This is a genomic window from Embleya australiensis, from assembly GCF_051903075.1.
GTDB lineage: Bacteria > Actinomycetota > Actinomycetes > Streptomycetales > Streptomycetaceae > Embleya.
This window is the reverse complement of the sequence record NZ_CP182422.1, coordinates 2,810,435-2,925,777: the sequence shown is the minus strand read 5'-3', so window position 1 is coordinate 2,925,777 and position 115,343 is coordinate 2,810,435. Positions and strand designations below refer to the sequence as shown.

The following is a 115,343-nucleotide window of genomic DNA, read 5'->3' as shown; positions in this document are numbered from 1 at the left end:
GCCTTCCTGCCCGCTGCTGCCTGCCGGTTTTCCGCCGAGCAAGCGCGCGTCTCGTCGGGAGCCCCGGGCCTCGTAGCCCCGCACGCCGGCAGCGGCCCACCCCGGCGACTCTGGTCCGCCCCGCACCGGGACGTCGCAACCAAAGTGCAACGTCCGGCGGTGCTCTCGGCTTTGCTTCGGTTGATGGAATGACGTTGTTGTTCGGCCTCGTGTGGCTTGAGGGTCGGATGCACGGTGATCCCTGGTTGGAACCCGCCCGCCCCGTTCTGAAGGGGTAAAGGTGTGGTCAGTCGTGGGCGAGGCCGGATTCGATGCGGTCGGCCGGGTTGGGGAGGTGGGCTCGCCAGTCGGTGGGGAGGGGGTGGGGTGGTGCGGCGCCGGTTAGGAAGCGGATCGCGCTTGTGATGCCGGGTCTGCGCTTGATCGCGGTTCGCAACCATCCCGCGAGCGAGTGGAGTTGGCGGTTGGGACTCCGGTTGGGTGGTTGTGGTCGGTATTGTGCGTTTGCCATCGCTGCCCTTCGGGGTCGCGGGTGTCGCAGGTGGGCGGGCGCTGCTTGGAATCGGTCACCCGCCCACCTGCGGGTCAGTCGGATCGGCGGGCCGCCTCGGCGATGTGCCGTACCTCGTAGCGGTCGACGGTCCACTTCGGGGTGCCGTCGAGGGGTTCGACGGTGACCATGCCGACTCCGGTGAGGGTGACGCGGCCGGTCCGGAACTCGTTGCGCTGGTCCTCGTGTGCGTGCTCGACGATGTCGCCTTCGCGCACCAGTGGCAGGCTGCTCATGCGAACTCCTTCTGTGGGGATGGGTGTTGGCTTGACGGGCGGGGTGTAGACCGCGTCCGTCGCCGCGTCGGGTGAGAGGACGCGGACGTCGTCGGCGCGGGCCGTGAACGATGTGCCGGCGAGCGTGCGGGCGAACACGGTTTGGCTGGTTGACGATTCGCAGACCCCGCACAGGCCGCTGAGACCATCGCGGATCCATGCGCCTTTGGCTGGACGAACGGGCCTTTGGGATGGGCGGTTTGACCGATTCGGTGTCATGGGACCCTTGCCTGCCGCCGAGCATGCTCCGATGACTGTTACGGAGGGGAGTCGTTCCGTTACTCTCAATACGCTGACATGCAAATTCGCTTGCAGCAAGTTTGTGTCGAGTTTTCGGTGCGTGTGAGTCACGGCGCGTATCGCGGAGGACATTGATGGTGCGTGATCCAGCCCGAGTGGGTGCCGAGTTGCGACGACTACGCAAGGAAGCCGGGTTGTTGATGAGGCACGTTGCACAGCGCGCCGGTTGGCACGAAAGCACGCTGTCGCGACTGGAGACCGGGCTCACGCCCATCAAGCCGGATCAGGTCGCGGTGCTGGCCGACATCTTGGAGTTGACTCCGGTGGCCCGGATGCGTCTCGACCAAGCGCTCGGAGTGGAGCGTGAACCGGAGCAATGGTGGGTGAGGTATGCCGAGGTGCTGAACAAGGAATACGAGGAGTTGATCCTGCTCGAATCCCGTGCGTGTGCCATGGGCATCGCCTCAACGCTCGTGCCGGGACAAATGCAGGCCGAGGGCTACGCTCGGGCAACCATCATGCGATCGTCGTTCGTTCCCGATCCGGATGACGTCGAGATGCTCCTCGCCTTGCGAATGGAGCGGCAACGGGTTCTGACCGATGGGGAGATGGCGGTCTCGGTTACGTTGTCGGCCGTCGCACTGTGGCAGTCGTTCTGCGGTCGGCTAGCCTTGCAAGAGCAGTTGCATTACCTGTTGGAACTGACCCGGCTCGAAAACGTCAGTTTGCGAATCGTTCCGTTCGACGCGGTGGTTGTGCCCTTCCTGGGAGCCGTCACCTTGTTGGATCTACCGGCACCCGCACCGCCGGTAGTTCAAGCCGAGTGGGACAGTGGTGCGCAGATCATCAGGGATGACCGAAGCGTCAAGCGCTACAGGCGAAACCTGGAACATCAGCGCGCTGCTGCCTTGAGCGAAGACGAGTCACGGCAGGCGATAGTGACGAGATTGGAAGCCCTTTGAAGAACATCGACGGCTACGCCTGGCGGAAGGCGCTTGGTTCGACCGGGAACCAGTCGTGTGTCGAGGTAGCTCCGCTTCCGGCGTCCACAGGTGTTCGTGACACCAAGGATCGCGGGCGTGGTTACTTGGAGATCAGCCCTGCTGCGTGGGGTGAGTTGCTTCGGGGGCTTCGGGGCTAGGTGTGGTTGATGGAACTCGCGCTGGATCGCCGGGGCTTGGGGGTGGTGGCTTCGAACCGGCCCGCCGGGTCGGGGTGTTCCTCGTCCACTCGCCCATGAACGCCGATCGGGCCGTCGGCCTGGATGCCCTGTTGCGCGACGCGGGTGTGCGGACTGCCGTGGATGAGATCCGGGATCTCTCCGACGGCTTGCCCGCCGATCCGGTGCTTCAGGAGTTGGGGGCCTGCGACCTCGTGCTGCTGGTCTGGTCTCGGGGCGCGGCCCAGGATCGGCACGCGCGAGTGCAGTGCGAATACGCGGCATCGTTCGGCAAGTCGTGTCTGGTCTGGCCGCTCGATGCGACGGCCCCGCCGGAAGGCGGCCGCGTGGAGCGATTGCCGCTCGGTTGTGACGTCCGGGAAGTGGCTGCCGAGGTCGTACGGCGGTTGGGCGCGGCTCGATCCCGGGGCCGTTCCGGATCCGGCGGGGTGGTCGAGCCCGGACCCTGGACGATCGAGAGTGATCCCCGCCTCGGGGAGGTCCTGGCCCTGGAACTCGGCCCCATGGGAATCGGCTCCCCTGACCGCGCTGCGCTGACCGGCACGCACCGTCGGGCGGGCCTGGTGGGCCGGGTCGTCGGGTCTTGGTGGTTCGACGATGCGGCGGGCCGGCTCGACCTGGAGCTGGAGTCGGCCTTCGGACTGCGGCCGGTGCGCGAGGTGCGGCGGCTGCAACTCCTCGGTGGCGACGGACCGTTCCTGCTCGCCGAGGATCTGCACGGCATCGCGGACCCGCGGCGCTACCGGCTCATCCGGAAGTGGCGCGGCTGACACCGTTCGGGTGGGCGCGGCCCACCTGCCGGGCCCAGCGGTGGACTATGGCCACGACCCCTGTGCGGCAGATTGGGTCCACTACATTGTCCGGGGCCCGGGGACCCGGAAGCCGGAAGCCGCGTCGTCATTCGGAGCGTCGATCCCACCGACGCGCAGAGCCGGCTCCCGACTCCGGGCGAGGAACCGGCCCGGCGGCTCGGGACGGGGTCGGAAGTCGAGGGGAAATGTGGTCCGTTCGGAGTCGTTGCGTGCGTGGGGCCTGAGGTATCTGTGTGTCTGGCTCGGGGCGTTGTTGGTTCTCGAAGTTCCCGTGTGGCTTTGGTACGCCATCGCCGTCGGTGTCGACCATGTCGGCCTCGACTCCAACGCGATGCCGTCGTTGACCGGGCCGTTCATGGGGCCGTCCACGGTCGACGGCTACGGTGTCGAGTCCGAGGGCCGTGGCGTCTCCACGCTGGTCGCCCTGGTCATGGCCGGGATCGACTTCTACGCCGTGTTCGGCCTCATCGTCCGGTCGGCCGCGCTGCGATCGCGCGCGTTCACGGCAACGGCGGTGGGGCACACGTTGCTTCTGCTCTGGGCGGCCTTCCTCGTCGCCATCGGCGCCTGGCACTGGGGCGCGACTCTTTGGTACGTGCTCATCGTCGCCTTCTGCTTCGGGATTCGACGCGTTGGGCCGGTGACGAGTCGGAGGCGGGTCAGGTTTCTCCGAGGGTCAGGTCGGCGGCGGTTCGGGTGAGGTGGGTGGTCAGGATCGCGGCTGCGGCCTCCGGGTCACGGGCCAGGGCCGCCTCCTCCAGGCGGCGGTGTTCGTCGATCCCGTCGCGGTCGGGGTTGCGGTGGGCCGACCAGCGGCGGGCCAACTCGCTTGCGGTCCACATACGGTCGAACGTCTCCAGCAGGACCGGATTGCCGCAACCCTCCAGCAGCGTGCGGTGGAAGACTCGGTGCGCCTCGGCCCAGGCGCTGCTGTAGTACTCGCCCTCCTCGGTGTCGTACGGCACCGTCCGGGCCAGCCGGTGGTGCGCCGCGCGTACGCGTGCCTCCCAGTCGACGTCGCCGCGCTCGACGGACATGCGCAGCACGACCGGCTCCACGACCCGGCGCGCCTCGGCGATCTCCTGCCAGCGCCGATCCGAGAAGGCCGGTACGGCGAATCCTCGATTGGGCAGCCGGTCCGCCAGCCCCTCGCCGACCAGCCGCACCAGCGCCTCGCGGACGACGGCCAGACTCACGCCCTGCGCCCGCGCGAGGTCCTGCGGCTTGAGCGCGTCGCCGGGGGCATGTACGCCGCGCATGATCGCGTCCCGCAGGTGGGCATGCACCTGCTCGGAAAGCATCTGTTTCGCCGGTGCGGGCGAGGCGGGGGACGGCGTCTGGGTCACGTCGCTCACTATAGACGATCCCGCAGATAATCGATTATCCGTGTTATCGTCGATCCATGAGCATCGACCAACCCGGCAACCCCCGCAATCACTTCACCCGCCTCCCCGAGGCCGCCCCGTTCACCGTGACCAGCGCCTCCGTCGCCGACGGCGCTCCCTGGGCGCCCGCGCAGCTGTCCGGCATGTTTGGCATGCCGGGCGGCAAGGACCTCTCCCCGCACCTCTCCTGGAGCGGAGCGCCGGAAGGCACCAAGAGCTTCGCCGTCACGATCCACGACCCCGATGCCCCCACCGGATCCGGTTTCTGGCACTGGGCGGTCGCCGACATCCCCGCCCACGTCGCCGAACTCCCCGAAGGCGCGGGCGACGACACCGGCTCGGGCCTGCCCGAAGGCGCCTTCCAACTGCCCAACGACGCCCGCGCGGCCCGCTTCGTCGGCGCCGCTCCGCCGGCCGGGCACGGGCGGCACCGCTACCTCGTGGTCGTACACGCCCTCGATGTCGAGTCCATCGACGTCCCCACCGACGGCACCCCCGCCCTGCTCGGCTTCACCATGTCCACCCACACCCTCGGCCGGGCGACGCTGACCGCCACGGCGCAAACTCTCGGCGAGGGCGAGGAGTTCGACCCGGACGAGGCCGTCGAACGCGTCGAGGTCTCCCGCCTCGTCCCCGCCTCCGCCGAAGCCGTCTTCGCGGTCCTGACCGACCCGCGGGGCCACGTGGACATCGACGCGTCGGGCATGCTCCTCGACGCCGAGGGCGCACGAGTGGAACGCCCCGGCGACCGCTTCGTGGTCCACATGGACCGGGAAGCCCTTGGGGACTTCCCCCTGGGCAAGTACGACGTCGAGGTCGTGATCACCAAGCTCGTCCCGAACGAGGAGATCGCCTGGACCGTCGAGGGCCGCATCCGACCGCACGTCCGCCACGTCTACGGCTACCGGTTGGCGCCGGTCGAGGGCGGCACCCTCGTGACGTCCTACTACGACTGGTCGGAACTCGCCGAGGAGTGGAAGCGGCGCCTCACCTTCCCGGTGGTCCCCGAATCGGCGCTCAAGGCCACCCTCGGAATCCTCGAACGCACCGTCCGCCGCCGGGCCGCGGCCTGATCGCTCCGGCGCCCCCGGGGCGTCCGACGAGTCGTATGCCCACCGCCGACCCGACTCGTCGGACGCACCCGGGAGGCCCGGCTCAGGAACGGCAGAGGGCGGTGGTGACGATGTCGTCGACCCGCTGCCTGGCGGCCTCGTCGCCGAGTTGCACGGTCACCGCCACGTTGGCCGCGCGGCCCGTGTCGGTGGCGCCGCCTCGGGTTTCGTAGCCCGGGAAGCTGCCGCCGTGTCCCCAGTACAGCTCGCTGCCACCGCCGGCACAGGACAGCGGCTTGCTGACCAGGCCCAGGCCGTAGCGGGCGCCGGGGCCGAAGGTCTTCTCGGCCGGGCGGGTGTCGCCGCGCATCTCGGCGAGTTGGGCCGGCTTGAGGAGGTCGCCCTTCAGGAGCCTGCCGTAGAAGCGGTTCAGGTCGGAGTCGGTGGAGACCATCTGGCCCGCCGACCACGCCCACGACGGGTCCATCTCGGTGATGTCGGTCAGCGGCGCGCCCGGCGACTCCCGGTCGTAGCCCCTGGGGTGCGGGCCCCGGATGCTGCTGTCGTGCGGGGCGGGGAAGTAGGTGTCGTGCAGGCCGAGGCGCTTGATGATGCGTTGGTCGAGTTCTCGGGCGATGGGGTGCTTGGTCACCTTCTCGACGAGCATGCCCGCGAGTACGTAGTTCGTGTTGCTGTACTTCCAGCTCTCGCCGGGCGCGAAGTCGGCCGGGTGCTGCAGTGCGATGTCCACCAGCTCGCGCGGCTCGTAGTAGCGCAGTTGCAGGTTGTACTCGGTGTAGTTGGGCAGCCCGCTGGTCTGCTGGAGCAGGTGTCGGACGGTGATGACGTTCCCGTCGATCCCGTCCCCGTGGACCACGCCCGGCAGGTAGGTCTCGATCGGCTCGTCGAGTCGGATTTTGCCCTCGCCGACCAGTTGCAGCACCACCACCGCGGTGAACGCCTTGGTGTTGCTGCCGACCCGGACCCGGCCGTCCCGGGGCACCTTCGCGCCGGTGGCGATGTCGCCCACGCCCGCGGTGTACGTACGGGTGTGCCCGTGCCGGTCCTCGACGCTCGCGAGCGCGCCCGGCGCGCCCACTGGGCCGGTGGGCCCGACCAGCGCGTCCAGGCCCCGCTGTACGCCGTCCGGCCGGCCGCCGGCCGACGCCGCGGGCGGCGCCATCACCCCCGCCACGATCAGGCCGGCGGCCAGCGCCGCCACGGCCGAGACCGTGCCGCGCCGGCCGAGCCGGGGTCGTCGGGAAGGGTGGCGGGTGTGCCGTGCCGATGAACGCACGAGTCAACTCCTGTGGGGATGCCGGTCGGTTGCCTGATCCAGGATCCGCGCCCACACCCACCCGGCACGATCCGGCCAACCTCCCGACTCGGGGTAGTGCCACCACCCCGACTGCCTCTTGCCGTTATATATCGCCGCGCGATATATAACGGTCATGAAGCCACTGAGAGAGCAGAGCTACCTCATCCTGCTCGCACTGGCCCCCGAGCCGCTGTACGGCTACGGGATCATCACCGCGGTCCGCGAACTCTCCGACGAGAGAGTCAAGTTGGGCGCGGGGACCCTGTACGGCGCGCTGGACCGGCTCGCCGGCGAAGGCCTGGTCGCACTCGACCGCGAAGAGGTCGTCGGCGGCCGGTTCCGCCGCTACTACACGTTGACCGGCGAGGGCCGCCAGGCCCTCACCGCCGAAACCGCACGACTTGCGGAACTCGCCCACCGAGCCGCGCGCCGGCTCGGTACCCCACCCTTTGTCCTCAACCCGGCGGGATGATGAACGACACGTACGAGAGACACTGTCGCCTGCTGCTGCGCGCCTACCCACCCCGCTACCGGCTCGCCCGGGAGGCCGAACTCCTCGGCACCCTGCTCGACGCCGCCCCGCCCGGCGCGACCCGGCCGTCGGCGGGCGAGGCATGGGACATCGTGCGCGGCGGGCTGCTGACCCGGCTGCGGGACCGTCCTCCGCTGCACCACTGGCTCGCCTACCGCCTGTTCGCCACGCGGATGCCGGACCGCTACCGCATGTGGGTTCGGGACGACGCCCTCGGCCGTTTCCACTACCTCCGCAGAAACTTCTGCGGCCAGCTGGAGGGCATCGTCCTGTTTGTGCTCATGATGGCCGTGAGCGGTCTCGGCTCGACCGTTCTCACGGATCCCGAACTCCTGCTTCCACCCCGAACCGGGCAGTGGGTCCTGCTCGCCGTACTCGTACTGGGGACCCTCAACCCCATGTATTCCAGGCGTTATCGCACCCGCACGCTGCACAAGCACCGGTTCGCCGCAGACGGAACCGACCTGCTGCCGCCACCGCCCCTGCCGGGTGTCCCGAGCGGGTCCTGACTCCCCAGGGCGCACCGTAGGGCTCAGCCGAGAGCATCGGCCAGGTCACGGAGGTGACCCGCCACGGGGCCGGCGGTCAGCAGGCCGCTCGTGGCGCCGGCCTCCTCGGCCGCCGCCGGCGTGAGGGCGGTGACGGCGCGCGCCATCACCGCCCGATCGCCCACCCCGATCGCCGCCCGCGCGGCCAGGCACCACAGCGCCTCGAACAGCAGCCCCGGCGGCGGATCCAGTACGTCCCGCAGGCGCGCCGCGGCCTCGTCCCGGGCGCCTCGGGCCAGCAGCACCAGCGGCCCGGCCCACGGCTCGTGGGGACCCCAATCGGTGTCGTCGTCGCAGTGCGCGGGCCAGCCGTGCCGCAGCCGCAGGCACAACAACGCCAGGGGCAGCAGCCCGTGTTCGAGGCCCGGCATGCCGACCCCGGCCAGCCGGCCGGCCGCGTCGCGGTAGGCGGCGTCGGCCTCGCCCGTCCGCTCCGCCGAGGCGGTCGCGGCCAGGCGCAGCGCGCGAAACCATTGCGTGAAGACCTTGGCCAGGGGCAGTTCGTGGCGGTCGGCCAACCGGTCCACCACCAGCGCGTGTTCCTCGGCCGCGGCGAAGTCCGCGAGCGCGGCGCGGCCCTGCATCCGGATCAGCCGGCCGAGGACCGCATAGGTGATCAGGCCGTGCCGCTCGGCGAGTTCGGTCAGTTCCGCGCCGATCCGCTCGCGGCGTGGGGACAGGCCCGCCCGCTCGAACGACTGCATGTATACGCCGTTCAGGGCGAACGCCGACAGCGCCGGGTCGTCCAGTCGCCGGGCGAGCTCCGCCGCCTCGCGGGCGGCCCGTGCGGCGCGTGGCGAGCGGGTACCCCGGGACTCCACCGCGATGGTGGCCGACAACCGCGCCCGCGCGGCCTCGTGCTCGCCCGCCGGCAGCGCCCGCAGGGTACGCTCCGCCGCCGCGACCACGTGCGCCGCGTGCTCCGGGTCGTCGACGCGGGTCCAGATCGCCGGGACGTCGTACGCCCCGATCACCCGGGCGGTCAGCTCCGGATCGCCCAGTGCCTCGGCCGCCTCGATGGTCGCCGAGCGGTGCCGGCGGGCCGCCGCCAGGCCGCCTCCGCCGCCCACGGCGAGGTCGCGCGTCAGGCCCACCGACGACGCCAACCGGGCCCGGGAGCCCGGGGCGAGCGTACGGTCGTACTCGGCCGCGACCTCCGCCCACACCCGCCCGGCCGGATCGATCGCGCCGAGCCGGTCGTCCTGGGCGAGGATGTCCGCCTCCAGCCGCCGCAACGCCGGCCCGGGGTCCACCCCGAGCCGCTCGACCAACAACCGTCGGGCCCGGCGCAACACCGCGAGCGCGTCGCCCTGGCGCCCGTCCCGATAGAGCCCGAGCGCCAGCAGCCGCCGGCCCTCCTCGCGCCACGGATGCTCGGCCACGTGCCCGTCCAGCTCCGCCACCGCCTGTGCGGCCTGCCCCACGGCCAGCCGGGCCGCGCCCCGGCGCTCCACGGCGTGCAGCCGCAGCTCACCGAGCCGGGCCCGCTCGGCCCGGGCCCACCGCTCGCCGGCGAAATCGGCGTACGCGGGGCCGCGCCAGTACTCCAGCGCCGCCGTCAACCGAGGCAGCGCCTCACCCGGGGGCAGCGCGTCGGCGGCGCCCAGCATGTGTTCGAAACGCCCGCTGTCGACCGCGTCCCGATCCGCGCGCAACACATAGCCCGGCCCTGCCGTGACCAGCAGCCGGCCCGGCGCACGCGGCGGCCGGTCCGGTTCGACGGCCCGCCGCAGCGCGGATACGAACGTGCGCACCGCACCGACCGCGTCCTCGGGCGGATCCGCCCACAGATCCTCGACCAGCCGGGCGACCGGCACCACGCGGCCCCGGTCGACGAGCAGCCGCGCCAGCACCGCGCGATGCCGGGGTCCCTTCAGGGCGACGAGGTCACCGGCGGCGTCCCAGGCGACCACGGGACCGAGCACCCCGAACGTGACGCCCGCCGCCATGACCAGCCCTTTCGTACCTGCCGGAGTTCCGCTCCGGGCCCCGCTCCGGGCCCGCTCCGGGCCACGCTAGCGCGCGCTCATCCGATGCTCATCCGCTGCCGCGAGGGTGGGAGGCACCCCTTCGACAAGGACTCGACGAAGAAAACACGAGGAAAAGAGGCCACCCATGGCACCCGACACCACCGCCGACCGCCACCACCGGATCACCGTCGCGGACGGGGTCGACCTGCACGCCGCCGTCTCCGGCTCGGGCCCCGCGATCGTGCTCCTGCACGGCTTCCCGCAGACCCACCTGATGTGGCGGCACGTCGCCGCGGACCTGGCCGCCGACCACACCGTGATCCGCCCCGACCTGCGCGGCTACGGCGCGAGCGACAAGCCCGTCGACCCCGACGGTACGGCCTACGCCAAACGCACGATGGCCGCCGACGTGGTCGCGCTCGCCGCGGCCCTGGGGCACGAGCGGTTCGCGCTGGCCGGGCACGATCGCGGTGCGCTGGTGGCGTTCCGCGCCGGCCTGGACCACCCGGACCGGATCACCCACCTCGCCGCCCTCGACGTACTGCCCACCCTCGACATGTGGGACGTCATGCGCGGGGTGACCGCGGCCGTGGGCTTCCACCTGTACCTGATGGCCCAGCCGCCGGGTCTGCCGGAGCGGATGATCGCTGCCGACCCGGACGCCTTCTTCGGCCACTTCCTGGACACCTGGACCATCGACCAGGGGGCGATCCCCGCCGACGTCCGCGCCGCGTACCTGAAGGCCTGCCGCGAGGCGGTGCCGTCCATCGTCGCCGACTACCGGGCCTCGGCCGGGATCGACGTCGAGCACGACCGGGCCGACCTGGCGGCCGGCAACCGGCTGACGATGCCGGTCACGGTGCTCCAGCAGGACTGGGGCGCGGCCCTCGGCTTCGACGCCGCCGCGCTGTGGTCGGCCTGGGCGCCCGACCTGGCCCACACCACGGTCTCCACCGGCCACTTCATGGCGGAGGAGGCCCCCACCGAGGTCGCCGCCGCGCTGCGGGCGCTCCTGCGGCGCTGACGGCGGGCGGGGCGCTCGGCGGGGCCGTCGGGGCGGCCCCGCCCGCACGAGAGCCCGCACGAGAGCCCGCACGAAGCCCGCGAAGGATCACCCCCGCGCCCTCACGGCTCCAGCAACGTCACCTCCTCCGCGTGCCGGCGCTGTTGCGCCTCGTCCCAGTCGCCGGTGCAGTAGGCCGAAAGCCGGGCGATCGTGTCGCCCTCGACGTCGGCGCGGATCAACTCCCGGCAGTACCAGTGCTGTTCGTCCTGCTCCCAGCACTCCTCGACCTCGATCACGAACCCCGTCGGGGTCGGGTCGACCCGGTGGCGCGCGACGGTGCCCGGGGCCGGGTGTCCGCCCTTGCGCAGCGCGACCAGGTCCTCGATGCCTCGGGCCTGGAGCCGCCACTGCGGCAGGGTCAGGTCGCAGAAGGCGTCCGGGCCGAACAGGCCCTCCGGCGGGGTGCCGGTTTCCAGGAAGGTGATCAGGTTGGCCACGAGTACGTCGTTCATGACCGCGCCTCCGACTTTTCGGCCTGCGCCGTCTTCGTCGCGGCCAGGTTGCGGCCGACGACCGCCATGGTCCGGGCCAGTGCCTCGGTGGGGCTGAACTCCACCAGTTCGGTGCCGGCGAAGATCAGCGGCAGGTGGCCGGGAGCGCCGTAGTAGGCGTCGCCGGCCCGGTAGACCTCGTCGTGGTCCGGGTAGCGGAAGACCACCTTTCCGGTGAGCACCACACCCCAGTGCGGGCTCTGGCAGCGGTCGTCGGGCAGTCCGGCGAACAACGCCGCCGGGTCGACGTCGGCCTTGTGGGTCTCGAACCCGACGGTGTAGCCGTCCAGTTCGGCATAGCGGCCTTCGATCACCGGCTCGTCCAGGGTGAACGCGGCCTGTGCTTTCGAGATGCCGGGCATGATGTCCTCCTCGATCGGGTCCGATCCCCTCGTCCGGGGACCCCCGCACGGAGAAGGCGTGCGATCGGGCGGCACGATGTGCGATCGCACCTCACGACGATTGTTCCGCCGCTCTTTTGCCGAGGGCTCACAGCCGCCATGTGACAGGTTGTTCCGGGTTGTACACGCACAGCGTGCCGGTGTGGATCGTGTTGGCCAGGTGTCGGCCGAGGGGTGGGTGGGCACGGGTGATGCGGTCGATGGCGGCACGGATGCGGGCGGTGACCGCGGTTCGGGCCCGTTCGGCGGGTGAGCCGGAGCGGCGGACGCGGCCGCCGAGGCCGTAGGCGGCGGACAACTGCCCCACCAGCGCGTCGTGTTCGACGGCGATACGGGCCGAACGCTCCGCGTCGCCGGCCGCGTCCGCCTCGGCGGCCTCGCCCTCCAGCTCCCGGAGCCGCCGTCGATACGCGGAGCGCGCGGCGGCGTCGATCACCTCGCCGGTGTCGCCCGGGCGGTGCAGCGCGTCGTCGGCCCGCGTGGCGGCCTCGGCGCCGGGGCCGGTGGGGGTGGCCAGGTCGAGTGCGGGCACCGGCGTGCCCGGACGGGCCAGCAGTACGGCGAGGTCGTGCATGCCCTTGCTGTCGGGCAGCATCACCTCACGATCGGCGTAGCCCAGCCGCCACAGGCGGTCCGAGCGGCGGAACACGTTCGGCCGGTCCGTCGCGGCCGGCGCGGTACCGGCCTCGCGGGCGATCCGGGCGACCAGTGGGGCCGCGCCGATGCCCCGGGCGGCGGCGAGGGCGGCGGCGAAGTGGCGTTCGGCCGCCGCGTGGTCGCCGAGCGTGGTCGCCAACAGGCCGAGATGTCGGTGTACCGGCCCGCGCACGGCGGCGCCGATGCCCTCGACCACGAACAGGTCCCGGTACGGCGACAGCCACTCGTACAACCGCCGGGCCAACGGGGTCGGGCCGACGAGCGCGATCGTCTCGGCGGCCTGGGCGAGCATCGGCAGCCATTCGCTGTCCCGGGGCGCGTCCGCGAGGAGCGGGCCGGCCGCCGCCAGTCGGCGTTCGGCCTGTTCGGTGTCGCCCAGCTGCGCGGCGACCAGCGCGAGGGACACCTTGGCCCACGCGTCCGGGATCTCGTCGAGGCGTGGTTGCCCGGCGATCAGCTCCGCGATGGCCGTCCGGTCCGCCGACTCGGCCAGCAGACACCAGCGTTGGGTGGCCGCGAGCAGCGCGGCGTTGCCGCTGCCGGCCCGGCGGCCCAGTTCCTCCACCCGATCGACGCAGCGCGCGCAGTCGGCGAACCGGCCCTCCAGGAGCGCCCGCATGCCGCGCCACAGCGGGATGTACCAGGCGTAGAGCGGATGTCGCAGCGCACGTTCGGCGGCGCCGAAGGCCGGCATCTCGGCATCCGCCTCGGCGACCCTGCCGAGTTCGAGCAGGGCCACCATCCGCAGCCGGCGGCCCAGGAGTTCGAGCGCCGGATCGGGCAACCGGCGGGCCGTGTCGATGATTTCGGCGGTCCGGGCCAGCCGCTCGGCGCAGTACGCCGGGCCGGCGAGCGCGTCGCACTCGGCGGCGAGCGCGTAACCCAGGCCGGCCGCGTCACCGCAGGCCCGCGCGAGGCGCACGGCCTCCTCGGCGAGGGCCAGGCGGACGGGCTCGGGCTCGATCAGGGTGACCGCCACGGACAGGCGGGCGGTGACGGCGGCGAGCAGCTCGGGGTGCGCGACGAACGCCCCGGCACCGGCCGCCGGTTCGGCTCGTCGGTCCGACAGCTGCGTTCTCGCCTCGGTGAGCAGGTCGATCTGTGGGCGGTCGAGCAGGTCGACCTCGATACCGGCCGGGCCGTTGCCGAGGCCGAGGGCGGCGTGCGCGAGCAGGTCGGCGCGCCCGTGCCGGCGGGCCAGGTCGGCGGCGCGCAGGAAGTCGCCTCGTGCCGCCGCGCGTTCGCCCATTCCCAGGTGGGCCGCGCCCAGTTCGATCAGCACCTCGGCGAGTGGGGCGTCCGCCGCGCCGACCGTGCCCAGGGCCGCGACGCATCGTTCGTACCACTGGGCGGCGTCCTCGTACGCGAAGACGCCCGCCGCCTCGTCCCCGGCCCGACGGGCGTACCCGGCCGCCGCCTCGACGTGTTCCGGGCCGGCGCGCAGCAGGTGGTGGGCGACCTGGGCGGGTCCGACGTCCCGCCTCCGGGCGGCGAATTCGGCCAGGACGTCCCCCGCCCGCTCGTGCCACGCGACCCGCTCCGCCGGGGACAACGCCTCGTAGGTCGCCTCCCGCATCAGCTCGTGCCGGAACGCGCCGGACCCGGCCTCGACCAGGGCGAGCAGCCCGGCCGCCGTCGCCTCGGCGAGGACCGTACGCACCTCGCCCAACGGCACCCGCGCGACGTCGGCGAGCGCGTCGAGCCGGAAGTCCGCGCCGAGTGCCGCCGCCGCGCCCAGTACGCGTGCGCACTCCGGCGGCAGCTCGGCCAACCGGACACCGACCGCGTCCCGGACCGAGGCGGGTACCGGTCCGGGGGCGCGGTGGCGCAGCAGCTCGGTGACGAAGAAGGCGTCCCCGCCGGAGCGAGTGTGCAGCGTCCGGACCGCGGCCGGGTCGGGCCGTCCGCCGCCGGCGGCCTCGACCAGCGCGCGCACGTCCGGCTCGGCGAGCGGACCCAGCGGCAGGCAGCGTGCGGTGCGCAGGAGCGCCGAGCGGGGCGCCGACCGTCCGCGCCAGGATGCCTCGTCCTCCCGGAGGGTCACCAGCAGGAGCGCCGCCGTCGTGCGCAGGCTCGGCGCGAGATCCGGGAGCAGGCGGACCGAGGAGGCGTCGGCCTCGTGGACGTCGTCGACGATCAGGAGGAGCGGGGTGCCTGCGGCGCCGGTTCGGATCAGCCGGGCGAGGTCCCCGGCCAGCCGGAACCGGGCCGCCTCGGGTGCGCTTTCGTGGGCGCCGGGGGTATCGCTTCCCCCGCGGCCGGACATCAGTGCGCGCAGCGCCGGCAGTGTCTCGGCCAGGCGGGCACTCGCCGCGTCGCCCGTGACCAGCTCCCGAGCCACCGCCGACCACGGGCGCAGCGGGGCGGAGGCCGTCCCGGGCGGGCAGCTCACCCACAGGACGCGGAATCCCCGGGCCCGCCGCGCGACCTCCTCGGCGGTCCTGGTCTTGCCCGCCCCCGCCGCCCCGGTCAGCGCGACCACACCACCGCGCCCCGCGCGGGCATCGGCCAGCGCCGCGTCCACCTCGGCCAACACCTCGGTGCGTCCGACGAAGGGAAAGCCGGCCATGCTCAGTCCTCCCACCCCTCACCGGGGCCGGGTCCCGGAAGACCGAGGCCGCGCGTGCTGGTCTCACCACCCCAGCGTGGGATACCCACCCGAACCGGACAACCACCCTGCTCCGGTCGCAGCGTGTCGCCCGCTTCGACTCAGGTCTGCGCGGGCTCCGTCGGAATCACCGCCGTGGTCGCTGCCGGCGTCAGCTCGCCGTCCCGCTCCGTGAACAGGTCGCCCGTCTCCGGGCAGCGCCACGAACCGTCGCCGGTCGGGGTCAGCGGCACGCCCGCGCGGCCCACCCACTTGATGCGGCGGGCCGGTACGCCGGCCATCAGGGCGTAGTCCGGGACGTCGCGGTGGACCACGGCGCCCGCCGCGATCAGGGCCCAGCGGCCGATCGTGACGCCCGCGACGACCACACTCCTGGCACCCACGGCGGCGCCCTGACGGACCGTCACCCCCTGTGCGTGCCAGTCCTGTTCGCCCTTGATCCGGCCGTCGGGGGTGACCGCGCGCGGATAGAGGTCGTTGGTCAGCACCACCGCCGGGCCGATGAAGACGCCGTCCTCCAGGACGGCCGGCTCGTAGACGAGCGCGTGGTTCTGCACCTTGACGTTGGCCCCGACGCGCACCGCGGGGCCGATGTACGCGCCGCGCCCGATCACGCAGTTCGGGCCCAGGACCGCGTCCTCCCGGATCTGGGCGAGGTGCCACACACGGGTGCCCTCACCGATGCTCGCCGAATCGTCCACGTCCGCGCTCGGGTCGATTGCCATTCCCGAACGCTAGTACCCGCCCGCTCGCCACGCCCGGGAAAGGGCTTACTCGGCCGCGACGCCCAGGAAGTCGGCGAGGATGCGGGCCGAACGCCGGCCGTCGTGGTGTTCGGCCACGTAGGCCGGTCCCCGCGCGGCCATCTCGCGCGCCGCGTCGGGCTCGGCGGCGATCTCCTCCAGGACCTCTGCGAGCGAATCCGGGTCGGCGGCGCGGATCGGCAGGTCGGCCGGCAGGTGCTCGGTCGCCGACTCGTGGAGGTAGCAGATCGTCAGTCGGCCGGCGGCCATGCCCTGACACGACGTCATCCCGTAGGAGCCGCAGGCGAATTGGTCGAGCACGATGTCCGCGTCGGCGAACAGTGCCGGGAGTTCGGCGGCGGGTCGGTTCAGGATGCGGCGGTATTCGATCAGGCCGATGTCGTGCAGTCGGTGCAGCGTCGGCTCGATCCGCGCGGTGCCGCGCAGGAAGGGGCCGGCCATCACGTGCACCACGACCGGCCGTTCGCGGGTGAGCACCGGGGTCTCCGTGCGCCAGTCCGCCGGGTCGAGCGCGGCGGGCAGCCACACCGCGTCCGGCACGTCGGCGATCAGGTCGGGCGTGGCCACGAACGTCGGCACCTCCAGGCCGCGCAGGATCGGCAACAGCCGGTCCACCTTGGCCTGGAGCGCGTGGGTCAGCTCGTAGCGCGGGTCGAACGGGGAGAACTCGACGCGGGCCCGATGCGCCGCCGGATCGCGCACCTCCGAGCCGTACAGGATCAGCCCGAGCGCGATCCCGGCCGCGCGCAGCTCGGCCAGGTCGGTGTCCACCCAGGAGCCGCCGAGTCGGCCGAACGCGGGCATCCCGCACTCGGCGAGCACGTGCGTATAGCGGTCCAGGACCTCGGCGAGCCGGCCCAGCTGCCAGCGGGTGGACAACCAGTCGTCGGTGCCGATCGCCCGATCGGTGGGGTGACCGAGGGTGTTTGCCGAGGCGAGCGCGGCCGACTCGGCACGTACCCCGGGCAGGTGCCGCTCCACCGCGCGGGCCCACGCGTGGCCCTGCCCGGCGGTGTTGGTCGGCCCGATCCCGAGCACGGGGGAGGGCGTCGGGGCCGGCACCGCGTCGGCCGCGAACGCGCGCACGTACGGCTCGTACGCTCGGGCGCAGCGCGCCGCCCACGCCGTCGCGTCGCGCTCGACCTCGGCGCGGTGCCGGTTGCGGATCGCGTCCAGGTCGCGCTGGGCCATCATCCGGCGCAGGCCGCGGATCACCCCGCCGCCGTCCAGCGCCTCGACCGCGGCCCGTGCCGCGGCCAGTTCGGCGGTCCGGGCCGGGTCGACCGGCACCCGCAGCGACCGCACCACGCCGGTCTCGGAGACCTCGACGGAGGTGGTCACCGCGACCGTCTCGGCCGGCGCCACGTGCAGCGTGTACAGGCCCTCGACCGGATCGTGCGGCATCTGCTCGCCCACGTCGGTGTGGGTGACGACGACCCGTCGCAGCCGCTCGGGCGGGGTGAATCCACGGTCCTCCGCGGCCTGCCGGGCGTCCGGAATCGCCACACCCGCGGCCACAGCCGAGTCCCTGTCGCTCATCGCCGTCGTCTCCCAAGGCCGTGCCGACTGTTCACAGACTGTCACCGGGGACGAGCGGTGACCAGCGCCGCCACGTTACTTGGCTTTACCGAAAGGACCCGGTTTCCGCTCGGGGACACGGCGCGTCGCCGGCCGGGAGCGGCGCGAACGCCATCGGGCGTGAACGTCGAAGGGCCGCGTCGAGCCCTGTCCGCCGGCCCCGAACGTCGTCGGGCGTGGACCGCGGGTGCGGTCCACGCCCGACGACGGCGGTGGGAGAACTCAGTGGAATTCCTCCTCCGGATGTTCGGTGCCCGCCGAGACCCGCGCGGCGAGGCTCTTGGGGCTGCTCAGGAAACCCGCGCCCCACGACCCGTGCATCGTCGCCAGCACGATCGGCAGCCGGACGAACGCGGCCGGTCGCAGACCTCGGCCCTCCCACGCGACGCCGGCGAGAATGCCGATCACGTAGCCGGCCGGCAGCAGCCACCCGGGCCAGAATCCGAGCACACCCGCGACCGTGCCCGCGGCGACCGCGAGCAGCGCGGCCGGCGGTGCCAGGTAGCGGAGATTGACCGAGCCCTTGTGATGCCGGGCGACGACGCGCCGCCAGCGGCCGTAGTTGAAGTACTGCTTGGCCAGCGCCCGGGGCGTCTGCCGCGGCCGGTAGGAGACCTTGAGCTGGGGCGAGAACCAGATCAGGTAGCCCGCCTGCCGGATCCGATAGTTCAGCTCCCAGTCCTGGGCGCGCTCGAACTCCTCGTTGTATCCGCCCAATTCGTCGAGCACCTCGCGCCGGAAGACACCGAGGTACACGGTGTCCGCGGGGCCGGCCTCGCCGCCGGTGTGGAAGCGGGCGTTGCCGACGCCGAGCTTGGAGGTCATCGCCCGCGCGACGGCGTCCTCGTACGGGGTCGTGCCCTCGGCGTGCATCAGGCCGCCGACGTTGGCCGCCCCGGTGTCGGCGAGCAGCCGCACCGCGGTGGAGATGTAACCGGCCGGCAGGATCCCGTGCCCGTCCACCCGCACGATCACGGGGTGGTTCGACGCCCGGATCGCCGCGTTGAGCGCGCTGGGGGTACGACCGCTCGGATTGGCGACGGTATGTACCCGAATGTCTTCGGCGACCAGTTTCGCGGCGATCGCGTCGGTGTTGTCGGTCGACGGGCCGAGCGCGATCACGACTTCGATCTCGCCCGGATAGTCCTGAGCGAGCACACGACCGACGGCCTCCGCGAGATGTCGGGACTCGTTGAGCACCGGCATGATCACGGAGACGGGCGGTTTTTCGGGTAGCGGCTCCACCCTGCGAGCTGAGGGCTCGGGCTTGGCGGGCTCGTCGGTGGTGTGATTCATCGCCTCGGAGCGTACTGCGAACGGCCGGGTCGGCGGGCATCGACCGGGTGGGCGAGCGCGGGCCGACCGTCGGCGTGCCGCTGCGGTTCGCCCCCCGTCCCGCTTTACGGTGGTTCGACGCCCGCCGCAACCGTGGCCGGACGACGAGGCGTCCTTCGGGTGTAAGCGGGTACGGATGCACATCCGCACGGCGCGCGCGACGGTGCGCAACGGAACGGCGGGACGAGATCGGTCCGCGAGGAGGGACACCGCACCCCATGGCGACAACCGGCGGCCGATCCTCGGCGAGAAGCCCCCAGGGCGATCGGAACGGGCAGCGCGTCGGCCGCAACTGGCTGGTGCTGCTCACCGGCGCGCTGGCCGCGGCGATCCTGGCCACCAGCGGCATCGGCTGGGCCTGGGTGAAGCACTTCGACGGGAAGATCCAGCGGATAGACCCGTTCAAGGGTCTGACGGACCGTCCGGACACCGGATCCGGCAAGGACCTGAACTTCCTGATCGTCGGCTCGGACAACCGCGAGGGCATCCCCAGGGAGACGCTGAACAAGCTGCACGCGGGCGGCGAGTCCTGCGACTGCACCGACACGATCATGATCGTGCACCTCAACGGCAAGCGGGACCGGGCCACCATCACCAGCCTGCCACGCGACAGCTACGTGGACTTCCCCGCGCACAAGGACAAGACCACCGGACAGCAGCGGGGCCCGTCCAAGGGCAAGATCAACGCCGCGTACACGCTCGGCGGCCCGACGCTGACCGTGGCCACGGTGGAGAAGGCCACCGGGATCCGGATCGACCACTACATCGAGGTCAACTTCGTCTCCTTCGTCAGCGTCGTGGACACCCTCGGCGGCATCGAGATGTGTACGCCCAAGGCGCTGCGCGACCCCAAGTCGGGCCTGGACCTGCCCGCCGGCACCAGCAAGCTGGACGGCGTCAAGGCGCTGCAGTTCGTCCGCGCCCGCTACATCGCCAGCGACCCGACCGGCGACATCGGCCGCACCCAGCGCCAGCAGAAGTTCATCACCCAGGTGCTCGCGAAGGCGACCTCCTCCGGCACGCTGACCGACCCGCTCAAGCTCAAGAACGTGCTGGACGCGGTGCTCGGGTCGATCAAGGTGGACGAGGGGATGAGCTCGCAGTCCTTCCTGGAGCTGGGCACCAAGATGCGCAACCTGTCCAACTCGGGCGTGACCTACGCCCAGGTGCCGCTCAAGAGCATCGACCACCAGGTCCCGGAGTGGGGCTCGACGGTGTTGTGGGACGACGCCAAGGCCCCCGGCCTGTTCCGGGCGATCCGCGAGGACAAGGACCTGATCGCGCCGCCGGAGAAGAAGGCCGACGGGCCGAGCCCGAGCACCGCCGCCGCGCCCTCGCCGGTGTCGGTTGAGGTGGCGCCGGGCGACATCTCGGTGCAGGTGTACAACGGCACGCCGACCACGGGCCTGGGCACGCGCGCGTACGACGACCTCAAGGGCGCGGGCTTCGTCATGGCCGGTCTGCCGCGCAGCTCCAACGCCTCGGACGGGGCGCGCACGATCATCCGCTACGACCCCAAGTGGAACCGGTCGGTCAAGACGGTGCAGGCCGCGCTGCCGGGCGCGACCTCGGAGCAGGTCACCGGCCTGGGCCGGACGATCGAGGTGATCGTGGGCTCGTCGTATCCGGGCCTGACCCCGGTTCGGGTCGGCGGCGCGAACACCGAGGCGCCCTCGACCGATCCGGCCACGCCGGGTCCGGCATACTCCGCCAAATCCGGCGATGAGGTCTCATGTAAGAAGTGAGCATCAAGTGTGGAACAGATGGTCGCCGAGTCCGGCATTCGGTTGCCTCGGGGCTGATCGAGTGACAACTTCGGGGGCATGAACACGTGGCCGCCGGGGTGGGCGGATGGCGACCAGCAGCCGCAGCAGCCTCCCCCGGGAACGATTCCGAGCCGCCCCGGCGGGAACGCCGCGGGCGGCTATCCACCGCCGCCGGCGCAGAGCCCGAGCGGATACCCGCCGCCGCCCCGGACTCCCGACGGCTACCCGCGCCCGCAATCCGGTGCGGCCGGGCCGGGCGGCGTGCCGCCGGTACAGGGGCCGCCCGGTGCGGACGGCTACCCGCCCCAGCCGTCGTACGCCGACGCGAATGCCGCACCGTCCGGGCCGCCGCCGCAGCGCGCTCCGGGCGAGCCGGGCGGACCGGGCGGACCGGAGGGCCCCGACGGCCCCGGTGGCCCGGGCGGCCCGCCCGCGCGTCCCCGGCGTCCGGTCAACATCAAGAAGCGCATCCTCATCGGGATCGGCGTCTTCGTCGCGCTCGTGCTCACGTTCGGCGTGGTGACCTACTTCTGGGCCGACTCGAAGATCCGGCACGAGGACGTGCTGGACAACTACGCGGGCCGGCCCAAGGGCATCGAGGGCACCACGTGGCTGATCGTCGGCTCGGACAGCCGCGAGGGCCTCGACGCGACCGACCGCAAGAAGCTGCACACCGGCAAGGCCCCGGGCAAGCGCACCGACTCGATGATGCTGCTGCACAAGGGCAAGGGCGGCACCGCGCTGATCAGCCTGCCGCGCGACTCGTACGTGGACATCCCCGCGTTCAGCAAGAACGGCAAGACGGTCAAGGCGCAGAAGAACAAGCTGAACGCGGCCTTCGAGAAGGGCGGCGCGCCGCTGCTCGCCCGCACCGTGGAGATGGCCACCGGCATTCGGCTCGACCACTACGCGGAGATCGGGTTCGGCGGGTTCAACAACATCGTCAACGCGATGGACGGTGTGGACATCTGCCTCAAGGGGCCGATCAAGGACCCGAAGTCCGGGGCGAACCTGGAGGCCGGCTGCCAGACGCTGAACGGCGAGCAGTCGCTGGCCTTCGTACGCTCGCGCTACTACGACCCGGCGCGCTCGGACCTGGCCCGGATGGAGAACCAGCAGATGTTCCTCAGCGCGCTGGCCAAGAAGGCCAAGTCGGCGGGGATCCTGCTCAACCCGTTCAGCGCCTTCCCGGTCGCCGACGCCTCGCTGAGCGCGGTGACGGTGGACGACGACGCGGGCCTGTTCGACCTGTACGACCTGTTCAAGGACATGGGCAGCCTGTCCGGCGGCAAGGGCGTCACCACCACGGTGCCGATCGCCAACCCCGGCCACATGGTCAAGGACATCGGCTCGACCGTGTTGTGGGACGACAAGGGCGCCAAGGCGCTGTTCCAGGCGCTGCGCGACGGACGCACGGTGGACGCGGCCAAGAACTGAGCCGGGGGACGGGGCGCCGGATCGTGGTGCCCCGTCCCGCCCGTGGTGACTGATGGTCGACAAGTGACTCGCCGCCTGTCCCCGTCGTTTCGTACCATCGGCACTCGGCCGGGATGTCGGCCGGCGACCCTGCCCCGAGGTGACTGACTCCGCATGAACGACGCCGCGATATCCGACGCAGACCACACCTTCCAGGTCGATCTGCGGGGTCTGGTCGACCTGTTGTCGCACCACCTCTACTCCAGCCCTCGGGTATACCTGCGCGAGCTGCTGCAGAACGGCGTCGACGCGGTCACCGCGCGGCGGGCCGTCGATCCGCAGGCCGAGGCGGCGATCACCATCACGGTCGCCGACGGCGGGCTGCGCGTCGCCGACACCGGGGTGGGGCTGACCGAGGCCGACGTGCACCGCTTCCTGGCCACCATCGGCCGCAGTTCCAAGCGCGACGCGTTGGAGAGCGCGCGGCGCGACTACATCGGCCAGTTCGGCATCGGCCTGCTCGCCTGCTTCGTGGTCGCCGACGAGATCACCGTGGTGACCCGCTCGGCGCTGACCGACGCGCCGCCGGTGGAGTGGAAGGCGGGCGCCGACGGCCGCTACACGGTGCGCACCCTGGACCCGAGCGCACACGAAGTGCCGGGCACCACCGTGTTCCTGACCCCGCGTCGGGGCAGCGAGGCGTGGTTCGCCCCCGAGCGGGTGATCGAACTGGCCCGCGACTTCGGCGCGTTGCTGCCGTATCGGGTCACCGTGATGGCCGGCGGCGAGCACACCCCGATCACCGACACCCCCGCGGTGTGGGACCGGCCGTACCCGACGGTGGGTCTGCGGCGGGCCGCGCTGACCGCCTACTGCGAGAGCCGGCTCGGCTTCACGCCGCTGGACGTGATCGACCTCGACGTACCGCTCGCGGGCGTGCGCGGCGCGGCGTTCGTCCTGCCGGAGGCGGTCAGTCCGGCGATGCGCGGCAAGCACCGGGTGCACCTCAAGGGCATGCTGCTCACCGAGAACGCCGACGGGCTGCTGCCCGACTGGGCGTTCTTCGTGCGCTGCGTGGTGGACACCGACACGCTGCGGCCCACCGCCTCGCGGGAGAGCCTGTACGACGACGAGTCGCTGGCCGGGGTGCGCGACGCGCTCGGCGGGCACATCCGGGACTGGCTCGCGGACCTGGCCGCGCACGACCAGCCGCGCCTGGCCCGGTTTTTGAGTGTGCATCACCTCGGCGTCAAGGCGCTGGCCCGGCACGACGACGAACTGCTGCGCCTGGTACTGCCGTGGTTGCCGTTCGAGACCACCGACGGGCGGATCGCGCTGGACGAGTTCGCCCGCCGGCACCCGGTCGTGCACGTGACGTCGACGGTCGAGGAGTATCGGCAGGTCGCGCCGATCGCGGCGGCGGCCGGCCTCGGCGTGGTCAACGGCGGCTACACGTACGACCTGGACCTGGTGTACCGGCTCGCGGAGATCCGGCCGGGCACCACCGTCGCCGAACTCGACCCGGACACGGTCACCGCGCACCTGGACGCGGTCGACCCGGCCGTGGAACTGGGCGCGGCAAGCTTCCTCGCGCACGCGCGGGCCGCGCTGGACCCGCTCGCGTGCGATCTGTCGCTGCGCACGTTCCAGCCGGTGACCGTGCCCGCGCTGCTGCTGGACGGGCGCGACGCGCGCGGGGAGCGGGGGCGGGCCGAGGCCGAGCAGGACGCGGCCGGGCGCGGCGACGACCTGTGGTCGGGGATCCTCGGCTCGCTGCGCGACCAGGGTCCGCGCGCGCAGCTCGTGCTCAACCACCTCAACCCGCTGGTCCGCCGGATCGCCGGCCTGGCGGATCCGGAACTGGCCCGGGCCGCGGTCGAAGGGCTCTACGGCCAGGCCCTGTTGCTCAGCCACCGTCCGCTCACCTCGGCCGAGACCGGCCTGCTCGGCCGATCCTTCCTCGGCCTGCTCGAGCGTGCCGTCCACCAGCCGAACCCCGCCGAATAGGAACCCTGTGATGGAAATCCGTGACGACGCCGGGTTCTTCGCTGCCCTGGACGCGAACGAGGAACAGCCCTACGGCAAGGCCCGCACCGCCCGCGCCGAGGAACTGGTCACCGTCGCCGAGCGCATGGGCAACGACGAGAACCTCGCCTGGGCGCTGCTGCGGCTGATCACCGCGTACAACTACGGCGGCGAGTCGCCGCGCACCCCGGTGCCGCTGTCCCGGCTGCTCAAGCTGTGGGACGAGCACCCGGAGGGCTTCGACGAGCAGTTGACGCACCACCTGTTCTGGGATCTGAAGTGGATCACCAGTTCGCTGCTCTCGGTGCCCGAGGTGCCGCTGACCGCGATCCGCGGCTATCTCGCCGACATGGAACGGCGCTACCGCACGGCCGGACACAGCCTGCGGCCGGTGCACCAGAGCCGGTTCTACCTGGCCCGGCACATCGGCGCCGACGCGGAGACCACCGAGGCGTTCGAGGCGTGGCTGGCGGCGGACCGGGACCGGCTGGCCGACTGTGACGCGTGCGAACGGCGCGAGCAGGCCCGCTGGTTGATCGCGCAGGGCCGGGACGCGGACGCGCTGGAACTGCTCGCGCCGACTCTGGACGGCGCGCTCACCTGCGCGGAGGAGCCGCAGGTCTCGTTGGCCACGTCGATGCTGCCGCTGGTGCGCGAGGGCAGCCCGGACCGGGCCCGGGCGCACCACCTGCGCGGCTACCGGTCGGTGCGGGGCAAGGTGAGCACGTACGCGGCGGTCGCCGAGCACATCGAGTTCTGCGCGCTGACCGGCAACGAGGGGCGCGGGATCGAGATCCTGGCCGAGCACCGGGCGTGGCTGGCGCGTCCCCAGAGCGATCCTTCGGACCACTCCGACTTCCTGGCCGGGGTTGCCGTGCTGCTGCGGCGTCTGGTCGCGGTGGGCGGGCCGGAGTTGGTGGTGTTCGAGGACACCACCGCCGGTGGGCTGGGGGAGAGGGTCGAGCGGGAGCTGTTCGAGATCGCCGCGCGCTTCGACGCGCGCAACGGGAACGACGCGGTGAGTTCGCGGGTGCGGCGTCGGCTGGCGGCGGCTCCGGTGGCGGATTCGCTGCCGCTGGGCCTGCGTTCGGTCCGGGTGGCGACGCTGACTGTCGTCGATCCGGCGGCAACTGCGGTGTCCGGTAGGAGCGTTGCGGAACTGCTTGCCTATGCACGCGAGTTGGATGAGCAGGGGCATCCCCGGGCGGAGGCCGCCTGGCGGGACTACGCGGCGGCGGCGCGGGCGCAGGGGCAGGACGTGGATGGGTTCGCGCTCGCCGCGATCACCGAGGCGGACGGCATCGAGCTGGTCGAGGAGGGCGAGTTCGCGGCCGGCGCCGCGGCGCTCGACCGGGCCGCGGCCGGCTATCGGGCGGCGGACGCGGCGGGGCGGGCGGTGGGCGCCGAGGTGCGGCTCGCGATGGCCCGGTTCCGCGCCGACGAGCCGGACGCGCTCGCGTTGTTCGAGGCGGCGCAGGTCAAGGCCGCCGCATTCCTGCCGGACGACGCGGCGCCGCTCGCGCTGGTCCTGCACCACCGTGCGATCGTGGCGCTCGCGAGCGAGGCCGAGGACGCGGACGCGATCCTGACCGAGCTGCACGACCTGGGCCGCGACCACGGGCTGCGGCACCGCCAGTCGGCGGCGCTGCACATCCGGGCCGAGCGGGCGCTCCAGGACGACCGGACGGCGGACGCCGAGGCCGACCTGAGCGCGGCCATCACACTGTGCCGGGAGGCCGAGCGGCCGTGGCTGGCCTGCCGGCCGCTGTTCCTGCGCAGCCAGGTGCGGATGCGCCTCGCCGACCCGGCGGCGGCCGAGGCGGACATGCGGGCCGCACTGGAGACGGCCGCGTTCTACACCGAGCCGCAGTTCCCGGTGGGACACGCGCTGACCATGCTGGCCAACGCGATCGGGGCGCAGAACCGGCCCGAGGACGCACTGCCGTTCGCGCTGGAGGCCGCGCACGTCTTCGACGACGAGGGCGACCCGGAGATGGCCGCGGCCTGCCGGCGGGGCGCGGTGGGCATGCTGTTCGGCCTGGGGCGGGACGCGGAGGCCGCGGCGATCCTGGAGGAGCTGCTCCCGGAGGTCGAGGAGCACCACGGCCCCGAACACGCGATGCAGGAACGCTGGGCGCTCGGGTTGTGCCTGCGCCGACTCGGCGACACCCGGGAGGCGGCCCGGCACCTGGCGATGGCGGCGGAGACCGCGGTGAAGGTGGCCGACCGGGCGACCCAGGCGGAGCTGGCGGTGGCCGCGGCGCACGCGCTCGACGACGCGGGGATGGCGCCGCAGGCCCAGGCGGCGTTCGGGCGGGCGATCGAACTGCTGCGCGCCGAGGGGGATGTGCGCGAGACGGTCCGGGCGCTGCGGGCGAAGGCGTGGAACATCGCGAGCAGCACCGACCGGGAGGACCCGTCGGGGGTGGACCGGGCGGTGGCGCTGTTCGCCGAGGCGCTGCGGGAGCTGGCGGACGCCGAGACCGGTGCGCGGGCGGCGGACGACGAGGCGACGATGGTCGCGGTCGAGCGGGCGGGTACGCACCACCAACTCGCCCACCTGCTGGCCCGCGCCGACCGCCTGCACCCCGCGCGGGCGGCGGCGGACAAGGCGGCGACGGCGTATGTGGCCGTGCTTCCGGAGGAGGCCGACGGCTACCTGGACGCGGTGCAACTGGCCGCGCGCATCGAGGCGTTCGGCCTGGACGAGCGGCCGGCGGCGATGACCCGGTTGGACGTGGCGTTGAAGGTGTGCACGACGAGCGGGATCACGGCGGTGGAGGAACTGACGGAGCTGCGTGAGGAGTTGGATCGGACCTGAGCCCGGAGGAGCCCGGCCGGGCGGGGCGTCCGGCCGGGCGTGGGGTCAGGCGCGGGTGATCGTCACGTCGCGCGTGTTCCGCGCGAGGATGTTCGGCACCACCGGGACCACACCTTCGCCGGGCAGGAGTTCGAGCAGCGTCGCGTCGCCGCGCGCGGGGCCGGGTACGAAGTCGAGCGGGGACCGCGCGGAGCTGCGCCAGTCGTGCGTCAGGCCGTCGCACGTGGCGGCGCTGCCACCGACCGAGAAGTGCAGGCCGGCCTGGCTGACGTTGCCGCCGACCAACACGGTCCCGGTGTGGTCGGCCGAGCAGCTGTAGGTGCCGGAGATCGTGACGGTCCCGTCGGCCGTCACCCACACGGTGGGGTCGAGCGAAACCTGGTCGCCCGCGACCGGGAGCCGGCGGGCCTGGGGCTGCGCCGGTGCGTGTGCCTGTGCGGCGACGGGGACGAACGCGAGTGCGAGCCCGGCGAATCCGACGGACAGGGCCATGGCCGTACGGCCGGAACTGATCATCATGCCGACGCCAACGATCCGCACCCCCGAAGGTTCCGTTCACGCGTACGAACGGGGGAATTGGGCCGCGTGTGGCCGTCGAGCGTGCGGCTCTCGATCAGGTCGAGGTCGAAGTCGGCCGCGTCCCGGAGGATCCGGTCCACTCCGCTGCGACCGGTGATCACGGGAAAGACCGTCACCTGTACGAAGTCGACGAACGAACACCGACCCAACTCATCGCCGGCGGTCGCCGGCCGCCGAAGCGCGGGGAGGGGGCGGGTCAGTCGATGTCGAGGGTGGCTTCGATGGTGTCGCCGTCGGGGGTGGGGGTGGCGCGGGTGTGCAGGTGGGCGCCGGCGCCGGTGAGGAGGCGTCGGGCAGCGGTGTTGGCGTCGGTCGTGGTGGCGACGACGCGGGGCGCGCCCTGGGCTCGGGCCTCGGCGCGCAGGAGGGCGACGACGGCGCGGCCCACGCCTCGGCCCCGGTGTTCGCGGCCGATCCACAGGCCCGTCTCCAGGTCCCCGTCCGGGGTCGGCTGGAGGCGGGCGGCGCCGACCACCACGTCGTCGACCAGGATCGCGTAGGTGGTGGGCGTGGCGGCCCACTCGTGATGAAAGGCCAAAAACGCGGCCCGCCGATCGGCGGTCCACCCGGCCGCTCCGGCCTCGACCGGCATGACCTCCCCCGGCTCGGCCCCGCGCACGGCCGCATCCAACAGGGAGGCCAACAACGCCTCATCCAACCGCCGAAGCACCACCCGAAACCCATCCACCCCCAAACCCTCCCCACCCCCAGTCCCCCCGTCAAACCCATTCCTGGCCGCCCGCCGCCCGCCCGGCCGATCGGCGCCCACCCAGCCCGCCGCCCGTCCGGCTGTTCGGCGCCCGGCCGCACGCTTCGCCGTCCGGCGGCCGGTCGGTGGGGGATCCGGCGTGCGACGGCCGCGCCTCTTCCCTCTTTTCGAGGGCGAGGCGCGGCCGTTGGCGGGTGGTGCGTCAGCGGTTTTTCTTGGGCGCGCAGATGTTTTTGTCGGCTGTTTCCATGTCGATGTTCTTGGGGGGCTCCGTGGGTGGGGCCGCGTTGTTGGGCGGGGCGGTGCCCGGGTAGTCCTTGCCGATCAGGAGTTCGAAGCGGGTTACCGCGGCGGACGTGCTCTCGGTCAGCGCGCTGTCGGGCAGGCCCGTCGCGGCGGCCAGGGCCTTGGCGGCGTCCAGGCGGCCCTTGGGGTAGGTGATCGAGCTGGTCGCGTGGGTCTTGCCGTCCTTCGCGTTGCCCGCGCTGACCGCGACGAACTTGCGGCCGACCAGGTCCGCCGCCACCTCGTTGGCCCGCTTGCTGACCCCGCTGCCGTTGCGGACGTCGACCTTGAGCGTGGCCGGGTCCACCTTCGGCGCCTCCGGTGTCGGCGGGGCCGCCGGCTGCTGCTCCGCGGGCTTGTCGTCCTTGGTGACCGCGGTGTCCGTACGCAGCATCGCCATCAGGTTGTTGGCCTCGGGCTGCTTCGGCTGCACCTTGACCTTGGGCAGCGGCGGGTATTCCTCGACCGGCAGCGTGGTGAACGCCATCCGCTTCTCGGGGACCTTCTTCAACTGGTTGCCCAGCGAGATCAGCTTGTCCACGCCGCCGAGGCCGTTGTCCACGGTCAGCGACTCCACCGCGATGTTGGCGATCTTGAACATGCCCTGGACGTTGGTCAACGACGCGCTGTTCTTGAGCTTGCGGGTGAGCGCCATCAGGAACGCCTTCTGCGCCTTGATCCGGGCCAGGTCGCTGCCGTCGCCGAAGGCGTGCCGCGCGCGCAGGAACTTCAGCGCGGTTTCGCCGCTGAGGTTCTGGTTGCCGGCGTCGAGCTTGAGGTCGGTGCCGCCCTGCTGGTTCGGCAGTACCGGGTCGTTGATCGGCTCCGAGATGCACATGTCCACGCCGTCGACGGCGTCGGTCATCTTCTTCACGCCGGTGAAGTCGATCATGATGTAGTGGTCCACCTGGACCCCGAGCATCTTGTCGACCGTGGACACCGTGCACGGCGGACCGCCGTTGGCCAGGCTCTCGTTGAACGACTGCGGCCCGTTGGACGCGGGATACGTCTTGCCGTCCACGACACACTTGGGTATCTGCACCATGGTGTCGCGGGGGATGCTGACCAGCGTCGCGTTGCTGCGGTCGGCCGATACGTGCATCAGGATCGTGACGTCGGCCAGGCCCTCGGTGTGCTCGGACGCGCCGTACTTCTTGCCGAGACCCTTACGGCTGTCGTTGCCGATCAGCACGATGTTCAGCGGCCTGCGTCCGAACGCGTCCTCCTCCGCCTTGGGGACGCCTTCGCTGCCCGCGTTCTTCGCGGTGGTGGATATCTTGCTGTCCAGATACTTGATATAGCCGTACGCCGTGCCGGCCAGCACCACGATCAGCCCCACCACGGTGAGCGCGATCCACTTGAGCCGCTTCTTCACCTTGCTCTTGGGCGCGGACTTGTCCCTGCCCGCGGCGGCGTTGCGGGCGCCCGCGCGCCCGGCGGGGGCCGTTCCCGCGCCCCGCCGACGCGCCGACGACGGCGGCGCGTCGGCGGCGGCGCCCTGATCCGAGCCGGTGCCCCGGCCCGAGGCGGCCTCCACCGCCGACGGCCGGCGCCGGCCCTCGGACGTACCCGCCGCCCCGGGGGTGCGCGGCCGGGTCGTGCCGGGGGCATCGACCACACCGCCGCCCGGCGCCCGCAGCTCGAAGCTGCCGGTGTCCGGGTTCATCACCCACATGTCCGCGACGTCCGCGTCGTCCATGCCGCCCAGGGGATCGTTGTCCCCGGGCGCGCCACGATGCGGCCCGTTCCCTCTGTTCACGCCGAGATCCCCTCCGGCTGTACCCGCCGCCGCACGATCCCCCCGGCTGTGCACGGTCCTCTTGGCGACACCGGGGTTCCGGAGCCACCCACGGAACCCGACGGTGATAAGTGATGGTCGGTATGAAGCAGCCACCATAACCGGCGAGATCTCGCCATGGTCACCGAGACTGCGAAGTCCTGACACTCGGATCATCGGAAAAGGCACAAAAACCTGATCCGACCGTTCCCGATCCGTCGTCAGTCGGTCGACAGCCGGTCATGGACCGGTCGTCGACCGGTCGAGGAGGAGCACGCACGAGCGTCCTGATCCGCACGTCGCGCGTGCCCCCCTCGACCGCCCGCCGGTCATTTCCGGCGCGGTGAGGCGCACTTCGTGTTGTCGGCCGTCTCCAGGTTCAGGTCGGCCGCCTTGGGCGGCTCCGGCACCCGCTCGGGCCCGGCGCTCGCCGGACCCGTCGGCGCGCCGCTGCCGCCGGCGTCCGCGTCGGGCAGATCCGCGCCGATCAGCAGCTTGATCGTGCTCTCCCCCGCACGGGCCGCCTCCAGCGCGGTCTCCGGCAGGTTCAGCGCCACGGCGATCGCCCTGGCCTGTTCCTGCCTGCCGTCGGGGTAGGTGATCCGACTGTTGGCGTGTTCCCGCCCGTCCGGCATGGACGTACCCGAAGTCGCCTTGAAACCCAGCCGCTTGAGCGCGTCGACCACCGGGGTGATTCGTTTCCGCGCGCTCCCGCTGTCCACCGTCACCCGGATCTGCGCCGCGTCGGACGGCGCGATCGTCTGCGGCGGTGCCGGCGCCTCGGTCACCGGCGCGGGCGGCGGATCCGTGGCCGGATCGCCCGCGGTCAACGGCCGATCGGCGCGGATCGCGGCCCACAGGTTGTCGGCGGCGGGCCGTCTGGGCTGGACCTGATCCGGCGCGGGCCGGTAGGTCTCGGTCGGCAGCGTGGTGAACGCCATGCGCTTTTCCGGCACCTTCTTGATCTCGTCGGCGAGGTCGATCAGCTTGTCCACGCCCGCCAGGTCGTTGTCGACGGTCAACGCGCCGACCGCGCTGTTGGCGATCCGGAACATGCCGTCCACGTTGGTCAGTTTCGCGTTGCTCTTCAACTCGCGCGCCAGCGACGCCAGGAACACCTTCTGCGCCTCGATCCGCGCCAGGTCGCTGCCGTCGCCGAACGCGTGGCGCGCGCGCAGGAATTGCAGCGCGTCGTTGCCGCTCAGCGTGTTCGGGCCGGCCGGCAGGTCCAGTCCGGTGCCGCCGCGCTGTCCGGACAGGACCGGGTCGTGGATCGGCGCGTCCAGGCAGATCGGCACGCCGCCGACCGCGTCGGTCAGGTCGCGGACGCCCTTGAAGTTCACCTCGACGTAGTGGTCGATGCGTACCTGGAGCATCCGGTCCACGGTCGCCACCGTGCACGGCGCGCCGACGCTGCGGAAGCTGTCGTTGAACTGGCCGAACCGGGCCTCGGTGACCTTCTTGTCCTTGCCCTTGCCGATCTCACATCGCGGGATGTCCACCATCGTGTCCCGGGGGATGTTCACCAGCGTGGCGTTGGAACGGTCGGCGGACAGGTGCATCAGGATCGCCACGTCGGCGAGCCCTTCGTGCCCCTCCGCGCCGTAGCGCCGGCCCTCACCGATCCGGCTGTCGTTGCCGATCAGCAGGATGTTCATCGGACTTCGGCCCTGGGCGTCCTTCGGGGACGCCGGTGGTCGGTTGTTCTTGTCGGCGGTGATCTGGGTGTGGTGCAGCTTCCCGTTCAGGTACCGGATGTACCCGTATGCGCTGCCGGCCAGGATCAGCAGGACACCGACCACGGAGATCGCGATCCATTTGAGGCGCTTCTTCACTGTGCTCTTTCTGCGTCCGTCCCGTCCACCGGGTGCCGTGGGTCCCCCGGTTCCGGTCTCCGCGTCCGTGCCCATGCGTGGCGTCCCCTCCGGCGACCTGCCGGGGGCGTCGCGGTCGGCGACGTCCCCGGCTCTCCCTGATGCGGTGTCGATGAATCAGCCCGCGCACACGTCCTGTTCCGCCGTCCGCCCCGAGACGGTGACGATCGGGCTCGTGTCTGCGGGCGTGGTCGGCGTGGCCGACGGGATGCCGCTGCTCGAAGTGGGGTCTGCCGTGGACGTCGACGAGGGCGCCCCCGTACTCGGCGGGGTGGATCCGGCCGGGGACCGCGTGGCGCCCTTGCCGGTCGCGCCCGTGCCCGGGGCGGTCGGGGTGACGGTCACCCGTTCGCCGTTCTCGTCGATCGTGGTGCGGGTGGACGGCAGCGGGGTCGCCGGCTGCTCGATCCGCACCTCGCCGTTGTTCTCGAAGCCGTTCTCGTCCTTGCCGCTGACGCCCGCGCCGACCGCGACCCGGTCGAAGCGGATCGCCTCGAACAGCCGGTCCGCCTTGGGCTGGACCAGTTCGTCCCGGTCGGTGTCGAACCGGTACGGCTGACGGGGCACGGTCAGGAACGCGACCTTGTCGTTCGGGATGCCCTTGATGCTGTCGGACAGGTCCATCAGCTCCTTGAGCGAGCTCAGTCCCGGGTCGGCGGTGATCGACCGGGTTCCGGCGTCGAGGAGGTTGTACAACTTCCACGGCTGGGTCAGCATGTCGCCGACCTTGACCTTCTTAACGAGCGCGGCCAGAAAACGCTGCTGTCGGGTCATCCGCTGGGTGTCGCTGCCGTCGTCGACGTTCTTGCGGGCGCGTACGTAGCCGAGCGCCTGCTCGCCGTCGAGCTTGTGCTTGCCGGCCGGCAGGTCGAGCTTGGCGGCGGTGTCGCGCATCGGGCGGCTCAGGCACACCTCGACGCCGTTGACCGCGTCGACCATCTCCTTGAAGCCGGAGAAGTCGATCACGATGTGGTGGTCGACCCGGACCTTGGTCATCTGTTCGATGGTCTTGATCGTGCAGGCGGCGCCGCCGATCTCGAACGCGTGGTTGAACTGGTCCCGGTACGCCCGCGACTTGCTGCCGTCCGGCCGGACGCAGGAGGGGATGTCCACCATCAGGTCGCGCGGAATGCTGACCGCGACCGAGCTCTTCCGGTCGGCGGCGAGGTGCAGCAGGATCGTGGTGTCGGAGCGCTTGGTGCCCTCGCCGACGTCGCCGTACTGCTTGTTGTCGCCGCTGCGGTCGTCCGAGCCCATCAGCAGGATGTTGGCCGCGTCGTGTGCGCCGGCCGCCACCTGCGGGCGTTCGGTCTCCGGGCCGAGCTTCGCGCTCAGGTCCTCGGAGGTGATGTTGCCGTCCAGCTTGCGGTACAGGGTGTAGACCACGACGCTGCCGGCGACCAGGCTCAGCGCCACGGTGACGGTGACGCCGATCAGGATGCGCTTGTACACCCGGCGGCGGCGGTCGCGCCGGGCCCGCCGGTCGGCCGCCTTGCCGCCGTCGGCGGCCATCGCGGCCACGGCGGCGGTGAGCGGGTCGCTGCCGGCCGGGGGAGGGGTGGTGGTGGGGGCGGTGGAGGGTCCCGCCGCACGGGTCCCGGCCGGGGTCGCACCGTCGCCGCCCTCGGCCGTGGTGGCGTCGCCCGGAGCGCCTGCGGCGCCCGCCGTGTCGGCCGTCGCGCCGTCGGTGGTCGCGCCATCTGCCGCCGTGCCCGCTGCGTCGGGGGCCACCTCGGCCACCGCGCCCTCGGTGGTCGCGCCATCGGCCGTCGTGCCGTCGCCCGGTTCGGCCGCCGAACCTCCGCCTGATTCGCCCGAGTTGCCCGTCGTGCCGTCGCCCGGTTCGGCCGCTGCGCGTTCGCCGACCTTGGCCGACGCGCCCGCCTCTGCGGCAGGGGCGGCCACGGCGGCGTCCTCGGCACCCGGTGTGGGTACAGGGCCGGCCGCCGCCGATTCGCCTACCGGTTCGGCCGTGTCGGGCCCGGTCGCCGTACCCGAAGTCGGCGTCGCGGGCCCCGCGTCCGCGCCCGACGCGGCTGCGCCCGAGGCGTCCGGGTCCACCGCGTCCGCGCCCGACGCGGCCGCGTCCGTGCCCGGCTCCTCCGCGCCCGCCGCCTCCGCGTCCCGCGCGTTGCCGGCGTCCGCGTCCCCCACCGGCCCGTTCGGGGGCGGAGTCGTGGATATGTCCGGTTCGGTCGGGGACTCGGGCGCCGTTTCCGGGCTCGCGTCCCGACCGGATCCGGCCTGCTTGCCGGCCCGTTCGCTGTCACTCACGTCGTGTCTGCTTCTTTCCCCAAGGCGCCCAACGCTCATCAAGCGACGAACCGCGCGTGGGGCGGCCGTTGCACTGATAGACGTGGCGCCGGTTCTTCGAGTTGCGTGCACCCTTGTGCGTGTGACACAGGTCACGCGAACCGTCACAACACCACGTGTCGACCCGGCCCGCACGGCTGCCGGCACGTTATCGTGCGCGACTCCCGGGGTCGGCCGCCAGGTGGGCTGCCGGCCTCCGGCCGCGATGACGCGCGATCAGTTCGCCTTGCAGATGTCCTGGTCCCCGTCGCGGATCTCGGCCTTCACCGGCGGCTTCACCGGCTCGACCGGAACCGCGCCGCCCCCGGGCGCGGCGGATGCCGGCATCGCGCCCGGACCGCCGAGTGCTCGCGCCGGCACACCGGCCGGGACCGCCCCACCCGCCGGCGCGACCGGGGCCGGCGCCGGTTCCGCGCCCGGTTTGCGCCGACCGTCCAGCGGCTCGTCGTGGTTGACCGCGTCGAACAACCGCCGCGCGTCGGGCTGGATCAGCGCGACCCGGTTGTTGTCGTCCGGCGGGTTGTACACCGGGATGTGCGCGAAGGTGATGTTCTTCGTCTCCAGGTCGCGCATCCCGCGCGCGAGATCGACCAGCGCGGAGACCGAGTCCAGACCCTCGTCCGCCCGGATCGACTTCGTCAGCGCGTCGGCGAGGGCGAACAGCCGGGTCGGACTGGTCAGCGTGTCGCCGCTGCGGATCTGCTTGGCGAGCGAGGCCACGAACGCCTGCTGCCGCTTGATCCGGCCCAGGTCGCTGCCGTCGCCGCCGAGCCCGATGTCGTGGCGCAGCCGTACGTAGTCCAGCGCCTCCCGGCCGTGCACCTTGCGCCGGCCGGCCGACAACGAGATGTTGCCCTCGCGGTCCTGCACGGTCCTGGGCAGGCAGATCTCCACCCCGCCGACCGCGTCGACCATGCCCTTGAAGCCGGCGAAGTCCACGATGATGTGGTGGTCCACCCGCATCGCGGTGACCTTCTCGACGGTGTTGCGCGTACAGGCCGCGCCGCCGAGTTCGAACGCCGAATTGAACATCACCCCGCGCTGCTCGGCCGAGCGCGCCCCGTCCCTGGTCACACACGAGGGCACGGTCACCAGCAGGTCGCGCGGGATGCTCATGACCACCGCGTGTTCGCGGTCGGACGTCAGGTGCACGAGGAGTGTGGTGTCCGAACGCTCGCCGAGGTCGCCCCCGCCGCCGAGCGCGCGGTTCTCGCCGGCCCGCGAGTCCGAGCCGATGATCAGCAGGTTCATCGGCTTGCCCTTGCCGTTGCCGCCCACGTCGGGACGGTCGGCGTTGAGCTTGCCGTTGACCGGGTCGGTCTTGATGTTGCCGTCGAGCCGCCGGTACGCGACGTAGGCGGCCGAGACGCTGGTCAGCAGGATCAGCGTGATGCCCACCCCGATCGGCAGGAACACCCGGCGCCGCCGGTCGCGCCTGCGGCGCGCGCGCCGGGTGGCGGCCCGACCGGCGGCGGCGTCGACCGGGGTGGACTCGTACGCCGGGCACGCCGCCGGTTCGGGCACGTCGGGTTCGGGCGCACGTTCGGACCGGTACAGGTGATCCCACACGTCCATGAACCCCACGCCTCCCCGCCTGCTGAGGGACCGCCGGGCACGGCACTACGGGCGGTCGGGGCCACGAAAGCGCAGCCCGACCCGTCTTGTCATGGACTAGTCGGCGGAACGGGTGACGGCGCGCGTGACGCGCTCCGCCTCGATGCGCCGCTCCAGCAGGGATTCGTCCAGGTGACGGCATACGACGACGGGTACGGACGCGGCAAGGGGCGCGAGCAGGCCCGCCCGCAATCCACCCGTTCGGGCGAAGCTCGAAGAGGTGAGCAAGCGATCACCTGGGCCGAGGTTCCACTCCCGCGCGGCGGCCTCGCCCGCCGCGGCCAGGTCGCCGGCGGTGTACTCGCGGCCGGCCTCGATCAGCGCCGGCGCATCGGCGCGCGCCGAGCCGTCGGGCACGAACCGGTCGCCGTGTCCGGCCACTTCCGCCGCGTAGTCCAGGAAGCCGGCCGGCGGCTCGGGGAAGCGCCCACCCATCGGCCGCAGCGCCAAGGCGACCCGCTCGCCGGGGCAACTCGCCGCCCGATCGAGCGTCTCGGGGCCGGACACCACCACGTCGGCGTCGGCGGGATCGCCGTCGAAGGTCACCGCCAGGCCGAGCGACCACGCGGCGAGCAACCACACCTGGGTCTGCCAGTGCGCCGGCAGCAGCAGCGACACCCGGGCGCCGGGCTCGACCGCGAGGTCGTCGCGCAGCAGATTCGCGGTCTTGGCGACCCAGTTGTCGAACGTCGCCACGGAGAGCTCGACCCGCTCGCCGGTGGCGTCGTCGTAGAAGGTGGTGAAGGGCCGCGCGGAGTCGGCGGCGAGCGCGGAGCGCAACTGATCGACCGGAGTGCTGGGCATGCGCCCAGCCTATCGAGCGGATGAATTCGTACGACAAATGGGTGTAATTGCTGCATTTGGTACAAGCGTTGTGGCGGGACCGGGCACCCGAACGACTCCACCGCCCACGATGGAGGGCCCGCCCGTGTTCACCAGAATCGTGCTGTCGATCGTCGCCCTCGCCGTGCCGACCGTGCTAGCCGGACCTCCCGCGCAGGCCGACGCGGGACCGAGCACCCCCGGTACCACGATCACCCTCCCGCTGACCGGGATCGAACAGGAGTCCGACGTCGCCGCGCCCCGCGAGGGCCGGACCGGGGTACTGACCGCCGAACGCGACACCGCGGCCTTCTCGTTGCTCGGCGTCACCTGGGCCGACCCCGACCCGGCCGCGGGCGCGCGGGTGGTCGTCCACGTACGCACCCGCACCGGCGGGGTATGGAGCCCCTGGCGCGCGCTGCACGCGAGCGGCGACGGGATCGGGCCGGCCGAGGGCCGCGTCCGCGGCGGCACCGAGCCGTTCTGGGCCGGTCGTTCCGATGGTGTCCAGATCCGCGTGGGCGTGCTCGCCGGAGCGCTGCCGACGGACCTGCGAGCCGAACTCGTCGACCCCGGCGAGTCGATCGTCGACCGCATGCCGCCGCGTCCGACCCGGCCGAACAGGGTCGACGGCCGGGACAAGGGCCGCGCCGAGCAGCCCGCGATCGTGGCCCGCCGAGACTGGGGCGCGGACGAGTCGCTGCGGGACGCGAAGTTCAAGTACACCGGCACCGTGCGCGCCGCTTTCGTGCACCACACCGCCGACGGCAACGACTTCCCGTGCAGCGACTCGCCCAAGGTGCTCCGTTCCATCTACCGCTACCACGTGCTGACCAACGGCTGGGCCGACGTGGGCTACAACTTCCTGGTCGACCAGTGCGGCACGGTCTTCGAGGGCCGCGCAGGCGGGGTGGACAAGCCGGTGCTCGGCGCGCATACGCTCGGCTTCAACACGGACAGCATGGGCGTGGCCGCGATGGGCACCTACACCAGCGCCGAGCCGCCCGGGCAGATGCTGATCGCGCTGTCCGCCCTGATCGCCTGGAAGCTCGGCCTGGACGACCGCGACCCGACCGGCCGGGTCACGCTGACCTCCTCCGACAGCGGCAGTCGCTACCCGAAGGGCTCGACCCACTCCTTCGACGTGATCTCCGGCCACCGGGACGCGTTCAACACCGAGTGCCCCGGCCAGGCGCTCTACGAGCAACTGCCCGCGATCCGCAAGGACGTGGCCGTGCGGCTGGGCTAGGTCCTGTCCCGGCGCGCGCGGGGGACGGCGCGGCGGGCGGGCTACCCCCGCTTGTCCACGATCTCCCGCAGGCGCTCCACCAGCGGCTCGACCACCGCCTCGGGGACGAACCGCTCCCGCGCCAACGCGACCGCAGCCGCGCGCAGTCGGGCCACCTCCGGCGGATGCTGGGCCAGCCGGCGCAGCGCGTCGGCCAGCGCGTCGGAGTCGCCCGCCGGGACGAACAACCCGGCCGCGCCCAGCAGTCGGCGCTGCGGCGCGGTGTCCGAGGTGAGCACCGCGCACCCCGCCGCAGCGCCCTGGAAAACCTTGTTCGGCACCAGCCGCAACGCCTTGGCGCCGGTGCCGAACACCCCCAGGCACACATCGTGCGCGGCGACCAGGCGCGGCAGTTCGGCCTCGGGTACCCAGGTCCGCCAGGTCACCCGGGGCGCGTTCGGCCCGACCAGGTCCTTCGTACGCTGGGCCTGGAGGCCGCGGCCGATCATGGTCACGGTGATCGGATAGCCGTCCAGCCGACTGAGCGCGGCGCCGATCACCGGTGCGCCCTGCACCGGCGAGTACAGCCCGACCGAGATCACCCGCAGGTCCTCGCCCGGCCGAAAGCCCGGCTCGAAGTCGGCCGCGGGCTCCGGTAGCGGGTCGGGTCGCGGCTCGGCCGACGGGTCGCCGAGCGGGTCCGGGGACGCCTTCGGGCCCGCCCGCCCCGCGTCGAACCACACCGGCGCCGCCCCGATCGGCACCACCACGGCCCGATCCCGCTGCGCCGGCGCGAGCACCCGGCGGTGCTCCTCGGTGTCCACCAGGACCAGTCGCGCCGCGGCGATCGCCGCCTGCTCGATCCGGTCCACCTTGCGCAGTTCGGCCTGGGCGGCGTGGCCCAGCCGATCGGCCACGTCGTCCACGCTCTCCAGGTGGTCCAGCACCAGCGGCACCCCGGGGAACAACCGCCGCGCGATCTGGATGTCGAGCCGGCCCTGATAGCCGACGATCACCACGTCGGGGCGCGGCGCGCGCCGAGCCTTGGCCACCAGCTCCGCGATGCACCGCGCGTGCCGTATTCGCTGGCGGGGGATCCCGGGGTGTGCCGACGGCGGCGGGACCATCGGGCCCGCGTCCATGTGGCCGAGCGGAACGTTGCAGGTCACCACCTCGATGCCGTGCCGCCGCAAGCCCTCGATGAGGATTCCCACCCGGGGGTGGACGGTCGTGTCATAGGTGCCGAACGCCATCACCCGCATAGCTGAAGTCTGCTCTGCGCACATCGGCACAAAACCGGGAAGGTACCGTGGCGGTCCGAACCCGGACCCCGAGGAGAGCCCGTTGCACCCCAGTGCCCACCGGCGCGTGTGGCGTCCCGGGTTCGCCCTCGATCTTCGGCTCACCCTCGGCCAACTGCGCCGGGGACACAGCGATCCGACGTACCACGCGGGCGCCGACGGCTCGGTGTGGCGCACCTCGCGCACCCCCGAAGGGCCGTGCACGCTGCGGGTGATCGACCGACCCGCGACCGGCGAGATCGAGGCGAGCGCGTGGGGGCCGGGCGCCGAGTGGCAATTGCACGCGCTGCCGGCGCTGCTCGGCGCCGACGACGACCCGGCCGCGCTCGTCGCCCGACACCCGATCGTGCGCGACGCGCAACGCCGGTACACCGGCCTGCGGATGCCGCGCAGCGCGCTGGTCCTGGCCGCCCTGGTGCCCTCGATCCTGGAGCAGAAGGTCACCACGATCGAGGCGCGCCGGGCCTTTCGGCTGCTGCTCGGCAAGTACGGCGAGGCCCCGCCCGGCCCGGCGCCGGCGGGCCTGCGGGTGATCCCCGACGCGCGTACCTGGGCGCTGATCCCGTCCTGGGACTGGGCCCGCGCCGGAGTGGACGGGCGCCGCTCGCGCACCGTGATCGAGGCGACCCGGGTGGCGGGCCGCCTGGAGGCGACCACCGAGGTGTCGCACCCCGAGGCGGCCCGGCTGATGCGCCTGGTGCCCGGGATCGGGGTGTGGACCGCAGCCGAGACCATGCAGCGCTCGCACGGCGACCCCGACGCGCTGTCCGTGGGCGACCTGCACCTGCCCAAGACCATCGGCTTCGCGCTCGCCGGGCACGCCGTGGACGACGCCGGAATGCTCGAACTCCTCGCCTGCTACGGGGGAAACCGGCACCGGGCCGCGCTGCTGATCCGCATGTCGGGGGTCAAGGTCCCGCGCCGCGCGCCCCGCTACGCCCCGCGCCCGCACTTCACCGGCAGGACCCTGTGAACGGGCGTCCCTCGGCGGGCGGCACGTTTGTCTCCCGGGGCCTCGGGCAGCCGTTCGGGTGAAGGACCCGGCTGCGCAGCACGGCAGCTCGGAACCGACACCGAGAACGAGGAGGAAGTGCTCGTGACGACCGTCCAGCACTCGATCGACGTGGACGTGCCGGTCCGCACCGCCTACAACCAGTGGACCCAGTTCCGGGAGTTCCCGCGGTTCATGAGCGGGGTCGAACGGATCGACCAGATCAACGCGACACACACCCACTGGGTGACCAAAATCGCCGGAGTGACCCGGGAGTTCGACGCCGAGATCACCGAGCAGCGGCCCGACGAACGGGTCGCGTGGAAGACCGTGGACGGCCCGCATCAGGCGGGTGTGGTCACCTTCCATCGGCTCGACGACGTACACACCCGCGTGATGTTCCAGATGGAGTTCGACCCCGATGGCCTGGTGGAGACGGTCGGCGACAAGCTCGGCTTCGTCCGCGGCCGGACCAAGGGCGACCTGGAACATTTCAAGTCGTTCGTGGAGGAGCGGGGCCAGGAGACCGGCGGCTGGCGCGGTGAGGTCGAGCCGCCCGGCAGCCACGGGTCGGCCGATCTGCCGCAGACGCCGCCTCCGCCGTACCCCGGCCCCGGCATGCCGCCCACTCCCGGGCGGACCGGAGCCCCGGGCGGCGGGCACATCCCGCCGCCGCGCCCGCAGGCTCCGCCGACCGTCGGCGGCGGGACGCAGGGCTACTGATCAGGCGTGAAGCCCCCGGACATCGGCCGGACACCGCCCCCGACCCCACGTCGGCGGCGGTGTGGGCCCGCCGATTCCGGGCCGGCAGCGCCGAGCGGTGACGCACCGCGGTGAACCATGACGAAAGGGTGGGCCCGTCGCGGGCCCACCCCTTCGCCTGTCCGGGTTCCGCCGCCCGGTGCCGCGCTCAGCGCACCACGATCACGTCGTCCACCGTGCGGGCCGGACGCTCCCGGGGCGGCTCGGCCGGCCGGCCCACCGCGACGGCGCCCATCGGGTCCCAGTCGGCGGGCAGCGCGAGCGTGGCGCGCACCACGTCCGGACAGAACATCGTCGACGACACCCATGCGGAGCCCAGGCCCTCGGCGGTCAGCGCGATCAGCAGATTCTGTACGGCGGCGCCCGCCGCGACGGTGAACATCTCCCGCTCGGCCCGCGAGCGCACCGGGTCGGGGTAGGCGTGCGCGCCGTCGGTGACCAGGCACGGCACCACCAGGTACGGCGCGTTGCGCAACACGTCGCCGCGCCCGACGCGCCGGGCGATCCGGTCCTCGTCCAGGCCGTCCGCGCGCAGATCCGCCACCCAGCGGGAGCGCATCGCGTCGAGCAGGGCGATCCGGGCCGGCGCGCTCTCCAGGAGCACGAAGCGCCACGGCACGGTGTGATGCGGCGCGGGCGCGGTGATCGCGGCGGCCACCGCGCGGCGTACCGCCTCCGGATCCACCGGCTCGTCGGTGAACGCGCGCACCGTACGTCGGGCGGTGATCGCGGTGCGGGCCCCCTCGGCGACCGCCTCGGCGGTACCGAGTCGGAACATGTCGTCCGCGGCGCCGCGCACCAGCGGGCGCACTCCGGCCCCGTCGGCCTCGGTGACCAGGTGCGCGAGGCCGCGCACCACCGCCACCGGGACGGCGCCGGCCTTGCCCTTGACCAGTTCGGCGGCGCTCGCGAGTTCGTCGACCACGGCGGTGATCGTCACCGCCAACTCGTTGCCGTGCGTGTCGATCCGGCCCCGGTGGTCGTCGACCGCGTCCAGCCCGGCGACGCCGATCGCGACGTCGGTGACCCCGTTGCGCCACGGCCGGCCGAAGGTGTCCGACACCACGACGCCCACCCGCACGCCGGCCCGCTCGGCCAGCGCGGCGCGCAACCGCCGGGCGGAGGCGTCCGCATCCTCGGGCAGCAACAACAGCGTGCCCGGCTCGGTGTTGGAGGCGTCCACACCGGCCGCCGCCATCACGAAGCCGTGCCGGGTCTGCACGATCCGGGTCGGCCCCTTGCGGGCGATCAGACGGACCGCCTCGGCGTCGATCACCTTCTCCCGATCGACCCCGCGCAGCAGCCGCCCCTCGGCCTTGCTGAAGATCTTCGAGGTGACCACGAGCACGTCGCCGTCGCGCAGTCCGGGACCGTCGGGACCGGCCGCCGCGTCCGCGATCAGCGCGGCCAGGTCGGCGCCTTCGCCGATCTCCGGCAGCCCGGACACGCCCAGGATCGAGTAGCCGCTCGGCGGGGCGACCATCACCGCACCTCGTCCGCGAGCGCGAGCGCGGCCCGGGCCATCTCGGCGGTGGCCTCGACATCGCTCATCAACAGCGGGATCGCCCGACACGGGATGCCGGCGGCCTCCACGCTCAGCACGGCCGCCGCGTCGGCGGTGTCCACGAGCCAGCCGTCGAGCAGACCGGGGCCGTAGTGCTGCGCGACCGCCGCCGCGCTCGTCTCCACACCGACGGCCTCCAGGACCCGGTCGGCCATCCCGCGCACCGGGGCGCCCCCGATGATCGGCGACAGGCCGATCACCGGCGCCTCGGCGGCCACCAGCGCCTCCCGGATGCCGGGCACGCCCAGGATGGTGCCGATGCTGACCACCGGATTCGACGGCGGGAACAGGATCAGGTCGGCCTCGGCGATCGCCTCCAACACGCCGGGCGCGGGCTTGGCGGTCTCGATCCCGACCGGCACGATCGCGTGCGCCGTCGGCGCGGCCCGCAGCCGCACCCAATACTCCTGGAAATGCACCGCCTTGCGGGTGCCGGGCTTGTCCGGATCATCGATCACCACGTGCGTCTCGACGCGGTCGTCGCTCATCGGGATCAGCCGCACCCCCGGCTGCCACCGCGCGCACAGCGCCTCGGTGACGGCCGACAGCGGATACCCGGCGCCGAGCATCTGGGTCCGCACGATGTGGGTCGCGTAGTCCCGGTCGCCGAGCCCGAACCAGGTCGGCTCGACCCCGTAGGCGGCCATCTCCTCGCGAATGCTCCACGACTCGTCCCGACGCCCCCAGCCCTGCTCCTCGTTGATGCCGTCGCCGAGCGTGTACATGACGGTGTCGAGGTCCGGACACACCTTCAGCCCGAACAGGTGGATGTCGTCCCCGGTATTGCCGACGACGGTGATCTCCGCTTCCGGAACGGCCGCCTTGAGCCCCCGAAGAAACCGAGCCCCGCCGATACCTCCGGCCAGTACAACGATGCGCATGAAACCAGTCTCGCAGCACCCGACACCGAAGCGCCGGGGTGGGCGAACCCGACGCGCCACGACGGCAGGTCTTACGAACGGGTGACATCGGGGCGTGTGGGGGGATGAGGCGGCGCGGAGCGACTTAGTTTGGGCGGTATGAGGATCCTTGTCACCGGCGGAGCCGGGTTCATCGGGTCGCATGTCGTGGAGTGCCTGGTCGAGGCCGGGCACGAGGTGCGGGTCTTCGATCTGGTGTCCGTCGAGGGTGTGGACTCCGTGGTCGGGGACGTGCGCGACGCGGATGCGGTGGCGCGGGCGCTGGTCGGTGTGGACGCGGTGTGTCATCAGGCGGCCAAGGTCGGGCTCGGGCTGGATCTGGGGGACGCACCCGACTACGTGGGCTGCAACGACCTCGGCACCGCGGTGTTGTTGGCCGCCATGGGGCGCGCCGGTATCGGGCGGCTGGTGCTGGCCAGTTCGATGGTGGTCTACGGGGAGGGACTGGGGCGGTGCGCCGAGCACGGTGACGTGGTGCCCGGTGCGCGGCCGATCGAGGCGTTGGAGGCGGGGCGCTTCGAGCCGCCGTGTCCGGTGTGCGGGATGGAGGTGACGCCGGGACGGATCTCCGAGGAGGCGGCGCCCGACCCGCGCAACGTCTACGCCGCGACCAAGCTGGCCCAGGAGCACCTGGCCGGCGCGTGGGCCCGGAGCACCGGCGGCGTGGCCACCGCCCTGCGCTACCACAACGTCTACGGCCCGAGAATGCCGCTGGACACCCCGTACGCGGGCGTGGCCGCGATCTTCCGCTCGATGCTGCGCGCCGGGTTGCCGCCTCGGGTGTACGAAGACGGCGGCCAGCGGCGCGACTTCGTGCACGTACGGGACGTGGCCACGGCCAACCTGGCCGCCTTCGAGCGCTCGACGCCCGGTCTGCGGGCGTACAACGTGGCCACCGGCGTGCCGCGCACGGTGGGCGAGATGGCCCTCGCCCTGGCGGCCGCGCACGCGGGCCCGACGCCGATCACCACCGCGGAGTATCGACTGGGCGACGTGCGCCACATCACCGCCTCCGCGGCCCGGCTGGAGGCCGAACTCGGCTGGCGCGCCCAGATCGAATTCGCGGACGGCATGGCCCAGTTCGCCCACGTGTGAGCGACCCGCCGGCCGGCGGGCCCGGAGCACCCCCGCCCTCACCCCGTCGGCAGGCGCACCTCGAAGCGGCAGCCCGTGCCCGTGTTGGCGACCGCGACCCGGCCCGCGTGGGCTTCGACGATGCCGCGGACGATGGCCAGGCCCAGACCCGCGCCGCCGGCCGGGGACGGGGTGCGGGCGTGGGTGCCCCGCCAGCCTGTGTCGAACACACGCGGCAGGTCCTCCTCCGGGATGCCGCCGCACGCGTCGGTGACCGAGACCACCACCTCGCCGGCGGCCGTGCGCACGCCGACCGCCACCGTGCCGTCCGACGGCGTGTGCCGGATCGCGTTGACCAGCAGGTTCGTCAAAGCCCTGGACATCTCCCGGCCGTCCACCCGCACCGGCACCGCGACCATGTCCTCGCCCGCCACCCGGACCGCGCGGGACCGGGCCAACTCCTCGGTGCCCGCCATCGCGTCCGCCACCAGGTCGTAGAGCGAGACCCGGGCCGGGGACAACTTCAACGCGCCCGCCTGGATCCGGGACAGCTCGAACAGGTCGTCCACCATGCCGCTGAGCCGATCCACCTCGGTGCGGATCCGCCGGTGATAGCGCGCCGGGTCCTCGGGCAGGCCGTCCTCCAACGCCTCCGCCATCGCTCGCAGACCCGCCAGCGGAGTGCGCAGATCGTGCGAGATCCACGCGATCAACTCGCGGCGCGCGTGCTCGACCGCGCGCTCGCGGGCGCGCGACTCGGCCAGCTGTACCCCGGCGCGCTCCAACTCGCGGCCCAGCTCGGCCAGTTCGGCCACGGCCGAGACCTGCCGCGGCGGCGCGGGCGGGGGCGGCCCGCCGCCGAGCGCCCGAGCGGTACCGCGCAGCGCCCGTACGTCGGCCACCACCGGGCGGCCCAGCACCATCGCCACGGCGATCGCCAGCACCGCCGACACGGCGCAGACCACCATCACCACGGTCAGGTCGTGCGAGGACAACAACATCGCCTGGGAGACGCCGACGGTGCCCGCGGCCATGCCGGCTATCGTCACCACCGACATCGCGGCCAGCGCGACCGACAACGAGCGGTTGCGCAACCCCCGCAGGCCGAGCAGCCCGAGCAGCGTGACCCCCAGGCCGCTGCCCGCAGCGATCAGGCAGATCAGCGCGAAATCCTTCACCGGCACCCGGGTTCGACCTCCAAGCGGTATCCCACGCCCCACACGGTCACCAGGAGCCGGGGCGCGGCCGGGTCGTCCTCGATCTTCTCCCGCAGGCGCCGTACGTGCACGGTCACCGTGGACTGGTCGCCGAACTCCCACCCCCACACCCGGCGCATCAACTCCTCCCGGGTGAAGGCCCGGCCCGGCGCCCCCAGGAAGAAGCAGAGCAGGTCGAACTCACGCGCGGTGAGCGAGAGTTCGCGGCCGGCGCGGAGCACCCGGTGGGCGCGCACGTCCACCTCGACGTCGGCGTGCCGAAGCACCGACGGCACCGCCGCCGCGACGGGCCCCGCGACGCGGCGCAGCACCGACTGCACCCGCAGGACCAACTCGCGCGGGCTGAACGGCTTGGTGACGTAGTCGTCCGCGCCGACCTCCAGACCGAGCACCCGATCGCCCTCGTCGCCCAGCGCGGTCAGCATCACCACCGGGATCGGGCCGCGCTCGCGCAGCCGCCGGCATACGTCGAGGCCGTCCATGCCCGGCAACATCAGGTCGAGCACCACGAGGTCCGGCGGGTCGGCGGCGGCCAGGTCCAGGGCGGACGGTCCATCGGCGGCGTGCGCGGTGTGGAACCCCGCGCGTTCGAGATAGCCGACGACGACCTCGGCCACGGTCGGGTCGTCGTCGACGACGAGCACCTTCATGCCGGCGAGTGTAGGTGCGCGAAGGTGGACGATTCCGGCGCGGGTCGGATCCGTAAGCGGCCCGTAACCCACACGGCCGTATCGACGCGACGTCAGTACTTCGTAAGCACGTCATGCCTGGGTACACGCCGCACGCTTACCTAGCGTGAGCCGCATGGACGCCTCTTCAGCACATGCCGTGGAGCAATCCGCGGCCCATTTCGCGGCGCGGTCCGCCGAGCCGGCCGCACCACACTCCGCGGCCCGTTCCACAGCTCACTCCACAGAGCCATCTGCGATGCACTCGGCGGCGCCCTCCGCCGCCCACACCGTGGACGTGGTGCTGCCCTGTCTCGACGAGGCCCGCGCGCTGCCCTGGGTGCTCGCGCGGATGCCGGCCGGATATCGCCCCCTCGTGGTGGACAACGGCTCGCGCGACGGCTCGGCCGACCTGGCCCGCTCGCTGGGCGCCGAGGTGGTGGTCGAGCGGCGGCGCGGATTCGGCGCCGCCTGCCACGCCGGGCTGCTCGCCGCGACCGCGCCGATCGTCTGCTTCTGCGACTGCGACGCGTCCCTCGACCCCGCCCAACTGCCCGAGGTGGTGGACCCGGTACGCGCCGGCGACGCGGACCTGATGCTCGGCCGCCGCCGCCCGCAGAGCCTCGGCGCCTGGCCGCTCCACGCCCGCCTCGCCAACGCCGTACTCGCCCGCCGACTGCGCGGGCGCACCGGCGCCCGCCTGCACGACCTGGGACCGATGCGCGCCGCCCGGCGCGCCGACCTGCTCGCCCTCGACGTCCGCGACCGGCGCTCCGGCTACCCGCTGGAGACGGTGGTCCGCGCCGCCGACGCCCGCTGGCGGATCGCCGAGGTCGACGTGCTCTACCACCCGCGCGCGGGCCGCTCCAAGGTCACCGGCACGGTACGCGGCACCGTCACGGCCGTGCGCGACATGAGCGCGGTACTGGTCCGCCCCGGGCGGCCCGCATGACCACGCTGCTCGTGATCGCCAAGGCTCCCGTCCCGGGCCGGGTCAAGACCCGGCTGACCCCGCCGCTGACCCCCGACCAGGCCGCCGCGGTGGCCGAGGCCGCGCTCGCCGACACGCTCGCGGCGGTGCTGGCCACACCCGCCCGCCGCCGCGTCCTGGTGCTCGCGGGCGCGCCGGGGCCGTGGTTGCCGCCCGGCTTCGAGGTGTGCCCGCAGCACGGCGGCGGCCTCGACCTGCGCCTCGCCGCCGCGTTCGCCGGCTGTACCGGGCCGACCCTGCTGGTCGGCATGGACACCCCGCAGATCACCCCCGACCTGCTGAGCGTGGACTGGTCGGCCGCCGACGCGTGGTTCGGCCCGGCAACCGATGGCGGGTTCTGGGCGATCGGCATGCGCCGACCGGATCCCTCGGTCTTCCCCGGCGTGCCGATGTCGGTGCCCGAGACCGGCGCGGTACAGCGCGCCCGGCTGCTCGCCGCCGGCCTGACCGTGCGCGACCTGCCCACCCTGACCGACATCGACACGGCCGACGACCTGGCCGCCGTCACCCGCGACATCCCCGGCACACACTGCGCCGGCGTGGCCCGCGCGCTGCTCGGCGACGGGGTGTACGCATGACCCTGGTCCACGAGCCGACGCCCGGGACGAACGCCGCGAGCGATCCGTACGCGGACGCCGCCGATCCCTACGCGGTCGCGCTGCGCGAGGGCGGCGCGCTCTACCTGCGCCGGCACGGCGGTCGGCGGCAGCGCCTCGAACTGGCCCGCTGGTGCGCCGAGCCGGACGCCGCCGACGACACCCTGCTGGCCCGCTGTACCGGCCCCACCCTCGACGTCGGCTGCGGCCCGGGCCGGCTGGCCGCCGCGCTGACCCGGCGCGGGGTGGCCGCGCTCGGCGTGGACCCGGTACCGGCCGCGGTGGCCCGCAGCCGAGCCGCCGGCGCGAGTGCGCTGTGCCGCTCGGTGTTCGAGCCGCTGCCGGGGGAGGGCCGCTGGGCGGTCGCGCTGCTCGCCGACGGCAACATCGGCATCGGCGGCGACCCGGCCCGGCTGCTCGACCGTATGCACACCCTGCTCGCCCCGGGCGGCCTGCTCCTGGTCGAGACCGACCCCCAGGACGTCCACGAACGTTTCGCGGCCCGGGTCGAGAACGCGGGCGGCGGCCACGGCGGCGCCTTCCGCTGGGCCAGGATCGGCACCCCGTCCCTCCGCCGCCTCGCCCCCGCCCACGCGTTCACCCCGACCGAGAGCTGGACCCACACGAACCGCACGTTCGCCGCCCTGCGCCAGCACTGACCCGGGGCCGATCCCGCCCGCGCGCGCCCGTGCCCCACCCGCCCCCGCTCAGTCGTGCCCCCGCCCCCGCGCGTACCGCCACCCCACCACCAGCGCCGTCCCCGCCACCACCACGCCCCACACGATCGCCAGCCCGTCCGCGTAGTCCAGCGGCAACACCGACGGATTCTGCGTGGGCAGCGGCCGCAACAGCGCCGGCAGCGCGATCAGCGTGCCCACCACCCCCACCGCGAGCCCGCCGAGCACCGTCCGGCGCACCCACGCGGGCGGCCCCGGCCGCACCCGCATCACCAGCGCGCCGACCACGAAGACCACCACGGCGAATACCGCGTCGTGCAGCAGCAACCCACCGACCAGCCACTTCGCCAGACCCAGCCGATCGCGCAGGAACGGGTCGTCGCGGACCCCGACCACACCCCACCCGATCCCGGCCAGGCCCACCGCCCCGAGCACGAGGCGAACGACCGTGACCACCCGCCCCGTACGCGGCGCGACCGGCGGCGGCTCGAACGCCGTACTCATCGCACTACCTCCATCCTGGCGACCCACTTCGTCTGCAACACGCCCGGCCGGTTCGGCGCGATGATCCGCGCGGGATAGCCGTGATCCTCGGCCAGCGGGGCACCGTTGAGCATCAGCGCCAGCAGGGTCAGCGGATCGTCGGTCCACTCGCCCGGCATGTCCATCACCGAGTACGGACTGAACCGCTCGTGCGAGAACACCCGCAGCCGATCCCCCGGCGCAGCCCCCGCCCGCTCCAGCAGATCCCGGATCCGCACCCCCGACCAGTGCGCCGACGCGCTCCAGCCCTCGACACACGTGATCGGCAACACCGACCGACTCTGCGGCATCGCCAACAACTCCGCCCGGGACAGCGCGAACGGCCGCGGCCCGGCCACCTCCAGCCGCCACCCGGGATCACGCACCGCCGCGAACACGCCCGCCGCGGCCGCCGTCCGGTTCACCGGCAGCCCCTGCGGCCCCAGATCCGCCCGCCGCGGCGCCAGTACCGACACCCGCCCCAGCGGCGTCACCGTCTGCCCCACCGTGGCCAGCGTGACCACACCCACCCCCGCGCCGAGCCCGGTCAACAACCCGCGTCGCGACGGCCCGTGCGGATCCGCCGGCGCCCCGCGCGGCCGGCGCCAATGCGCCACGATCAGCGGCAACTTCACCGCCACGTGCAGCGTGATGGCCCCCGCCGCCACCCACGCGATCCAGTAGTGCGCCGGCACGAACGGGAACGGCCACGGATACCACTGGACGACGTTCAACAAACCGGTGCCCAGCTCGAAGATCGCCGCCATCATCAACACCGCGACGGACAACCGCTCCAAGGCGTGCACCACCGACTTCGCCGGCGGCCAGGCGAACAGATGCGGATACACCACCCACAACTTCACCAGGAGCAACGGCACCGCGGCGATCCCGGTCGCCACGTGCAGCCCCTGGGTGACCCGATACCCCCACACCGGCCGCGCGGGCAACGCGAGCCAGTGCGGCTGATGTTGCAGCACATGGCTGTACACCCCGGTCAGGAAGCAGACCAGGAAGGCCGGACCGAGCAACCGGCCCACCACCACGGCCGTGCGCGGATCGTGCAGCGTGTCACGGAAGGCCCCGGCCCGGAACGGACCCCGCCGCAACACGGCGGGCGGCTCCGGCAGGCGGATGTCGAGCTTCATGGGTCCAGCCAACGCGCAAAACCCGCCGCCGGCCCCCATTGACCGCCTTACGGAGTGCTGACGGTCGGCCCGGGATGCCCCGAAAACGGCCCGGCCGCCGACAGACTCGCCGCATGCCACCGAGCCCGCCGCCCACGCCCACGAGCGCGACCACGCCCACGCGCACGCGCACACCCGCGACTCCCGGCCCCGCGACCACGATCCTCGCCGCCGGCACCGGGCTCGCCCTCGCGGCGGCCGTGGGCTGCGCGGTGTACGGGCCGTGGACGCACCCCGGCAGCGTCGGCGTATTCGTGGTCTACGGCGTCGCCTGGGCGCTGTTCGCCCTCGGCGCCCACCTCGTGCGCCGACTTCCCGTGCGCCGCGCGGTGCCGCTGATCCTGCTCGGCGCGGTGGCCCTGCCCTTCCTCGCGACCGGCGCCGAACCGCGCACCAGCGACGACGCCTACCGCTACGCCTTCGACGGCCGGGTCCAGGCGGCGGGCCACTCGCCTTACACGCGCACCCCCGCCGACCCGGAGGTGGCCCGCTACCGCGACGACTGGCTCTTCCCGAAGGGCGGGTGCGCCGGGTGGTTCCGGCACCCGCTGCCGGACGGCGGCTGCACCCGGATCAACCGACCCGAGGTGCACACCATCTACCCACCCGTGGCCGAGGCCTACTACCTGCTCGTGCACCTGGCCACCCCGCCCGGCGGACACGAACCGGTCCAGGCCGCCGCCGCGTTGCTCGCCGTCGCGGTCACGGTGACCCTGCTCCTGGTGCTGCGCCGCTTCGGGCGCGACCCCCGGAACGCCGTGTGGTGGGCGTGGTGTCCGATGGTCGCGCTCGAAGCGGGCAACAACGCGCACGTGGACGTGCTCGGCGTACTGCTCATGGTGCTCGGCCTGGCTGCGGTCGCCGCCCGCCGGCCGATCCTGGGCGGCGTACTGCTCGGCGGCGCGGTCGCGACCAAGATGTTCCCCGCCGCGGCCCTGCCCGCCGGACTGCGCCGCGCACCGGTGCGGCTGCTCGGCGCGGCCGGGCTCACCGTCGTGCTGGTCTACCTGCCGCACGTGCTCGCCGCCGGGCACGCGGTGCTCGGCTACCTCCCCGGCTACCTGGCCGAGGAACGCTACGACGACGGCGCCCGGTTCGGCCTGCTCGGCCTGGTGCTGCCGGTGGAGGCCGCCCCGTACGCCGCCGTCGTCGTACTGCTCGCCCTCACCGCCGCGGCGATCGCCCGCGCCGACCCCGACCGGCCCTGGCACGGCGCGCTCACCCTCACCGGCGGCATGTTGTTCGTACTCACCCCGGCCTACCCCTGGTACGCGCTGCTCGTGGTCGCGCTCGTGGCCCTGGACGGCCGGCGGTGGGAGTGGCTGGCGCTCGGCCCGGCCGGTTACGCGCTCTACCTCACCTGGGGCCTGGACCTGTCCCCGGACCAGGTCCGCGCCACCCACCAGATCGGCTACGGCGTGGCGTTGCTCGTCGTACTCGCCGCCGCGCTCGTGCGCCGGCTGCGTCCGGCGGACGGCACCACGGGCAGCCCCGCCGCCTTCCACGCCTGGAAGCCGCCGATCAGGTCGGTCGCCCCGGACAGCCCCAGATCCACCAGGGAGGCCGCGGCGAGGCTCGATGCGTAGCCCTCGTCGCAGAACACCACCACGCGCACGTCCCAGCCGGTCGCCTCGGGCACCCGGGCCGTGCCCTCGGGATCGAGCCGCCACTCCAGATGGTTGCGCTCGATCACCAACGCGCCGGGGATCGCGCCGTCGGCGTCGCGCTGGAAGTCGGGGCGGGTGTCCACCAGGATCGCCCCGTCGTGGAACGCGGCGTGCGCCTGCTCGGGGCTCACCCGCACGAGTCGGGCCCGGGCCAGGTCCAGGAGTCGGTCGACGGCGCTCACCACTGCTCTCCCGAACGCTCGACGCCGACCCGACGCAGCGGTGCGAAGCTCGGCCGGGCGATGTCCTCGGCCGCGTCGTAGAGGTTCATCGACGCCAGGCGCGGGCTGTACACGTGCACGCTGACCGCGGGCTCCGTGCCCATGTTGGTCACCTCGTGCACGTAGGTAGGCCCGAATACGCGGGTCGCGCCCGGGGCGAGCACCCGCTCGCGGGCGCCGGCCCGACGCAGCGGGGTGACCACGAGCGAGCGCTCGTGCAACTCGCCGGAGACCACGGTGAACACGCCGGACGAGCCGCCGTGGTCGTGCAGGCCGGTGCCCTGGCCGGGCAGCCAGCTGAGCAGCCACACCTCCAGGTCCTCGGTCGCGGCGAGCCGCTTGTACCAGCGGGTGATCGGGTCGTAGCGGACCTGGTCGAGGTCGGCGGCGACGAGGCCGGCATGCTGCCGGGCGAGCGCGGCGAGCCGGGCGACGGCGGGGCGCACCGGGGGAGCGACGGGGAGGGCGAGTACGGCGGGGGCGGCGAGCGGGTCGCCGGCGACGGTGATGTCGCTGGACATAAGGGGGAGTCCTTCGGGATGTCTGCGCGAAATCTCACGCGCGGCGGATCTGGCGAACGCGGCGGATCGAAAACGAACACGCGAGCGGCAGACGGCGACCCGAACAATCGACCGAATCGAACGGTCGTGTCGATAAAGGGGGAAAGGGGAGAGAAGCCCCTTCAATGAGTGCCGCCGCTGCGCGGAGGACTGCCGAAATGGCGTCCTCAGGCGTTACAGCCGGTACAACAGCTGTACACGTGGTCACACGGCGGACACAGCGCACAGAAGACCCGACGGGCGTCGACAGGACGACTCCGGAACAGGCTGCAGCGTGCGGACATGGGAAAAGGACACCGTCTGGGGGGTGGCCCTGTCAACTCGCCGCGGTCCGCCGCGCCCCGTCGGTCCCCGATTCGGGTGACCGGGGTCGCGGGCACGGGTGAACCGGGGCCGTGGACAAGACTGGGCACGGGCCGCCGGCGCGGGCGGACCCGAGGCCGCGAACTCGGCCGACCGCTGGCCGATTCGGGTGAGGAATCCGGGGAAGGGATTGAAGCTCGCGGGGCACGGGGAGGCCCATTTCCGTGTGACGTCGGTCATCATCGCGGTTTTCCGGTCCCGCCCGGGAACTGCGTGGATGGTGCGAGGCGTAGTCCCTTGTAGAGGTCATCACGGGTTGGCATCGAATGGCGTCGCGCCTCCCGCCGGTACGCTCCCCGCCCGGAACGTCGAGGCGATTGCGCGGCACAACAGGTTGTCCGGATGTGTCCATTTATGTGGTCAATCCGGATTGTTGTGGTCCCGGGGAGTGAATCCCCGCCCTAATAGCAGAGCCCGGCTTGACGTCGCAGCAACGACGCGCTTGTAATTTCACACACGTCGTGAACCGTTACCGGTAACGGCTTAATCACGGGGACGCAAAAACGGGTCGAGGAGGCACGCGATGGGCGAGCTGTTCCAGCTACTGGTCGCCGACGGCGAGAGTGAGGAGGAGGAGTTCGGTTGGCAGGAGCGCGCCCTGTGCGCCCAGACCGACCCCGAGTCCTTCTTTCCCGAGAAGGGCGGCTCGACGCGGGAGGCCAAGAAGGTCTGCCTGGCGTGCGAGGTGCGCGACGAGTGCCTGGAATACGCGCTGGCCAACGACGAGCGCTTCGGGATCTGGGGCGGACTGTCCGAGCGCGAGCGGCGCCGGCTCAAGAAGGCGGCCGTCTGACGCTCGCCGGTTCGGGCCCGCGCCCGATCCGGGCGGGGCCGAGGTGCCCGTCGCGTAGTGTGTGGGCCGTTCGGCCGGATGCCGGACCGCTGGTACCACGCCGCTACGAGCCCCCCGGGGTCCCCGCACTCGATGTCACTTTTCAGCCATCAGTCGGCATACGCGCAAGCTCCGGCTTTCCCACGGCACATCGTCACCGCGATCCTCGTCGCCCATGACGGGGCCCGCTGGCTGCCCCGCACACTGACCGGCCTGCTCGGTCAGGAGCGTCCGGTCCAGCGCGTCGTCGCGGTCGACACCGGCAGCACCGACGCCTCGGCGGGTCTGCTGGAGGACGCCCTCGGCCGGGACTCGGTGCTGCACACCGAGCGACGGACCGCGTTCGGTGCCGCCGTGAGCGAGGCCCTGCGCGCCGCGCCGCACCTCGACCCCGCGTCCCTGCCGTACCGCACCGACACGTACGACGTGTCGGATCCGTACGGCGACACCGACGAGGACCGCCCGCCGAGGTCGACCGAACCGGTCGAGTGGCTGTGGCTCCTCCACGACGACAGCGAACCCGCCCCCGACGCCCTGCACCTGCTGCTGCGCGCCGCCGACGAACTGCCCTCGGTGGCCGTGCTCGGCCCCAAGGTGCGCAGCTGGTACGACCGCAGGCAACTGCTCGAGGTCGGCACCACGCTCACCGGCAGCGGCCGACGCTGGACCGGCCTGGAGCGCCGCGAGCAGGACCAGGGCCAACACGACGCGATCCGCGGCGTGCTCTCCGTCTCCAGCGCCGGCCTGCTGGTGCGCCGCGACGTGTGGGAGAGCCTGGGCGGTTTCGACCCGCGTCTGCCGCTCTCGCGCGACGACACCGATTTCGGCTGGCGCGTCAACGCCGCCGGGCACCGCGTGGTCGTGGTCCCGGACGCGGTGATCCAGCACGCCGAGGCGGCCACGCGCGAGCGCCGGCCGATCGACGTCGCCGCCGACCGGCCGCACCGCGTGGACCGCGCGGGCGCCGCCTTCACGCTGCTCGCGAACAGCACCGGCGCCGGCTGGCCGCTGCTGTGGTTCCGCCTGCTGTTCGGCGGCCTGTTCCGCAGCCTGGGCTACCTGCTCGGCAAGCTGCCCGGCATGGCGCTGGACGAACTGCTCGGCACCGTCTCGGTGTTGCTGCGCCCCGCCGGCTTCCTGTCCGCGCGGCGGGCCCGGGCCCGCACTCGCACCATGTCCGACAAGGACCTGGGCGACCTGTTCCCCAGCCGCGCGGCCACCGTGCGGCACGCCGCCGAGGGCCTGATCGGCAACCTGCGGCGCAGCGAGGAACCGGAGAACCGGTCCGGCCGGCACAGCAGCGCCGAATCGGGCCCGGTCGACGAGGACGCCGAGTCGCTCGACACGGAGAACTTCGTCAAGCTGCGCATGCTGATGCGCCGCCCCGGCCTCTCGCTCGCCGTCGCGCTCACCCTGATCACCCTGTTCGCCGCCCGCGATCTGCTCTCCGGCGGCAGCCTGTTCGGCGGCGCCCTGCTGCCCGCGCCCGAGGGCGCGTCGGACCTGTGGGACCGCTACGCCGACACCTGGCACGGCGTCGGCTTCGGCGAGGCGGCGAGCGCGCCGCCCTACGTCGGCGCGCTGGCCGCGTTCGCCACGCTGCTGTTCGGCAAGGCCGGCACGGCGGTGGCGGTATTGCTGATCGGCAGCGTCCCGCTGGCCGGGATGAGCGCCTACCTGTGCTCGCGCCGCCTGGTCTCCGCGCCGGGCGTGCGGGTGTGGGGGGCGTCCGCGTACGCACTGACCCCCGTCGCCACCGGCGCGATCGCCGGCGGCCGGATCGGCACCGCCGTCGCCCTCGTCCTGGCCCCCGTGGTCGCACGCGGCGCGGCCCAGGTGCTCGGCGCGGGCGACCTCAAGGCGTCCATGCGCGCGGCCTGGGCCACCGGCCTGGTCCTCGCCGTCGTCGCCGCGTTCACCCCGCTGCTCTGGCTCGCCACCGCGCTGCTCGCGCTGATCGCCGTCGGGGTCTGCTTCGCCGGGCTGCTCGGCCCGCGTCCGGGCATCGGCCTGCTGCTGCGGGTCGGCGTGGTGCTGGGCACCCCGCTCGTGCTGCTCGGCCCGTGGACCCTGGCCCTCGCGGGCAAGCCGGCGCTGTTCCTGAGCGAGCCCGGCCTGGCCGGCGACGCGCTGGCCGAGAAGGGCACCAGCCCGGTCGGCCTGCTGCTGCTCGACCCGGGCGGCCCCGGCACACTGCCGATCTGGCTCACCGGCGCGCTGCTGGTCGCCGCGCTGGCCGCGCTGTTGCGCGACTCGCGTCGGGCCGCGGTGCTCGGCGCGTGGGCGGTGGCCCTGGTCGGGCTGCTGCTCGCGGTCGTGGTCAGCCACGCCGAGATCACCGTCGAGGCGACCGGCGCCAAGGTGCCCGCATGGCCCGGCGCGGCCGTCGTGGTGATCGCGCTCGGCTACGTGACCGCGGCGATGGTCGGCGCCGAGGACGCCCGCACCCGGGTCGCGGCCGGCAGCTTCGGCTGGCGCCAGCCCACCGCGGTGGTGCTGGCCGTGGTCGCCGGCGCCGCCCCGCTCCTGGCCGCCGGGACCTGGCTGTGGAAGGGCGCCGACGGCCCGCTGGAGCGGCGCGACCCGGTCGTGGTGCCCGCGTTCGTGGCCGAGGAGGCCACCGGCGCGCGCCACCCGCGCACCCTCGTGCTCACCTCGCCCGAACCGGGCAACGTCAGCTACACGATCGTGCGCGGCGCGGGTCCGGCGCTCGGCGACGCCGAGACGGCGCCCAAGGCGTCCACGTACCGGCAATTCAACACCTTCCTGGGCAAGTTGATTGCCGGCGGCGGTGGCGCGGACGCGAGCATGCTGGCCCCGTACGGCATCGAGTTCATTCAGCTCAAGCCGCCGGTGGGCAGCGAGTTGACCGCCCGGCTCGACGGCACCCCCGGCCTGGCCCGGGTCGGCGCCACCCAGGGCGCCACGCTCTGGCGGCTGCAATACCCGGTCGGCCGAGCTCTGATCGTCGACCCCGACGGCAAGGCCAAGGCCCTGCCGACCACCCGCGAGGGCGTGTCCACCCGGATCGAGGCGGGCCCCCAGGGCCGGATCCTGCGGCTCGCCGAACGCGCCGACTCCGGCTGGCAGGCCACCCAGGGCGGGAAGAAGCTCACCGCCCGCACGCTGGACGGCTGGGCCCAGGGCTTCGAACTGCGCCCCGAGGCCGGCCGGCTCGAACTCACCCACTCCTCGGGCGGACACGGCGTCTGGCTGCTCGTGCAGGGCGTGCTCGTGTTCGTCGTGTTCGTCATGGCGCTGCCCGCCCGCCGGCGCGGCACTGACGACGACCTGCCCGAGGCCGCCGCGGCGCCGGTCGCGGCAGGTGCCGCGGCCGGCGAGGGCGGCGGGCGGCGCGGCCGACGCAAGGCCGAGCCGGCCGAGCCGGTCGACGTGCCGGAGGCGGTGCCGGTCGCGGTGGGGGCCGACGGGCTCGACGCCTACGGTTTCCCCGAGTTCCCCGAACAGCGCACCGACCCGGCCGAGGCGCCGGTGCCGGTCGAGGTCTGGCAGGGCACGCCCTACGACGGCACCACGACGCCGGCGTACGAGCAGTACCCGCAGCAGGACTACGGGCAGCAGTACCAGGGCTATCCGGACTACCAGGGGTACCAGTACGACCAGTCGGCCCAGGGACTGCCGGCCCAGGGCGCGCCCGACGGCTCGGACGCGGCGGGTTCCTTCGGCTGGAACGGGCAGCCGCAGCAACAGCCGCACCAGCAGCCCGCCTACGACGAGTACGGCAACCCGCTGCCCCCGCAGCAGTACGACCCGACCGCCTACCAGGACCCCGCCGCCGGCCGCCCGCCCGAGCCGCGCTCGGGTGACGATCCGTGGCCGCCGTCCCCGCAGGGAGACCGCCCGTGAAGCGCACCACCCTCTCCCTGGCCGCCGTCGTCGCGCTGCTGGCCGTCGTCGTCGGCCTGGCGGTCGTGACCCGCCCGACCGAGAGCAAGGCGGCGCCGCCGCCCGCGGCGCCGCGGGTGCCGGTGCAACAGGCCGAGGTGTCCTGCCCGTTCGTGCGCCAGCTGCCCGGCAGCTCGACCGCGGTCTCCGCGCTCGCCCCGCCCGCCCAGGCCGGGGCGAGCGGCGGCGAGGCGAACGTCGTCGAACTCGGCGACCGGACCAAGGCGCGCACCAAGGTCGAGGCCCCGGGCAAGCTCGCGAGCATCGGCGTGGACAACACCGACGTGCCGCCGCTCCTGGGCACCGCCTCGGGCGCGTTCGCCCCGGGCTTCGGCGCGGGCGCGGTCACCCGGGTGCCCAGCAACGCCGGCCGCGGGCTGGCCGGGGTCACCTGCGAGGCGTCCACCACCGACCGCTGGTTCGTCGGCGCCGCCACGACGGAGAACCGGGAGGCGTACCTGTACCTGTCCAACAGTCGGGACACCCCCGCCGTCGTCGACGTGGAACTGTTCGGGCGCAACGGCCCGATCGAGTCCGAGGCGGGCCGCGGCATGTCGCTGGCCCCCGGCGCCTCGACGGCGATCCTGCTGCGCACGCTCAACCCGAGCGCGATCGAGCCCGGCCTGGCGGTGCACGTGATCGCGCGGTCCGGGCGGGTCGGCGCGGCGATCCGGGACCAGGAGGGGGCGGTCGGCACCGACTGGCTGCCCTCGTCCGGCGCCCCGGGCCGCAACCTGGTGATCACCGGTCTGCCCGCGATCACCGGCGACGCCGGCAATGTGCAGCTGATGCTGTTCTCGCCGAGCGGGGAGAGCACCGACGTGCAACTGTCCGTCGCGGGCAAGGTGAACACCTTCAAGCCGGTCGAGCACGAGACCACCGAGGTCAAGGGCAACAAGCTGACCGTCTTCGACCTCGGTCCGGTCAACCGCGGCGACGCGGGCGCGCTCCGGCTGGTCTCCGGCCGCGCGGACATCATCGCCGGCGTCCGGGTGGTGCAGGGCGGCGGCGCCGACGCGGAGGTGGCGTTCCTGAGCGGCACTCCGGAGCTGACCGGTCGCGCGCTGATCGCGGAGAACCGCACCGGCGGCGCGGTCGCCACGACCGTCACGCTGACCGCGCCCAAGGGTCCGGCCAAGGTCAAGCTCACCGCGTTCGGCGACAAGGGCGACCCGGTCTCCGCCGACGTCGAGGTACCCGCGGGCACCACCGTCCAGGTCAACGCCCCGGCCCCGGCCGGCGCCACGCGGTTCGCCCTGGTCGCCGAACCGCAGCCCGGCTCGCAGCCGGTGCACCTGGCTCGCACGGTCACCGAGACGATGAACAAGACCGCCGCGTTCACGGTGCAGCCCTTCGTGCCCGGCGTGGAGACCGTGGTGGTGCCCAACGCCCGCCAGGACCTGTCCCTGCTGGTCCCGCAGCGGTAGCCGCACGCTCGCGAGACGACGAAGGCCCGGACCCCGCTGCGGGGCCCGGGCCTTCGTGGTTCCGGCTCGCTCAGTCGTCGGGGTCGATGGTGTCCGGATCCATCCCCAACAGGTCCGCGACCTGCTCCACCAGCACGTCGTTGACCAGCATCTCCAGCTCGGCCCGACCCTCCGCGCGCAGCTCCAGCGGGCGCCGGTACAGGATGATCGTGGCGGGCACGGCCTTGGTCGCCGGCACCAGCCGGCCCAGCGCCACCGCCTCGTCGCCGTTCACCGCCGTCTCGGCCTCGGGCACGTCCAGGACCGCGAAGCGGACCTCCTCCAATTGCGGCCAGCGCTTGGCGAGCCGTTCCACGACATCGGCGGCGAGGTCGTCGAACCGCTGCGCGCGGGTCAGCGCGATCGGCACGGGGGGTGGGGCGAGCGGGCCGCGCATGCCGCGGCCGTGCCGGTCGCGCCGACTGCGACGGCGCGAGTCGCGCTCGCGGGGGGAAGAGGGGACCGAGTGCTCGTTGTGCACGGCACGAGCTTAGGGCCTGGCCGCCCGATCCGGACCGGTCCGCGCCGCCCCGTCGAAGGACGTCGCGGACCGCCCCGAACGGGTGTCCCCATGCCGCCGACATCCTGTGAGGAGCGACACGTGAGTCACACCGCACCCGGATACCACGCGGGTTCGGCCCGCTTGCGGTACCGTCCATCGTCGTGAGCCCTGTACGTCGCTGTTCGCGGACCGCCTGCGGCCGAACCGCAGTCGCCACGTTGACGTACGTCTACGCCGACTCCACGGCCGTCCTGGGCCCTCTCGCGACCTACGCCGAGCCCCATTGCTACGACCTGTGCGCCGAGCACTCGGAGCGGCTGACCGCGCCGCGCGGCTGGGATGTCGTGCGCCTGGCGCCGGATCCGAGCGCGGGCAAGCCCAGCAGCGACGACCTGGAGGCGCTGGCCAACGCGGTGCGCGAGGCCGCCCGCCCGCCGCAGCCCCCGCAGCCCGCGCCCGAACCGCCGGACCGCGACGGCCGTCCCGAGACCGGCCGCCGCGGCCACTTGCGCGTTCTGCGCTCACCCGAGAGCTGACCGCCGGCCGATAGGGTCTGAGGCGTCGTCCGCGGGGCAGGGGTCGACGGACAACGGCCAACACCGCGGCGAATCGCGACCGCGGTCGAGCGAGTGGAGTCTTCGGGTGCGCGACCTCTCCCAGATCGTGAAGGCGTACGACGTGCGGGGCGTGGTCCCCGACCAGCTGGACGCCGACACCGCGCGAGCACTGGGCGCGGCGTTCGTCCGGGTCACCGGAGCCGAGGCGATCGTGGTCGGCCGGGACATGCGGCCCTCCTCGCCCGAGTTGTCCGGCGCGTTCGCCGAGGGCGCCGCGGCCCAGGGCGCCGACGTCACGCTGATCGGGCTCGCCTCCACCGACGAGCTGTACTTCGCCAGTGGCAGCCTGGACCTTCCCGGCGCGATGTTCACCGCGAGCCACAACCCCGCGCAGTACAACGGCATCAAGATGTGCCGCGCCGGCGCCGCGCCGATCGGCCAGGACAGCGGCCTCGCCGACATCCGCGCGCTCGCCGAGGCCGGCGTGCCCGACTTCGCCGGCACCCCGGGCACGATCGGCGAGCACGACGTGCTCGCCGACTACGCCGCGCACCTGCTCGGCCTGGTCGACCTGACCGGCATCCGGCCGCTGAAGGTGGTCGTGGACGCGGGCAACGGCATGGGCGGGCACACCGTGCCGACCGTGCTCGGCGCCGCGAGCGGGCTGCCGCTGGAGATCGTCCCGCTCTACTTCGAGCTGGACGGCTCCTTCCCCAACCACGAGGCGAACCCGCTGGACCCGAAGAACCTGGTCGACCTCCAGGCGAAGGTCCGCGAGAGCGGCGCCGACCTGGGCCTGGCCTTCGACGGCGACGCCGACCGCTGCTTCGTGGTCGACGAGCACGGCGACCCGGTGTCCCCCTCGGCGGTGACCGCGCTGGTCGCGGTCCGCGAGATCGCCCGGGCGAAGGCCAACGGCGAGGCGAAGCCGATCGTCATCCACAACCTGATCACCTCCCGCGCGGTGCCCGAGATCGTCGCCGAGCACGGCGGCGAGGCGGTGCGCACCCGGGTGGGCCACTCGTTCATCAAGGGCGAGATGGCGAAGACCGGCGCGATCTTCGGCGGCGAGCACTCGGCGCACTACTACTTCCGCGACTTCTGGCGGGCCGACACCGGGATGCTCGCCGCGATCCACGTGCTCGCCGCGCTCGGCGGCCAGGACCGCCCGCTGTCCGAGTTCGCGAGCGAGTACGACCGCTACCCGGCCTCCGGCGAGATCAACAGCGAGGTGCTCGACCAGGCGGCGGCGACCGCGCGGGTCCGGGCCGCGTTCGTGGACCGGCCCGGGGTCGCCGTGGACGACCTGGACGGGATGACCGTGGTCGCCGACCGGTGGTGGTTCAACCTGCGCGCGTCCAACACCGAGCCGCTGCTGCGGCTGAACGTCGAGGCGGACGACGAGGCGACCATGATCGCGATCCGCGACGAGGTGCTGGCACTCGTCCGGGACTGACCGGTCGGCTCGGTAAGGTGATGGGTTCAATCGGACGACTGCCGCACCGGACCCGGACGAACAGGTACGAACGGTACGAACAGTCGGAAATGTGGGAGATGTCGTGAATCTGGAACCGTCGCAGCTGGCGATCCTGACGTGCCCGGTTTGCCACGCCTCGCTGCACCGGGACGGGGACGCCGCGCTGGCCTGCGACAACTCCTCCTGCGGGCTGGTGTACCCCGTCGTCGACGACATCCCGGTACTGCTCGTGGACGAGGCTCGCCGGTCGGGCACCGATCGGGCATGAACATCCTCGACGAGGCCCTGCTGGACGACCAGGACGGCATCGCCCGGGCCGATACGGCGGAGACCCTGCGGGCGCTGGCCGGTGCCGGCGCCCAGGTCCGCCGGGCCGTGCAGGCCGCGCGCGAGGCGCTGCCCGCCGCGATCGCGCCCCGGGACCGGCCGCGCACGGTGATCCTGGCCGCGCCCGCGTACGGGCCGCTCGGCCATGCGCTGCGCGCGGTCACCGGCGCCGACGTGGCGCTGCCGGTGATCCTCGGCACGGGCGGCACGCTGCCCGGCTGGGCCGGTCCGATGGACCTCGTGTTGACGGCCGGGCGCGGCGACGAGCCGGGCCTGATCGACCTCGCCGGCCAGGCCTACCGGCGCGGCTGCCAGACGGTCGCGGCCACGCCCGGCGGGTCGGCCCTGGACGCCGCCGTACAGCAGAGCCGGGGCGTGGTGGTCCGAGTCCCCGTCGACGCCGGCTCCGTGGGCGCGGCCGGCTACGCCGACGAGACCGTGTTCGCCGCGCAGACCGCGTTCTGGCCGCTGTTCACCGCGCTGCTCGCGATCACCGGCGCGTGCGGCGCAAGCGCGTTCACCCCCGGCGAGGGCCTGGCGAGCGTGGACGCGATGGCCGACCGCCTCGACGAGACGAGCACCCGCTGCCGGCCCGCCGCCGAGGCGTACCTCAACCCCGCCAAGGGCCTGGCCGGCGCGATCGCCGGCACCATCCCGGTCGTGTGGGGCGCGGGCACCGTGGCGGGCGTGGCGGCCGAGCGCTTCGCCACGATGCTCACCGGCGTGGCCGCCGCACCCGCGCTGTCCGGCCCGCTGCCGATCGCCGGCCGCTACATGGACCGGGTCTTCCAGGCGGGCGAGGCCGGTGCCGCCGAGGACCCCGACGACTTCTTCCGCGACCGGGTGGACGAGCCCGACCCGGTGCGGATGTACCCGGTGCTGCTCGTCGACCACGACGACCCGGCCGCCGCCGCGCCCGTCGACCACGCCCGCCGCACCCTGGGCGCGCTGGGCCGGGCGGCCGTCGGCGAGGTCGGCGCCCGCGGCGGCAGCCCCGTCGAGCGGTTGGCCGAGCTGATCGCCGTCACCGACTTCGCGGCCGTCTACCTGGCCCTGGGCACCGGCGTGGGTCCCGCCGCGCCGGGGCTGTTCCCCTGGACCGAAGGTGGTCCCTGCTAGCCATGGACCGCCTTCTCAACCGGGTCCGCGCCAACGCGTGGGGTTCGCTCACGGCCATCCCCGAACTGCTCGGCGTCGCCCCCACGGGCGAGCCGCAGGCCGAGCTGTGGATGGGTGCCCACCCGGGCGCGCCGTCCGAGGTCGATCGCGGCTCCGGGGCCCGCTCGCTGGTCGAACTGATCGCCGCGGACCCGGCCGGCGAGCTGGGCCCGGACACCGCCGCCCGGTTCGGTCCGCGCCTGCCGTTCCTGCTCAAGGTGCTGGCCGCCGAGGAGCCGCTGTCGCTCCAGGTGCACCCCGACGCGGTCCAGGCCCGGCAGGGCTTCGCCGAGGAGGAGGCGCGCGGCGTGCCGATCGACGCGCCGCACCGCAACTACCGCGACTCCAGCCACAAACCGGAGATGATCTGCGCGCTCGGCGACTTCGAGGGCCTGGTCGGCTACCGCGAGATCGGCGAGACGCTGAAGCTGCTCCACGCCCTCGACGTGCCCGAACTGGCCCCGTTCGCCCGAGCGTTGCGCAATCCGGACGAGGAGGCGGCGCTACGCGCGGCGACCACGCACGTGTTGATGCTGCCCGAGCGCCTGCGCACGACGGTGGTGGACGCGGTCGCCGCGGCCTGCCGCCGACTGGCCGCGAACGGCTCGCCCTACGCGGAGGCGTGCGCCGCGGTCGCCGGTCTGGCCGAGCGCCACCCGGGCGATCCCGGTGTCGCGGTGGCGCTGCTGCTCAACCACATCCGGCTGCGCGAGGGCGAGGCGGTCTTCCTCGCGGCCGGCATGCCGCACTCCTACCTGCACGGAGTGGTGGTCGAGATCCTGGCCAACTCCGACAACGTGCTGCGCTGCGGCCTGACCGACAAGCACATCGACGTCGGCGAGCTGCTGCGGATCATGGCCTTCCGGGCCGGACCGGTGGAGATCCTGGGCCCCGAGCCGAGCGCGGCGCACCCGGGCGAGGAGGTCTACACGACTCCCGTGGCCGACTTCCGCCTGTCCCGGCTGCCCGCCGGCCCGGGCTGCGGGCCGCATTTTCTGGACACCGCCGGCCCGCAGATCCTGCTGTGCGTACGCGGCTCCGCCACCGTGCGACAAGAGCCCGAGCCGGGGGGCGCGGCCGGAACGACCCTCGACCTGGCGCGCGGCCGGTCGGTGTACATCCGCGCGGGTGAACCCCGCGTCGCGGTCACCGTCGACGGCGCCGACGGCCTGGTCTTCCGGGCGACCGTGCCCTGCCGCTGAGCGCCGCCGGCCGAGCGCGGCCGGGCGTACTTACCGCAAGTCTGCCGGGGTAGACGCCGGCCCGATGACACACTGATCGCCGACACAGGCGGCCGGTGACGACGACGGTGGTCAACCAACGGGCGGGAGTCGATTCATGAGTGCGGGCGGCGGGACCAAGGCGGTCGTGGCGGCACTGGCCGCGAACCTGGGGATCGCGGTGGCCAAATTCGTGGCCTTCGCCTTCACCCGGTCCTCGTCGATGCTGGCCGAGGGCGTGCACTCGCTGGCCGACTCCGGCAACCAGGTGCTGCTCCTGGTGGGCGGCAAACGCGCGGAACGCGACGCCACCCCCGAGCATCCGTTCGGCTACGGCCGCGAGCGCTACATCTACGGCTTCCTGGTCTCCATCGTGCTGTTCTCCGTCGGTGGCATGTTCGCCATCTACGAGGGCTACGAGAAGATCGCCCACCCGCACGAGTTGAAGAGCTGGTACTGGGCGGTCGGCGTGCTGGTGTTCTCCATCGTCCTGGAGGGCTTCTCCTTCCGGACCGCGATCAAGGAGTCCAACCAGCATCGGGGTTCGCTGACGTGGGCGCAGTTCATCCGCCGGGCCAAGTCGCCGGAACTGCCGATCGTGCTCCTGGAGGACTTCGGCGCGCTGATCGGCCTGCTCCTCGCGCTCGGCGGCGTTGGCCTTGCGGTGGCCACCGGCGACGGCGTCTGGGACGGCGTCGGCACGCTGTGCATCGGCGTGCTGCTCGTGCTGATCGCGATCGTTTTGGCCCTGGAGACCCGCAGCCTGCTGCTCGGCGAGGCGGCCGGGATCGAGACGGTCCGCGAGATCGAGGCGGCGATCGTGGCCGGCCCCGACGTCGAGCGGCTGATCCACATGCGCACGCTGCACCTCGGCCCGGAGGAACTGCTGGTCGCGGCCAAGATCGCGGTGCGCCACGAGGACACGGCGGCCGACGTGGCCCGGGCGATCGACGCCGCCGAGGCCCGCATCCGCGCCGCCGTCCCGATCGCCCGAGCGATCTACCTGGAACCGGACATATACCGGGCCGACGAGGCCGCCCGCGGCGCCGATCCCGAGGCGACACCTGGCGGAAAGTACCCGCACACGCCAACCGGATGAGGTGTTAACGTCGTTGGCGCACAACGACAGTCGCTGCAGAGGGCGGTCGGGTCTCGGGCCCGTAGGCACAGAAGTGTCCGACTGGATGGCACGTCATCGGCGCCCCCGGCACCGGTGTGTCTCCAGTCCCATCCACCCCCCTGCAGAAGGATCGAAACATGGCTTCGCAGCTCGACGGCGACTTCAAGGTCGCCGACCTCTCCCTCGCCGCGTTCGGCCGCAAGGAGATCACCCTCGCCGAGCACGAGATGCCCGGCCTCATGGCGATCCGGCGTGAGTTCGCCGCGGCCCGGCCGCTGGCCGGCGCGCGGATCATGGGTTCGCTGCACATGACCGTGCAGACCGCCGTGCTGATCGAGACGCTGACCGCGCTCGGCGCCGAGGTGCGCTGGGTCTCCTGCAACATCTACTCCACCCAGGACCACGCCGCCGCGGCCGTCGCGGTGGGCCCCGAGGGCACCCCCGAGGACCCGCGCGGCGTGCCGGTCTACGCCTGGAAGGGCGAGACCCTGGAGGAGTACTGGTGGTGCACCGAGCAGGCGCTGAACTGGCCCGGGCACGACGGTCCGAACATGATCCTCGACGACGGCGGCGACGCCACGATGCTCGTCCACAAGGGCGTCGAGTTCGAGAAGGCCGGCGCCGTCCCGGACGCGACCGCCGACGACTCCGAGGAGTACACGGTCTTCCTGGCGCTGCTGCGCGCCAACCTGGCCGAGAACCCCGGCAAGTGGACCGCGATGGCCCCCGGCATCAAGGGCGTCACCGAGGAGACCACCACCGGTGTGCACCGCCTGTACGAGATGTTCCGGGAGGGCTCGCTGCTCTTCCCGGCGATCAACGTCAACGACTCGGTCACCAAGAGCAAGTTCGACAACAAGTACGGCGTGCGCCACTCGCTGATCGACGGCATCAACCGCGCCACCGACGTCCTGATCGGCGGCAAGGTCGCGGTCGTCTGCGGCTACGGCGACGTCGGCAAGGGCTCCGCCGAGTCGCTGCGCGGCCAGGGCGCCCGGGTCATCGTCACCGAGGTCGACCCGATCTGCGCGCTCCAGGCGGCGATGGACGGCTACCAGGTCACCACGCTGGACGAGGTCGTCGAGATCGCCGACATCTTCGTCACCACCACCGGCAACCGCGACATCATCATGGCGTCCGACATGCAGCGGATGAAGCACCAGGCGATCGTCGGCAACATCGGCCACTTCGACAACGAGATCGACATGGCCGGCCTGGCCAGGATCCCGGGCATCGTCAAGGACGAGGTCAAGCCGCAGGTGCACACCTGGACCTTCCCCGACGGCAAGACGCTGATCGTGCTGTCCGAGGGCCGCCTGCTCAACCTGGGCAACGCGACCGGTCACCCGAGCTTCGTGATGTCGAACAGCTTCACGAACCAGACCATCGCCCAGATCGAGCTGTTCACCAAGCCCGAGGAATACCCGATCGGCGTGTACGTGCTGCCCAAGCACCTCGACGAGAAGGTCGCGCGCCTGCACCTGGACGCGCTCGGCGTGAAGCTCACCACCCTCACCGAAAGCCAGGCCGCCTACATCGGCGTGCAGGTCGACGGCCCGTACAAGCCGGACGCGTACCGGTACTGATCCCCACCGGGTCGACCCGCTCGACCCGATCGGTGCGGTGACGCGCCGATTCGTCGACGCGGGTCGGCATACTCGCCCGTCCCACGGACAGACGCACGGACGGACAACGGATCGGCGGTGGGCCGGGCGGCGCGACAACGCCCGCCCGGCCCACCGCCGTCCGGCTCACACGACAACCCTCGGGGGGCGGTCGCATGCGACGGCGCAACTACGGCGCGACCCTGCTCGTCGCGGCGGCCCTGACCGCCGTGACGGCGTGTCAGAACGACGGCTCGAAGGCGGAGTCCGCGGCCGGCGCCACGGCCGCGAACACGGCACAACCGGCGTCGGGCGGCGATGCGGTCGACCCGCTGGACAACGAGGACGGCACCAAGCCCGGCCTCGCGCCGCTGACCTCGGCGGCCGACCTGGCCCGGGCCCGGGCGCTGATCGACCGGGTGCAGACGAAGGGGCGCGGCCCGAAGACCGGCTACGACCGGGAGAAGTACGGCCCGGCCTGGAGCGACGCGGTCAGCGGCGTGCCGTTCGGCGGCAACGACTGCGGCACCCGCGACGACATCCTCAAGCGGGACGGCCGGGCGACCCGGTGGCGGGACAAGAAGGGCTGCGTCGTGGAGACGATGACGCTGCCCGACCCGTACTCCGGCAAGGACATCACCTTCACCAAGGCCAAGGCGTCGGCGATACAGATAGACCACGTGGTGCCGTTGAGCGCGTCGTGGCAGATGGGCGCCGCCCAGTGGGACGCCGACAAGCGCCGCCGACTGGCCAACGACCCGCTGAACCTGCTGGCCGTCGACGGCCCGATCAACGGCGGCAAGGGCGACTCGAGCCCGGCGACGTGGCTGCCGCCGAACAAGGCGGTGCGCTGCTCCTATGTGGTGCGGTACGCGCAGGTGTCGATCAAGTACGAACTGCCGGTGACGGACGCGGACAAGGCGGCGATGTCGGCGCAGTGCGGGGGATGACGGCGGTCGGGCCCGGGTCGGCGTCGGCCTACGGGCACAGGACGACCTTGCCGAGATTGGCGCGCGCCTCGATCACCTCGTGCGCCTTCGCCGCGTCCGCGAGTGCGAACGTGCCGTGCACGACGACCCGGAGCCAGCCCGACAGCGCCAGGTCCCAGAGCTCGTGCCGGTGCCGCTCGTACATCTCGGGGAACGCGGTGGAGAAGCGGGCCATCGACATCCCGGTGATCGTCCGCGCGCCGGCGAGCAGTTCCCACGCCGGCACCGTCCCACCGCCGGAGTTGAAGAAGACCAGCCGGCCGAACGGCGCGAGCGCGGCCACCGCGCGCGGCAACACCTCGCCGCCGACGCCGTCGAGCACCACGTCGACCGGCTCGCCCCACGACTCGTCGGCGTAGGACACCACCTCGTCGACCCCGAGCCCGCGCAGGAAATCGGCCTTGTCGAGCGAGCCCACGGCCGCCACCACGCGGCTCGCGCCGCGTGTGCGGGCCAGCTGTACGGCCAGATGACCGGCCCCGCTCGCGGCACCGGTGACCAGCACCGACCGCCCTTCGACCGAGCCGGCCGAGGCCAGCGCCGCGAGCGCGACATGCCCGCCGCGCACCAGCGCGACCGCGTCCACGGCGCTCGCGGCGGCGGGGATGTGCGACGCGGTGAACACGGGGGCGAGGGCGGATTCCGCGTAGGCGTCGGCGAACGAGATGGCCACCACCCGATCGCCGACCGCGAACCCGGTCACGTCCGGCCCGATCGAGGTCACCTCGCCGGCGACGTCCCCGCCGAACACCCCGGGCAGCGACGACCCGCCCTCGCGCACCTTGCGCACACTCGGCAGGCTCACCCCGATCGCCTCGGTCCGGATCAGCAACTCGCCCGGCCCGGGTTCGGGCACCTCGGCGTTCGGTACCTCCTCCAGGCAGAGCACGTCCGGACCACCGTTGCGGTAATAGCGAACACGACGCATGCGCGCATCCTCCGGGTATCGAGAATCATGGGGCAGCCCAACGAAAACCGTGGGTGACCCCAACGATATGACAATGATCGTGGGAAAGTCCAACGATTCTCCGGATAGGCTGCGCCCATGGTCGACAAGCTGCCCGCCCCCGCCCGGATCCGCGCCCTGCCCAGCTGGCTGCTCGGCCGCGCCGCCGCACACGGCCGAGGCCTGGTCCGCGAGGCGCTGACCGGCGACGGCATGCCGATGCTGCACCACCTGGTGCTGATCGCGGTCCGGGAGTACGGCCCGGTCGCCCAGGCCGAACTCGCCCGCGCGGTCGCCATCGACCCCAAGGACATGGTCGCGATCCTGAACTCCCTCCAGGCCGACGGCCTGGTCACGCGCACCCCCGATCCGCACGACCGACGCAAGAACGCGATCGCAGCCACCCCCGCCGGCGAACAGCGCCTGGCCCGGCAGGAACCCCTCGTGGACGCCGCGATGGACGACCTGCTCGCCCCCCTGACCGCCGCCGAACGGGCCACCTTCATCGCCCTGCTCACCCGCGTCGTCGCCGCGGCCGACCCCGACGCGCCGACCGTGTCGTAGGGTCCGCGCATGCCCTCAGGCACGTACTCCTTCCACGACCCGCACGACGGCACCCCCCTGGGCGAGGAACGCTTCTCCTGCGCCCCCGGCCCGATCGGCTGGCGCTACACCGGAAGCGGCATCGACCTGACCCTCGACGCGCGGGGCCGCCCGGTGCGCCTGGAGGTACTCGCGGGCGGCTGGCGCGTCCGCGGCGGCGCGACCGCGGTGGCCGGTGCACCCGGCGTGGTGTGGCTGCGGGCCGCGGCCGACCCGACGGTGGACGCGCCCGCGACCGAGGCCGAGGCCCGCGCCGCCGGCTTCACGGGCCGCTCGCCCGCCTTCCTGATCGCGACCGCCACGCTGCTGAGCCTGGCCGTCGGCGACTCGGCCCGGCTGCGCCTGATCGCGCTGACCGAACCGGTCCTGGCCGCACACACGGTGGACCAGTCCTGGACCCTGGCCACGATCGAGACCCACGACGGCCTGACCGTCGAACGCTACGAGGTCGACGACCTCGCCACCGGCGAACGCGCCACGATCCACCTGAGCGGCGACGTGGTTTTGGCAGCCCCGGGGATCGAACTCGAAGCCCTCGATACGCCGCCGAACCGGCGGATCACGATGGGGGGGTGAAGCCGGGGGGTGTGGGGGTGGGGGTGGGCGCGGGGGCCCGCTGGGGGGCGGGCGTCGGCTCGGGCGCGGGCGTCGGCGCCTGCGAGCCCGGTGCCGACGGGACCGGCGGTACGGGAGCGGGTGCCGGTTGGGCCATCGACGGCGCCGCGTTCCCGGTGGCGTACCCGCCGACGGCGGACGAGTGCCGCTCCCAGTCCCGGCGCTGGCGCTCGGCCAGTACGGCGGCCAGGTACACCACCGGATGCATCCCGGGCGGCGGCCCGACCCCGATCCGCTGCGCGGTGTCCCCGGTCAGCCGCTCGGCGAGCGACGCGGCTATCGCCGGATCCAATTGGTCCCGCCGGGACAGGTATTGCCGAATGGCAAGCGCTAGATCATCGGACAGCCCGGACAATTCGATCCCGGTCGCCCACGCCGAGGCAGCCGGATGCAGCGGCAGCGGCAGTTGCCGCACCCCCGGAGTGCGCTCCCGCACCACGAATGTCCCGGCCGCCATGTCCCCGAGCCGCTTGCCGTTCGTCGAGGCCATCGACGAGAACACCGCGCCACATCCGAACGTGGTCCAGAAATCCACGAAGAACCCGAGCAACGCCCGCACCAGCGCGTGCCGGAACCGAATCGGCCCACCGTCGTCGCGAACCACCCGCAGTCCGAGCGCCAACTTTCCGAGGGAGCGCCCATGACTCGCGGTCTCCCAGGCGACCGGCCAGCCGATCACCACGAGCACGACGATCGTCAACGTCAACGCCGCCGCGAGCGCACCGTCGTCGACGGGCACCGCCAGCGAGACGAGCCACACCACCGCCAACAACAGGGCGACCTGCGCCGCGAGGTCGATCACCATCGCGATCGCCCGGCTGGGCAGCCGCGCCGGGCGAAGGTCGAGCGCGACCGCTTCTCCCGTGACGAGTTCGGACACGGCCACCTCCAGTGTGTGCGTCGATGTCGCTCCCAGAGAGGATGCACCGTATGGATGTCGACGTGTTCGTCGCGGTACACCGCCACGAGTGGGAACGCCTGGAACAACTGACCCGCAGGCGCCGCCGCCTGTCGGGACCCGAGGTGGACGAGCTGGTGACGCTGTACCGCCGCACGGCCACCCACCTGTCGACGATCCGCTCCGCCGCGCCCGACCCCGTACTGGTCGGCCGGCTCTCCACCCTCACGGCACGGGCCCGCTCGGCGGTCACCGCCCCGCGCACGCCGGCCTGGCGCGACGCGACACTCTTCCTCACCGTTCGATTCCCGGTAGCGGTCTATCGCAGTCGCCGCTGGTGGGGGACGACGGCCGTGGCCTTCCTCGTGGTGGCGTCACTGATCGCCGCCTGGGTCGCCCACGACCCGGCGGTCCGCGACTCGGTCGGCGCGCCGGACCAGATCCGCGAGCTGACTCGCCCCGGCGGCGACTTCGAGTCCTACTACTCCAGCGCCCCCGCAAGCTCGTTCGCCGCCCAGGTGGCCACGAACAACGCGTGGGTGACGGCCGGCTGCCTGGCCCTGGGCATCCTGCTCGGCCTGCCGGTGCTGTTCATCGTGTTCAGCAACGCGATGAACGTCGGCATCTCGGCGGGCCTGATGGCCGACGCGGGCCGCCTCGACGTCTTCTTCGGCCTGATCACGCCACACGGCCTGCTCGAACTCACCGCCGTGTTCATCGCGGCCGGCGTGGGTCTGCGCCTGGGCTGGACCGTCATCGACCCGGGCCCTCGAACCCGCGCCAGGGCGATCGCCGAGGAGGGCCGCATCGCCCTGGGCATGGCGGTCGGCCTGGCCCTGGTCCTGGTCGTCTCCGGCATCATCGAGGCCTTCGTGACCCCGTCCGGCCTGCCCACCTGGGGCAGGATCACGATCGGCGTGACGGCCGAGGCGGTGTTCCTGGCGTACGTGGTGATCCTGGGCCGCCGGGCCGAATTCGCCGGAGAGCAGGGGGATGTGGCATCCTCGGACGTCGCGGACGAACTGCCGATGATCGCTTGATCAGGTGATCTTGACAGCCCACCGACCGCACACGTAGATTCGAAGGGTTGTCGCGAAGTTGTCCAACGACGCGACAGTCTGGTAGTCTCTGCCAGAGCCGAGCGGGGCGTCCGTCAAGGATTGCACTCCTGCCGCAAGCATCACCATCGAATTTCTCGATCATCGGTCGCGTTCATTCGCGACGAGTTCGGCTATTTGCTGTTCTTGTGCATGTGGATTCTGGAATTCCCAATCGGCGCCGGAGCACCGGCGGAAACGGGCTACCGAATCTGCTAGGCTCCACGAGCCGGAAGCCGAAGGAACGAAAGTCCCGAAGGCGGAAAGCAACAGCAGGAACGGGCGAAAAGCGGGTCGGAAGATCTGCTAGAGTCTGAAAGGCGGAAAGCGCGGGAACGCGCCGGACGCCGAAAGCGAGCAAAGCGAAGCGGCCGAAACGGTGTGCTAAGCTGGAGATGCGAAAGCGAAACACAGGAAACACAAAGCAACACAAACTGAACGTCAAACGCCCGGAGGGCGCGGTTGATTCCGCACCGAAGGAAGCGTCCGTTCCTTGAGAACTCAACAGCGTGCCAAAAGTCAACGCCAAAGAAACACCCCCGGCGCTGAACGTCTCTCCATTCGGGGAGTCGCGGTCAGTGTTGGTGGTTCCTTTGAAGAAAATCCTGGGTCCTGTCAGTGGGCCCAGGTCACAGCAAGGACGCGGGCGACATACCCGGATCATTCCTCCGGGAGAGTCGCCGCTCACTTATTGTGTTCCACCGGATTACCGGTGAACATCAATGGAGAGTTTGATCCTGGCTCAGGACGAACGCTGGCGGCGTGCTTAACACATGCAAGTCGAACGCTGAAGCCCTTCGGGGTGGATGAGTGGCGAACGGGTGAGTAACACGTGGGCAACCTGCCCTGCACTCTGGGATAACTTCGGGAAACCGGAGCTAATACCGGATAATATCTTCCACCGCATGGTGGGGGGTTGAAAGTTCCGGCGGTGCAGGATGGGCCCGCGGCCTATCAGCTTGTTGGTGGGGTAGTGGCCTACCAAGGCGACGACGGGTAGCCGGCCTGAGAGGGCGACCGGCCACACTGGGACTGAGACACGGCCCAGACTCCTACGGGAGGCAGCAGTGGGGAATATTGCGCAATGGGCGAAAGCCTGACGCAGCGACGCCGCGTGAGGGATGACGGCCTTCGGGTTGTAAACCTCTTTCAGCAGGGAAGAAGCGAAAGTGACGGTACCTGCAGAAGAAGCACCGGCTAACTACGTGCCAGCAGCCGCGGTAATACGTAGGGTGCGAGCGTTGTCCGGAATTATTGGGCGTAAAGAGCTCGTAGGCGGCCTGTCGCGTCGGATGTGAAAACTCGGGGCTTAACCCCGAGCCTGCATTCGATACGGGCAGGCTAGAGTTCGGCAGGGGAGACTGGAATTCCTGGTGTAGCGGTGAAATGCGCAGATATCAGGAGGAACACCGGTGGCGAAGGCGGGTCTCTGGGCCGATACTGACGCTGAGGAGCGAAAGCGTGGGGAGCGAACAGGATTAGATACCCTGGTAGTCCACGCCGTAAACGTTGGGAACTAGGTGTGGGCGACATTCCACGTCGTCCGTGCCGCAGCTAACGCATTAAGTTCCCCGCCTGGGGAGTACGGCCGCAAGGCTAAAACTCAAAGGAATTGACGGGGGCCCGCACAAGAGGCGGAGCATGTGGCTTAATTCGACGCAACGCGAAGAACCTTACCAAGGCTTGACATACACCGGAAACATCTGGAGACAGGTGCCCCTTTTGGTCGGTGTACAGGTGGTGCATGGCTGTCGTCAGCTCGTGTCGTGAGATGTTGGGTTAAGTCCCGCAACGAGCGCAACCCTCGTTCTGTGTTGCCAGCATGCCTTTCGGGGTGATGGGGACTCACAGGAGACTGCCGGGGTCAACTCGGAGGAAGGTGGGGACGACGTCAAGTCATCATGCCCCTTATGTCTTGGGCTGCACACGTGCTACAATGGCCGGTACAATGAGCTGCGATACCGCAAGGTGGAGCGAATCTCAAAAAGCCGGTCTCAGTTCGGATCGGGGTCTGCAACTCGACCCCGTGAAGTCGGAGTCTCTAGTAATCGCAGATCAGCATTGCTGCGGTGAATACGTTCCCGGGCCTTGTACACACCGCCCGTCACGTCACGAAAGTCGGTAACACCCGAAGCCGGTGGCCCAACTCGCAAGAGGGGGAGCCGTCGAAGGTGGGACCAGCGATTGGGACGAAGTCGTAACAAGGTAGCCGTACCGGAAGGTGCGGCTGGATCACCTCCTTTCTAAGGAGCACATAGCCGAATGTGGCCATCTGTGCCACACGGTTGCTCATGGGTGGAACGTTGACTATTCGGTGGGTTCTTCCGAAGACGAATGCGAGTACTGCCTTTCGGGGCGTGGAAAGCGTGAGTCGGGTGGAGGGGTCCGCCGGGCACGTTGTTGGGTCCTGAGGGAACGGGCCCGGCCCTACTAGCCAGTCGTGGCTGGTGGGGCTGGTCTGTTGTCTCGGGAAGGTTCCGATCCTCGGACGGTCCTCGAACCGCCGGTCTTCATGGCTGGTAGGCGTCGATCTTCAGGTCCGTGGGAATCGGTTGTTGTTTGAGAACTGCACAGTGGACGCGAGCATCTGTGGCCAAGTTGTTAAGGGCGCACGGTGGATGCCTAGGTACCAGGAACCGATGAAGGACGTGGGAGGCCGCGATAGGCCCCGGGGAGCTGTCAACCGAGCTGTGATCCGGGGGTGTCCGAATGGGGAAACCCGGCAGTCGTCATGGGCTGTCACCCGCACCTGAATATATAGGGTGTGTGGAGGGAACGCGGGGAAGTGAAACATCTCAGTACCCGCAGGAAGAGAAAACAACCGTGATTCCGAGAGTAGTGGCGAGCGAAATCGGATGAGGCTAAACCGGTCACGTGTGATACCCGGCAGGGGTTGCGTGATCGGGGTCGTGGGAGTGTGCTTGATCGGTCTGCCGGCCGGTCGGCGAGTCAGAAACCGTATGTGTAGTCGAAGGACATGCGAAAGGTCCGGCGTAGAGGGTAAGACCCCCGTAGACGAAACATGTACGGCTTGCTTGCGCATTTCCCAAGTAGCACGGGGCCCGAGAAATCCCGTGTGAATCCGGCGGGACCACCCGCCAAGCCTAAATATTCCCTGGTGACCGATAGCGGACTAGTACCGTGAGGGAAAGGTGAAAAGTACCCCGGGAGGGGAGTGAAATAGTACCTGAAACCGTGTGCCTACAAGCCGTGGGAGCGTCGTCATCCGCGCTTGTCGTGTGGTGGCCGTGACTGCGTGCCTTTTGAAGAATGAGCCTGCGAGTTTGCGGTGTGTGGCGAGGTTAACCCGTGTGGGGTAGCCGTAGCGAAAGCGAGTCCGAACAGGGCGATTGAGTCGCGCGCCCAAGACCCGAAGCGGAGTGATCTAGCCATGGGCAGGGTGAAGCGCGGGTAAGACCGTGTGGAGGCCCGAACCCACCAGGGTTGAAAACCTGGGGGATGACCTGTGGTTAGGGGTGAAAGGCCAATCAAACTCCGTGATAGCTGGTTCTCCCCGAAATGCATTTAGGTGCAGCGTCGTGTGTTTCTTGCCGGAGGTAGAGCACTGGATTGTTGATGGGCCTCACCAGGTTACTGAGATAAGCCAAACTCCGAATGCCGGTAAGTGAGAGCGCGGCAGTGAGACTGCGGGGGATAAGCTCCGTGGTCGAGAGGGAAACAGCCCAGAGCACCGACTAAGGCCCCCAAGCGTGCGCTAAGTGGGAAAGGATGTGGAGTCGCAGAGACAACCAGGAGGTTGGCTTAGAAGCAGCCACCCTTGAAAGAGTGCGTAATAGCTCACTGGTCAAGTGATTCCGCGCCGATAATGTAGCGGGGCTCAAGCGCACCGCCGAAGTCGTGTCATTCGTATGTTAGCCAAGCCTTCGTGGTTCAGGTGTACGGATGGGTAGGGGAGCGTCGTGCAGCGAGTGAAGTCGCGGTGGAAACCAGTGGTGGACGCTGCACGAGTGAGAATGCAGGCATGAGTAGCGAATCACACGTGGGAAACGTGTGCGCCGGATGACCAAGGGTTCCTGGGGCAGGCTAATCCGCCCAGGGTAAGTCGGGACCTAAGGCGAGGCCGACAGGCGTAGTCGATGGACAACGGGTTGATATTCCCGTACCCGCTACGATGCGCCAGCGCTGAACCTCGTGATGTTAAGGCCGTGAAGCCGCCGGGATCCTTCGGGTGATCGGATGGGTGGAGCCGCCGAACCAATCGGGTAGTAGGTGAGCGATGGGGTGACGCAGGAAGGTAGTCCAGCCCGGGCGGTGGTAGTCCCGGGGTAAGGGTGTAGGGCGTCGTGTAGGCAAATCCGCACGACATATAGCCTGAGACCTGATGCCGACCCGATTGTGGGGAAGTGGATGATCCTATGCTGCCGAGAAAAGCCTCTAGCGAGTGTCGTGGCGGCCCGTACCCCAAACCGACTCAGGTGGTCAGGTAGAGAATACCAAGGCGTTCGGGTGAACTGTGGTTAAGGAACTCGGCAAAATGCCCCCGTAACTTCGGGAGAAGGGGGGCCATTGTTGGTGATCCCTCTTGCAGGGTGAGCTGGTGGTGGCCGCAGAGACCAGCGAGAAGCGACTGTTTACTAAAAACACAGGTCCGTGCGAAGTCGTAAGACGATGTATACGGACTGACGCCTGCCCGGTGCTGGAACGTTAAGGGGACCGGTTAGCTCTTCGGGGCGAGGCTGAGAACTTAAGCGCCAGTAAACGGCGGTGGTAACTATAACCATCCTAAGGTAGCGAAATTCCTTGTCGGGTAAGTTCCGACCTGCACGAATGGCGTAACGACTTCTCGACTGTCTCAACCACAGGCCCGGTGAAATTGCACTACGAGTAAAGATGCTCGTTTCGCGCAGCAGGACGGAAAGACCCCGGGACCTTTACTATAGTTTGATATTGGTGTTCGGTTCGGCTTGTGTAGGATAGGTGGGAGACTGTGAAGCCGTGACGCCAGTCATGGTGGAGTCGTCGTTGAAATACCACTCTGGTCGTGCTGGATGTCTAACCTGGGTCCGTGATCCGGATCAGGGACAGTGTCTGATGGGTAGTTTAACTGGGGCGGTTGCCTCCTAAAGGGTAACGGAGGCGCCCAAAGGTTCCCTCATCCTGGTTGGCAATCAGGTGTCGAGTGTAAGTGCACAAGGGAGCTTGACTGTGAGACCGACGGGTCGAGCAGGTGCGAAAGCAGGGACTAGTGATCCGGCGGTGGCTTGTGGAAGCGCCGTCGCTCAACGGATAAAAGGTACCCCGGGGATAACAGGCTGATCTTCCCCAAGAGTCCATATCGACGGGATGGTTTGGCACCTCGATGTCGGCTCGTCGCATCCTGGGGCTGGAGTAGGTCCCAAGGGTTGGGCTGTTCGCCCATTAAAGCGGTACGCGAGCTGGGTTTAGAACGTCGTGAGACAGTTCGGTCCCTATCCGCTGTGCGCGTAGGAGTCTTGAGAAGGGCTGTCCCTAGTACGAGAGGACCGGGACGGACGAACCTCTGGTGTGCCAGTTGTTCTGCCAAGGGCATGGCTGGTTGGCTACGTTCGGGAGGGATAACCGCTGAAAGCATCTAAGCGGGAAGCTTGCTTCGAGATGAGGACTCCCACCAGCTTCGGTTGGGTAAGGCCCCCGAGAGACGATCGGGTTGATAGGCCGGGTGTGGAAGCCCTGTGAGGGGTGGAGCTGACCGGTACTAATAGGCCGAGGACTTGTCCTCAGTTGCTACGCGTCCACTGTGTGGTTCCCGAACCGCAATCGGTTTCGGGGAACCTGTTTGATAATTGAATCACCGCATGTGATTTCTGGTTCACCGAGTAGCCCTGTTTTGTGGGTTCGATGGTTTTCCGGTGGTCTTGGCGGAGAGGAAACGCCCGGTCTCATTCCGAACCCGGAAGCTAAGCTCTCCAGCGCCGATGGTACTGCACTCGAAGGGGTGTGGGAGAGTAGGACGCCGCCGGAATTTACGTGTGAAAGGCCCGTCCCGAAAGGGACGGGCCTTTTGCGTTTTCCGGATGCCGTTCCATTTCCGGCGGGCGTTGCACTTTTGGCTGCGGGTGGCCGGCGCGGGGTTGATCCGAGTCGGTGGTGGGCCGCCGCCGGCGTGCGGGGCTCCGAGGCTCGAAGCTCGTGTTGCTCACCGAAAACCGGCCGGCAGCAGGGGCGGGAGGGCGCTCGGGGCGAGTCGTCCGAAGAGACTTCCCGGGTGGGTCGGGCGTTTCCCGCATGCGTTGCGCTCTTGGTTGCGTGGGCCGGTCCGGGGCTGGTCAGAGTCGGTGGTGGGCCGCCGCCGGCGTGCGGGGCTCCAAGACCCGGGCCTCGCGACGAGACGGGCGCCTTGCTCACCGGAAAACCGGGCTGGCAGCAGCGGGGAGGGAGGGGGGTCGGGTCGAGTCCGCCGGCGAGGCTTCCCGAGTGGGTCGGGCGGGGCATTTCGAGGTGCGGTGGATGTGTGGGCGGCGAGAGTTCACGAAACCGGATCGTGTGGGGTGGCGTGGCCTCGGTGTGAGGGAAAACCGCAGGTCAGTGCGGAGTGGGAGGGTTTGAGGCGTCTCGGGATCCGGTTTCGGCGCCCGCTGGGCACTTTTCGGTCTCCTCGACGGCCTCTGTGGGGTTGCAGCGCCGGAAGTCGGCTGCGAGTGGGCGGTTCTGGTCTCTCCAGCGGCGTTGAGGAGGTCGGAGCGCACGAAACCGGCACTCGACGCCCGACTTTCCGCCCCGACACCACAAAACCGCAGGTCATTGAAGCTCGAAGCCCACACCCACCCGCCGAGATCCGGTTTCGAACCCCCACCTCTCCTCAACGCCCCCAACCCACTCGGGAAGGCTCGCCGGCGGACTCGACCCGAGCCCCCTCCCGCTCCCCGCTGCCGGCCGGTTTTCGCCGAGCGAGGCGCCCGTCTTGCCGCGAATTCTCCGTCTCGGAGCCCCGCACGCCGGCGGCGGCCCACCCGCCGACTCTGACCAGCCCCGGACCGGACAGCCGCAACCAGAAGCGCAACGCACGGCGAGAACGCCCGACCCATCCGGGAAGGCTCCCCGGTGTACTCGACCCGAGCCCCCACCCGCTCCCTCGCTGCCGGCCCGGTTTTCCGGTGAGCAAGGCGCCCGTCTCGTCGCGAGGCCCGGGTCTCGGAGCCCCGCACGCTGGCGGCGGCCCACCACCGACTCTGACCAGCCCCGGACCGGACAGCCGCAACCAGAAGCGCAACGCGCGCCGGGAACGCCCAACCCACTCGGGAAGGCTCGCCGGCGGACTCGACCCGAGCCCCCACCCGCTCCCCCGCTGCTAGCCCGGTTTTCCGGTGAGCAACGCGTCCGCCTCGTCGGGAATCCTCCGTCTCGGAGCCCCGCACGCTGGCGGCGGCCCACCCGCCGACTCTGACCAGCCCCGAACCGGCCCACGCAACCAGAAGCGCAACGCGCGCCGGGAACGCCCGACCCACCCGGGAAGGCTCACCGGCGGACTCGACCCGAGCCCCCACCCGCTCCCCCGCTGCCAGCCCGGTTTTCCGGTGAGCAACGCGCCCGCCCCGTCGGGAACCCTCCGTCTCGGAGCCCCGCACGCTGGCGGCGGCCCACCCGCCGACTCTGACCAGCCCCGCACCGGACAGCCGCAACCACAGCCGCAACGCACGTCGGAAAGGGGCACGCCAACGTCGAGGTCGGTGCCGGGCTTTTCATCTCCGCCGGTACCGCCAAGACGCATGTGGCGAACGTCCAGGCCAGGTTGGGTGTGCGCAACCGGGTCGGGGTCGCCGCCCGGGTGGGCGAACGGACACGTTGCCCCGGGGGGTAGCGGTGACGGCTGTGCCCTGGCTCCGGGCTTCTACAACCGGCCCGCCAGCTTCAGCGCCAGGTACATGTCCGTGACCGCCGACGCCAGTTCGCTCGGCGGGGCGTCCACCACCGTGACGTTTCGGCGGCGGAGTTCGGCGGCCGTGGTGCGGCGTTCGGCCAACTCCTTTTCGGCGGCGGCGGCTTCGTAGACGGCGGTCGCGTCGCCTCGGTGGGCGGCCATGCGGGTGATCGCCGGGTCGGCGACCGCTGCCACGATCACCTCGTGGCGGGCGGCCAGTTGCGGGAGTACCGGCAGGATGCCCTCCTGGACCGCCTCGCGTTCCAGGCCGGTCATCAGCACGATCAGTGAGCGGCGCGGGGAGCGGCGGAGGATTTCCGCGGCCAGGCCCCGGGCGTCGGGTTCGACCAACTCCGGTTCCAGCGTGGCCATCGCCTGGACGAAGGCGGGGAGTATCCCGTTGCGGGGCGCGCGGCGGACCTCGGCGCGGACCCGGCGGTCGTAGGCGAGCAGGTCGACCCGGTCGCCCGCGTGGTTGGCCACCGCCGTCAGCAGCAGGGTCGCGTCCATCGCGGCGTCCAGGCGCGGGATGTCGCCGATCCGGCCCGCGGAGGTGCGGCCGGTGTCCAGGACGACCAAAATGTGCCGGTCGCGTTCCGGGCGCCATGTGCGCACCACGACGCCCTGGTTGCGGGCGGAGGCGCGCCAGTCGATCGACTTCGCGTCGTCGCCGGGCACGTACTCGCGGAGCGTGTCGAATTCGGTGCCGGCGCCCCGGGTGAGCAGGGCCGAGCGGCCGTCGAGTTCGCGCAGCCGTTCAAGCTTGGAGGGGAGCAGGCGGCGGCTGGGGAAACCGGGCAGGACGCGCAGGCGCCACGGCACCAGGTGCGAGCCTTGGCGGGCGGCCAGGCCGAGTGGGCCGACGGAGCGCACGGTGACCCGGTGGGCGTGCCGGTCGCCGCGGCGGGTCGGGGTCATCGTGGTGGTGACTCGGCGGCGTTCGCCGGCGGGTACGGCCAGGTCGTGCCGCTGCGTGGTGGTGCCGGTGCTCGGCGGCCAGGCGTCGCGCAGTCGGCCGCGCAGCGCCCGGGTGCCGGGGTTGGTCACGGTCAGCGTCACCTCGGCGGGTTCGCCGAGGCGGACCGCGGTGTCGCCGGCGCGGGTGAAGGTCAGGTCGCGGACGCCGGCGGCGAGCAGCAGGTCGGTGAGTACGCCGAGCAGGAGCAGGCCCTCGACCACGGCTAGGCCGAGCAGCGAGGGCAGCAGCAGGCCGACCACCAATACGCCGATTGCCGCGGCCAGTACGGCGCGTCCGGTCAGGGCCATCGGCGGTTAACGCGGGACCGGGGTGTGGGCCAGTACGGAGTCGATCACCACGTCGGGGGTCACGCCCTCCATCTCGGCCTCGGCGCGCAGCCGTACCCGGTGTCGCAGCGCCGGGCGGGCCAGCGCCTTGACGTCGTCGGGGGTGACGTAGTCCCGGCCGGCGAGCCAGGCCCACGCGCGGGCGGCGGCGAGCAGCGCGGTGGCGCCGCGCGGGGAGACGCCCATGGCCAGCGACGGGGAGGTGCGGGTGGCCCGGCAGACGTCGACGACGTAGGCCAGCACCTCCGGCTCGACGCGCAGCTCGGCGACCGCCCGGCGGCCCGCGGCCAGATCGTCGGCGCCCGCCACCGGTCGGACACCCGCGGCGGCGAGGTCGCGCGGGTCGAAGCCCTCCGCGTGTCGGCGCAACACGCTGATCTCGTCGTCGCGTTCGGGCAGCGGCAGGGTGAGCTTGAGCAGGAACCGGTCCAACTGGGCCTCGGGCAGCGGGTAGGTGCCCTCGTACTCGATCGGGTTCTGCGTCGCGGCGACCAGGAACGGGTCGGGCAGCGGGCGCGTGGTGCCGTCGACCGAGACCTGCCGCTCCTCCATCGCCTCCAGGAGCGCGGCCTGGGTCTTGGGCGGGGTGCGGTTGATCTCGTCGGCGAGCAGCAGATTGGTGAACACCGGGCCCTCGCGGAACGAGAACGCGGCGGTGCGCGCGTCGTAGACCATCGAGCCGGTGACGTCGCCCGGCATCAGGTCCGGGGTGAACTGCACGCGGGTGGTGGTCAGTTCCAGGCTGCGGGCGAGGGCGCGCACCATCAGCGTCTTGGCCACGCCGGGTACGCCCTCCAGGAGCACGTGGCCCCGGCACAGCAGGGCGATCACCAGGCCGGTGACGGCGGCGTCCTGGCCGACCACGGCCTTGCCGATCTCGCCGCGCAGGGCTTCGAGGGCGTCGCGCGCCCCGCGGGTCTGCTCGGGTGCGCTCACGTCGTGCGTACCTGCCTTATCAGCGCGTCGAGGTCGGCGGACAGGGTGACGAGGGCCTCGTCGTTCTCCGGGATCGCACCGTACAACAGGGCGTGCACGTGTGCGGACGTGTGGTCGGTGCGGGCGGTGATCGCCGCGATCAGCGCGGCCTCGCCGGTGTCGGCGCCGAGCAGGCGCGCGAGGCGTTCGCGGGCGGCGGCGCGGAGCAGTTCGGCGGCGGTGTCCCGGGCCCGGCCGCGGCGGTACAGCCGGGCGCGGCCCTCGACGGTCTCGGCGGCGCGGACCACGACCGGCAGTGGTTCGGCCACGACCGGGCCGAGCCGGCGGGCCCGCCACAGCGTGAGCAGGACGGCGGCGACGGCCAGTTGGGCCGCGCCCCAGCGCCAGCCGGCGGGGAGCAGGTCCCACAACGAGTCGTCGGCGGGCGGGAGTTCGCCGCTGCCGGGCAGGTACCAGACCAGGCGCGGGTGGGCGCCGAGCAGGTTCAGGGCCAGTGCGGCGTTGCCGTGGGCGTCCAGGCGGTCGTTGGTGAGCAGGCTGCCGGAGCCGAGCACGACCGTGTCCCGGCCGGGACCGGCCGGGACGAGCACCAGGGTGGGCAGCCCCGCGTACGGGTAGCAGCCGGTGGCGGCGGGGAACGGGCCGATGTCGAAGCGCCCGCCGCCGACGTCGGCGCTGCCCGCGCGTTGCGCCGCCGGGAGCCGGCAGTCCGGATCCAGCTCGCGGCCGGAGGTGTCGTGGGCGGTGCGTACGCCGGGGGCCAGGGCGTCGAGCGCGGCCTCGTCGGGGCGGATCAGCACGGTGCGGGCCGGCGCGGCGGCGGCGAGGCGGGCCAGGTGCGCGTCGGTGAGCAGGTCGGGGTAGGCCACCACGAGCGTGGTGTCGGGGCGGATCGCGCGCTCCGCCGCGTCGGCCGAGCGGACCAGTTCCACCTCGACGCCTCGGGCACGCAGCAGTTGGGCCACCGCCTTGCTGCCGGCCTTGCCGGTCGAGCGCGGGTCCAGGCGGCCCTCGTGGCGGTCGCCCTGGATCAGCACGAGGGCGGAGACGACGATCACCACGAGGGCGACCAGCGCCAGCGGGAGGCGCAGGCGGCGCCAGGTCTGCTCGGCGGTGCGGCCGAGGGGGGTGGGAGCGGGCAGGGTGGGGCCGGATGCGGCCGTACCCAACGTGCCCAAGGTGCCCGAGCCGTCCGGCGCGGGGAAGTCCGGTGCCGCGGGGCCGGGTGCGCCGGGGCCCGCCGGGTCGGCGCTCATCCGGGGACCCGTTCGGCGGCGCGCGGACGGGCGGCGGCGCAGCGGGAGTCGAGGGCGCGCAACCGGTCGTCCAGGGACCGGTCGGCGGTCCGGCCGCCGTAGTGCACGTCGTCGAAGATCGCCGCCGCGGCGCGCAGGTCCGCGGCGACCTCGGGCAGCACCCGGCCGCCCTCGACGGCGGCCTCGTCGGCGGTGCGGCCCGGGCGTACGTCCAGCACGGCGCGTTCCTCCAGGTCCCGCACGATCGCCCGGAAACGTTCCCGGACCGCCTCGTCCCAGCGGCCGGCCGCGGCGTGCGCGTCGGCCGCCGCGCGGTGCCGGGCGGCCGGCATCGGGCCCTGCTCGCCGTACAGCGGCAACTCGGCACGCCGGGCCGCGCGCAGGGGCCCGAGCCGCAGCCGCAGCAGGACGAGCGCGCCGATCAGCACGAGCACGATCACCGCGAGGCCGGTGAAGCCGCCCGGGGTGTTGTCGCCCGCCCGGGAGACCAGGTCGCCGAGGCGGTCGAAAAGCCAGTCCAGGATCCGGCGCACGGGATGGGGGTCGTCGCGGTGGTACTCGACCCGGGACAGCTCGTCCCGGGCGGCATCCCGCGCGTCGTCGCGCGGGATGTCCACCGGTTCCCAGTCCCGGGGCAGGAGCGGGAGCGCGAGCGCGAGTCGGGTCACGCGGGCGTGGGTCCCGCGGCCGACCCGGTGCCGGTCTCCCCGTCCAGGACGCCGGCCGCGCGGGCGAGTTCGAGGTCGAGCGCCTCGCGGCGGATGCGCTGGTCGATGTACAGCAGCGCGGTCGCGCCGGCGGCGAACGGGTACAGCAGCGCGGAGGCGATCACCGCGCCGATGCCGGTGATCAGCAGGTCGACGAACGTGGGGTCGGGGATGTCGGACGCCTTGGAGGCGGTGATCGCCGTGAAGCCGTCGGAGACGAGCAGGAACGGCGTCTGGATGATGCCGCCGACGATCGCCATGATCAGCCAGATCAGCAGCAGGATGCCGCACACGCGCCACCACGAGCCGGTGACGAGCTTGCGCGAGCGCTCCAGGGCCTTGCGGACCGTCTGCTTCTCCAGCATCAGGACGGGGCCGGCGAGGGTCAGGCAGACGTACAGGTAGATCGCCGCGACCACGCCGCCGATCAGGCCGGGGAGCAGCAGCAGCGCGCCGAGCCCGTCGGCGCCGACGGCCAGCAGGGCCAGACCCGGCAGCATCGCCACGAGCATCGTGCCGACCGGGACCAGCCAGGTCGCGAAGGTGACCCCGAGCAGGCGCGGCAGCAGCGGGCGGACCGCCTTCCATGCCTGCGCCGCCGACATGGACTTGGCGATCACCGCGCGGCTGACCACGACGGTGAGCATCCCGGTGGCGGCGATCTGGCCGAGGGTGGAGACCACGATCGGCACGATCACCAGGGCGGAGGTGTCACGCAGATAGCGCCACAGCTCCTCCCCGGTGGGGTCGTCGGAGAGGTCGTCGGGGGAGAACTCGCGGTTGAGCAGCCAGGTGGCCGGCACCTCGAGGCACTGGGTGAGCAGGGCGATCACGACGGCGATGCCGATCATGACCTTCCAGTGGGTGCGCATCGCGGCGAACGCGCCGTCCAGGATCTCGCCGACGCTCAGCGGGCGCAGCGGGATCACGCCGGGCTTGGCGGCCTGGACGTAGGGGCCGTTCCAGCCGGGGGGCGCGCCCCAGAGGGGCTGGGTGCCGCCCCAGCGCGGGTCGGATGCGGCGCCGGGGTGATCGGCGCCCTGGTGCGGGGGTCCCCAGCCGGCGGCCGGGCCCTGGTGCGGCGGCCCCCAACCGGCGGCGGGGGGCTGGACCGGCGCCCAGCCCGGTGCGGGGGCCTGCGGCGCGGGCCGGTCGGACTCCCGGCGGGCGGGCTTGTCGAGCGAGGTCGGCTTGTCCGGGGCGACCGGGCCGTCCGATGCGGCGCGATCGTCCGCGGCCTCCGACCGGTCCGAGGGGGCGGGACCGTTCGCCTCGACCGGCCCGTCCGAGGACGCGGCCCCGCCCGAGGGGGTCGGCTCGGGGGTGGTCGGCCCATCCGCGGCCGCCTCCCGCTCCGCGGCCGTCGTGTCGGCCGGGGGCGACGGCGGCGCCGGCTCGACTGCCGGCGGCGCGGGCTCGGGCTCGGGCGCGGATCGGTCGGGTGACGTGGCGTCGTCCGCCGGGCGTGCTGCGTCCGGCCCCGGGGCGTCCGGGGTGGGCCGGCGGGGCGAGTCCGTCATGTCGATTGCGCTCCTCGTCCTGATGGGTGGTGACTCATCGTGGCATGCCCGTGTGGCCCCTTGGTGAACGGGCGGCCGGCGGATCCGAACGACGGGCCGGGCGGGCCGGCCGGGTGGACAACGACGGGCGCCCGGTCACATGTTCCGGATGTTGCCCGGCGCCGGCCGCGAGGGTCGTGTCGATGGCCCGAAACGTCCGTTGCGTGCCCGGTCGGGACGGCGTACCTTCCGGCATTCGGGGTGACTCCGCACTCCCCGGGAGTGCCAATCGTCAGAGAAAAGTACGTTTTGTCACCCGAGGACGCGGCCGGAATCGGTCGGATGAGTGCAGGTCACAATCCGGTAATGCGACGATGAGGCACATGAAGGGACGCGTCCTCATCGTTGACGACGACACCGCACTGTCCGAGATGCTCGGCATCGTGCTGCGTGGCGAAGGGTTCGAGCCGTCGTTCGTGGCGGACGGCGACAAGGCACTCCAGGCATTCCGGGACGTCAAACCGGACCTGGTGCTGCTGGACCTGATGCTGCCCGGCCGCGACGGCATCGACGTCTGCCGCCAGATCCGTGCCGAGTCCGGCGTGCCGATCGTGATGCTCACCGCCAAGAGCGACACGGTCGACGTCGTGGTCGGCCTGGAGTCCGGAGCAGACGACTATGTGATCAAACCGTTCAAGCCCAAGGAGCTTGTCGCTCGTGTGCGGGCCCGCCTGCGCAGAGCCGAGGAACCCACCCCGGAGCAACTGGTGATCGGCGATCTGGTGATCGACGTGGCCGGCCATGCCGTGAAGCGGGACGGGCAGAACATCGCACTGACCCCGCTGGAGTTCGACCTCCTTGTCGCACTCGCCCGCAAGCCCTGGCAGGTGTTCACCCGCGAGGTACTGCTCGAACAGGTCTGGGGATACCGACACGCGGCCGACACCCGCCTGGTGAACGTCCACGTCCAGCGGCTGCGCTCGAAGATCGAGCGTGACCCCGAGCGTCCGGAGACGGTGGTCACGGTGCGCGGGGTCGGCTACAAGGCGGGACCGGCCTGACCTTGAGATCGTCCCGGTGAGCACCGCACAGCGGTCGCCCTCCCCGTCGGCCTGGTCCCTCGCCCTGCGTCGTGTGCGCGGCGGCGTGGGCCGGGTCATGGCGCTGTGGAACAGATCGATCCAGTTCCGCGTCGTGGCCACCACCCTCGTGCTGTCCGTCGCCGTCACGGTGCTGCTCGGCGTGGTGGTGGTCGGCCAGGTCCGCAACGGCCTGCTCGACGCGAAGGTGGCCTCCGCCCGGTCCCAGGCCCAGGGCGGCTTCGCCGATGCCCGCGCGCAGGCCGACGAGATCGCCACCAGCCCGGGCCGGCACGTCCAGGTGCCCACCGGCATGCCCGCCGGCACGCCGGTCGGCGGCAACCGGGTGAACACCGGCGACTGGCTCAACGCGCTGGTCAAGCAGCTCTCCAGCGGCGGCCAGGGGGTGTACGACGTGGCCGCGACCAGTCAGGACACGGTGGACAGCCCACCCGGGTCCGGCCGCAGCCCCCGCGCGTCCGGCGACGTGGTCCCCGACGACAGCGTGCCGGCCGAACTGCGCCGCGAGGTCGGCCTCAAACACGGGGTGGCGCTGCTCCAGTACACCCAGATCGTGCGCGAGGCCCAGCACGGCGAGGGCCCGGCGGAGACCACCCGCGAGGCCGGCCTGGTGGTCGGCGCCCAGTTGGAGGACCCCGACGGCGGCTCGTACCAGCTGTACTACTTCTTCTCCTTCGGTCCCGAGGAGAAGACCCTGGGCCTGGTGCGCAGCACGCTGGCCACCGCCGGGGTCTTCCTCGTGCTGCTCCTGGTGGCGATCGCGGCGCTGGTGACCCGGTGGGTGGTCACCCCGGTGCGGATGGCGGCCCGGATCGCCGAGCGGTTGGCGGCGGGCCGGCTGGAGGAGCGGATGCGGGTGGTCGGCGCGGACGACCTGGCCCGGCTGGGCTCGTCGTTCAACAAGATGGCGTCCAACCTGCAGAACCAGATCAGACAGCTGGAGGAGTTGTCCCGGGTGCAGCGCCGGTTCGTCTCCGATGTCTCGCACGAACTGCGTACTCCGCTGACCACCGTGCGGATGGCCGCCGACGTGCTGCACGAGGCGCGTGAGGACTTCGACCCGGCCACCCGGCGCTCGGCCGAGCTGCTGCAGAACCAGCTGGACCGGTTCGAGGCGCTGCTGTCGGACCTGTTGGAGATCAGCCGGTTCGACGCGGGCGCGGCGGTGCTCGACGCCGAGCCGGTGGACCTGCGCGACCTGGTGCGTCGGGTGGTCGAGGGCGCCGAGCCGCTGGCCGAGCGGCGTGGCAGCCGGCTCGTCGTGCGCGTGCCGGACAAGCCGTGCGTGGCCGAGGTCGATCCCCGGCGGATCGACCGGGTGCTGCGCAATCTGGTGGTCAACGCGATCGAGCACGGCGAGGGGCACGACGTGGTGGTCACCGTCGCCGCCGGGGAGGACTCGGTCGCGGTGGCCGTGCGCGACTACGGCGTGGGCCTCAAGCCCGGCGAGTCCTCGCTGGTATTCGCCCGGTTCTGGCGGGCCGACCCGGCCAGGGCGCGGACCACCGGCGGCACCGGCCTGGGCCTGTCCATCGCGCTCGAGGACGCGCATCTGCACGGCGGCTGGCTCCAGGCCTGGGGCGAGCCGGGCGGCGGCTCGCAGTTCCGGCTGAGCCTGCCCAAGAACGCGGGCGGCGAGTTGGTGCGGTCCCCGCTGCCGTTGGAGCCCGAGGACTCGCGGGCCAATCGGGGCCTGGGGCCGGCGGGCTCGCCGTATCGGCGCGGCGTACGTACGGCCGGTTCCGCGGGAGGCAGTCGATGAGGCGGATCACCCCGTTCCTGGCCCTGGTGTGCGTGCTGTGCGCGCTCAGTGCGTGTGCGTCGATGCCGCACAGCGGCAGCGTGCGCGAGGCGGCCAAGGGCGGCACCAAGGACCAGGGCCCGGAGCAGCAGGTGCGGGTGTTCGCCGTGCCACCCAAGCCCGGCGAGCAGCCGCACGGCATGGTGGCCGGCTTCCTGGAGGCGGTCACCAGCGACGAACCCGACTACACCACCGCGCGCGCCTACCTGACCCCGGAGGCCCGGGCCAAGTGGGTGCCCACGCGCGAGATCGTGGTGCTCAACACGATCGCGAAGATCGAACTCGTGGCCGGCGCCGACGAGCGGACCTATCGGGCCGAGGTCTCCGGCACCCGGGTGGGCACCGTCGACAGCCGCAACGCCTACCAGCCCGAACAGCAGGCGGGCGCGCCCTACCTGGCCACCCTGCAACTGCGCCTGGGCACCGACAACCAGTGGCGGATCGCCGACCTGCCCGACGGGTTGATCCTGTCCAACGCCGAGTTCCACCGGATCTACCGGTCGGTCAACACGTACTGGTTCGCCACCTCGATGCCGCTGGGCCAGGACGTCCTGGTGCCCGATCCGGTTTATCTGCGCAGCAGGGTGGGGCTGACCTCGGCGCTGGTGCGGCAACTTGTGAACGGTCCCACCGACTGGCTGCGGCCGGTGGTGGAGACCGCCATCCCGGCCGGCACCGAGCCCGCCGACCGGGTGGTGTCGATCGAGGACAACCGCACCGCCCGGGTCCAGCTCAACCGGCAGGCCAGACTCGCGCAGGGCAAGAGCTGCGAGCGCATGGCCGCGCAACTGCTGTTCACGCTGCGCCAGGTATCGGGGGTGGACTCGGTCTCGATCACCGGCGGCGGTGCGCCGATGTGCCTGCTCTCCGACGACGACGCGGCGCACTACGACCCCGCGCGGGCGGCCAAGACGCCCGGCCCCACCGGCTACTTCATCGCCAAGGGCGGCATGGTCAACGTGGTGCCCGGCCCGAACGGCAACCCGCCGGCGCTGCCGGGACCCTTCGGCGACGGCACCTACAAGGTGGACCAGATCGCCGTCTCGCGGGACCAGTTCCGGCGCCGGATCGCGGGCATCGACACCGGCGGGCGCAAGTTGTGGGTCGGCGACGTGGACGGTCACGGCGAGGTCCAGGAGTGGCTGAACACCTCGCCCGGGTCGTTGTCGAGCCCGACCTGGGACGGCCGCGGCGTGTTGTGGGCGCTGGATCACACCAAGAACGCCGAGCAGGTGTTGGCACTGTACGAGGACGAGCGGCGCCAGGTCACCAAGGTCGCGGTCGACGTGGAGGGCATCACCGCGGCCCGGATCACCGACCTGCGGTTGTCCTCGGACGGCGTGCGCGCGGCGCTGGTGCTGAACACCGGGCAGGTGCTGGTCGGCCGGGTCGAGCGGCGCGTGAGCAACGGGTTGCCGGCCATCACCATCGCCGCGCCGCGTTCGGTGCTGCCCTCGCTGGTCGAGGTCAAGGCGATCTCGTGGAACGGTCCGGACCGGCTGGTGGTACTCGGCAAGGAGGGCCAGGGCGCGCTGCAGCCGCAGATCGTGGACATCGACGGCGGCATCTCGATCTCGGTCGCCTCGGTCAACGGCATGCTGCACATCGCCGCGCCGGACGGCGCCGACCAGCCGCTGCTCGCCGACTCCGGCGAGCAGAACATCTACCAGCTGTCCCAGGGCAACAACTGGATCAAGGTGCACAGCGGCACGTACCCGGTCTACCCGGGGTAGCGCCCCCGCCCGGGCCCGTGCGCCACGGCGCGCCATGACCGGATCGGGTGGTTGCGCGTGCGGCCGGTCCGTTTCGGGGCCGGGCGTGCGAGCTTGGGAGTATGGAACGGCGTCGGGTGCTCGCGACATGGGCCGACCTGGTGTTGCCCGTGTGCTGCGCGGGCTGCGCCGCGCCCGGCGCGCAGTTGTGCGCCGCCTGTCGGGCGGTGTTCGCCCCGGCGCCGCGGCCGGCCGACCCGGTGCCCGTGCCCGAGGGGATGCCGCCCGTACACGCGGTCACCGCCTACCAGGGGCCGGTGCGCTCGGTGCTCGCCGCCTACAAGGAGCACGGCGCGCGCCGCCTGGCCCGCCCTCTGGGGGATGCGCTGGCCCGGGCGGTGGCGGCCGGTCTCGCCGACGCGGCCCGGCCGTGCCTGCTGGTCCCGGTGCCCTCGACCCGCGCCGCGGTGCGTCGACGCGGTCGGGACGCCACCAGGGAGCTGGCGCTGCGCGCGGCCGGTCGATTGCGCGCGACCGGGGTCCCCGCGCGGGTGCTCCCGGCACTGCGACATACCCGTCGGATCCTGGATCAGGCGGGCCTTTCGGCACATGAACGGAGGATGAACGTCCGCCGATCAATGATCGTTTCGGACAGGTTGGCGCCCTTGTTTACGGGCATTAGTGTGGTGATCGTCGTCGATGATGTTTGCACCACCGGCGCAACTCTCGCGGAGGCGACCCGTGCGGTCCGAGCCGTGGGAGGGCGAGTCGAGGCGGCGGCCGTGGTGGCCGCGACCGCCCGGCGGCGCGGGACGGAGCAGGGCCGTCGGCGACCTGGTCGGTCGGATGGGTGCCCACCCCTCCGGCATGGCGCAATGGATGGAGTTCTGCGTGGACATTGTCGTCAAGGGCCGCAAGACCGAGGTACCCGAGCGTTTTCGCAAGCACTGCGTCGAGAAGCTGGACAAGATCCGCAAGCTCGACGACAAGGTGATCAGCGTTGACGTGGAGGTGACCAAGGAGCGGAACCCGCGGCTGGCGGAGCGCTCGGACCGGGTGGAGATCACGCTGAACACGCGTGGCCCCGTCATCCGGGGCGAAGCCGCCGCGTCCGACCCCTACGCCGCACTCGACCTGGCGTGCGCGAGACTCGAGGCACAGTTGCGCAAGGCCGCCGACCGGCGGCGCGTGCACCATGGTCACCGCTCCCCCGTCTCGGTGGGCGCGGCCACTGCGGAGATCAATCACGCCGACCGGCTCAATGGGGCCGTGGTGGCGTCCGCGGAAGACATCGAGGCGGTGAAGAACGGCGAATTGAGGCCCCAGCCGCACATGGCGGGCCCGATCGAGGTGGATGGCGAAGGCCCCCTCGTGGTTCGCGAGAAGGTACACGCCGGGCGTCCGATGGCGCTCGACCAGGCGCTGTACGAGATGGAGTTGGTAGGCCACGACTTCTATCTGTTCATCGATTCGAGCACCAAGTGGCCGAGTGTGGTGTACCGCCGGCACGGCTACGACTACGGTGTGATCCACCTCAAGCCCGAGGACCGCGAGGACGGCGGACCGCAGTAGTCGCGGTCGGGCCGTCGCCGCGCGCCCTCTGGTCGTGATTCGACGCCGAAACCCTTCGGGGTTTCGGCGTCGGTTGCGTCTGCGACCCTGGCGTTCCCTGGCGAATGTTCCGCTTCGCAAGTACGTTCCGCACATAACGCCCATCAGGGCCTGGCGTCGTGGCGATCACGTGGGATCATGTCCTGGACACGGATCGTGCCGACCCAGGGGGGAAACACGGTGGGTGAACAGTCTGTTCCGGCCCGCGTGGAGCACGGCTCAGCGGGCGAACCGATTCGCGTGCTGGTGGTCGACGATCACGATCTGTTTCGCCGCGGTCTGGACATCGTGCTCGCGCCGGAGCCCGACATCACCGTGGTCGGCGAGGCCGGCGACGGCGCCGAGGCGCTGGAGGCCGCGCAGGACCTGCTGCCCGACATCGTCCTGATGGACGTGCGCATGCCCAGACGCGGCGGCATCGAGGCGTGCACCGCGATCAAGGAGGTCGCGCCCAGCACTCAGATCATCATGTTGACGATGAGTGAGGAAGAGGCCGACCTCTACGACGCGATCAAGGCCGGCGCCACCGGATATCTGCTCAAGGAGATCTCGCACGGCGAGGTGGCCTCGGCGATCCGCGCGGTGGCCGACGGGCAGTCGCAGATCAGCCCGTCGATGGCGGTCAAGCTGCTGACCGAGTTCAAGTCGATGAGCCGGCGCGACGACGAGCGCCGCCTGGTACCGGCGCCGCGGCTGACCGACCGCGAGATCGAGGTGCTGCGCCTGGTGGCCACCGGGCGCAACAACCGCGACATCGCCAAGCAGTTGTTCATCAGCGAGAACACCGTGAAGAACCACGTGCGCAACATCCTCGAGAAATTGCAGCTGCATTCGCGCATGGAGGCCGTGGTCTACGCGATGCGGGAGAAGATCCTGGAGATCGGCGACTGAACCGGGGCGCGTCCCGGGCGCGGGCGGCCCCGGGTCGGCCGGACGCCCGGCCGACTCCGGCCGGTCAGCCCGCGAGCAGCGCGGTCAGCCGCGCGCGGGTGCTCTCGTGGTCCAGCGCCTCGATCCGCACGTCGTCGCACCCCACCCACCCGGCGGCCGCGCGCAGCGCCTCGGCCGCGCCGGCCAGCACCCGCTCGCCGACCGCGGCGCCGGCCTCGAAGGACATGCGCCGGGCCACCAGGGTGCGTCCCTCCCGGGCCGGGTCCACCCGGCCGACCAGCCGCCCGCCCGCCAGTATCGGCATCACGAAGTAGCCGTGCACCCGCTTGGCGGCGGGCACGTACGCCTCCAGGCGGTGTGCGAAGCCGCCGAACACCCGGGCGGTGCGCGGGCGATCCCACACCAGCGAGTCGAACGGCGACAACAGCGTGGCGCGATGACGCCCGCGCGGCGGCGCGGCGAGCGCGTCGGGGTCGGCCCACGCACCCTCGCGGGCGGCCCGTTCGCCCCAACCCGCGACCGCGACCGGGACCAGGCCGCTGCCGGGCAGGGCGGCGTCGACCTGGGCCCGGGTCAGCCGGTACTGGTCCATCAGGTCGGCCCGGGTGGCCACCCCGAGCTGCCGGCCGGCCAGGCGCACCAGGCGGCGCAGGCACTCCGCGTCGTCGGGCTCCTCGGCGAGCAGGGCCGCCGGGACCACACGTTCCGGCAGGTCGTACACCCGCTTCCAGCCGTCGCGGCGCACGCAGACCACGTCGCCGAAGGCCAGCGCGCGCTCGACGGCGATCTTGGTCTCGCTCCAGTCCCACCACTCGCCCTTGTTCTTGGCTCCGCCCAGCGCGGTCGCGGTCAGCGGGCCCTCGGCGCGCAGGCGCCCCAGGACGGTGTCGAACGACTCCTTCGACACCTGGTGGCCCCACAGGTGGCCGCGACCTCGGTAGTGCCGGCGGCGGAAGGCGAAGTCCGGCCAGGTCGACATGGGCAGCACGCAGGCCGCGTGCGACCAGTATTCGAACGCGGTCTCGCCGGACCAGTACGCGCTCTCGACGGTGGCGCGGCCGACCGGGCCGAGCCGGGAGTAGGGCACCAGCTCGTGTGAGCGGGCCAGCGTGGAGATGGTGTCGAGTTGTACCGCGCCCAGCGAGTGCAGCACGCCGAGCACGCCCGCCCGGCGATCGGGGGCACCCAGCAGGCCCTGCGCGGCCAGCACGATGCGGCGGGCCTCGTCGGCGGTCAGCTCGGCGTCCGGCGTGAAGGTCGGCTGTGAGGTCATGGCCGCCACCTTAGAACGTGTGTTCGCATCAGGTGTCCGTGGCGAGCCGGGCGTGCAGATGTACGTCGGTGAACTCCTCGCCGAAGCCGGTGAGGCAACCCCGCAGTACTCCTTCGAGTGCATATCCCGACGTGTTCGCGACCGCGCACGAGGCGGAGTTGGCCACCGCGTGGCGCAGTTCCAGACGCTGCAGATCCAGCGCGCCGAACGCCCAGCGGGTGAGCGCGCCGACCCCGTGCCGGGCGACCCCCCGGCCGCGCGAGGACTTCAGCGTCCAGTAGCCGACCTCGCCCGTGCGCCACTGCGGCGACACCTTCCACAGCGCGACATGGCCGTGGACCTCGCCGCTGACCGCGTCCATCACCGCGAACGAGGGCCCCTCGCCGCTTGCCCATCGTTGCTCGCGCGCGGCCAGCCACGCGTGTGGATCCTCGTCCTCGGGCACCGGCGGGCGGTGCACGATCAGCTCGTCGGCGAGCGCGCCGGCGATCACGTCGACGTCGTGTTCGTTCCAGGGCCGGAGCTGAAAGCGTCCCGCCGCGATCTCCACAGGTTCCATGCCGGTCACTGTGCCGGCCCGCGAGGCTCGATCCGGGCTTGCCTCCTCGCATACGATGGCCGTATCGGCGGGACGGGCCCCGCCGTGCCGTCACGTCCGAAAGGCGGGCGGGCGCCGTCGGGCAAGGAGCTCATCCAGCGTGTCTATCTTCGACAAGGTCCTGCGCGCCGGCGAGGGCAAAATCCTGCGCAAGCTCAACCGCATCGCAGATCAGATCGAGTCGATCGAAGACGACTTCAAGGACCTCTCCGACGCCGAGCTGCGCGCGCTGACGGACGAGTACAAGCAGCGCTACGCCGATGGGGAAACCCTCGACGACCTGCTGCCGGAAGCCTTCGCCACGGTGCGCGAGGCCGCGCGCCGCACGCTCGGTCAGCGGCACTACAAGGTGCAGCTGATGGGCGGTGCCGCGCTGCACCTGGGCAACATCGCCGAGATGCGCACCGGCGAGGGCAAGACCCTCGTGTCCACCCTGCCCGCCTACCTCAACGCCATCGCCGGCGAGGGTGTGCACGTGGTCACGGTCAACGACTACCTCGCCGAGCGAGACTCGGAGTGGATGGGTCGTGTGCACCGCTTCCTCGGTCTGACCGTGGGCTGCATCCTGGCCAACATGCCGCCGCACGAGCGGCGCAAGGCGTACGGCTACGACATCACGTACGGCACCAACAACGAGTTCGGCTTCGACTACCTGCGCGACAACATGGCGTGGTCGGCCGACGAGCTGGTGCAGCGCGGCCACTTCTTCGCCGTGGTCGACGAGGTCGACTCGATCCTCGTCGACGAGGCCCGCACCCCGCTGATCATCTCCGGCCCGGCCGACCAGGCCACGAAGTGGTACGCCGACTTCGCGACCATGGTCAAGCGGCTCAAGCGCGGCGAGGCCGCGAACCCGCTCAAGGGCATCGAGGAGACCGGCGACTACGACGTCGACGAGAAGAAGCGCACCGTCGCCATCCACGAGTCCGGCGTCGCCCGGGTCGAGGACTACCTGGGCATCGACAACCTCTACGAGGCGGTCAACACCCCGCTGGTCGGCTACCTGAACAACGCCATCAAGGCGAAGGAGCTGTACAAGCGGGACAAGGAGTACGTCGTCGTGGACGGCGAGGTGCTGATCGTCGACGAGCACACCGGCCGCATCCTCGCCGGTCGCCGCTACAACGAGGGCATGCACCAGGCGATCGAGGCCAAGGAGGGGGTGGACATCAAGGACGAGAACCAGACCCTGGCCACCGTCACCCTCCAGAACTTCTTCCGCCTGTACAAGAAGCTCGGCGGCATGACCGGTACCGCGATGACCGAGGCCGCCGAGTTCCACCAGATCTACAAGCTCGGCGTGGTGCCCATCCCCACCCACCGTTCGGTGCAGCGCGTGGACCAGTCCGACCTCGTGTACAAGACCGAGGAGGCCAAGTTCAACGCGGTGGTCGAGGACATCACGCAAAAGCACGAGAAGGGCCAGCCGGTCCTGGTCGGCACCACCAGCGTGGAGAAGTCCGAGTACCTGTCCGCCCAGCTGCGCAAGCGCGGCGTGCCGCACGAGGTGCTGAACGCCAAGCACCACGAGCGCGAGGCGCAGATCGTCGCGCAGGCCGGCCGCAAGGGCGCGGTCACGGTGGCCACCAACATGGCCGGCCGAGGCACCGACATCATGCTCGGCGGCAACCCGGACCACCTCGCCGCGGCCGAACTCGCGCAGCGCGGGCTGACCCCGACCGAGACGCCGGAGGAGTACGAGGCGGCCTGGCCGGAGGCTCTGGAGAAGGCCAAGAAGGCGGTCAAGGCGGAGCACGAGGAGGTCTCCGACCTCGGCGGGCTGTACGTGCTCGGCACCGAGCGGCACGAGTCCCGCCGGATCGACAACCAGCTGCGCGGTCGTTCCGGGCGCCAGGGCGACCCGGGCGAGTCGCGGTTCTACCTGTCGCTGGGCGACGACCTGATGCGCCTGTTCAAGGCCAACATCGTCGAGCGGGTGCTGACCTTGGCCAACGTGCCCGAGGACCAGCCGATCGAGTCGAAGATGGTCTCGAACGCGATCAAGTCCGCGCAGACCCAGGTCGAGCAGCAGAACTTCGAGATCCGCAAGAACGTGCTCAAGTACGACGAGGTGCTGAACCGCCAGCGCGAGGTGATCTACGGCGAGCGCCGCCGGGTCCTCGCGGGGGAGAACCTGCAGGAGCAGATCGGGCACTTCATCGACGACACCGTCGAGGCGTACGTGCACGGTGCGACCGAGGGCTTCGCGGAGGAGTGGGACCTCGAGAAGTTGTGGGCCAACCTCAAGCGGCTGTACCCGGTCAGCATCACGATCGAGGAGGTCGAGGAGGAGTTCGGCGACCGCTCGGAGCTGGACACCGAGCAGCTGGTCGAACTGCTCCGGGCCGACGCCCAGGCCGCCTACGCGCTGCGTGAGGAGAAGCTGGGCGAGGAGGTCATGCGCGAGCTGGAGCGGCGGGTCATCCTGTCGGTGCTGGACCGCCGGTGGCGCGAGCACCTGTACGAGATGGACTACCTCCAGGAGGGCATCGGCCTGCGGGCGATGGCGCAGCGCGACCCGCTGGTGGAGTACCAGCGCGAGGGCTTCGACATGTTCAACGCCATGATGGAGGGCATCAAGGAGGAGTCGGTCGGCTACCTCTTCAACGTCGAGGTCGAGATCGAGCAGGTGCCGGAGGCGCCGAGCATCTCGATCGACAAGGCCGCGCCGCTGCCGGAGATCCACGCGAAGGGGCTGGACGCGCCCCAGCGGCCGGCGCACCTGCAGTACAGCGCGCCCACGATCGACGGCGAGGGTGGTGTGATCACCTCCGAGGAGAACTTCGACGAGGACGCGGACGAGGTCGAAGAGGGCGCGACGCGGGCCGAGCGGCGGCGGGCGCAGCGGGCGAAGCGGAAGAAGAAGTAGGCGGGGTCCTCATACGCCGGACGGGCTGAGGGGATGCTGGTTGGCCGGTGGTCGTAGGCGGTGTCGTGGGTCGGTTTGGCCGGCCTGCGGCCCGCCGGTCCTCAAGCGCCGGACGGGCTGAGAGGGCGCCGTGGGCGGTGGTCGTGGATGGTGGCTCGGTCGGGCTTGGCGGCCTGCGGGTCCTCATGCGCCGGACGGACTGAGGGGGCGCTGGTTGGCGGTGGTCGTGGGCGGTGGGTTCGGTCGGGCTTTGGCGGCCTGCGGCCTGCTGTCCTCAAGCGCCGGACGGGCTGGAGTTTGGTGGCGTAGGGCTTGAGGGCCTGCGCCTCGCGCCCCGCGCCTCGCGCCCTGCGCCTCGCGCCTCGCGCCTCGCGCCCTGCGCCCTGCGCCTCGCGCCTCGCGCCCTGCGCCCTGCGCCCTGCGCCCTGCGCCTCGCGCCTCGCGCCCTGCGCCCTGCGCCTCGCGCCTCGCGCCCTGCGCCCTGCGCCTCGCGCCTCGCGCCCTGCGCCCTGCGCCTCGCGCCTCGCGCCCTGCGCCTCGCGCCCTGCGCCTCGCGCCCTGCGCCTCGCGCCTCGCGCCCTGCGCCTCGCGCCTCGCGCCCTGCGCCTCGCGCCTCGCGCCCTGCGCCTCGCGCCTCGCGCCTCGCGCCCTGCGCCTCGCGCCCCGCGCCTCGCGCCCCGCGCCCCGCGCCCCGCGCCCTGCGCGGGGGATGGTGCGTGGGTGAGGGCCCGGACCTGGGTTGGTTCGGGCCCTCTTTGTTTTCAGGCCAGGTCGTCGTGTTCCAGGGCTGTGCAGAGCCAGGTGTTGGTGGGGTGGCGGGTGGGGGCGTCGCGTTCCAGGCGGAAGGCGACGGTGAGGACCCAGGATGGGGCGCGTAGGCGGGCGTAGCCCTCGGCGATGCCTTCGGCGGGGGCGTGGCCGCCGCAGGACTCCACTCGCAGGTGTCCGACTCGGCGGGCGGCGAGGCGGCGGATCAGGTGTTGTGTGGTGCCGTAGACGGGCGCGGAGGCGTACGGGCGCAGCTGGGTGAGTGCGCGTCGGCCCGAGGCGATCTCGGCCAGCGCGTGGGCCAGCCGTTGGGAGCGCAGCCGGGCCTCGGTCGGGTCCGGTTCGGCCAGGGCGGGGACCAGGCGCAGCGCGGGCCGCGGGTCGCGTTGCGGCGCGGGGCGGAAACCGGGCCGGGAGTCGGATCCGTGTTCGGGGTGGGGCAGCAGGTGGGGCAGCGGGTGCGGGGCGTGGGCCAGGTTGCCGTGGGTCAGGGTGGTGACGCGGCCCGGTGGGCGCAGCGGGATCACCTCGGCGACGGCCGCGGTGTCGAAGGGGGTTTCGCCGGCGGGGGCTCGGACCACGTACAGGCGTGGTGGCGAGCCGGTGTTCGTGTGGACCATGGGTCCTCCCCGTGAAGCGGATGTGACGGTTGTGGCGCACCCGTTCCGCTCGTTCCCCCGACCGGGACGTGTGCAGGCACTTCCTAGCCGGCCCGCGCCGTGCGGTCAACCATTCGTCTGGACACCGCTGCGATTACGCTGACGCGCGTCGACTCACGCGTGGTGGCGCCGGGTCGGCCCTGGTTTCGGCGCTCTTCGTCCCCGAAGGAGTGTCCGGATTTCACTCGATTGGAGTCGCCCGATGCGCGTGTTCATCCCTACGACGCCCGCCGGCCTGGCCGCGGTGCACGCCGCCGGCGGGATCGAGTCGGCGCCGCTGCCGGCGTACGCGGTCACCGAGGCGTTTCGCGCGTGGTACGGGAGCGACGACGAGGAGGAGCTGGAGTACGGCGCGCTGACCCGCGCCGCCGAGGGCTCGCTGCGGTTGCTCGCGGCCGAGCCGGGCGCGGTGCGTCGGGTCGTGCTCGCGGCGGACGTGCCGGACACGCTGGTGGCCGAGCGGGAGGACGGCCCGGGCGCGGTCCTGGTCGACGCGCGTGTGCCGCGCAAGCGGATCGCGGCCGTGCACATGGACACCGCCGACGCGGAGGAGGCGGTCGCCGCGGCGCTGGCGGGCGGGCTCACCGACGAGCTGATCGAGGCCGCCGAGGAGCACGAGCTGCTGTGGTTCGCGACACAGGAGCTGGCCGACCTGCTGTGACGGCCGGCACGGCACAATCAAGGTCCATGACGCATCGGAATCCGCACCTGGTTTGGGACTGGAACAGCACCCTGTTCCACGACTTGGACGCGATCATCGAGGCCACCAACGCCTCGTTCGCGCTGATCGGACTGCCACCGATGACGCTGGAGCGTTATCGGGAGCTCTACTGCGTGCCGGTGCCGAAGTTCTACGAGAAGGTCGTCGGCCGGGTCCCGGACGCGGACGAGTGGATCCGCCTCGACCAGGCCTTCCAGGAGGTCTACACCCTGCACAGCGCGCGCTGCGAACTCGCCGTCGGCGCGGACGAGCTGCTGCACGCCTGGCAGCGCGAGGGCGGTACCCAGTCGCTGCTGTCGCTGACCGCGCACGAGGCGCTGATGCCGTTCGTGCGCCGGTTCGGGATCGAGGAGCGGTTCGTGCGGGTGGACGGGCGGGTGGGCCCGCCGGGCGGCGGCAAGGCCGAGCACCTGGTGCGGCACCTGGCGGCGCTGGAGCGGGACCCGGCCGACGTGGTGCTGATCGGCGACGCCGCCGACGACGCGGCGGCCGCGCTGCACGTGGGCGCGCGGGTGGTGCTGTACGCGGGCGGCTCGCACGCGCGGGCCGGCCTGGAGGGCGTCGGGGTGCCCGTGGTGGACTCGCTCGCCGAGGCGGTCGAGCTCGCGCGTACCTACGTGCGCTGACCACCCTCGCGCATCGATTGTCCGGTTCGTGGGCACTGCGCATCCATGGATGCTGTGACCCGGGTGCCCCGGCCGAGCAACGAACCCGTCCACGGCTACGCGCCGGGCAGCCCCGAGCGGGCCCGCCTGCAGGAGCGGTTGGCCGCGTTGTCCGCCACACCCGTGGATCTGCCGCACACCATCGGCGGTGAACACCGGATGGGCGCGGGCAAGCGTGTGCAGTTGGTCCAGCCGCATCGGCGCGCGGGCGAACTGGGCACCCTCGCCAACGCGACCCACGACGACGCGCGGGCCGCGCTGACCGCGGCGAAGGAGGCCGCGCCCGGGTGGCGCGCGCTCGACTTCGACGACCGGGCGGCGATCATCCTCAAGGCGGCCGACCTGCTCGCCGGGCCGTGGCGCGAGACCGTCGCCGCCGCGACGATGCTCGGCCAGGGCAAGACGGTGCAGCAGGCGGAGATCGACGCGCCGTGCGAGCTGATCGACTTCTGGCGGTTCAACGTCGACTTCGCCCGGCGGATCCTGGCCGAGCAGCCGAGCAGTTCCCCCGGGGTGTGGAACCGGCTGGACCACCGGCCGCTGGAAGGCTTCGTGTACGCGGTCACCCCGTTCAACTTCACCGCCATCGCCGGCAACCTGCCGACCGCGCCCGCGCTGATGGGCAACGTGGTGTTGTGGAAGCCCTCGCCCACCCAGGCGCTGGCCGCGCACCACGTGATGCGGCTGCTGGAGGCGGCCGGTCTGCCGCCGGGGGTGATCAACCTGCTGCACGGCGACGGCGTGGCGGTGTCCGATGTGGCGCTGGCCGACCCGGACTTCGCGGGGCTGCACTTCACCGGATCCACCGCGACGTTCAAGCGGCTGTGGCGGGGCATCGCCGACAACCTCGACGCCTACCACGGCTATCCCAGGATCGTCGGCGAGACCGGCGGCAAGGACTTCGTGGTCGCGCATCCCAGCGCCGACCACGACGTGTTGCGCACCGCGCTGGTGCGCGGCGCGTTCGAGTACCAGGGCCAGAAGTGTTCGGCCGCCTCGCGCGCCTACATCCCGCGCTCGATCTGGGAGAGCGAGTTCCGCGACGCGTTCCTGGCCGAGGTGGACGGGTTGTCGATGGGCGACGTGACCGACCTGAGCCACTTCATGGGCGCGGTGATCGACGAGCGCGCGTTCGCCAAGCTCAAGGCGGCGATCGACCGGGCGCACGCCGCCGACGGCCTGCGGGTGCTCGCGGGCGGGACCTACGACGACGCGGTGGGCTGGTTCGTGCGGCCCACCGTGGTGCTCGCCGAGGATCCGTGGGACGAGGTGTTCACCACCGAGTACTTCGGGCCGTTCCTGGGCGTGCACGTGTACGAGGACCGCGACTGGGACACGATGCTCCGGCAGATGGAGTCGGCCGCACCGTACGCGCTCACCGGCTCGGTGATCGCCCGCGATCGGCGCGCGTTGGCGCAGGGCACCGACTTCCTGCGCTTCGCGGCGGGCAATTTCTACCTCAACGACAAGCCCACCGGCGCGGTGGTGGGGCAGCAGCCGTTCGGCGGCGCGCGGGCGTCCGGCACCAACGACAAGGCCGGCGCGATGCAGAACCTGATGCGCTGGACCAGCACCCGCACGATCAAGGAGACGTTCGACGCGCCGACCGACTACCGCTATCCGCACATGGGCTGAGCGCACGCCCCGGGTCTCAGGCCGGTGCCTTGGCGCGCAGGACCTGGACGAACTCGCGCATCCAGGCCGGGTGGTCGACCCAGCCGCGGGCGGAGACCAGGGTGCCGTCGACCACCGCCTCGCCGTCCACCCAGGTGGCGCCCGCCGCCCGTACGTCCGGCGCGATCGCCGGGTAGGCGGCGGTGCGGCGCCCGTTCAGCACCCCCGCGGCGGCGCTGACCAGCGGCCCGTGGCAGATCTGCGCGACCGGCTTCTCCGCCGCGAAGAAGTGCCGCACGATGCGCTGCACCACCGGGTTGTTGCGCAGGTATTCCGGAGCCCGGCCGCCCGGCAGCACCAGGGCCACGTAGTTCTCCGGTCGCACCTCCACGAAGGCGAAGTCGGCCGGCCACGTGTAGCCGGGCTTCTCGGTGAACGTGTCGTAGCCGTCGACGAAGTCGTGCACGACGAAGTTGAGCTTCTTGCGCGAGGGCCCGGCCACGTGCACGTCGTAGCCCTCCTCGCGCAGCCGCTGGTAGGGGTAGAGCACCTCGAGCGATTCCGCCGCGTCGCCCGTGATCAACAGCACCTTCTTGGCCATGACGATCGTCTCCCCACCGAGTTCGTCCGCCCGCGTCGTGTCGTTGCTCCCGCACCCACGGTGCCCCGAGCGTCCGCCCCGGGGCAATGGGCAATCGCCGGCCCTTCGGAACCGGGGGGCTCAGGGCAAGAGCGGTACGGGGTGTCCGGGCATAACCGAAAATTACTTACAGGGTGATCCGAGATCCCCTCTCGGCGGCCGAGGACCACGCGAGTAGCCTGACGATGCGGCGACGCCGTGCGGGTCGCGGGCCGAGACGACGGAGTCCCGGAACCACCACCGACGCGCCGACGTCGCCTGAAACAGGTACTCGCGACAAAGCGGGTACCCGCAGTACACGGCCGGGCACGCCCGGGGACGGCAATGGTCACGCAACGGCGCGCGACAGGAGCGGCAGCATCATGCAGAGCAAGCTGGACGAGGCGAAGGCGGAGCTTCTCGCCCGAGCGGCGGACGCGGCACGGGCGGCATCGTCACAGCACGGAGGCGGCGGGCCCGAGGGCCCGAACCGGGTGGACCTCGATGTCCTCCTGTCCCGCTACTACCGGCACACCGCACCCGACGACCTGATCGACCGCGACCCGGTCGACGTATACGGTGCGGCGATCTCGCACTGTCGACTCGCGGCGCAGCGCCCCCAGGGCACCGCGCGGGTCCGGGCGTACACGCCCACGGTGGAGGAGAACGGCTGGGCATCGGGGCACACCGTGGTCGAGGTGGTCACCGACGACATGCCCTTCCTGGTGGACTCGGTCACCAACGAACTCTCCCGCCAGGAACGCAGCATCCACGTGGTGATCCACCCGCAGCTGATCGTCAGGCGCACCATCGCCGGCGAACTGCTGGAGATCGTGGACACCACCGACGCACACGGGGTGCCCGAGGACGCGCTGGTCGAGTCCTGGATGCACATCGAGATCGACCGGGAATCCGACCGCGAGGACCTGCGCGCGGTGGAGAGCGGGTTGCAGCGGATCATCAGCGACGTGCGCGAGGTGGTCGAGGACTGGGCCAAGATGCGCGACACGTCGCTGCGGCTGGCCGACGAACTCGCCAACGACCCGCCGGCGACGCTGCCGGAGGAGGAGATCGGCGAGGCGTGGGAGCTGCTGCGCTGGCTCTCCGAGGATCACTTCACCTTCCTGGGATACCGCGAGTACGACCTGGTCTGCGAGAACGACGAGGACGTGCTGCGCGCGGTGCCCGGCACCGGGCTCGGCATCCTGCGGGCCGACCAGGACCTGTCGGCGTCCTTCAGTCGACTGTCCACCCAGGCCCGGGCCAAGGCCCGGGAGAAACAGCTGCTGATCCTCACCAAGGCCAACTCGCGGGCCACCGTGCACCGCTCGGCCTACCTCGACTACATCGGCGTCAAGAAGTTCGACGCCGCGGGCAACGTGATCGGCGAGCGGCGCTTCCTGGGGCTGTTCAGCTCCGCCGCCTACACCGACAGCGTGCAGCGCATCCCCGTGGTGCGCCGCAAGGTGCACGCGGTCCTCGACAAGGCCGGCTTCCCGCCGGTCAGCCACGACGGCCGGGACCTGCTGCAGATCCTGGAGACCTACCCGCGCGACGACCTGTTCCAGATCGCCGTCGACGAACTGCACGACATCGTGATCAGCGTGCTCTACCTCCAGGAGCGGCGCCGGTTGCGGCTGTTCCTGCGCAAGGACGAGTACGGCCGGTTCTACTCGGCCCTGGTCTACCTGCCGCGCGACCGGTACACCACCGAGATCCGGCTCAAGATGCAGGACATCCTGCTCGCCGAGCTGGCCGGCTCCGTCGTCGACTACACCGCGCGCAACACCGAGTCCGTGCTCGCCCGCCTGCACTTCACCGTGCGCGTGCCCACCGGCGCCGAACTCGGCGACCCGGACGTGGACTACATCGAGCGCCTGCTCTCCGAGGCCACCCGCTCCTGGATCGACGACTTCGGCGAGGCCCTCGTCGCCGAATGCGGCGAGGAGAGCGCGTCCGAACTGTCCCGCCGCTACGCGCACGCGTTCAGCGAGGGATACAAGTCGGACTTCCCGCCCCGGACCGCGGTCGCCGACCTCAAGCGGGTCGAGGAACTGACCCCCGAGGCGGACTTCACGCTCCACCTGTACGAGCCGATAGGAGCACTGCCGGGCGAGCGGCGCTTCAAGATCTACCGCATCGGCGACTACGTCTCGCTGTCCGAGGTGTTGCCGATCCTGCAGCGGATGGGTCTGGAGGTCGTCGACGAGCGGCCCTACGAGCTGCACCGCGCCGACAGCACCGTGGCGTGGGTGTACGACTTCGGCCTGCGCTACGACGCCTCGGCGATGTACGGGCAGCCCGAGGACGTCAAGGATCTGTTCCAGGACGCGTTCTCGGCGACCTGGACCGGGCGCGCGGAGAACGACGGGTTCAACGCGCTGGTCTTCCGGGCCGGGCTGACCTGGCGCCAGGCGATGGTGCTGCGCGCCTACGCCAAGTACCAGCGGCAGGCCGGGGTCACCTTCGGGCAGGACTACATCGAGGGCGTCCTCGTCTCCAACCCGCACACCACCCGACTTCTGGTGAACCTGTTCGAGGCCCGCTTCTCGCCCGGCCACCAGCAGGCCGGCACCGAGTTGGTGGACGGCATCGTGGAGGCCATCGAGGGCGCGCTCGACCAGGTCGCCAGCCTGGACGAGGACCGCATCCTGCGCTCCTTCCTGGCGATGATCAAGGCCACCCTGCGGACCAACTTCTTCCAGCACCGCGAGGACGGCGAGGCGCACGACTACCTCTCGCTGAAGTTCGACCCGCACGAGATCCCGGACCTGCCGGCGCCGCGGCCCCGGTTCGAGATCTTCGTCTACTCGCCCCGGGTCGAGGGCGTGCACCTGCGCTTCGGCGCGGTCGCGCGAGGCGGGCTGCGCTGGTCCGACCGGCGCGAGGACTTCCGCACCGAGATCCTGGGCCTGGTCAAGGCGCAGATGGTCAAGAACACGGTGATCGTGCCGGTCGGCGCCAAGGGCGGATTCGTCTGCAAACAACTGCCCGACCCGAGCGACCGCGAGGCCTGGCTGGCCGAGGGCGTCGCCTGCTACCGCACCTTCATCGGCGCCCTGCTCGACATCACCGACAACCTCGTCGACGGCGAGGTCGTGCCGCCGGCCGACGTGGTGCGCCACGACGGCGACGACACCTACCTGGTGGTGGCCGCCGACAAGGGCACCGCGACGTTCTCCGACATCGCCAACGCGGTGGCCGAGTCGTACGGGTTCTGGCTCGGCGACGCGTTCGCCTCCGGCGGCTCGGCCGGCTACGACCACAAGGGCATGGGCATCACCGCCCGCGGCGCGTGGGAGTCGGTCAAGCGGCACTTCCGCGAGCTGGGCCACGACACCCAGACCGAGGACTTCACCGTCGTCGGCATCGGCGACATGTCCGGCGACGTGTTCGGCAACGGCATGCTGCTGTCCGAGCACATCCGGCTGATCGCCGCGTTCGACCACCGGCACATCTTCCTGGACCCGAACCCGGAGGCGGCGGTCTCCTTCGCCGAGCGCCGCCGGTTGTTCGACCTGCCGCGCAGCTCGTGGGCGGACTACGACACGAGCCTGATCTCGGCCGGCGGCGGCGTGTACCCGCGCACCGCGAAGTCGGTGCCGATCAGCGCGCAGGTGCGCGAGGCCCTCGGACTGCGCGACGGGCTCGTGCGGCTCACCCCGGCCGAGCTGATGAAGGCGATCCTGCAGGCCCCCGCGGACCTGTTCTGGAACGGCGGCATCGGCACCTACATCAAGTCGAGCGGCGAGTCGCACGCCGACGTCGGCGACAAGGCCAACGACGCCATCCGGGTCAACGGCGCCGACCTGCGGGTCAAGGTCGTCGGCGAGGGCGGCAACCTGGGCTGCACCCAGCTGGGCCGGGTCGAGTTCGCGCTCGCGGGCGGCCGGATCAACACCGACGCGATCGACAACTCGGCGGGCGTGGACACCTCGGACCACGAGGTGAACATCAAGATCCTGCTCAACCAGGTCACCGCGGCCGGCGACATGACCGGCAAGCAGCGCAACGAACTGCTCGCGCAGATGACCGACGAGGTCGGCCGGCTGGTCCTGGCCGCCAACTACGGCCAGAACTGGGCGCTGGCCAACGCGGTGGCACAGGCGTCCAGCCTGCTGCACGTGCACATGCGGTACATGCGCCGGATGGTCCGCGACGGGCACCTCGACCGGGAGATCGAGTTCCTGCCGACGGATCGTCAGCTCCGCGAGCGGCAGCAGAACGGGCAGGCGATGACCCAGCCCGAACTGGCCGTGCTCCTGGCCTACACGAAGATCGTGATGGCCCAGGACCTGATCGCCTCCGACCTGCCCGACGACCCGTTCCTGGCCCGGGAGTTGTACCGCTACTTCCCGAGCGCGCTGCGGGCGCGATTCGTCGAGCAGATGGACCGGCACCCGCTGCGCCGGGACATCATCACCACCGTCGTGGTGAACGAGGTGGTCAACCTCGCCGGCATCACGTTCATGTTCCGCATGCGCGAGGAGACCGGCGCGTCGGCGGAGGAGGTCGCCCGGGCGCACATCACCGCGCGCGAGATCTTCGGCGCGGACCGGATCATGGGCGCCATCGCGGCACTGGACAACAAGGTCCCGGCCGAGATGCAGACCACCCTGCGGCTGCACAGCCGGCGGCTGATCGAGCGGGCCACCCGCTGGTTCCTGGGCAGCCGGCGCGAGATCGACATCGCCGCGCAGGTGGAGCTGTTCCGCGACGGTGTGGCCGAGGTGGTCGCACACCTGCCCAAGGTGCTGCGCGGCTCGGACCTGGCCTGGATGGACGGGCTGTACGAGCAGTTCACCGCGGCGGGCGTGCCCACCGAACTGGCCACCGCGGTGGCCGGGATGTCCTCGGCGTACGCGGCCCTGGACATCGTCGAGGTGGCGACCGAATCCGATCGCGGCGTGGTCGACGTCGCCCAGGTGTACTTCGACATCGCCGACCGGCTGCCGATCGCGCACCTGCTCGACCGGATCATCGAACTGCCGCGCAGCGACCGGTGGAAGTCGATGGCGCGGGCCTCGCTGCGCGAGGACCTGTACGCGGCGCAGGCCGGGCTCACCGCCGACGTGCTCGCCTCCGGCGAGCCGGAGGACACCCCGGAGCTGCGGTTCAAGGCGTGGGAGGACAAGAACGCGCCGGTGCTGGTGCGGGCGCGGTCCACGCTGGAGGAGTTGCAGGAGGCGGAGAGCTACGACCTGGCGACGTTGTCGGTTGCCATGCGGGTGATCCGCACGCTGCTGCGTACGGGCGCCAAGAGCTGACCGAGGCGAACGACCGCCGGCCCGGAACCCCTCGGGGTTCCGGGCCGGCGGCCTGTGATGCGTGTGTTTCGCGAGCCTTCTACGGTTCGAGCATGAGCAGTTCGTGCCGGCTGCGCTCGCGCACGGCCCACCAACACGGCAGATAGACCACCGCCGGCACACCGGCCACCAGGATCGACCACGTCGGACAGGCCATCAGTATCGCCACCAGCGCGACGAACACGTGGATCAGGCCCACCGCGGCCGCACGTCCCAGCGCGCCGGTGCCGCGCCGCAGCGCGTCGCGCACCCCGACCACGCCGAAACCGCACATCACCGCGATGCCCGCGCACAACACCGACGCGACCAGCAGCAGATCGCCGAGCCCCTCCAGGCTCTTGCGGTCGTCGCGCACCGCGAACGACATCACCGCCAGGGCGCCCGCGCCCACGCCCATCAGCAGTGTCTCGACGACCAGTGCGATCAGCAGCGTGCGGAGAAAACCGATCTGACGACTTCCCCTCATTGTTCCCCCGAAATGACGTTTTGCCCCCCGTTTGATGCGCCCCCGAACAGGTCCCGCAACAGGGGTGGCACCCTACGCCTTCGGACGATGCCATACGGAATCGCGTTCCCGACGGCGGTATCCGTAACGAGTCCGGCACGAAACGCCGAGGCCGCGAGGCGGTTGCCCGGAAGTCACCGGACCGCCCCGCGGCCGTCGCCCACCGGTCGACTACTTCACGGCGCCCGCCATCACGCCCTGCACGAAGTAGCGCTGGAAGCCGAAGAACACGAGCACCGGGACGATCAGCGACAGGAACGCGCCGGGGGCCAGCACGTCGATGTTGGCGCCGAACGCCCGGGACTGCGACTGCAGGGCCACCGTCAGCGGCGCCGATTCGGTGTCCGCGTAGATCAGCGCGATCAGCATGTCGTTCCACACCCACAGGAACTGGAAGATGCCGAGCGAGGCGATCGCGGGCAGCCCCAGCGGCAGGATGACCCGGAAGAAGATGGTCAGATCCGTACCGCCGTCCATCCGCGCGGCCTCCAGCAGATCGCGCGGAATGCCCGCGAAGTAGTTGCGGAGCAGGAACACGGCGAACGGCAGGCCGAACGCGACGTGGAAGAGCACCACACCGGTGATCGTGCCGAACAGCCCGGTGTCCCCGTACAACTTCGAGATCGGGATCAGCGCCACCTGCACCGGCACCACGAGCAGCCCGACGACGACCAGGAACAGCCAGTCCCGACCGGGGAATTCCAGCCAGGCGAAGGCGTAGGCGGCGAGCGAACCGATCAGGATCACCAGGAGCGTGCTGGGCACGGTGATCCAGATCGTGTTGAGGAACGCCCGGGTCATGTCCTTGTTGTCGAGCAGCTTGTCGTAGTTCGAGAAGGTCAGGTCGCTCGGCTTGCCGAGCACCTTCCACCACCCGGACTTGCTCATCTCCTGCGGATCGCGCAGCGAGGACACCAGCAGGCCGAACGTGGGCATCAGCCAGAACAGCGCGATCAGCGCCAGCAGGACCGCCGCCAGGCCGCCGCCGGTGCGGCCGACGATCCGCGAGGCGAGGCCGCGCTTGATCCCCATCTCCGGTCGTGGCGGCGGGGCGGGCTTCGTCAGGTCGGGGGCCGCGGGCGCGCTCACCGGTTCTCCCTTCGGAAGCGACGGATGTTGAACAACATCGCCGGCAGCACCAGCAGGAACAGCAGGATGCCGATGGCACTGCCCAGGCCCTGGTTGTTGCCGCCGCCGAAGGAGGCGATGTACATCTGCAGGGCCAGGACGTTGGCCTCCTTCTGCGACGAGCCCAGCGAGATGATGTACACCAGGTCGAAGATCTTCAGCACGTTGATCACCAGGGTGACCATCACCACCACGAGCACCGGCGCGAGCAGCGGGATGGTGACCCGGCGGAAGACCTGCCACTCGGTCGCGCCGTCCACCCGGGCCGCCTCCAGCGCGTCCCGGGGGATCGCGGCCAGGCCCGCGGCGATCAGCACCATCGCGAAGCCGGCCCACATCCAGATGTAGGCGCCGATGATCGCGGCGGTGATCAGGTTCGGCCCGAGCCAGTCGTAGCCGGCGAACGACTTGGCGAAGTTGGACGCGGCCAGGCGCAGTTGCACCGGGCCGTCCTTGGCGGCGGACGCGGGCAGGGTGAACGAGCCGTCCTTGCCGGTGGTCGCGCTCGCGACGGTGTGTCCGCCCCGGACCGCCTCCACCTTCACGCCCGGCAGCCCCTTCTCGCCCGGGTCGACCACGCCGGGTTTGCCGGCGTTGCCCTTGCTGAAGTCGACCCAGACCACGCCGCCCAGGCCGCCGGCGGGCGGCACGCCGGGCCGGGCGTTCTGCGCGTCGCCGGGGATCTTGTCCGCGGGCAGCGCCACCAGCGGCAGCAGCGCGGTGCCGTCGGCCGCGGTGCCGGCCTTGGTCACGAAGCCGCCGCCCTGGGGGGTGAGTACGGCGTCGTTGCGCGGGCGGGCGCCGGGATAGGGCGCGCCCTCGCCGAACACGTCGTGCACGCTGGTCAGCACCGCGTTGGCCACACCCTGGTCCGGGTCGCGGTCGTACACCAGCCGGAAGGTGATGCCGGCGGCCAGCATGGACACCGCCATCGGCATGAACACGATCAGCTTGAACGCGGTGGCGAACCGCACCCGTTCGGTGAGCACCGCGAAGACCAGGCCGAGCGCGGTGACCGCGGCGGGCACCACCAGGACCCAGATCAGGTTGTTCTTCAGCGCGGTGAACGTGTTGTCGTCGGTGAACAGTTCCTTGTAGTTGTCGATCCCCACGAAGTCCGACCAGCCGTCCGCGCCGAACAGGCTGCGGATCAGCGACCACACGATCGGATAGGCGACCAGGACGGCGAGCATGACGACGGCCGGGAGCAGGAACAGCCAGCCGAGCAGGGTGCCCGAACCGAGCCCGCGCGTCTCGCGCGCGGGCGTCGGCTTTGTCTTCTCGGGCACCGCGACCTGTGCGGGTGCCTTGTCACTCATGGCCGTCGATCACCCGGCCGAGTAGGCCTTGGCGGCGTCCGCCTCCAGCTTGGCCTGCGCCCCCGCGACATCGGAGGGATTGCGCAGGAAGTCCTGGAGGTCGCGCCACTCGCCCTCGCCCTTGGTGCCGCCGAACGCCGCCGGCGTCTGGTCGGAGAGGTCGAAGCGGAAGTCCTCGCCCGCCGCGATCAGGTTCTTCGCGATCCCGCGCGTGGTGTCGTCGCGGTACGCCGCGAAGTCCAGGTTCTTGTTCGGCGAGAGGTAACCGCCCTGCTGCGCCCACACCTTGGCCGCGTCCGGCGAGGCCAGGTACTTCAGCAGCGCCTGGGCGCCGGGGGAGTCCTTCATCGCCACCGCCACGTCGCCGCCGGTGACCACCGGCGCCTTGCCGGTGCCGACCGCGGGGAAGCCGAAGAACTTCGCGTCGGCGCCGATCTTGGCTTTGGTGTCCTTGATGATGTTGGTGCCGATGAAGTCGCCGCCCGCGATCATGCCCGCTTTCGGCGGATCGCCGAACGCCTGCGGTACGGACGCGGGGAACTCGGTCTGGAGCACGCCGCCGGAGCCGCCGGGGAACCAGTCGCTCTTGCCGAAGACCTGGGCCAGCGTCTCCAGCGCGGCCTTCACCGAGGGGTCGGTCCACGGGATCTTGTGCTTGGCCAGTTGGTCGTACTTCTCCGGGCCCGCCTGGCTCAGGTAGATGTTCTCGAACCAGTCGGTGAGCACCCAGCCGTCGGCGCCGCCGATCGCGAACGGCGGTGTGCCCGAGTCGGAGATCAGGCCCGCGTTCTTGAGCAGGTCGTCCCAGGTCTTCGCCTCGGTCGCGCCGGCGTTCTCGTAGACCTTGGCGTTGTACCAGATCAGCGACTTGTTGGCGCCCTTGTAGTACACGCCGTAGAGCTTGTCCTGGTAGGAGCCGAGCTTTTGCCACTGGCCGGAGAAGTTGGCCTGCACGGTCTGCTGGACGTCCGGCGCGAGCGGCTTGATCCAGCCCTTTTGCGCGAACTGCTGGAGTACGCCGGGCTGGGCCAGGAACGCCACGTCCGGCGGCGCGTTGCCCTCGACCCGCTGGCCCAGGAACGTGGAGGCGCTGTCGCCGGTGGGGATGAACTCGGTCTTGGCCCCCGTACGTTTCTCGAAGTCGGCGAGCACCTTCTTGAACGCGGCCTGTTCGTCACCGGTCCATACCGCCGCGACGCTCACCGTGGTGCCGTCGAGCCTGGGTACCGGCGCACCGCCGCCGCTCGGCGTCGAGTCGCTCTTCTTGTCCTTGCCGTCGCCGTCGTCGCTGCAGGCCGCGAGACCCATGGCGAGCATCGAGGCGACCGCCAAGGCGCCCACAAGCCGCTTCACGCATCCTCCGTAATGGACAGACCCGTCTCCGGGTCGAAGAAGTGCAGCCGGTCGGTCGCCACCCGCATCACCACGCCCGCGCCCTCGCGGGCACGGGTGCGCGGGCCGAAGCGGGCCACGAGTTCGGAGTGCGCCGCGTCCGGATCGGGCACCTGCTCCTCCGCGCCGACGTCGCGCGCCAGTTCCTGAACGTCCTCGGTCACCGCCGGCGGCGCGTCCACGCTCACGTGGACCAGCACCTCGGAACCCATCGCCTCGACCAGGTCGGCCTCGGCCCGCAACACCGCGCCCGGCGCGGGCTCGGTGCCCTCCAGGGCGGCGTCGTGCAGGTCCTCGGGGCGGATGCCGACGATCAGCGACCGCCCGGCGTATCCGGCCAGCGCCGGCCGGGCGGCGAGTACCTCGGCGGGCACGGACAACCGCTGACTGCCCACACCCACCGCGAAGTCGCCCGCCTTGTCGCGGGTCAACTCGCCGGTGAGCAGGTTCATCGCGGGCGAGCCGATGAAGCCCGCCACGAACAGGTTGACCGGGTGGTCGTACAACTCCTGGGGTGGCGCGACCTGCTGGAGCACCCCCTTCTTCATCACCGCGACCCGGTCGCCGAGGGTCATCGCCTCGGTCTGATCGTGCGTCACATACAGCGTGGTGACGCCGAGTTCGCGAGTCAGCCGGGCGATCTGGGCGCGCATCTGCACGCGTAGCTTCGCGTCGAGATTGGACAGCGGTTCGTCCATCAGGAACGCCTGGGGCTCACGCACGATCGCCCGGCCCATCGCCACCCGTTGCCGCTGTCCGCCGGAGAGTTGGCGCGGTTTGCGGCCCAGGTGCTCGGCCAGTCCCAGCGTCCGCGCCGCCCGGTCGACCCGCTCGCGGATCTCCGCCTTGGGCAATTTCCGCAATCTGAGCCCGAATCCGATGTTGTCCCGCACGTTCAGATGCGGATACAGGGCGTAGCTCTGGAACACCATCGCCACGTCCCTATCCCGCGAGGGGATCCGGTTGACCACCCGATCCCCGATGCTGACCGTGCCCTCGCTGATCTCCTCCAGGCCGGCCACCATGCGTAACGCGGTGGTCTTGCCGCATCCGGACGGACCGACCAATACCAGGAACTCCCCGTCCGAAACGCTCAGATCGAGCGAGGTGACCGCTCTCGTGCCGTCGGTGTAAACCTTTCCGACCCCATCCAGAACCACTTCCGCCACGAATTTCCCCCGAGGGTGGACAGATGTCGCCTTCCGATGTCCTGTCGTACGCCTGGTGTGGCGTTCGCCACAAGCCCTGCCCCACGCAACGAGCCTTATTCGTGACTTTCGATCATCAGTGCGTAATGGCGGGACGGATGCCGGTCGCGCTCCGTATGCTGACCGTGCCGCGACTGGCGTACACGTGGAATGACCACGGGGGAGCGGTGGTTCCGCCGACGAGGTGTCGTCCGCCTGGGCACCCGGCTCACATCCCGTTGTGAACCGAGCCGGAGGAATGATGGACCGTCATGTCGAACTCGGCCGTACCGACCCGGAGATCGCGTCGCTCGTGCGGGCCGAGGAGGCCCTGCAGCAGGACACGCTGCGGCTGATCCCGAGTGAGAACTACGTCTCCGCCGCTGTGTTGGAGGCGACCGGGACGGTGCTCACCAACAAGTATTCCGAGGGGTATCCCGGCCGGCGCTACTACGAGGGCCAGCAAAACGTCGACCCGATCGAGAACATCGCGCGCGAGCGGGCCAAGTCGCTGTTCGGCGTGGAGCACGCCAACGTGCAGCCCTACTCGGGCTCGCCGGCCAACCTCGCGGTCTACCTCGCCTTCGCCCGGCCCGGCGACACGGTGCTGGGCATGGCGCTGCCGAGCGGCGGACACCTCACCCACGGCTGGGGCGTGTCCGCGACCGGGACGTGGTTCCGGGGCGTGCGCTACGGGGTGCGCGCGGACACCGGGCGTACCGACCTCGACGAGGTGCGCGACGTGGCCCTGCGGGAGCGGCCGAGGCTGATCTTCTGCGGCGGTACGGCCGTGCCGCGCACGGTGGACTTCGCCGCGTTCGCGGAGATCGCCCGCGAGGTGGACGCGATCCTGGTCGCGGACGTGGCGCACATCGCCGGGCTGATCGCGGCGGGGGTGCACCCCTCGCCGGTCCCGCACGTGGACGTGGTGTCCACCACCACCCACAAGACGCTGCGGGGTCCGCGCGGGGCGATGCTGATGTGTCGCGCCGAGCATGCCAAGGCGATCGACAAGGCGGTCTTCCCCGGCCTGCAAGGAGGGCCGCACAACCACACCACGGCGGCGATCGCGGTCGCGCTGCGCGAGGCGGCGACGGAGGACTTCCGGGCCTATGCGCGGCAGCTGGTGGCGAACGCGAAGCGGCTGGGGGAGGAACTGGCCGCGCGCGGGTTCGAGTTGGTGTCGGGTGGGACGGACACGCATCTGCTCCTGGTGGACCTGACGCGGCGTGGGGTGCCGGGCAAGGTCGCGGCGCGGGCGCTCGATCGGGCGGGGATCGTGGTCAACTACAACACGGTGCCGTTCGATACCCGGTCGCCGTTCGATCCGTCGGGGATTCGACTGGGGACGCCGGCGCTCACGTCGCGCGGCGTGGGGGTGGAGGACATGGCGTTGGTCGCCGGGTGGATCGATCGGGTGGTCGGGGGGTCGGAGGGCGAGGAGTCTCGCGTGCGGGG

88 protein-coding genes, 3 rRNA genes, 4 pseudogenes and 1 riboswitch (1 of these 96 cut by a window edge) are annotated in these 115,343 nt (G+C 71.7%); of the genes and pseudogenes, 51 read left to right on the top strand and 44 right to left on the bottom strand.

The window, feature by feature from the left end; all coding sequences use genetic code 11:
* Nucleotides 1-585 precede the first annotated feature (585 nt).
* Nucleotides 586-786, bottom strand: a complete 201-nt coding sequence (locus tag ACMXN5_RS12320) for a hypothetical protein (protein ID WP_439675294.1) — start codon at nt 784-786, stop codon at nt 586-588.
* Nucleotides 787-1,220: 434 nt separating this feature from the next.
* On the opposite strand from ACMXN5_RS12320, the gene ACMXN5_RS12315 reads away from it, so the two are divergent.
* The 4 genes from ACMXN5_RS12315 to ACMXN5_RS12300 all read left to right on the top strand — a co-directional run bounded on the left by ACMXN5_RS12315 (nt 1,221) and on the right by ACMXN5_RS12300 (nt 3,757).
* On the top strand, nt 1,221-2,027 hold the full coding sequence (locus ACMXN5_RS12315) for a helix-turn-helix domain-containing protein (protein WP_439675293.1): 807 nt from the start codon (nt 1,221-1,223) through the stop codon (nt 2,025-2,027).
* Entirely contained in the window at nt 2,024-2,206 is a 183-nt protein-coding gene (locus ACMXN5_RS12310) for a DUF397 domain-containing protein (protein ID WP_439675292.1), read from the top strand. The genes ACMXN5_RS12315 and ACMXN5_RS12310 overlap by 4 nt, the downstream gene beginning before the upstream one ends.
* Nucleotides 2,207-2,301: 95 nt before the next feature.
* A complete protein-coding gene (locus ACMXN5_RS12305) occupies nt 2,302-3,015 on the top strand; it encodes a hypothetical protein (RefSeq protein ID WP_439675291.1) in 714 nt (237 codons plus the stop codon).
* Between the two features lie 313 nt (nt 3,016-3,328).
* Nucleotides 3,329-3,757 carry a hypothetical protein gene (locus ACMXN5_RS12300; RefSeq protein ID WP_439675290.1) on the top strand — a complete coding sequence of 143 codons (429 nt, stop codon included), beginning with the start codon at nt 3,329-3,331 and terminating at the stop codon, nt 3,755-3,757.
* Here the strand turns inward: ACMXN5_RS12300 and ACMXN5_RS12295 are convergent.
* Entirely contained in the window at nt 3,717-4,403 is a 687-nt protein-coding gene (locus tag ACMXN5_RS12295) for a GntR family transcriptional regulator (RefSeq protein WP_439675289.1), read from the bottom strand. The genes ACMXN5_RS12300 and ACMXN5_RS12295 overlap by 41 nt on opposite strands.
* Before the next feature lie 56 nt (nt 4,404-4,459).
* On the opposite strand from ACMXN5_RS12295, the pseudogene ACMXN5_RS12290 reads away from it, so the two are divergent.
* Both ACMXN5_RS12290 and ACMXN5_RS12285 read left to right on the top strand, forming a co-directional pair.
* Nucleotides 4,460-5,008: pseudogene (locus ACMXN5_RS12290) on the top strand (YbhB/YbcL family Raf kinase inhibitor-like protein); the annotation flags it as partial.
* The gene (locus tag ACMXN5_RS12285) at nt 4,988-5,515 is read left to right on the top strand and encodes an SRPBCC family protein (protein WP_439677993.1); all 528 of its coding nucleotides are present in this window, start codon (nt 4,988-4,990) and stop codon (nt 5,513-5,515) included. The pseudogene ACMXN5_RS12290 and the gene ACMXN5_RS12285, both read left to right, overlap by 21 nt.
* 82 nt (nt 5,516-5,597) lie before the next feature.
* On the opposite strand, the gene ACMXN5_RS12280 is transcribed toward ACMXN5_RS12285, so the two are convergent.
* Nucleotides 5,598-6,791: a serine hydrolase domain-containing protein gene (locus ACMXN5_RS12280; protein WP_439675288.1), complete on the bottom strand. Its 1,194-nt coding sequence runs from the start codon at nt 6,789-6,791 to the stop codon at nt 5,598-5,600.
* A 154-nt stretch (nt 6,792-6,945) separates the two neighbouring features.
* Here ACMXN5_RS12280 and ACMXN5_RS12275 point away from each other — a divergent pair, with 154 nt between their 5' ends.
* Nucleotides 6,946-7,284 (top strand): PadR family transcriptional regulator, encoded by a 339-nt coding sequence (locus tag ACMXN5_RS12275; RefSeq protein ID WP_439675287.1) that lies wholly within the window; start codon nt 6,946-6,948, stop codon nt 7,282-7,284.
* Complete coding sequence (locus ACMXN5_RS12270) at nt 7,281-7,853, top strand: hypothetical protein (RefSeq protein ID WP_439675286.1); 573 nt, start codon at nt 7,281-7,283, stop codon at nt 7,851-7,853. Before ACMXN5_RS12275 ends, ACMXN5_RS12270 begins: the two co-directional genes overlap by 4 nt.
* A gap of 23 nt (nt 7,854-7,876) precedes the next feature.
* Here ACMXN5_RS12270 and ACMXN5_RS12265 read toward each other — a convergent pair whose 3' ends face one another.
* Nucleotides 7,877-9,841 carry a BTAD domain-containing putative transcriptional regulator gene (locus ACMXN5_RS12265; RefSeq protein WP_439675285.1) on the bottom strand — a complete coding sequence of 655 codons (1,965 nt, stop codon included), beginning with the start codon at nt 9,839-9,841 and terminating at the stop codon, nt 7,877-7,879.
* 166 nt (nt 9,842-10,007) lie between these two features.
* On the opposite strand from ACMXN5_RS12265, the gene ACMXN5_RS12260 reads away from it, so the two are divergent.
* A complete protein-coding gene (locus tag ACMXN5_RS12260; protein ID WP_439675284.1) occupies nt 10,008-10,886 on the top strand; it encodes an alpha/beta hydrolase in 879 nt (292 codons plus the stop codon).
* A 101-nt stretch (nt 10,887-10,987) separates the two neighbouring features.
* Here ACMXN5_RS12260 and ACMXN5_RS12255 read toward each other — a convergent pair whose 3' ends face one another.
* The 6 genes from ACMXN5_RS12255 to ACMXN5_RS12230 form a co-directional block, all read right to left on the bottom strand.
* Nucleotides 10,988-11,380, bottom strand: a complete 393-nt coding sequence (locus ACMXN5_RS12255; protein WP_439675283.1) for a hypothetical protein — start codon at nt 11,378-11,380, stop codon at nt 10,988-10,990.
* Nucleotides 11,377-11,781, bottom strand: a complete 405-nt coding sequence (locus tag ACMXN5_RS12250) for a hypothetical protein (protein WP_379999888.1) — start codon at nt 11,779-11,781, stop codon at nt 11,377-11,379. The genes ACMXN5_RS12255 and ACMXN5_RS12250 overlap by 4 nt, the downstream gene beginning before the upstream one ends.
* A 127-nt stretch (nt 11,782-11,908) precedes the next feature.
* A complete protein-coding gene (locus ACMXN5_RS12245; protein WP_439675282.1) occupies nt 11,909-15,046 on the bottom strand; it encodes an ATP-binding protein in 3,138 nt (1,045 codons plus the stop codon).
* 140 nt (nt 15,047-15,186) lie between these two features.
* Nucleotides 15,187-15,810 carry an acyltransferase gene (locus ACMXN5_RS12240; protein WP_439675281.1) on the bottom strand — a complete coding sequence of 208 codons (624 nt, stop codon included), beginning with the start codon at nt 15,808-15,810 and terminating at the stop codon, nt 15,187-15,189.
* A 45-nt stretch (nt 15,811-15,855) separates the two neighbouring features.
* Nucleotides 15,856-17,388 (bottom strand): glycosyltransferase, encoded by a 1,533-nt coding sequence (locus ACMXN5_RS12235; protein WP_439675280.1) that lies wholly within the window; start codon nt 17,386-17,388, stop codon nt 15,856-15,858.
* A gap of 261 nt (nt 17,389-17,649) precedes the next feature.
* Complete coding sequence (locus tag ACMXN5_RS12230) at nt 17,650-18,723, bottom strand: glycosyltransferase family 2 protein (RefSeq protein ID WP_395800236.1); 1,074 nt, start codon at nt 18,721-18,723, stop codon at nt 17,650-17,652.
* Nucleotides 18,724-18,980: 257 nt separating this feature from the next.
* On the opposite strand from ACMXN5_RS12230, the gene ACMXN5_RS12225 reads away from it, so the two are divergent.
* The 4 genes from ACMXN5_RS12225 (at nt 18,981) to ACMXN5_RS12210 (ending at nt 26,790) form a co-directional block, all read left to right on the top strand.
* On the top strand, nt 18,981-20,507 hold the full coding sequence (locus ACMXN5_RS12225; RefSeq protein ID WP_439675279.1) for an LCP family protein: 1,527 nt from the start codon (nt 18,981-18,983) through the stop codon (nt 20,505-20,507).
* A 78-nt stretch (nt 20,508-20,585) separates the two neighbouring features.
* Complete coding sequence (locus ACMXN5_RS12220) at nt 20,586-21,965, top strand: LCP family glycopolymer transferase (RefSeq protein ID WP_439675278.1); 1,380 nt, start codon at nt 20,586-20,588, stop codon at nt 21,963-21,965.
* 153 nt (nt 21,966-22,118) lie between these two features.
* A complete protein-coding gene (locus tag ACMXN5_RS12215; protein WP_439675277.1) occupies nt 22,119-23,951 on the top strand; it encodes an HSP90 family protein in 1,833 nt (610 codons plus the stop codon).
* Nucleotides 23,952-23,961: 10 nt separating this feature from the next.
* On the top strand, nt 23,962-26,790 hold the full coding sequence (locus ACMXN5_RS12210) for a tetratricopeptide repeat protein (protein WP_439675276.1): 2,829 nt from the start codon (nt 23,962-23,964) through the stop codon (nt 26,788-26,790).
* A 45-nt stretch (nt 26,791-26,835) separates the two neighbouring features.
* Here ACMXN5_RS12210 and ACMXN5_RS12205 read toward each other — a convergent pair whose 3' ends face one another.
* The 8 genes and pseudogenes from ACMXN5_RS12205 to ACMXN5_RS12170 form a co-directional block, all read right to left on the bottom strand.
* Nucleotides 26,836-27,309 carry a DUF6299 family protein gene (locus ACMXN5_RS12205; RefSeq protein ID WP_439675275.1) on the bottom strand — a complete coding sequence of 158 codons (474 nt, stop codon included), beginning with the start codon at nt 27,307-27,309 and terminating at the stop codon, nt 26,836-26,838.
* Nucleotides 27,306-27,500, bottom strand: a pseudogene (locus tag ACMXN5_RS12200) (hypothetical protein); the annotation flags it as partial. The gene ACMXN5_RS12205 and the pseudogene ACMXN5_RS12200, both read right to left, overlap by 4 nt.
* Nucleotides 27,501-27,565: 65 nt before the next feature.
* On the bottom strand, nt 27,566-28,057 hold the full coding sequence (locus tag ACMXN5_RS12195) for a GNAT family N-acetyltransferase (RefSeq protein ID WP_439675274.1): 492 nt from the start codon (nt 28,055-28,057) through the stop codon (nt 27,566-27,568).
* A gap of 223 nt (nt 28,058-28,280) precedes the next feature.
* Entirely contained in the window at nt 28,281-30,122 is a 1,842-nt protein-coding gene (locus ACMXN5_RS12190) for an LCP family protein (RefSeq protein ID WP_439675273.1), read from the bottom strand.
* A gap of 347 nt (nt 30,123-30,469) precedes the next feature.
* Nucleotides 30,470-31,975, bottom strand: coding sequence for an LCP family protein (locus ACMXN5_RS12185; RefSeq protein ID WP_439675272.1), 1,506 nt, complete (start codon nt 31,973-31,975; stop codon nt 30,470-30,472).
* Nucleotides 31,976-32,131: 156 nt separating this feature from the next.
* On the bottom strand, nt 32,132-34,288 hold the full coding sequence (locus ACMXN5_RS12180; RefSeq protein ID WP_439675271.1) for an LCP family glycopolymer transferase: 2,157 nt from the start codon (nt 34,286-34,288) through the stop codon (nt 32,132-32,134).
* Between the two features lie 255 nt (nt 34,289-34,543).
* Complete coding sequence (locus tag ACMXN5_RS12175; RefSeq protein ID WP_439675270.1) at nt 34,544-35,902, bottom strand: LCP family protein; 1,359 nt, start codon at nt 35,900-35,902, stop codon at nt 34,544-34,546.
* Between the two features lie 96 nt (nt 35,903-35,998).
* Entirely contained in the window at nt 35,999-36,745 is a 747-nt protein-coding gene (locus ACMXN5_RS12170) for a TIGR03089 family protein (protein ID WP_395800258.1), read from the bottom strand.
* Nucleotides 36,746-36,869: 124 nt separating this feature from the next.
* Between ACMXN5_RS12170 and ACMXN5_RS12165 the strand changes: the two genes are divergently transcribed.
* Nucleotides 36,870-38,012: a peptidoglycan recognition protein family protein gene (locus ACMXN5_RS12165; protein WP_439675269.1), complete on the top strand. Its 1,143-nt coding sequence runs from the start codon at nt 36,870-36,872 to the stop codon at nt 38,010-38,012.
* 41 nt (nt 38,013-38,053) lie between these two features.
* Here the strand turns inward: ACMXN5_RS12165 and ACMXN5_RS12160 are convergent, their stop codons facing one another.
* A complete protein-coding gene (locus tag ACMXN5_RS12160) occupies nt 38,054-39,253 on the bottom strand; it encodes a glycosyltransferase family 4 protein (RefSeq protein WP_439675268.1) in 1,200 nt (399 codons plus the stop codon).
* Between the two features lie 82 nt (nt 39,254-39,335).
* On the opposite strand from ACMXN5_RS12160, the gene ACMXN5_RS12155 reads away from it, so the two are divergent.
* Nucleotides 39,336-40,265, top strand: a complete 930-nt coding sequence (locus tag ACMXN5_RS12155; RefSeq protein ID WP_395800264.1) for a DNA-3-methyladenine glycosylase family protein — start codon at nt 39,336-39,338, stop codon at nt 40,263-40,265.
* A gap of 123 nt (nt 40,266-40,388) precedes the next feature.
* Nucleotides 40,389-40,832: pseudogene (locus ACMXN5_RS12150) on the top strand (SRPBCC family protein); the annotation flags it as partial.
* 361 nt (nt 40,833-41,193) lie between these two features.
* Here ACMXN5_RS12150 and ACMXN5_RS12145 read toward each other — a convergent pair.
* Together ACMXN5_RS12145 and cofD are read right to left on the bottom strand one after the other, a co-directional pair.
* Nucleotides 41,194-42,528, bottom strand: a complete 1,335-nt coding sequence (locus ACMXN5_RS12145) for a coenzyme F420-0:L-glutamate ligase (RefSeq protein ID WP_439675267.1) — start codon at nt 42,526-42,528, stop codon at nt 41,194-41,196.
* Entirely contained in the window at nt 42,528-43,490 is a 963-nt protein-coding gene (cofD, locus tag ACMXN5_RS12140; RefSeq protein WP_379999931.1) for a 2-phospho-L-lactate transferase, read from the bottom strand. Before cofD ends, ACMXN5_RS12145 begins: the two co-directional genes overlap by 1 nt.
* Before the next feature lie 138 nt (nt 43,491-43,628).
* Here cofD and ACMXN5_RS12135 point away from each other — a divergent pair, with 138 nt between their 5' ends.
* Nucleotides 43,629-44,624: an NAD-dependent epimerase/dehydratase family protein gene (locus ACMXN5_RS12135; protein WP_439675266.1), complete on the top strand. Its 996-nt coding sequence runs from the start codon at nt 43,629-43,631 to the stop codon at nt 44,622-44,624.
* 38 nt (nt 44,625-44,662) lie between these two features.
* Here the strand turns inward: ACMXN5_RS12135 and ACMXN5_RS12130 are convergent, their stop codons facing one another.
* Nucleotides 44,663-45,781: a sensor histidine kinase gene (locus tag ACMXN5_RS12130; protein ID WP_439677992.1), complete on the bottom strand. Its 1,119-nt coding sequence runs from the start codon at nt 45,779-45,781 to the stop codon at nt 44,663-44,665.
* On the bottom strand, nt 45,778-46,470 hold the full coding sequence (locus ACMXN5_RS12125; RefSeq protein ID WP_439675265.1) for a response regulator transcription factor: 693 nt from the start codon (nt 46,468-46,470) through the stop codon (nt 45,778-45,780). The genes ACMXN5_RS12130 and ACMXN5_RS12125 overlap by 4 nt, the downstream gene beginning before the upstream one ends.
* A 277-nt stretch (nt 46,471-46,747) precedes the next feature.
* Here ACMXN5_RS12125 and ACMXN5_RS12120 point away from each other — a divergent pair, with 277 nt between their 5' ends.
* Genes ACMXN5_RS12120 through ACMXN5_RS12110 form a run of 3 tightly spaced genes read left to right on the top strand, consistent with a single transcriptional unit; the run spans nt 46,748 to nt 48,734 of the window.
* On the top strand, nt 46,748-47,440 hold the full coding sequence (locus ACMXN5_RS12120; RefSeq protein ID WP_439675264.1) for a glycosyltransferase family 2 protein: 693 nt from the start codon (nt 46,748-46,750) through the stop codon (nt 47,438-47,440).
* Nucleotides 47,437-48,057 carry a TIGR04282 family arsenosugar biosynthesis glycosyltransferase gene (locus tag ACMXN5_RS12115; RefSeq protein ID WP_439675263.1) on the top strand — a complete coding sequence of 207 codons (621 nt, stop codon included), beginning with the start codon at nt 47,437-47,439 and terminating at the stop codon, nt 48,055-48,057. The genes ACMXN5_RS12120 and ACMXN5_RS12115 overlap by 4 nt, the downstream gene beginning before the upstream one ends.
* On the top strand, nt 48,054-48,734 hold the full coding sequence (locus tag ACMXN5_RS12110) for a class I SAM-dependent methyltransferase (RefSeq protein WP_439675262.1): 681 nt from the start codon (nt 48,054-48,056) through the stop codon (nt 48,732-48,734). The genes ACMXN5_RS12115 and ACMXN5_RS12110 overlap by 4 nt, the downstream gene beginning before the upstream one ends.
* A gap of 48 nt (nt 48,735-48,782) precedes the next feature.
* Here ACMXN5_RS12110 and ACMXN5_RS12105 read toward each other — a convergent pair whose 3' ends face one another.
* The gene (locus tag ACMXN5_RS12105) at nt 48,783-49,256 is read right to left on the bottom strand and encodes a hypothetical protein (RefSeq protein WP_439675261.1); all 474 of its coding nucleotides are present in this window, start codon (nt 49,254-49,256) and stop codon (nt 48,783-48,785) included.
* On the bottom strand, nt 49,253-50,419 hold the full coding sequence (locus ACMXN5_RS12100; RefSeq protein WP_439675260.1) for a molybdopterin-dependent oxidoreductase: 1,167 nt from the start codon (nt 50,417-50,419) through the stop codon (nt 49,253-49,255). Before ACMXN5_RS12100 ends, ACMXN5_RS12105 begins: the two co-directional genes overlap by 4 nt.
* A gap of 74 nt (nt 50,420-50,493) precedes the next feature.
* On the opposite strand from ACMXN5_RS12100, the pseudogene ACMXN5_RS12095 reads away from it, so the two are divergent.
* A pseudogene (locus ACMXN5_RS12095) lies at nt 50,494-51,648 on the top strand (glycosyltransferase 87 family protein); the annotation flags it as partial.
* Between the two features lie 221 nt (nt 51,649-51,869).
* Here ACMXN5_RS12095 and ACMXN5_RS12090 read toward each other — a convergent pair.
* Both ACMXN5_RS12090 and ACMXN5_RS12085 read right to left on the bottom strand, forming a co-directional pair.
* On the bottom strand, nt 51,870-52,307 hold the full coding sequence (locus ACMXN5_RS12090) for a rhodanese-like domain-containing protein (RefSeq protein WP_379999943.1): 438 nt from the start codon (nt 52,305-52,307) through the stop codon (nt 51,870-51,872).
* The gene (locus ACMXN5_RS12085) at nt 52,304-52,867 is read right to left on the bottom strand and encodes a cysteine dioxygenase (protein ID WP_395800284.1); all 564 of its coding nucleotides are present in this window, start codon (nt 52,865-52,867) and stop codon (nt 52,304-52,306) included. The genes ACMXN5_RS12090 and ACMXN5_RS12085 overlap by 4 nt, the downstream gene beginning before the upstream one ends.
* Nucleotides 52,868-53,792: 925 nt before the next feature.
* Between ACMXN5_RS12085 and ACMXN5_RS12080 the strand changes: the two genes are divergently transcribed.
* The 3 genes from ACMXN5_RS12080 (at nt 53,793) to ACMXN5_RS12070 (ending at nt 59,434) form a co-directional block, all read left to right on the top strand.
* Complete coding sequence (locus ACMXN5_RS12080; RefSeq protein ID WP_078976971.1) at nt 53,793-54,062, top strand: WhiB family transcriptional regulator; 270 nt, start codon at nt 53,793-53,795, stop codon at nt 54,060-54,062.
* 132 nt (nt 54,063-54,194) lie between these two features.
* Nucleotides 54,195-57,968: a glycosyltransferase family 2 protein gene (locus tag ACMXN5_RS12075; RefSeq protein WP_439675259.1), complete on the top strand. Its 3,774-nt coding sequence runs from the start codon at nt 54,195-54,197 to the stop codon at nt 57,966-57,968.
* Nucleotides 57,965-59,434, top strand: coding sequence for a DUF5719 family protein (locus ACMXN5_RS12070; RefSeq protein ID WP_439675258.1), 1,470 nt, complete (start codon nt 57,965-57,967; stop codon nt 59,432-59,434). The genes ACMXN5_RS12075 and ACMXN5_RS12070 overlap by 4 nt, the downstream gene beginning before the upstream one ends.
* A 70-nt stretch (nt 59,435-59,504) precedes the next feature.
* Here the strand turns inward: ACMXN5_RS12070 and ACMXN5_RS12065 are convergent, their stop codons facing one another.
* Entirely contained in the window at nt 59,505-59,870 is a 366-nt protein-coding gene (locus ACMXN5_RS12065) for a metallopeptidase family protein (protein ID WP_078976974.1), read from the bottom strand.
* Between the two features lie 266 nt (nt 59,871-60,136).
* Here ACMXN5_RS12065 and ACMXN5_RS12060 point away from each other — a divergent pair, with 266 nt between their 5' ends.
* From ACMXN5_RS12060 to ACMXN5_RS12025, 8 genes are all read left to right on the top strand, one after another.
* The gene (locus ACMXN5_RS12060) at nt 60,137-60,511 is read left to right on the top strand and encodes a DUF3499 domain-containing protein (RefSeq protein WP_174861553.1); all 375 of its coding nucleotides are present in this window, start codon (nt 60,137-60,139) and stop codon (nt 60,509-60,511) included.
* A gap of 106 nt (nt 60,512-60,617) precedes the next feature.
* Nucleotides 60,618-61,988, top strand: coding sequence for a phosphomannomutase/phosphoglucomutase (locus ACMXN5_RS12055; RefSeq protein WP_439675257.1), 1,371 nt, complete (start codon nt 60,618-60,620; stop codon nt 61,986-61,988).
* A 103-nt stretch (nt 61,989-62,091) separates the two neighbouring features.
* The gene (locus ACMXN5_RS12050) at nt 62,092-62,277 is read left to right on the top strand and encodes a Trm112 family protein (protein WP_379999953.1); all 186 of its coding nucleotides are present in this window, start codon (nt 62,092-62,094) and stop codon (nt 62,275-62,277) included.
* Complete coding sequence (locus ACMXN5_RS12045) at nt 62,274-63,455, top strand: SIS domain-containing protein (RefSeq protein WP_439675256.1); 1,182 nt, start codon at nt 62,274-62,276, stop codon at nt 63,453-63,455. Before ACMXN5_RS12050 ends, ACMXN5_RS12045 begins: the two co-directional genes overlap by 4 nt.
* Nucleotides 63,456-63,457: 2 nt before the next feature.
* Nucleotides 63,458-64,696, top strand: a complete 1,239-nt coding sequence (manA, locus tag ACMXN5_RS12040) for a mannose-6-phosphate isomerase, class I (RefSeq protein WP_439675255.1) — start codon at nt 63,458-63,460, stop codon at nt 64,694-64,696.
* A 136-nt stretch (nt 64,697-64,832) separates the two neighbouring features.
* On the top strand, nt 64,833-65,813 hold the full coding sequence (locus ACMXN5_RS12035; RefSeq protein ID WP_439675254.1) for a cation diffusion facilitator family transporter: 981 nt from the start codon (nt 64,833-64,835) through the stop codon (nt 65,811-65,813).
* A gap of 158 nt (nt 65,814-65,971) precedes the next feature.
* On the top strand, nt 65,972-67,420 hold the full coding sequence (ahcY, locus tag ACMXN5_RS12030) for an adenosylhomocysteinase (protein WP_439675253.1): 1,449 nt from the start codon (nt 65,972-65,974) through the stop codon (nt 67,418-67,420).
* 194 nt (nt 67,421-67,614) lie between these two features.
* Nucleotides 67,615-68,388 carry an HNH endonuclease family protein gene (locus ACMXN5_RS12025; RefSeq protein WP_439675252.1) on the top strand — a complete coding sequence of 258 codons (774 nt, stop codon included), beginning with the start codon at nt 67,615-67,617 and terminating at the stop codon, nt 68,386-68,388.
* Nucleotides 68,389-68,416: 28 nt separating this feature from the next.
* Here ACMXN5_RS12025 and ACMXN5_RS12020 read toward each other — a convergent pair whose 3' ends face one another.
* Nucleotides 68,417-69,355, bottom strand: coding sequence for a quinone oxidoreductase family protein (locus ACMXN5_RS12020; protein ID WP_439675251.1), 939 nt, complete (start codon nt 69,353-69,355; stop codon nt 68,417-68,419).
* A gap of 117 nt (nt 69,356-69,472) precedes the next feature.
* Between ACMXN5_RS12020 and ACMXN5_RS12015 the strand changes: the two genes are divergently transcribed.
* Nucleotides 69,473-69,937 carry a MarR family winged helix-turn-helix transcriptional regulator gene (locus tag ACMXN5_RS12015; RefSeq protein ID WP_439675250.1) on the top strand — a complete coding sequence of 155 codons (465 nt, stop codon included), beginning with the start codon at nt 69,473-69,475 and terminating at the stop codon, nt 69,935-69,937.
* Between the two features lie 9 nt (nt 69,938-69,946).
* Nucleotides 69,947-70,552 (top strand): hypothetical protein, encoded by a 606-nt coding sequence (locus tag ACMXN5_RS12010; RefSeq protein ID WP_439675249.1) that lies wholly within the window; start codon nt 69,947-69,949, stop codon nt 70,550-70,552.
* Here ACMXN5_RS12010 and ACMXN5_RS12005 read toward each other — a convergent pair.
* Nucleotides 70,536-71,471, bottom strand: coding sequence for an RDD family protein (locus tag ACMXN5_RS12005; protein WP_439675248.1), 936 nt, complete (start codon nt 71,469-71,471; stop codon nt 70,536-70,538). The two genes, ACMXN5_RS12010 and ACMXN5_RS12005, sit on opposite strands and share 17 nt — an antisense overlap.
* 50 nt (nt 71,472-71,521) lie before the next feature.
* Between ACMXN5_RS12005 and ACMXN5_RS12000 the strand changes: the two genes are divergently transcribed.
* The 5 genes from ACMXN5_RS12000 to ACMXN5_RS11980 all read left to right on the top strand — a co-directional run bounded on the left by ACMXN5_RS12000 (nt 71,522) and on the right by ACMXN5_RS11980 (nt 80,384).
* A complete protein-coding gene (locus ACMXN5_RS12000) occupies nt 71,522-72,529 on the top strand; it encodes a stage II sporulation protein M (RefSeq protein ID WP_439675247.1) in 1,008 nt (335 codons plus the stop codon).
* 776 nt (nt 72,530-73,305) lie between these two features.
* A 16S ribosomal RNA gene (locus ACMXN5_RS11995) occupies nt 73,306-74,829 on the top strand.
* A 348-nt stretch (nt 74,830-75,177) separates the two neighbouring features.
* Nucleotides 75,178-78,305, top strand: a 23S ribosomal RNA gene (locus ACMXN5_RS11990).
* 126 nt (nt 78,306-78,431) lie between these two features.
* Nucleotides 78,432-78,548, top strand: a 5S ribosomal RNA gene (gene rrf / locus ACMXN5_RS11985).
* The 16S, 23S and 5S rRNA genes sit together here, the layout of an rRNA operon.
* A 1,719-nt stretch (nt 78,549-80,267) precedes the next feature.
* Nucleotides 80,268-80,384, top strand: a complete 117-nt coding sequence (locus ACMXN5_RS11980; RefSeq protein WP_439677991.1) for a hypothetical protein — start codon at nt 80,268-80,270, stop codon at nt 80,382-80,384.
* Nucleotides 80,385-80,414: 30 nt separating this feature from the next.
* Here ACMXN5_RS11980 and ACMXN5_RS11975 read toward each other — a convergent pair whose 3' ends face one another.
* The 5 genes from ACMXN5_RS11975 to ACMXN5_RS11955 are packed head-to-tail and all read right to left on the bottom strand — an operon-like array spanning nt 80,415 to nt 86,168.
* Nucleotides 80,415-81,710: a DUF58 domain-containing protein gene (locus tag ACMXN5_RS11975; protein WP_439675246.1), complete on the bottom strand. Its 1,296-nt coding sequence runs from the start codon at nt 81,708-81,710 to the stop codon at nt 80,415-80,417.
* Between the two features lie 6 nt (nt 81,711-81,716).
* Nucleotides 81,717-82,685: an AAA family ATPase gene (locus ACMXN5_RS11970; RefSeq protein ID WP_439675245.1), complete on the bottom strand. Its 969-nt coding sequence runs from the start codon at nt 82,683-82,685 to the stop codon at nt 81,717-81,719.
* Nucleotides 82,682-83,941: a DUF4350 domain-containing protein gene (locus ACMXN5_RS11965; RefSeq protein WP_439675244.1), complete on the bottom strand. Its 1,260-nt coding sequence runs from the start codon at nt 83,939-83,941 to the stop codon at nt 82,682-82,684. The genes ACMXN5_RS11970 and ACMXN5_RS11965 overlap by 4 nt, the downstream gene beginning before the upstream one ends.
* Nucleotides 83,938-84,609, bottom strand: coding sequence for a DUF4129 domain-containing protein (locus tag ACMXN5_RS11960; protein WP_439675243.1), 672 nt, complete (start codon nt 84,607-84,609; stop codon nt 83,938-83,940). The genes ACMXN5_RS11965 and ACMXN5_RS11960 overlap by 4 nt, the downstream gene beginning before the upstream one ends.
* A complete protein-coding gene (locus ACMXN5_RS11955; RefSeq protein WP_439675242.1) occupies nt 84,606-86,168 on the bottom strand; it encodes a hypothetical protein in 1,563 nt (520 codons plus the stop codon). Before ACMXN5_RS11955 ends, ACMXN5_RS11960 begins: the two co-directional genes overlap by 4 nt.
* Nucleotides 86,169-86,530: 362 nt before the next feature.
* On the opposite strand from ACMXN5_RS11955, the gene mtrA reads away from it, so the two are divergent.
* From mtrA to ACMXN5_RS11925, 6 genes are all read left to right on the top strand, one after another.
* A complete protein-coding gene (mtrA, locus tag ACMXN5_RS11950) occupies nt 86,531-87,208 on the top strand; it encodes an MtrAB system response regulator MtrA (protein WP_026219725.1) in 678 nt (225 codons plus the stop codon).
* Between the two features lie 16 nt (nt 87,209-87,224).
* Nucleotides 87,225-89,009 carry an MtrAB system histidine kinase MtrB gene (gene mtrB, locus ACMXN5_RS11945; protein WP_439675241.1) on the top strand — a complete coding sequence of 595 codons (1,785 nt, stop codon included), beginning with the start codon at nt 87,225-87,227 and terminating at the stop codon, nt 89,007-89,009.
* Nucleotides 89,006-90,781, top strand: coding sequence for an LpqB family beta-propeller domain-containing protein (locus ACMXN5_RS11940; RefSeq protein ID WP_439675240.1), 1,776 nt, complete (start codon nt 89,006-89,008; stop codon nt 90,779-90,781). The genes mtrB and ACMXN5_RS11940 overlap by 4 nt, the downstream gene beginning before the upstream one ends.
* Before the next feature lie 101 nt (nt 90,782-90,882).
* The gene (locus ACMXN5_RS11935) at nt 90,883-91,764 is read left to right on the top strand and encodes a ComF family protein (RefSeq protein WP_439675239.1); all 882 of its coding nucleotides are present in this window, start codon (nt 90,883-90,885) and stop codon (nt 91,762-91,764) included.
* Complete coding sequence (hpf, locus tag ACMXN5_RS11930) at nt 91,652-92,332, top strand: ribosome hibernation-promoting factor, HPF/YfiA family (RefSeq protein ID WP_078977011.1); 681 nt, start codon at nt 91,652-91,654, stop codon at nt 92,330-92,332. Before ACMXN5_RS11935 ends, hpf begins: the two co-directional genes overlap by 113 nt.
* 219 nt (nt 92,333-92,551) lie before the next feature.
* Nucleotides 92,552-93,262 carry a response regulator gene (locus ACMXN5_RS11925; RefSeq protein WP_246127381.1) on the top strand — a complete coding sequence of 237 codons (711 nt, stop codon included), beginning with the start codon at nt 92,552-92,554 and terminating at the stop codon, nt 93,260-93,262.
* A gap of 64 nt (nt 93,263-93,326) precedes the next feature.
* Here ACMXN5_RS11925 and ACMXN5_RS11920 read toward each other — a convergent pair whose 3' ends face one another.
* On the bottom strand, nt 93,327-94,535 hold the full coding sequence (locus tag ACMXN5_RS11920; RefSeq protein WP_439675238.1) for a winged helix-turn-helix domain-containing protein: 1,209 nt from the start codon (nt 94,533-94,535) through the stop codon (nt 93,327-93,329).
* Between the two features lie 28 nt (nt 94,536-94,563).
* Nucleotides 94,564-95,094, bottom strand: coding sequence for a GNAT family N-acetyltransferase (locus tag ACMXN5_RS11915; protein ID WP_439675237.1), 531 nt, complete (start codon nt 95,092-95,094; stop codon nt 94,564-94,566).
* Nucleotides 95,095-95,233: 139 nt separating this feature from the next.
* Here ACMXN5_RS11915 and secA point away from each other — a divergent pair, with 139 nt between their 5' ends.
* Complete coding sequence (gene secA, locus ACMXN5_RS11910; RefSeq protein ID WP_395789926.1) at nt 95,234-98,002, top strand: preprotein translocase subunit SecA; 2,769 nt, start codon at nt 95,234-95,236, stop codon at nt 98,000-98,002.
* Between the two features lie 761 nt (nt 98,003-98,763).
* Here secA and ACMXN5_RS11905 read toward each other — a convergent pair.
* Nucleotides 98,764-99,390 carry an Rv3235 family protein gene (locus ACMXN5_RS11905; protein ID WP_439675236.1) on the bottom strand — a complete coding sequence of 209 codons (627 nt, stop codon included), beginning with the start codon at nt 99,388-99,390 and terminating at the stop codon, nt 98,764-98,766.
* A gap of 241 nt (nt 99,391-99,631) precedes the next feature.
* Between ACMXN5_RS11905 and ACMXN5_RS11900 the strand changes: the two genes are divergently transcribed.
* The 3 genes from ACMXN5_RS11900 to pruA are packed head-to-tail and all read left to right on the top strand — an operon-like array spanning nt 99,632 to nt 102,450.
* The gene (locus ACMXN5_RS11900) at nt 99,632-100,090 is read left to right on the top strand and encodes a DUF6912 family protein (RefSeq protein WP_439675235.1); all 459 of its coding nucleotides are present in this window, start codon (nt 99,632-99,634) and stop codon (nt 100,088-100,090) included.
* A gap of 26 nt (nt 100,091-100,116) precedes the next feature.
* A complete protein-coding gene (locus ACMXN5_RS11895) occupies nt 100,117-100,776 on the top strand; it encodes an HAD family hydrolase (RefSeq protein ID WP_439675234.1) in 660 nt (219 codons plus the stop codon).
* A gap of 45 nt (nt 100,777-100,821) precedes the next feature.
* On the top strand, nt 100,822-102,450 hold the full coding sequence (gene pruA / locus ACMXN5_RS11890) for an L-glutamate gamma-semialdehyde dehydrogenase (protein ID WP_439675233.1): 1,629 nt from the start codon (nt 100,822-100,824) through the stop codon (nt 102,448-102,450).
* 16 nt (nt 102,451-102,466) lie between these two features.
* Here pruA and ACMXN5_RS11885 read toward each other — a convergent pair whose 3' ends face one another.
* On the bottom strand, nt 102,467-103,030 hold the full coding sequence (locus tag ACMXN5_RS11885; RefSeq protein ID WP_126643598.1) for a DJ-1/PfpI family protein: 564 nt from the start codon (nt 103,028-103,030) through the stop codon (nt 102,467-102,469).
* A 401-nt stretch (nt 103,031-103,431) separates the two neighbouring features.
* On the opposite strand from ACMXN5_RS11885, the gene ACMXN5_RS11880 reads away from it, so the two are divergent.
* On the top strand, nt 103,432-108,315 hold the full coding sequence (locus tag ACMXN5_RS11880; RefSeq protein ID WP_439675232.1) for an NAD-glutamate dehydrogenase: 4,884 nt from the start codon (nt 103,432-103,434) through the stop codon (nt 108,313-108,315).
* Nucleotides 108,316-108,394: 79 nt separating this feature from the next.
* On the opposite strand, the gene ACMXN5_RS11875 is transcribed toward ACMXN5_RS11880, so the two are convergent.
* From ACMXN5_RS11875 to ACMXN5_RS11855, 5 genes are all read right to left on the bottom strand, one after another.
* The gene (locus ACMXN5_RS11875; RefSeq protein WP_439675231.1) at nt 108,395-108,820 is read right to left on the bottom strand and encodes a hypothetical protein; all 426 of its coding nucleotides are present in this window, start codon (nt 108,818-108,820) and stop codon (nt 108,395-108,397) included.
* 210 nt (nt 108,821-109,030) lie between these two features.
* Nucleotides 109,031-109,891: a carbohydrate ABC transporter permease gene (locus ACMXN5_RS11870; RefSeq protein WP_380003143.1), complete on the bottom strand. Its 861-nt coding sequence runs from the start codon at nt 109,889-109,891 to the stop codon at nt 109,031-109,033.
* 53 nt (nt 109,892-109,944) lie between these two features.
* Nucleotides 109,945-111,306 carry an ABC transporter permease subunit gene (locus ACMXN5_RS11865; protein WP_439675230.1) on the bottom strand — a complete coding sequence of 454 codons (1,362 nt, stop codon included), beginning with the start codon at nt 111,304-111,306 and terminating at the stop codon, nt 109,945-109,947.
* A 9-nt stretch (nt 111,307-111,315) separates the two neighbouring features.
* Nucleotides 111,316-112,659, bottom strand: a complete 1,344-nt coding sequence (locus tag ACMXN5_RS11860) for an ABC transporter substrate-binding protein (protein WP_439675229.1) — start codon at nt 112,657-112,659, stop codon at nt 111,316-111,318.
* The gene (locus ACMXN5_RS11855) at nt 112,656-113,867 is read right to left on the bottom strand and encodes an ABC transporter ATP-binding protein (RefSeq protein ID WP_439675228.1); all 1,212 of its coding nucleotides are present in this window, start codon (nt 113,865-113,867) and stop codon (nt 112,656-112,658) included. The genes ACMXN5_RS11860 and ACMXN5_RS11855 overlap by 4 nt, the downstream gene beginning before the upstream one ends.
* Before the next feature lie 159 nt (nt 113,868-114,026).
* A riboswitch (ZMP/ZTP riboswitch) is annotated at nt 114,027-114,114 on the top strand.
* A 30-nt stretch (nt 114,115-114,144) separates the two neighbouring features.
* Here ACMXN5_RS11855 and glyA point away from each other — a divergent pair.
* Nucleotides 114,145-115,343: the 5' portion of a serine hydroxymethyltransferase gene (gene glyA, locus ACMXN5_RS11850; RefSeq protein WP_439675227.1), read on the top strand. 52 nt of this gene lie beyond the right edge of the window; only the first 1,199 of its 1,251 coding nucleotides appear in the window; the start codon lies at nt 114,145-114,147; its stop codon lies beyond the right edge, outside the window.

Excerpts from the sequence above, each read along its gene's own strand:
- ACMXN5_RS12075 (WP_439675259.1), top strand. The coding sequence starts at position 54,195 with ATGTCACTTTTCAGCCATCAGTCGGCATACGCGCAAGCTCCGGCTTTC.
- ACMXN5_RS11880 (WP_439675232.1), top strand. The coding sequence starts at position 103,432 with ATGCAGAGCAAGCTGGACGAGGCGAAGGCGGAGCTTCTCGCCCGAGCG.
- ACMXN5_RS11885 (WP_126643598.1), bottom strand. The coding sequence starts at position 103,030 with ATGGCCAAGAAGGTGCTGTTGATCACGGGCGACGCGGCGGAATCGCTC.
- ACMXN5_RS12230 (WP_395800236.1), bottom strand. The coding sequence starts at position 18,723 with ATGAATCACACCACCGACGAGCCCGCCAAGCCCGAGCCCTCAGCTCGC.
- ACMXN5_RS11875 (WP_439675231.1), bottom strand. The coding sequence starts at position 108,820 with ATGAGGGGAAGTCGTCAGATCGGTTTTCTCCGCACGCTGCTGATCGCA.
- ACMXN5_RS12210 (WP_439675276.1), top strand. The coding sequence starts at position 23,962 with ATGGAAATCCGTGACGACGCCGGGTTCTTCGCTGCCCTGGACGCGAAC.
- ACMXN5_RS12250 (WP_379999888.1), bottom strand. The coding sequence starts at position 11,781 with ATGCCCGGCATCTCGAAAGCACAGGCCGCGTTCACCCTGGACGAGCCG.
- ACMXN5_RS12260 (WP_439675284.1), top strand. The coding sequence starts at position 10,008 with ATGGCACCCGACACCACCGCCGACCGCCACCACCGGATCACCGTCGCG.
- ACMXN5_RS12100 (WP_439675260.1), bottom strand. The coding sequence starts at position 50,419 with ATGAAGCTCGACATCCGCCTGCCGGAGCCGCCCGCCGTGTTGCGGCGG.
- ACMXN5_RS11940 (WP_439675240.1), top strand. The coding sequence starts at position 89,006 with ATGAGGCGGATCACCCCGTTCCTGGCCCTGGTGTGCGTGCTGTGCGCG.
- ACMXN5_RS11955 (WP_439675242.1), bottom strand. The coding sequence starts at position 86,168 with ATGACGGACTCGCCCCGCCGGCCCACCCCGGACGCCCCGGGGCCGGAC.
- ACMXN5_RS12000 (WP_439675247.1), top strand. The coding sequence starts at position 71,522 with ATGGATGTCGACGTGTTCGTCGCGGTACACCGCCACGAGTGGGAACGC.
- ACMXN5_RS12305 (WP_439675291.1), top strand. The coding sequence starts at position 2,302 with ATGAACGCCGATCGGGCCGTCGGCCTGGATGCCCTGTTGCGCGACGCG.
- mtrA (WP_026219725.1), top strand. The coding sequence starts at position 86,531 with ATGAAGGGACGCGTCCTCATCGTTGACGACGACACCGCACTGTCCGAG.
- ACMXN5_RS11895 (WP_439675234.1), top strand. The coding sequence starts at position 100,117 with ATGACGCATCGGAATCCGCACCTGGTTTGGGACTGGAACAGCACCCTG.
- ACMXN5_RS12225 (WP_439675279.1), top strand. The coding sequence starts at position 18,981 with ATGGCGACAACCGGCGGCCGATCCTCGGCGAGAAGCCCCCAGGGCGAT.
- ACMXN5_RS12110 (WP_439675262.1), top strand. The coding sequence starts at position 48,054 with ATGACCCTGGTCCACGAGCCGACGCCCGGGACGAACGCCGCGAGCGAT.
- ACMXN5_RS12205 (WP_439675275.1), bottom strand. The coding sequence starts at position 27,309 with ATGATGATCAGTTCCGGCCGTACGGCCATGGCCCTGTCCGTCGGATTC.
- ACMXN5_RS12065 (WP_078976974.1), bottom strand. The coding sequence starts at position 59,870 with ATGCGCGGCCCGCTCGCCCCACCCCCCGTGCCGATCGCGCTGACCCGC.
- ACMXN5_RS12085 (WP_395800284.1), bottom strand. The coding sequence starts at position 52,867 with ATGTCCAGCGACATCACCGTCGCCGGCGACCCGCTCGCCGCCCCCGCC.
- ACMXN5_RS11975 (WP_439675246.1), bottom strand. The coding sequence starts at position 81,710 with ATGGCCCTGACCGGACGCGCCGTACTGGCCGCGGCAATCGGCGTATTG.
- ACMXN5_RS12010 (WP_439675249.1), top strand. The coding sequence starts at position 69,947 with ATGCCCTCAGGCACGTACTCCTTCCACGACCCGCACGACGGCACCCCC.
- pruA (WP_439675233.1), top strand. The coding sequence starts at position 100,822 with ATGGATGCTGTGACCCGGGTGCCCCGGCCGAGCAACGAACCCGTCCAC.
- cofD (WP_379999931.1), bottom strand. The coding sequence starts at position 43,490 with ATGCGCATCGTTGTACTGGCCGGAGGTATCGGCGGGGCTCGGTTTCTT.
- ACMXN5_RS11900 (WP_439675235.1), top strand. The coding sequence starts at position 99,632 with ATGCGCGTGTTCATCCCTACGACGCCCGCCGGCCTGGCCGCGGTGCAC.
- ACMXN5_RS11915 (WP_439675237.1), bottom strand. The coding sequence starts at position 95,094 with ATGGAACCTGTGGAGATCGCGGCGGGACGCTTTCAGCTCCGGCCCTGG.
- ACMXN5_RS11965 (WP_439675244.1), bottom strand. The coding sequence starts at position 83,941 with ATGAGCGCCGACCCGGCGGGCCCCGGCGCACCCGGCCCCGCGGCACCG.
- ACMXN5_RS12220 (WP_439675278.1), top strand. The coding sequence starts at position 20,586 with ATGAACACGTGGCCGCCGGGGTGGGCGGATGGCGACCAGCAGCCGCAG.
- ACMXN5_RS12120 (WP_439675264.1), top strand. The coding sequence starts at position 46,748 with ATGCACTCGGCGGCGCCCTCCGCCGCCCACACCGTGGACGTGGTGCTG.
- ACMXN5_RS11870 (WP_380003143.1), bottom strand. The coding sequence starts at position 109,891 with ATGGGGATCAAGCGCGGCCTCGCCTCGCGGATCGTCGGCCGCACCGGC.
- ACMXN5_RS12175 (WP_439675270.1), bottom strand. The coding sequence starts at position 35,902 with ATGGACGTGTGGGATCACCTGTACCGGTCCGAACGTGCGCCCGAACCC.
- ACMXN5_RS12245 (WP_439675282.1), bottom strand. The coding sequence starts at position 15,046 with ATGGCCGGCTTTCCCTTCGTCGGACGCACCGAGGTGTTGGCCGAGGTG.
- ACMXN5_RS12215 (WP_439675277.1), top strand. The coding sequence starts at position 22,119 with ATGAACGACGCCGCGATATCCGACGCAGACCACACCTTCCAGGTCGAT.
- manA (WP_439675255.1), top strand. The coding sequence starts at position 63,458 with ATGGACCGCCTTCTCAACCGGGTCCGCGCCAACGCGTGGGGTTCGCTC.
- ACMXN5_RS12270 (WP_439675286.1), top strand. The coding sequence starts at position 7,281 with ATGATGAACGACACGTACGAGAGACACTGTCGCCTGCTGCTGCGCGCC.
- ACMXN5_RS11920 (WP_439675238.1), bottom strand. The coding sequence starts at position 94,535 with ATGACCTCACAGCCGACCTTCACGCCGGACGCCGAGCTGACCGCCGAC.
- ACMXN5_RS12035 (WP_439675254.1), top strand. The coding sequence starts at position 64,833 with ATGAGTGCGGGCGGCGGGACCAAGGCGGTCGTGGCGGCACTGGCCGCG.
- ACMXN5_RS12115 (WP_439675263.1), top strand. The coding sequence starts at position 47,437 with ATGACCACGCTGCTCGTGATCGCCAAGGCTCCCGTCCCGGGCCGGGTC.
- ACMXN5_RS12255 (WP_439675283.1), bottom strand. The coding sequence starts at position 11,380 with ATGAACGACGTACTCGTGGCCAACCTGATCACCTTCCTGGAAACCGGC.
- ACMXN5_RS12170 (WP_395800258.1), bottom strand. The coding sequence starts at position 36,745 with ATGCCCAGCACTCCGGTCGATCAGTTGCGCTCCGCGCTCGCCGCCGAC.
- ACMXN5_RS12240 (WP_439675281.1), bottom strand. The coding sequence starts at position 15,810 with ATGGCAATCGACCCGAGCGCGGACGTGGACGATTCGGCGAGCATCGGT.
- ACMXN5_RS11865 (WP_439675230.1), bottom strand. The coding sequence starts at position 111,306 with ATGAGTGACAAGGCACCCGCACAGGTCGCGGTGCCCGAGAAGACAAAG.
- ACMXN5_RS12160 (WP_439675268.1), bottom strand. The coding sequence starts at position 39,253 with ATGCGGGTGATGGCGTTCGGCACCTATGACACGACCGTCCACCCCCGG.
- ACMXN5_RS11905 (WP_439675236.1), bottom strand. The coding sequence starts at position 99,390 with ATGGTCCACACGAACACCGGCTCGCCACCACGCCTGTACGTGGTCCGA.
- ACMXN5_RS12015 (WP_439675250.1), top strand. The coding sequence starts at position 69,473 with ATGGTCGACAAGCTGCCCGCCCCCGCCCGGATCCGCGCCCTGCCCAGC.
- ACMXN5_RS11935 (WP_439675239.1), top strand. The coding sequence starts at position 90,883 with ATGGAACGGCGTCGGGTGCTCGCGACATGGGCCGACCTGGTGTTGCCC.
- ACMXN5_RS12235 (WP_439675280.1), bottom strand. The coding sequence starts at position 17,388 with ATGAGCGACAGGGACTCGGCTGTGGCCGCGGGTGTGGCGATTCCGGAC.
- ACMXN5_RS12275 (WP_439675287.1), top strand. The coding sequence starts at position 6,946 with ATGAAGCCACTGAGAGAGCAGAGCTACCTCATCCTGCTCGCACTGGCC.
- ACMXN5_RS12045 (WP_439675256.1), top strand. The coding sequence starts at position 62,274 with ATGAACATCCTCGACGAGGCCCTGCTGGACGACCAGGACGGCATCGCC.
- ACMXN5_RS12020 (WP_439675251.1), bottom strand. The coding sequence starts at position 69,355 with ATGCGTCGTGTTCGCTATTACCGCAACGGTGGTCCGGACGTGCTCTGC.
- ACMXN5_RS12025 (WP_439675252.1), top strand. The coding sequence starts at position 67,615 with ATGCGACGGCGCAACTACGGCGCGACCCTGCTCGTCGCGGCGGCCCTG.
- ACMXN5_RS12125 (WP_439675265.1), bottom strand. The coding sequence starts at position 46,470 with ATGAAGGTGCTCGTCGTCGACGACGACCCGACCGTGGCCGAGGTCGTC.
- ACMXN5_RS12265 (WP_439675285.1), bottom strand. The coding sequence starts at position 9,841 with ATGGCGGCGGGCGTCACGTTCGGGGTGCTCGGTCCCGTGGTCGCCTGG.
- ACMXN5_RS12080 (WP_078976971.1), top strand. The coding sequence starts at position 53,793 with ATGGGCGAGCTGTTCCAGCTACTGGTCGCCGACGGCGAGAGTGAGGAG.
- ahcY (WP_439675253.1), top strand. The coding sequence starts at position 65,972 with ATGGCTTCGCAGCTCGACGGCGACTTCAAGGTCGCCGACCTCTCCCTC.
- ACMXN5_RS12145 (WP_439675267.1), bottom strand. The coding sequence starts at position 42,528 with ATGGTCGCCCCGCCGAGCGGCTACTCGATCCTGGGCGTGTCCGGGCTG.
- ACMXN5_RS12135 (WP_439675266.1), top strand. The coding sequence starts at position 43,629 with ATGAGGATCCTTGTCACCGGCGGAGCCGGGTTCATCGGGTCGCATGTC.
- ACMXN5_RS12320 (WP_439675294.1), bottom strand. The coding sequence starts at position 786 with ATGAGCAGCCTGCCACTGGTGCGCGAAGGCGACATCGTCGAGCACGCA.
- ACMXN5_RS12105 (WP_439675261.1), bottom strand. The coding sequence starts at position 49,256 with ATGAGTACGGCGTTCGAGCCGCCGCCGGTCGCGCCGCGTACGGGGCGG.